A 113,028-nucleotide genomic window follows, 5' to 3' on the forward strand; every position below is an offset into this window, starting at 1 on the left:
GGCTCCCGGCTCGCCGACTGGCAGGACGCCCCCGAGGCCCGCTGGCGCGGCCGACTGTCGCTCCCGGACGCGGTCGACCTGCTCGCGATCGAACACGACCGGTCACCGGAGCAGGCACCCCAGCGCACGCCCGACCCCGACCCCGCGCCCGGCCGCCCCGTCGGCATGGCGACCGGCGTCCCGTCCGCAGAGGACCCCGCGGTCGCCGAACTCACCTCGATGTGGGTCGCCCCGGAGGCCCGCGGCCACGGCGTCGCCCGTCGGCTCATCGACGCCGTCGCCCGAGCGATGGCCGAGCACGGTGCCGCTCGCCTCGAGCTCTCCGTGATGCCCGACAACCACCGCGCCCGACGGACCTACGAGCGCGCCGGCTTCACGCTGACCGACACTCCGGGCGACGAACTCCCGGACGGCCGGCACGAGCTCGTGATGGTCCGCGAGCTCGCAGCCGAGCGCACCCTGCTCGCCTACGAACGCGGAGCCGACCGCTACGCCGAGCGCACCGACGACCACCGCGCGGGCCTCGTCGACGACCTGCTGGCCCTGGTCCCCGCCGGCTCGCACGTGCTCGAGCTCGGGTCCGGCCCGGGTCGGGACGCGGACGCCCTCGAGGCCGCAGGTCTCCGCGTCGCCCGCACCGACGGCGCCGCCGCCTTCGTCGACCGTCTCCGGGCGGCCGGACACGACGCGCGCCTGCTCGACGTCCGCGACGACGACGGCCCTCGCGACGCGGGCGGGCGCCCGACGCCCTGGGGCGGCCCGTACGACGCCGTGTTCGCCAACGCCGTCCTGCTGCACGTGGACCGGGACGACACCCGCCCCGTGCTCGACCGCGCCCGCCGCGCGGTCCGCCCCGGCGGCGTCCTCGCCGCCACGGTCAAGCGCGGAGACGGCGACGGGTGGAGCGACCGCAAGCTCGACGATCCCCGCTGGTTCACCCACTGGACCGAGGACACCCTCGCCGCCGTGGTCACCGCCGCCGGTTGGTGCGGGGTCACCGTCCGCGAGACCACCCGTCCCGGCGCCGACGAGCGCTGGCTGACCGTCATGGCCCACCGGCCGGAGGAGGACTGACCGTGCACCGTGCCCGCAGGTGGACCGCCTGGACCCTGGCCGTCGTCGTGCTGCTCGCGGTGGTGTTCCTCGTGTACGCGAACACCGTCATGCAGGGCACCCGGAGCGCTGCGCTGCAGGTCTGGCGCGACGACCGCGTGGCGGTCCGTGACGTCGGCGACGCCGTGCTGATGACCCCGACCGGTACCGCGGACGGGACCGGCATCGTGTTCATCCCCGGCGCGAAGGTCGATCCGTACGCGTACATGGCGACGTTCCGGCAGGTCGTCGCCGCGGGGACGACGGTCGTCATCACGAAGCCGACGCTGAACCTGGCGTTCTTCGACACCCGCCCGCTCGCGACGTTCGAGGCGCACGCCCCGCGCGTCACGACGTGGGCCGTCGGCGGGCACTCCCTCGGCGGTGTCCGTGCGTGCCAGCTCGCGCAGGACGCCGACGGGCTGCTGCTCCTCGGTAGCTACTGCGCGAACGACATCGCCCGCTCGTACATCGACGTCCTCAGCGTCTCCGGGTCGCGGGACGGGTTGTCGACGCCGGACAAGGTCGCCGCTGCGCGCGACCAGCTGCCCACCACCGCACGGATGGTCGAGGTCCAGGGGGCGAACCACGCCGACTTCGGCGCCTACGGCGACCAGCCCGGCGACCGGTCGGCGACGATCTCGCGGTCCGAGGCGCGTACCCAGATCAGCGCGGCGATCGAGGACTGGGTGGGCACCCTGCGCGGACACGCCCTGCGCTGACGAGACCGCAGACGGTGACCGGCTGACGGACGGGAGGCGCGGTGCCAGCGGACACCGCGCCTCCAGTCGGTCGTCCACGCACCGGGGTGCGCGTTCCTGCCCATCGCACCCGACATGAGAGACCGATCCGCGCGTCGGAGGACGGAAGGAACGACGTCCGACGTGCGGACGGGCGCACCATGCGCGGAACGGCACGCCACGCGCGGAAGGGCGCCCCGGTGAATGGTTCTCCACACCTCCCCGGCGAGCCTGGGTGTCCGGGCTGGAGCGGTCCTAGACTCGATCCGAGCCGAACCGACCACCGCGAGCAGAGGATCCCCGATGACGATGCCGGACCGGCGCACCCCCGTGCGACTCGCCGACACGCGAGCGCTCCTGTTCGACCTCGACGGCGTCCTCACGCCGACGGCCGACGTGCACATGCGTGCCTGGAGTCGGCTGTTCACCCCGTACCTCGATGCACACGGTGTCGCGCCGTACACCGAGCAGGACTACTTCGACTCGATCGACGGCAAGCCCCGCTACGACGGGGTTCGCTCGTTGCTCGCCTCGCGCGGGATCGAGCTGCCCGAGGGCACCCCGGACGACGCCCCCGACGCCGACACGGTGTGCGGGCTCGGCAACCGCAAGAACGCCGAGTTCACCGCCGAGCTGACCGAGCACGGCGTCGAGCCGTACCCGGGCTCCCTGCGCTTCCTCACCGCCGCGATCGACGCCGGGGTGCAGGTCGCCGTGGTGTCGAGCTCCGCGAACGCCACCCAGGTGCTCCGCACGGCGGGCATCCTCGACCGCTTCCCGGTCGTCGTCGACGGGCTCGTCGCGCGGCAGGACGGCCTCGCCGGCAAGCCCGCGCCGGACACGTACCTCGACGCCGCGGAGCGCCTCGGACGGACCGCCGCCGAGTGCGTCGTGGTCGAGGACGCCACGAGCGGCGTCGAAGCCGGCCGGAACGGTGCCTTCGGCCTGGTCGTCGGCGTCGACCGCGGCGCCGGCGCGGACGCCCTCCGCGCGCACGGCGCCGACGTCGTCGTCAGCGACCTCGACGAGCTCGTCGACCAGCTCCCCGCCTGACCACGCGACCCCATCGCGACACCCCCCTCACCCCACCCCGCACTCCATCCCACGGAGCACACTGCATGAACCCCATCACCTCCGACCCCCTGGACCGCGTCCGCTACCCGGTGGACGAGTGGGCGCTCGTCGAGACCGAGTACGCCCCCGACGAGCAGGGCGTCGCGGAGACGAACTTCGCCGTCGGCAACGGGTACCTGGGCCTCCGCGGCAACCTCGACGAGGGCCGCGGCGGCGTCCAGTACGGCACGTACGTCAACGGCTTCCACGAGACGTGGCCGATCCGGCACGCCGAGGACGCGTTCGGCTTCGCCAAGACCGGGCAGACCATCATCAACGCACCGGACGCGAAGGTGATCCGGCTCTACGTCGACGACGAGCCGCTCGTCCTGGCCGAGGCCGACATCCTGCGGCACACCCGGCGCCTCGACTTCCGCGGCGGGTACCTGTACCGCGAGACGGAGTGGTCGACGCCGTCCGGCAAGCGGGTGCTCATCCGCTCCCGCCGGCTGGTGTCCTTCACCGACCGGCACCTGGCGGTCATCGACTACGAGGTGACCGTGCTCGACGCGGACGCCTCGCTCCTGCTGTCGAGCCAGATCCTGAACCGCCAGGACGTCCAGGACGAGTACCACGCGGGCATGCGCGCCGCGGCGAACGCCTTCGACCCGCGCAAGGCCGAGGCGTTCACCGAGCGCGTGCTCGAGCCGAAGCTCAAGCGCAGCACCGCCGGCCGATCCCTGCTGGGCTACCAGGCCGCGAGCTCGGGCATGACCATCTGCGTCGGGGTCGAGCACCACCTGGAGACCGACAACCACTGGGACGAGAGCTCCTCGATCGAGGACGACCTCGCCAAGCACGTCTACCGGGTGCAGGCACGCCGGGGCGTCCCGACGCGGCTGGTGAAGCACCTCGTCTACCACACGTCCCGCGGCGTGCCGGCGCGTGAACTCGGCGACCGCTGCGACCGGACGCTCGACCGGGCCCGCGCCGAGACGGTCGACCAGACGTTCGACAAGCAGCGCGCCTGGATGGACGACTACTGGACCCGCAGCGACGTCGAGATCCCCGGGCAGCCCGAGATCCAGCAGGCCGTCCGCTGGAACCTGTTCATGCTCGCGCAGGCGACCGCCCGGACCGACGGGCACGGCATCGCGGCGAAGGGCGTCACCGGGTCCGGGTACGGCGGGCACTACTTCTGGGACATGGAGATCTACGTCCTGCCGTTCCTGTCGTACACGGCACCGATCGCCGCTCGGAACGCGCTGCGCTTCCGCTACAACATGCTCGACGCCGCCCGCTCCCGGGCCCGCGAGCTGAACCAGCGCGGGGCCCTGTTCCCGTGGCGGACGATCAACGGCGAAGAGTCCAGCGCGTACTACGCCGCGGGTACCGCGCAGTACCACATCGACGCGGACATCGCCCACGCGCTCATGCAGTACGTGCGCGCCTCGGGGGACCGCGACTTCCTCAAGCGCGGTGCGATCGACATCCTGGTCGAGACCGCACGGCTGTGGGCGGACCTGGGCTTCTGGCGTTCGAACGGCGACAAGAAGTTCCACATCGACGGCGTCACCGGGCCGGACGAGTACACGACGGTCGTCGACGACAACCTCTACACGAACGTCATGGCCCGGGCGAACCTGTGGTTCGCCGTCAACGCCTGCCACGAGCTCGCCGTCGACGACCCGGAGGAGTACGGCCGCATGGTCCGGCGCACCGGCCTCGACCCGGCTGAGGTCGTCGAGTGGGAGCACGCCGCCGAGTCGATGGAGATCCCGTTCGACCCGCACCGCGGCATCCACCCCCAGGACGCCCAGTTCCTCGACAAGGAACTCTGGGACCTCGAGAACACACCCGACTCCAAGCGCCCCCTGTTGCTGCACTACCACCCGCTGGTCATCTACCGGTTCCAGGTGCTCAAGCAGGCGGACGTCGTGCTCGCGTTGTTCCTGCAGGGTCACGAGTTCACCGCGGCCGAGAAGCGCCGGGACTTCGACTACTACGACGCCCTGACGACCGGCGACTCGACCCTGTCCGCGGTCGTCCAGTCGATCATGGCGGCCGAGGTCGGGTACCACGACCTGGCGGCGCGATACTTCCAGACGGCGCTGTACGTCGACCTCGCCGACCTGCACGGCAACACCGCGGACGGCGTGCACATCGCCTCGACGGGTGGCATCTGGGGTGCGCTCGTCAACGGCTTCGGCGGCATGCGCGACCACGGCGGACGGATGTCGTTCAACCCGCGCCTGCCGAAGGACTGGGACCGCCTGACCTACCGCCTGACGGTGCACGGCTCGCGGATCCGCGTCGACCTCGAGGAAGAGCAGATGACCTTCACGGTCGAGACCGGCGACGGCTTCACCGCGTGGGTCCACAACCAGCAGTGGGAGGTCCCGGCCGGCGAGCCGACCGTCGTCCCGCTGCCGCACCACGGGCCGCGGATGAGCGGGCACGCGCCGACGACCAGTGACATCCAGGGCACGCTGCGGGCGGACGGCTCGGTCATCACCGCGTCGATCCCCACCATCTCGCTCGACCGCGCGTTCGAGATCGACGAGACCACCGCCTGACGACGGCCGGCACGACGGCGGCCGGCACGACGGCGGCCGGACCGGAGGCACGGTGCGGGTCCGTCCCGCACCGCGCCTCGTCCGTCGGGTCCGGCTGGCAACGCCCCCAGCCGTGCCCGGGCACCGTGGTCCCCCGTGCCCGCCCGGGCCGACGGCGTCTCCTGCGGCACTGACCGTGCAACGAGAGGAGACACACATGGACGAGCGGTTCGCAGGCAAGGTCGCGATCGTCACCGGAGCGGGATCGGGGATCGGGGAGGCCACCGCGCGCGCCTTCGTCGACGAGGGCGCCGCCGTGCTCCTGGTGGACAGCGTCGAGGAGAAGGTCCGGGCCGTCGCCGACTCGCTGCCCACGGGCCGCGCGGTCGCCGTGCGCGCCGACGTGGCCGACCCGGCAGCGTGGGAGACGATCGTGTCCGCAGCGGTCGACCGCTGGGACCGGGTCGACGTCCTCGTGAACAACGCGGGGACCTTCACCTCGGGCGACATCACCGACATCGAGCCGGACGAGTGGCGCCGGGTCATCGACACGGACCTGTCGAGCGTGTTCTACGGCACCCGTGCGGCGCTGCCGTTCCTCCGCGAGACGAAGGGGTCCGTCGTCAACACCTCGTCGGTGTCCGGGATGGACGCGGACTGGCGGATGAGCCCGTACAACGCCGCGAAGGGCGGCGTGACGAACTTCACGAAGGCCGCGGCGCTCGACAACGGGCAGTTCGGCGTGCGGGTGAACGCCGTCGCGCCCGGGCTCGTCTGGACGGACATGACCCAGCAGCAGGCGGAGGACGAGGAACTCCAGCACGCGTTCGCCGAGCGGGTGTCGCTCGGTCGCGGTGGGCGGCCCGAGGAGGTCGCCGCCGTGATCCTGTTCCTGGCGAGCGACGCCGCGAGCTACGTCACGGGAGCCGTGCTGCCCGTCGACGGTGGCACGACCGCGAGCAACGGGCAGCCCGCGCAGTCCTGACCGCGGCGGGTCACAGGAGCTTCCGGAGGGTGTTCGTGTTGCGGGTCGTCGTCGTGCGCTTGAAGCGTGCGGCGGCGGCCCGTCTCGCGAACGCGGTGTCGGTGCTGGAGCCCTTCGGGCACGACCAGTACACGACGCCGTCACCCCGCGCGACCCGTTCCACCGACTCGTCGACGGTCAGGTCCTCGAGCAGGGCGTCGAGCGCCGGGGCCGCTGAACCGAACACGACGTAGTCGTGCCGGTCGGGACCGGACGGGAACGGGAAGCCGTCGACGATCGCGGCGAGCCGTCCGTGCGGGACGAGCACGATCCAGGCGTCGTAGCCGAACCGGTCGCGGAGGCCCTGCTCGGCGGCGCCCGTGACCGAGGCGGCGTCCCCGTCCGCGGTGAACTGGACGTTGCCCGACGCGAGCACCGTGCGCACGTCCTCGTACCCGAGCTCGCGGAACAGCGCCGCGAGCTCCGCGCTCCGGATCGTGATCCCGTTGACGTTCACCCCGCGCAGCAGCGCGACCCACCTGGCCATGTCGGCACCGTAGCGCGCTCGACCGACGCGGGGCGATCCTCCAGTCCGATCCACAAGAAGTGTTGCGCAACGATTCTTGTGGATCTATCGTCGAGTCATGGACGTCCAGCGACTCGACGACGCAGCCCACATGCGGGCGCTCGCCCACCCGACCCGGCTGCGCATCGTCGGGCTGCTGCGCTCCGGCGGTCCGCAGACCGCCGCGATGCTCGGGGAGCAGGTGGACGAGGCGCCCGGGACGATCAGCTACCACTGCGGGCGACTCGCTACCGCGGGCTTCATCGAACCCGCGCCGGAACTCGGCACCGACCGACGTGAGCGCTGGTGGCGGGCCACGGCGCAGCACACGTCGTGGAACCTGGCCGACGCGTTCGACGACCCCGACCGGATGCTCGCCGCCACGGCGCTCGACCACACCGTCGCCCAGGCGTACGCCGACGAGTACCGGGCGTTCATCGACCACGTCCCGGCACTCGGTCGCGAGTGGGTCGCGGCCTCGAACAGCGGCGACCGGGCGCTCCGGCTGACGGTGGACGAACTGCGGGACCTCGGCGCCGAACTGCAGGGCGTGCTCGACCGGTGGGAGGCCGTCAGCGCCGACCACGTGGCGGGCGACGGCTCCGAGCGTGTGACGGCGGTCGTGCAGAGCTACCGGTCGGCACGGCCGTGAACGCGCGGTGGCGGCTGCGGTCGCTCCTCGCGGTGCAGGTCGTCTCGCGCACGGGCAACGTCGCGACGACCATCGCGGTGCCGTTCGTGGTGCTCTCGCGCGGTGGGTCCGCGACCGACGTCGGCATCGCGGCGTTCGCGGCGACGGTGCCGATCGTGCTCGGCGGGGCGTTCGGCGGCGTGCTCGTGGAGCGGTTCGGGTTCGTCCGGTCGAGCGTGGTGTCGGACCTCGTCAGCGCGGTGACCCTCGCCGCGGTCCCCCTCCTGGCGTGGACGGTCGGGCTGCCGTCGTGGGGACTGCTCGTGCTCGTGTTCCTCGGCGGCTTGTTCGACACCCCGGGGGAGTCCGGGCGACGGGTGCTCCTGCCGGGGCTCGCGACGGCCGCGGGTGTCCCGCTCGAACGGGCGGTCGGGCACTTCGAGGCGTCCGTCCGGTTCTCCGTGCTGCTCGGTGCGCCGGCCGCCGGACTGCTCGTCGGCGCCGTCGGACCGCTGCCTGCGCTGGCGGTCACCGCGTCGGTCTTCGCGGCGGCGGCGGTGCTCGCGGTGCTGACGCTCCGCGGTGCGACGGTGCACCCGGCGCCGGACGCGGCCCCGGCCGAGCCGTCCGCGGGCTACTGGCGGGACCTCGGGGCCGGGTTGCGGTTCTGCGTGCGGGACCCGCTGTTCCGGCTCGTGATCGCCCTGGTGCTCGTGACGAACCTGCTCGACGCCGCACGGTCCACGGCGCTGCTCCCGCTCTACGCCGACCGCGTGCTCGACGGCGCACAGTCGCTCGGCATCGTCAGCGGGACCTACGGCGGGGCGGCGTTCCTCGGGTCGCTCGCGTTCGGGTACGTGGCGCACCGGCTGCCGCGCCGGATCACGTTCGTGGTCTGCTTCGTGCTCGCCGGCGGACCGTCGCTCGTGGTGCCGGCACTCGGGCTCGGGCTGCCGTGGATGCTCGGCGCGTGCGTGGTGTCCGGGCTCGCGGCCGGGGCGCTCAACCCCATCCTCGGCGCGGTCGAGCTCGAGCGGATCCCGGGGCCGATGCGGGCCCGGGTGTTCGGGTTGCTCTCCGCGGGGTCGTGGGCGGGCATCCCCCTCGGCGGGCTCTTCGGCGGGATCGCGGCGGACGGCATCGGCGTGACTGCGACGTTCGGTGTCGTGGCGGTGGTCTACACGGTGGTCACGCTGTCGCCGTTGCTCGGGGGGTCGTGGCGGTTGATGGAGCGCCGTGCGGTCGGGGCGCCGGAGCCGGTCCCGGTGCCGGTCTCGACTCCGTCGGCGTGAGGCCGAGCGGGGCTGTGCCGGGCCGGCTGCGCTCCGCACAACCGGAAGCACGGCGCACCACGGACTCCCGCGGCGCGGCGTGCTTCCGGTTGTGCGGGAGCACTCCGCACCACCGGGCGCCGACCCGCTCGGAGTGCCCCGAGCACCGCTCCGGTAGACGGGGTGCATGACTGACGAGCGACACGACGACGGCCAGGGTCCCGACGACGCACACCAGGTGCCGGAGGGGGTGTCGGAGGCGACCGTCGAGGCCCTCGGCACGCTGTCGGCCGCCCTCGAGGTGCTCGAGCACGCCCGTGGCCTGCTCTACGGGTTCCACCGGCTGACGGGGACGGCGGACCTCAACCTCGGGGACGCGGTCGAGCAGCTCCGGAAGGCGGGTCACACCGAGCTCGCGGAGCGGATCGACACCGAGCTGGTGGGGCGGAACGTCATCGACGGGCGGTGGACGTTCCAGATCGTCGAGGACTACGACGACAACTACTACGCGCTCGCCAAGGAGCTCGAGCAGACCGCTCGCGACCAGCTCGTCGGTGGGAAGCGCCACCTGTACGAAGCGAGCATGAAGGAGGACCGGCGCACGGACGGCCGGCGCCGCCACGAGGCCAAGCCGGCGGACCTGCGGGACTGACCCCGAGCCTCCAGTCCGGCCTGCCGAACGGTCTCTTCGCGAAACGCAACGTGGGCGGCTCCGCGCAGCGGAATGTCGCTGCGAGGAACCGCCCACGTTGCGTCTTGCGGGACGAGCGGGCGGGACGAGCCGGCGGGACGAACCGGCGAGCCGGCCCCGCTACCCCACCCCGAGCAGGGCCTCGAGCGGGCCGCGCGCGAAGTACAGCAGGAAGCCCGCGGCGACGACGGAGAGCAGCCACGAGACCTCGCGCCCGCGGCCGGACAGCAGCTTGATGAGCACCCAGCTGATGAAGCCCGCGCCGATGCCGTTCGCGATCGAGTACGTCAGCGGCATCACGACGATCGTCAGGAACGCCGGCAGCGCCGCCCCGAAGTCCGTCCATTCGATGTCCTTCACCTGCGCCACCATGAGCGCACCCACGACGACGAGTCCGGCGGCCGCGACCTCGAGCGGCACGACCTGGGTCAGCGGCGTGAGGAACATCGACGCCAGGAACAGCAGCCCCGTCACGACCGAGGCCATGCCCGTGCGGGCGCCCTCGCCGATGCCCGACGCGGAGTCGATGAACACCGTGTTCGACGACACCGAGGCACCACCGCCGGCGATCGCCCCGGCACCCTCGACGACGAGCGCGGACTTCAGGCGCGGGAAGGTTCCGTCGGGCTTCGCGACCCCGGCGGCCTTCGCCAGCCCGGTCATCGTGCCCATGGCGTCGAAGAAGTTCGTGAACACGAGCGTGAAGACGAGCATCGACGCGGCGACCGGACCGATGCGGGTGAACGCCCCGAACACGTCCGCGTGCCCGACGAGCGACAGGTCCGGCAGCGCGAAGAACGCACTCGGCAGCCCCGGTGCGTTGAGGTTCCAGCCGGTCGGCGAGTCCACCGAGGTCGGGACCTTGAAGATCGCCTGCAGGATGATCGCGACGATCGTCGTGCCGACGATGCCGATGAGCAGCGCACCCTTGACCTTGCGCGCCATGAGCGTGCCGATGACGACCAGGCCGATCAGGAACACGATCGTCGGCAGGGCCGCGACGGAGCCGTCCTCGCCGAGCTGCAGCGGCGGCGACGCGTTCTTCGTGGTGCGCACGAAGCCCGAGTCGACGAGCCCGATGAAGGCGATGAACAGGCCGATGCCGACCGTGATCGCGGCCTTGAGCTGCGCGGGCACCGCCGTGAAGATCATCGTCCGGATGCCGGTCAGCGCCAGGATGACGATCACCACGCCGTTGATGACGACCAGGCCCATCGCCTCGGCCCACGTCACCTGGTGCACGACGCTCACGGCGAGGAACGAGTTGATCCCGAGCCCCGCTGCGATGCCGAACGGCAGGTTCGCGACGAGTCCCATCGCGATCGTCATGACCCCGGCCACGAGGCCGGTGGCCGCGGCGACCTGGGCGTTCTGCAGCCAGCCACCGAGGACGTCGTGCGGTGCCTGGTCCTGGCTGAACCCACCGAGGATGAGCGGGTTGAGGATGACGATGTACGCCATCGTCACGAACGAGACGAGGCCACCACGGACCTCGCGGGGGATGCTCGACCCGCGCTGCGTGATCGAGAAGAAGCGGTCGAGGCCGGATGCGAAGCGGTTCCGGGGCGGGGTGTCGGTCTGCTGGGCGCTCACCGAAGGAGTTTACAGAACGCTGGGAGTGCGGCGGGTCGCGCTGGTACGGCGGTCACCGATCCGGCCGGGAGGCGCGCCCCACCTGGACGGGGTACGGCACCCCGGGTGCCGGGTCGCGTTCTGCGGCCAGACACGGTGTTGGATGAACAGGTGAACGAACGTCTGGACCGCGCGCGCATCGAAGCCGCCGTGCGCGAGCTCCTCCTCGCCGTGGGCGACGACCCCGACCGCCCCGAGCTCGAGCGGACGCCGGCCCGCGTCGCCGACTCCTACGCCGAGTTCTTCGCCGGCATCGGGGTCGACGCGACCGCGATCGCCCGGGACGGCGCCGTGCACTCCGAGGACGGCGAGCGCGGCCAGCTCGTGGTCGTCCGCGAGGTCCGGTTCCGCTCGATGTGCGAGCACCACCTGCTGCCCTTCATCGGGGTCGCGCACCTGGCGTACGCGCCGGGGGAGCAGCTCATCGGCCTCGGCACCCTGTCCCGCGTCCTCGACGCCGTGGCCTCGCGCCCGCAGCTGCAGGAGCGGCTCGGCGAGCAGGTCGCGGCGGCCGTGGCCGAGGGACTCGACGCCGCGGGCGTGCTCGTCGTGCTCGACGCCCGGCACCAGTGCGTCACCGCGCGGGGCGAACGGCAGTCGGGGTCGTCGACGGTGACCGTCGCGGCGACCGGCAGCCTCGCCGAGGCCGCGGGCCGTGCCGAGGCGATCGCGCTCATCGGCGCGGGCCTCGGCGCTGCCGCGGGTACCGGGAACGACCACGGGGCGGACGCATGACGACCGAGCAGCCGGCCACGAGCCTCCCGGCCGTGTCCACCGCACCCGGCTGGGTGGTGCCGGACCTGCGCGACCCGATCCGCACCATCGGCCGCCGCACCTTCGACTTCGACCACCGCGTCGCCGTCATGGCGATCGTCAACCGCACGCCGGACTCGTTCCACGACAAGGGCGCGACCTTCGCGCTCGACCGGGCCGTCGAGGCGGCGGTGCGCGCCGCCGACCAGGGTGCCGACTGGGTCGACATCGGCGGCGTGAAGTTCGCTCCCGGACCCGAGCTGTCCGCCGCGGACGAGCTCGACCGCGTCCTGCCGGTCGTGTCCCAGCTCGCGCAGCAGTCCGACGTCGTGATCTCGGTCGACACCTTCCGACCCGAGGTCGCGGCGGCGACGATCGCGGCCGGCGCCAGCGTCGTCAACGACACCACCGGACTCTCCGACCCGCGGATGGCGTCCGTGGTCGCGGACTCCGACGCGACCATCGTCATCACGCACTCGACCGCGCCGCCCCGGCAGCACCTGCCGGAGCCGCCGACGTACGCGGACGTGACCGCCTCGGTGGTGGCGTTCCTGCAGGAGCGCGTGGACCGGGCACTCGCCGCGGGCATCCCCGAGTCGCGGATCATCGTCGACCCGGGCCACGACCTCAACAAGAACACCGTGCACACGCTCGAGGTCACGCGGCGGCTGCCCGAGGTCGTCGCGCTCGGCTACCCGGTGCTCGCCGCGGTGTCGAACAAGGACTTCGTGGGGGAGTCCCTCGGACGCCCCCGTGGTGAGCGCCTGCCGGGGTCGCTCGCCGCGGCCACCGTCAGCGCGATGCTCGGCGCCCGGATCGTCCGGATGCACGACGTGGTCGAGAGCGTCGACGCCATGCGCATGGTCGAGGCGGTCCTCGGCTGGCGCGAACCCGTGGAAGCGAGGCACAACACGTGACCGTCCTGCCCCCGTCCGTCGCGGACCTGTCCGACGACGACCTGCTCGAGCTCTACACCGCCTCCGTGCCCGAGGGGCCGTGGCTGCGCGTGAACTTCGTGGCGACGCTCGACGGGTCGGCCTCCGCCTCGGGCCGCACCGCTTCGCTCGGCGGGGACGACGACCTGCGGGTGTTCGACCTGCTCCGCCGGACCGCCGACGTGGTGCTGGTCGCCGCGGGGACCGTGCGCGACGAGGAGTACGGCCCGATGGTGCTGCACGACGCCGACGTGGCGTGGCGCCGGGCGCACGGGATGCCCGACCACCCGGTCTTCGCGATCGTGACGAACTCGGCGTCGATGGACGCGTCGTCGCGGGTCTTCACCGAGGCGCCGGTGCGGCCGATCGTGCTGACCTCCGGATCGGGAGCCGCGTCGTCGTCCGGGAAGGCCCTGGCGTCCGTCGCGGACGTGGTGGAGTGCGGCTCCACTGCTGTGGACGTGGATGCGCTGCGGGACGCCCTGGCCGCGCGGGGGCTGGACCGGATCCACTGCGAGGGCGGGCCGTCGTTCCTCGGGGCGCTCGTGGCGGCCGACGCGGTGGACGAGCTGACGCTGACGATCGACCCGTCGCTCGAGGGCGGGGAGGGGCCGCGGATCGCGACCGGGTCCTCGCCGGAGCTGCGGCGGATGCGGCCGGCGCACGTGCTGCTCGGCGACGGTGGGGTGCTGCTGACGCGGTGGGTGCGGGCGCGGGGCTGACGCGGGACGGCGCGCGGGTCGCGCGGGCGGGGCGGCGTGGTGCCGAGTCTCGCGCTGGCGGACACGACTCGCGCTCCGGGACGCGAGTCTCGTCCGCCGGGCCGAGTCTCGGCGCGGCTAGGGTCGACGGTGTGATCGACGTCGTGGTGTCCGGGGTCCTGTTCGACATGGACGGGACGCTCGTCGACTCGACCACGGTGGTCGAGGCCGCGTGGGGTCGCTTCGGCGCCGAGCACGGCATCGACCCGGCCGAGATCCTCGCCTTCTCGCACGGTCGGCAGACGATCGACACCGTGCAGCGCTTCCTGCCGCACCTGTCGCCGGAGGACCAGCACGCGATCGTCGCGACCATGATCGCCGCCGAGATCGACCACACCGACGGCATCGTCGAGGTCCCCGGCGCCGCCGCCTTCGTCCGGCGCCTGCTCGACGCGGGGGTCCCGATCGCGCTCGTGACGAGTGCCCCGCGGGACCTCGCCGTGAAGCGCATGGTCGCCGCCGGGGTCCCGGTGCCCGACGCCCTCGTGCCGTCGGAGGACGCCGAGCGGAGCAAGCCGCACCCCGAGGGGTACCTGCGCGGTGCCGCCCTGCTCGGGGTGCCCGCCGAGCGGTGCCTGGCGTTCGAGGACGCCCCCGCCGGGGTCGAGGCCGCGCTCGCGTCCGGCGCCACCACGGTCGTCGTCGGGGCCCTCTCGGCGCCGGTGACCGAGGGGCTGCCGCGCATCGCGGGGTACGACGGGCTCGCGGTCGAGCGTGAAGGGGCCGCTTTCCGCGTCCGCGGCTGAACGTCGGCTCCGGACTGCGAACGCGTCCAGCGCTCCCCGACGACGGTGGTCGTTGCGGTCAGGACCCTCGACCGCAGGTGCGGCCGGACGATCCCGGCCCGGAAGGAGCGACCATGGCAGCCCTCGACGGCAAGAAGATCCTCGTCATCGCGACGAACTACGGTGTGGAGCAGGACGAGATCGTCGTCCCCACCGACCAACTCCGTGAGCGCGGTGCGGACGTGACCGTCGCCGCGCAGGAGTCGGGCTCGATCGAGACCCTCGTCGGCGACAAGGACCCGGGCAAGTCGGTGTCCGTCGACACCACCATCGGCAGTGTCAGCGGAGCAGGCGACTACGACGCGCTCGTCGTCCCCGGCGGCACGATCAACGCCGACACCATCCGCCAGGACAAGGACGCGCTCGCCCTCGTCAAGGCGTTCGCCGAGGCCGGCAAGCCCGTCGCGGCGATCTGCCACGGCCCGTGGACGCTCATCGAGGCGGGCGTGGTCTCCGGCAAGACGATCACCTCGTTCCCGTCGCTCCAGACCGACGTGCGGAACGCCGGTGCGGAGTGGGTCGACCAGGAGGTCCAGGTCGACGGCGGCCTCATCACCTCGCGGAACCCCGACGACCTGCCCGCGTTCGTCGACGCGATCGAGCAGGCGCTCACCGCCTGACGCCGCCAGCGCGCGGTTCAGGGCAGCGGCACGGGGCGGGTCGTCCGGAGCACCGCGGGTCCGAGGGTCAGCACCCCGTCGGACTCAGGGTCGCACCGGACCCCGCCCCGACCCCGCATCGCACGGAACGCCCCCGGTGCGACCTCGTGGTCCATCCAGGCGCACGGGTTCGCCGGGCGGTACCCGCGGAACAGCACGGGCTCCTCGCCGGGGACCTGGAGCGAGAACGGCTCCCCGCGCAGCGCCTCGACGTCCGCGCCGCGGAGCACCACGTTCCGTCGGGTCGCCGCCGGGTCCACCGCCGCGCCGAGGGAGCGAGAGACCTCCTCGAGCCCCTCGACACCGATGACCGTCACGGTGGCGTGCACGTGGGCCCGGGCGGCGTAGTACCGGTCGCCGACGATGCCGAGTCCCGCCCGCAGCTCGATCCGGTCGCGCAGCTCGGGTCCGTCGGCCGGTAGCGCACCGTCCACCGGGCGCCCCTCGTATCGGTGGCGGGGTGACGCGAGGAGCAGGACGACCTCCACGGGGGTCTCGACGCGCAGGTCCTCGGCCACGCGCCCACCGTAGTCGTAGCGGCCGTGGCGAGCCGCCCCGGATGCCGCCGCTGCCGTGTCCGATTCCCGCCGGTCACTGTCGCCGGCCCGTGTCAGGGTTGCCGCATGACCAGCACCGCGGACGACACCCTGCACGCCGAGCGCTACCGCGTCGTCGCCTCCCGCGACGCGCGGTTCGACGGTCAGTTCGTCACCGCCGTGCACTCGACGGGCATCTACTGCCGACCGTCCTGCCCCGCCCGAACGCCGCGCGCGTCCGGGGTCACCTTCTTCCGCACCAGCGCCGCGGCGCACCTCGCCGGGTTCCGCGCGTGCAAGCGGTGCCTGCCCGAGGCGACCCCGGGCAGCCCCGAGTGGGACCTGCGCGAAGACGTCGCCGGCCGGGCGATGCGGCTCGTGCTCGACGGGGTGGTGGAGCGCGAGGGCGTCCCCGGCCTCGCCGCTCGGGTCGGCTACTCGGAACGGCAGCTCGGTCGCATCATGACGGCCGAGCTCGGTGCGGGACCGAAGGCGCTCAGCCGGGCACACCGCGCGCAGACCGCCCGCGCGCTGCTCACCTCGTCCGACCTGTCCGTGGCGGACGTCGCCTTCGCGGCGGGCTTCGCGAGCGTCCGGCAGTTCAACGACACCATCCGCGAGGTCTTCGCCGTCACCCCGTCGGAACTCCGGGCCCGCCGCGTGCTCCGCCCGGTCGAGGACGGCTGGCTGCACGTGCACCTGCCGGCCCGCGCCCCGTTCGACGCCCAGGGCCTGCTCGACTGGCACGCGCTCCACGCACTCGCCGGGCTCGAGCAGGTGGAGCGGGACGACTCAGGGCGGGTCACCTCGTACGGGCGGCTGGTCGACCTGCCAGGAGGCCCGGCTCGCTTCACGGCGTCGGCCTCCGCCACGCGGACGGCCGGCTCCGCAGCCGGTCGGACCGGCATCGACCTGCGGGTGCGGCTGACCACCCTGTCCGACCTGCCGACGCTCGTCGCGCGGGTGCGCTCGCTGTTCGACCTCGACGCCGATCCGGAGGCGGTGGACGCGGTCCTCGCGGCCGTCCCGGAGCTCGCACCCGCGGTGGCCCGTGTCCCGGGGATCCGGCTGCCCGGGCACGCCGACGCGGACGAGGTCCTGTTCCGAACCCTCATCGGCCAGCAGGTGTCGGTCGCCGCCGCACGCACGGCGCAGACCCGGCTCGTGGCCGCGCTCGGCGCACCGGTGCCCGACGACCTGGTGCCGGGCGGTCGACTGTTCCCGACGGCTGCAGTGATCGCGGAGCGCGGTCGCGAGGTCCTCCGGGGCCCGGCGGCGCGCGTGGACACCATCATCCGCGTGGCCGAGGCACTCGCGGTCGGCACGCTCATCGTCGATGCCGGGCAGTCCCTCGACGAGCTCCGGGGCGGACTCCTCGCGGTGAAGGGCATCGGCCCCTGGACCGCCGACTACGTGGCACTGCGGGTCCGGCACCACCCCGACGTGTTCCTCCACAGCGACCTCGCCGTGCGGAACGGTGCACAGGAACTCGGACTGCCCGGTGCGGCGCGCGAGCTCTCCGTACGGTCGGAGCAGGTGGCGCCGTGGCGGAGCTACCTGACGATGCACTGCTGGCGGCCGATCGTCGACCGGGCGGCCGCCGTCGCCGAGACGAGCGCGCGGGCCGCGGCGGCAGCCGCCCAACGAAGCTGATCAACGAGGAGGACGACCGATGACCGACGCCATCATCCAGACACTGGACACGCCAGACGGGCCCTTCACCGTGCTCGAGGACTCGGAGGGCCGCGTGCTCGCCTCGGGGTGGACCGACGACGCCGAGCGCATCGTCGCCCGGCTGGCCGACCGACACCGACCCGAGCGCGTGGTCGACGGCGCGGTCAGCGCTGCCGAGGCGGTCGACGCCTTCTACGACGGGCAGGTCGAGCAGGCCATGCAGGTGCCCGTGCGGCAGTTCGGCACGGACCTCTTCGCCGAGGGGTGGCGACAGCTCCGGGCGATCCCGGCCGGGTCCGTGCTCACCTACACCGAGCTCGCGAGTGCCATGGGTCGGCCCGACGCGATCCGAGCTGCCGCGAGCGTGTGCGCACGGAACGCCCCGGCGCTGTTCGTGCCGTGTCACCGGGTCCTCCGGTCGGACGGCACCCTCGGCGGGTTCGCGTGGGGCCTCGACATCAAGCGGTCCCTGCTCGAGCGGGAGTCGGTGGGCGCGACGGCGCTGGTGTGACGGGTACTGGCCGTCCTCCCCCTGCTTGCGGGTGGTGACGCGGACCGGGGCGCCTGCCATGCTCTCGGTACCGACACCAGCACGGTCCGTCCCGAGGACCCGACGCAGCGCCGTCGCACCACCCCGAGGACACCCATGCACGACGACCGTTCCCGCACCCCCGAGCACGCGGTGGGGCCTCCCGGAGTGCCCGGCGCCCCGGGGAGCGCCATCGCGCCGGCCCCGCTCCCGGCCGGGCACCTCTCGCCCGGGCAGCCCTCGGCCGGGCAGCCCTCGGCCGGGCAGCCCTCGGCCGGGCAGCCCTCGGCCGGGCAGCCCTCGGCCGGACACTTCTCGGTCGGGCACCTCGACCGGATCGTGCACTCGGCGGACGGCACGCCGCTCGCCGTCTCCGAGGCCGGCTCCGGTCCGACCCTGCTCGTCGTCGGCGGCGCCTTCGACCACCACGGCACGCCGACGGTGGACCGGCTCGTCCGGGCACTCCGCGACCGCTACCGGGTCGTCACGTACGACCGGCGCGGCCGGGGCGCGAGCGGGGACACCGCCCCGTGGTCGATCGAGCGCGAGATCGAGGACATGGCGGCGGTCGTCACCTCGGTCCCCGGTCCCGTCGACGCGCTCGGCACGTGTGTCGGTGCGGGCCTCGTCCTCCGTGGACTCGCGGCCGGCGTCCCGCTCCGGCGCGCGGTGCTCTGGGAACCGCCGTACCGCGCGACCGTCGACCCGCACGCCGACGACGTCCTGCTCGCGGACGTCCTCGACGAGCACGTCGCCGCGGGCCACCGCGGGCAGGCGGTGCGGGCGTTCCTCGCCCAGGTCCTCGGCCTGCCGATGGGCCAGGTCACCGCCGCACGACTCCGACCGCGGCTGTGGAGGGCCCTCCTCGCCGATGCGCACGTGCTCTCCCGCGACGTCCGGGTCCTCGGCGGACTGGCGGTCCCGCAGCGCGTCGCCGAAGCGGTGGGCGTCCCGGTGCTCGTCGCCGCGGGGGACGCCGGGGTCGAGTGGATGCGTGCAGCGGCTGCGGCGCTCGCCGAGGCCGTACCGGGTTCGCGGTCCCTCGTCGTCCCGGGACAGGGACACGTGCCCGACCCCGTGGTCCTCGGGCACCTGGTCGACCGGTTCACGGGAGTCGACGCACCGAGCGTCGATCCAGGGGACACCGACGCGCACTGACCGACCGGCTGCTGCGAGAGGATGGTGCGGTGACTGCTCCCCGCCTCGGCCTGCTGCTCGACGTCGACGGACCGATCGCCAGCCCGGTGACCCGGACCATCGCGATCCCGTCCATCGTCGAGGACCTCGTCGCCCTCGCCGCCGAGGGCATCCCGATCGTCTTCAACACCGGTCGGAGCGACGCCTTCATCCGGCAGGAGGTCGTCGGTCCGCTGCTCGCCGGCGGTCTGGCCGAGGGCACCCGGGTGCACGCCGTGTGCGAGAAGGGCGCCGTCTGGTGCTCCATCGGACCGCAGTACGACGGCGGCACGGGCGAGCTGACGGTCGCCGAGGACCTCGCGCTCCCACACGACTTCGCGGACGAGATGCGCGAGCTCGTCCGGGCCGAGTACGCCGACCTGGTCTTCTTCGACGAGACGAAGCGCGCGATGGTGTCGATCGAGCAGCGCGTCGAGGTGCCGAACGCGACCTACCTGGCACGCCAGGCCGACTTCGACGCGCAGGCGATGGCGGCGCTCGTGCGTCGGGGCCTCGGCGTGCGCCGCCTCGACGACGTCCGGCCGGACGCCGACGGTGCCGTGCAGTGGCGCATCGACCCGACGATCATCTCGACCGACGTCGAGTCGGACCGGTCCGGCAAGGACCTCGGCGCGGAGCGGTCGCTCGAGCTGCTGTCGGCGGACGGCGAGCTGCCGGTCACCTGGCGCACGGTCGGGGACTCGCGCAGCGACTACGCGATGGCGGACTGGCTGCACGCGAACGGCCACGACGTCGCCCACGTCGACGTCCGACCCGCTGACGGGGTCCCCGCGACGCCGTACCCGGTGCTCACCGCTCCGGACGGGATCATCCACGACGAGGCGGGCGCACGCTTCCTCGCGGACTGGCGCCGCACCGCCTGACCCGCCCCGCCCGACCCGTCCCGGAATCGGCGCCGCGGCCGACGCGCGCACCCGGCCCCGTGCCTCCCGGCCGAGAGGCCGTCGTCCACGCGATACGCCCCGCTCGAGCCGAGACACCGTCCCGTCCCGCGGCGTCTCGCCGGCACGGCGGCGTCTCGCCGGCCGGGGGCGTCCCGCCGTTGCGGCCCGAGCCCCGCCCCGCGCCGCCCGCACCGTTTGCGGACCGGGGTGGTACACCAGTACCCTTCCGGGGTCCACCGCCAGACCGATGACGGGAACCCCCCATGGCACTCCGCACCAAGTCGATCGAGGCCTCGCTGGCCGACTCCGAGGAGCAGGGCCGGTCACTCAAACGGTCCCTCAAGACGTTCGACATCGCCGCGATGGGCATCGCGGTCGCGGTCGGCGCCGGCATCTTCTCCGTCGGCGCGAACGCCGCCGCCAACTTCGCCGGACCGAGCGTCATCATCTCGTTCCTGCTCGCCGCCGTCACGTGCGGCCTGGCGATCATGTGCTATGCCGAGTTCGCGTCGACGATCCCGGTCGCCGGCTCGGCCTACACCTTCACCTACGCGACGATGGGCGAGCTCCTCGCCTGGATCGTCGGGTGGGACCTGATCCTCGAGACCCTCACCGCGAGCGCCGTCATCGCGAAGTACTGGGGCATCTACCTCAGCACCGCGTTCGGGGTGTTCGGCATCGACCTGCCCGACACGATCCAGCTCGGCCCGATCGGCTTCACGTGGGGACCGGTCCTGATCGTCGGCCTGTTCACCGTGCTGCTGGCGTTCGGCACGCGCCTGTCGAGCCGGGTGTCCGCCGTCATCACGGTCATCAAGGTCGCGATCGTCGTCTTCGTCATCGTCGCCGGGGCGTTCTTCGTCAAGGCCGCGAACTTCGCGCCCTTCGTCCCGCCGGCCGAGCCGACCAAGGGTGCCGAGGGCGGCGTCCTGACGCAGTCGCTCGTGTCCTTCGTCACGGGCTCCGCGCCCGCGCAGTACGGGGTGTTCGGCCTGCTCGCTGCGGCCTCGCTCGTGTTCTTCGCGTTCATCGGCTTCGACGTCGTCGCGACGAGCGCCGAGGAGACCGAGAACCCGCAGAAGACCCTGCCCCGCGGCATCTTCATCGGGCTCGGCATCGTCACGCTGCTCTACGTCGGCGTCAGCATCGTCATCACCGGCATGGTCTCGTACCGGCGCCTCGCGGAGGAGGACGCCCCGTCCCTCGCCTCGGCCTTCGACATCGTGGGCCTGCCGTGGGCGGCGGGGATCATCGCCATCGGTTCGCTGATCGGCCTCACCACCGTCGTGATGGTGCTGCTGCTCGGCCTGTCGCGCATCGTGTTCTCGATGAGCCGTGACGGCCTGCTGCCCCGCTGGTTCTCGAAGACGAACCCGAAGACGCAGACGCCGGTCCGGGTGCAGGTGGTCGCGGGTGTGGTCGTGGCCTTCATCGCCGGGTTCACCGCGGTCGAGCGCCTCGAGGGCATGATCAACATCGGCACGCTCTCCGCCTTCGTCCTCGTGTCGATCGGCATCGTGGTGCTCCGCAAGACCCGTCCGGACGCGCCCCGCGCCTTCCGGGTGCCGTGGTCGCCGGTGCTCCCGATCATCTCGGCGGTGCTGTGCTTCTGGCTCATGCTCAACCTCGAGGTCGAGACGTGGCTGCGGTTCATCGTGTGGCTGGCGATCGGCTTCGCGATCTACTTCGGGTACAGCCGTCGGCACAGCCGGGTGGGCAAGGGCCTGCAGTAGGCCCGACGGTCGGAGCGGCTGCGACTCGTCCTCGGCGCAACGCGAAGCACTCCGCGCCACGGGTTTCCGTGGCGCGGAGTGCTTTCGGTTGTGCGGGCGCACGACACGGCGTCACCGCGCCGCCCCGCCGCCCGCCACGCGGCGCGCTGCGGCCGGCCCGCGCTACGCGCCGACGGCCAGCGCGACGCCGAACGACAGCATCACGACGGCGACCAGGCCGTCGAACACGCGCCAGGTGAGCGGCCGGGTGAACAGCGGCCGCAGCAACCGCCCGCCGAACCCGAGGGCACCGAACCACAGGCAGCTCGCCGCCACGGCCCCGACGGTCCACCACCAGCGGTCGTCGACGCCCTGCTGGTTCGCCACCGACCCGAGGAACACGAGCGTGTCGAGGTACACGTGCGGGTTCGCCCACGTGAACACGAGCATGGTCAGGACCGCGGCCCGCATCGTCGGTGCGGCCGGGCGCGTGGTCACCCCACCCCGGCCGGGAGGCGCGACCCCCGTCCGCCCCGCCGGCTCGGCCGTCGGGCTGGTCGCCGACGCGCTGGTCGCGGACGTGCTGGGTGCAGTCGCGCTGGGCGCAGTCGTGCTGGGCGCAGTCGTGCTGGGCGCAGTCGCGCTGGGCGCCGGGATGCTGGTCCGGGTCTGCCCGGCGGGTGCCGCTGCCGGTGCCGGCACCCCGTCGTCGTCCGCTGCCTGCTCGACGCGCATCGCGTCCCCGGACGGCCGCAGCGCGCGCTTCGCCGCGAGGGCCCCGTAGGCCAGCAGGAACGCCGCCCCCACGAAGCGGATGACGACGACCGCGACGGGGAAGCGCTCGACGACCACCCCGACGCCGAGGACACCCGCCAGGATGAGCACCGCGTCCGACACCGCGCACACCACGACGGAGGCCGCGACCACCCGGACCGACGCGGTCACCGCCAACCGGAGCAGGTAGGTGTTCTGCACGCCGATCGCCACGATCAGCGCGAGTCCGGTGCCGAGGCCGGCGAGCAAGGGGAGGAGCGCGTTCACCCGTCCGACGCTAGGGCCGCCGCGACCTGCAGGCCAGCTCACGTTCCTTCGGCACCGTAAGCTCAGCTGCATGCTCCGGCTGCAGCGCGACCACCTCGAGACCCTGCTCGCCGCGGTCGACCACGGCACCCTCGACGCCGCGGCACGGGCGCTGTCGATCACTCCGTCGGCGGTGTCGCAGCGGATCAAGGCGATGGAGCAGCAGCTCGGTCGGGTCCTGCTCCAGCGGACGACCCCGGTGGCGCCGACCGCCGACGGCGAGGTGGTCCTCCGACACGCGCGTCAGGCGCGGCTGCTCGACGACGAGACCGCACGGGCGCTCGGGGTGGGTCCCGACGGGGACGCAGCGCTGCCGGTGGTCTCCTCCGTCGCCCTCGCCGTGAACGCCGACTCCCTCGGCACGTGGTTCCTCGACGCGCTCGCCCTCGTCCGTGCGGACACCGAGGTGGTGTTCGACCTACACCGCGAGGACCAGGACCGCACCGCCGAGCTCCTGCGTGCCGGCACCGTGATGGCGGCGGTCACCGCCGAGGCCGACCCGGTCCAGGGCTGCTCGTCCGTGCTGCTCGGCGTCGACCGGTACCGCGCCGTGGCGTCCCCGGCCTTCGTCGCCCGGTACCTGGACGGCGCGGACACCGAGCGACGGATGACCGACCGGCTCGACCGGGTCCCGCTCGTCGACTACGACCGCGACGACGACCTGCAGCAGGGGTACCTCCGCCGGGTCCTCGGGCACGCCCCCGGCGGTCCGCGCCACTTCGTCCCGACCTCGGCCGACTTCGCCCGCGCGGTGACGCTCGGGTTCGGCTGGGGGATGCTCCCCGAGGCGCAGTGCCTGCATGGCCTGCGGGAGGGCTCGTTCGTCGAGCTCACCCCGGGCCGACGGGCCGACGTGGCGCTCTGGTGGCAGCGGTGGAACCTGACGTCCCCGTTGCTCGAGCGCGTGACGGACGCCGTGCGGACGACCGCGCGGGAGTGGCTGCACCAGCCCGCCTGACGGGGCTCAGGCGGTCGCGCGCCAGCGGAGCCCGTCGACGAGCAGGCCGACCAGGTGCTGGCTCTGCTCGACGGTGGGGGCGCCGTGGCACAGGTCGGCGACCGCGCGGAGCAGCTGGGTCGCGTCAAGGTCGCTCCGGATGGTTCCAGCGGCCGAGGCGGCGTCGAGCAGCCCGGTCAACGCGCCGCCGAGCCGGTCGATGAACCACGGGTGCAGGCCCTCGAACGCCGGGTCCCCGGACTGCAGGGCGGCCGCGAGTCCGCGCTTCGTGGCGACGAACCCGGTGAAGCGCAGCAGCCACCGGGCGAGCGCCTCGTCCGGCTCGTGCTCGGCGCTGAGTTCAGCAGCAGCGTCCGCGCAGTCCTCGACGGCCTGCCGGAACACCGCGACGACCAGGTCGGACCGCTGGGGGAAGTGCCGGTAGAGCGTGCCCACACCGACCCCGGCGCGTTCGGCGACCACCCGGGCGGGGGCGTCGATGCCCTGCTCGGCGAAGACCGCGCGGGCGGTGTCCACGAGGGCGTCGAGGTTGCGACGGGCGTCGGCGCGCACGGGGCCTCCGGTCGTTGGGTGTCGGGATGCGCGGTCCGACCGCGCGGGGCTTGCGGAAACGGAACAGCGTTCCGTATGGTTCCGGAAGAGCGTTCCGGTTCCGTCCACGATACGGCACGGGAGCACCGGGCGCCACGGACAGGAGGCACTCCCATGCAGTACCGCACCCTCGGCCGCACCGGCATCCAGGTCAGCCCCTTCGCACTCGGTGCGATGATGCTCGGCACGGACGGCCGGATCGGCAACGGCGACGAGCAGGACTCGATCCGCATCGTCCACCGCGCCCTCGACGCCGGCATCAACCTCATCGACACCGCGGACCGCTACTCGCAGGGCGGGTCCGAGACGCTGATCGGCAAGGCGATCGCGGGCCGCCGGGACGACGTCGTGCTCGCGACGAAGTTCAACGGCCCGATGGGCGACGACCCGAACCGGCGCGGCAACTCCCGACGCTGGATCACCCGCGCGGTCGAGGACTCCCTCCGCCGCCTGCAGACCGACCACATCGACCTGTACCAGGCGCACCGCCCGGACGACACGGTCGACCTCGAGGAGACCCTGTCCGCCCTCACCGACCTCGTGCGGAGCGGCAAGGTCCGGGCGATCGGCAGCTCGGACTTCCCGGCGTCGATGCAGGTCGAGGCGCAGTGGACCTCGGAGCGCCGCGGCCTCGAGCGCTTCCGCTCCGAGCAGCCGACCTACTCGATCCTCAACCGCGGCATCGAACGCGAGGTGCTGCCCGTCGCCCAGCGGTACGGGATGGGCGCGCTGGTGTGGAGCCCGCTCGCCGGCGGCATGCTGACCGGACGCTTCCGGAAGGGCCAGCAGAGCGACCTCGCCCGCGTCGGGATGTTCCGGCACAACCAGGACGCGCGCCGGATCGACGCCGTGGAGCAGGTGGCGGCGCTGTCCGAGGACACCGGCATCCCGATGACGCACCTGGCGCTGGCGTTCGCGATCGCCCACCCCGGGGTGACGAGCGCGCTGATCGGCCCGCGCTCGACGGAGCAACTCGACGACCTGCTCGCCGCGGCCGACGTCGCACTGTCCGACGAGGTCCTCGACCGCATCGACGCGATCGTCCCGCCCGGAGCCGACGTCTCCCGGCTCGACCAGCAGTACGAGCCGCCGGCGATCACCCGGCAGGAGCTCCGGCGCCGCCCGCTCGCCGAGCGCTCCGCCGCCTGACCCCTCCCTCCCCCCCTCGCAAGACGCAACGTCGGCGGTTGCTCGCAGCGCGATACCGCTGCGAGGATCCGCCGACGTTGCGTTTCGCGGAACGCGCCGCCGCGGAACGCCGCCCCGTCCCGACACGCGCGCCCGGCGCCGGGGCGTGCGGGAATGCGGGAAACCGCAAGGATCGGCGCTCCGGTGCCGAGTTCACCCGCTGGACACACGGAGCGGCCGACCGGCTCGTAGTGTCGACCAGACCGACGGCGACGGGCCGTCGCCGCACGACCGCTCACGACACACCGAACAGCGCGTCCGCACCCTCGGACGCCGTCCCCCCGATGCCGGGTCCCTAGCCCAGGCACCGAACCCATGTCGCCACAGTCGCCGACGCCCGTCTCGCGTACCGTCGGCGTCCCCGTCTGCCGGTCGCGAGTCTCTCCCGACCCGACAGGAGAACCGCCATGTCCGCACCCACGGACCTCCGCCGACCGCGCCCGGACGCGGTGCCGAACCCGCCGTACCGGCGGAACTCGCCCCCTCGGTCGCCCGACGTCGGCGAACCCACGGACACGGCCGCGGCCCCGAGTGTGGGCGCGACCGCCGCGCCGAACCAGTCGCGCACGACGGGTGCTCCGTTCCTGTCCAGCACGCCCCGTGACCGGGTCCGCCGGCGCGCCCAGGGCGAAGCGGTCCCGCACGTGCGACCCCGCTCCGAGAGCCGCGCGCACAGCCCGGTCATGGTGCTCATCGTGCTCGTGGCGACGCTCGGCGTGATGGCGTACGCGGTGTTCCTGCTCGACCCCGCCAACCGCGGCGACTTCCTGCCGTACGGCCTGGTGATCGTCGCGGAGAGCGTCCTCGTCGGCCAGGCCCTGCTGTCGATGTGGACGATCCTGTCCGGCGGCGCCGACCCCCGCGACTTCGCGTTCCACCACACCCAGGACACGCTGTTCGACCGCGACGCCGTCGCCCGCGACGGCCTGACCGATCAGCCGCACCGCTGGCCGATGCACGTCCGCGGCCGCCGGGTCGAGGTCGACGTGTTCATCACGGTCTACGGCGAGGAGCTGTCGAAGATCGCCGCGACCGTGCAGGCCGCCCTCGCGATGCGCGGCGAGCACCGCACGTGGGTGCTCGACGACGGCCGGAGCGACGAGGTACAGGCGCTCGCCGCCGAGCTCGGCGCCCGCTACGTCCGCCGCCTGTCCTCGCACGGCGCGAAGGCCGGCAACATCAACCACGCCCTGACCCTCGCGAAGGGCGACTACTTCGCGGTGTTCGACGCCGACTTCGTGCCGAAGCCCGACTTCCTGTTCGAGACCGTCCCGTTCTTCGCGGACGACGGCATCGCGTTCGTGCAGACGCCGCAGACCTACGGCAACCTGCACAACCTGGTGTCCCGCGGCGCCGGCTACATGCAGACCGTGTTCTACAAGTTCATCCAGCCCGGTCGGAACCGCTTCAACGCGGCGTTCTGCGTCGGCACGAACGTCGTCTTCCGCCGCAGCGCGATCGACGAGGTCGGCGGCATCCACACCGACTCGAAGTCCGAGGACGTCTGGACCAGCCTGATGCTCCACGAGCGCGGGTGGAAGTCCGTCTTCATCCCGATGACCCTGGCCGTTGGTGACGCCCCGGAGACCATCGAGGGCTTCACGAAGCAGCAGCTCCGCTGGGCCACCGGCGGGTTCGAGATCCTGCTCACGCACTTCCCGTTCAACCCGAAGCACCGGCTGTCGATGGACCAGCGGCTGCAGTACCTGGTCACGGCGAGCTTCTACCTGACGGGCATCGTCCCCGGGCTGCTGCTCCTCGTGCCGCCGCTCGAGATCTTCTTCGACCTGCGCCCGATGAACCTGTCGATCGGCCCGGGCGAGTGGGTGCTGTTCTACCTCGGCTTCTACCTGATGCAGGTGCTGCTCGCGTTCTACGCCCTCGGGTCGTTCCGGTACGAGACGCTGCTGCTCGCGGCTGTGTCGTTCCCGATCTACGCGAGCGCGCTCTGGAACGTCCTCTGCGGCAAGGAGCAGGCCTGGCACGTCACGGGCGCGAACCGCGGCCGGACCCCGTCGCCGTTCAACTTCATCGTGCCGCAGGTCCTGGTGTTCGTCTTCCTGTCGCTGACGAGCGTGGTCGCCGTGTGGCGCGACCTGCACAACGGACAGCTCACGCTCGCCACGGCCTGGAACATCACGAACACCCTCGTGTTCCTCGCCTTCATCGTCGCCGCGTTCCGCGAGCAGGCCCGAAACCGCGTCGCCGACCGCGAGCGCGCCCGTGGCGGCGTCGCCCGCCCGGCACTCGCCCTGGCGCCGAACCCCGCCAGCCCGGTCCGGACGACCGTCGTCCGACCCGACACCCTCGAACCCCACCGCGCCGCGATCGCCGGCGTCGCGACGCAGGACGGACACCGCGCATGACCTGGACCAACCGACTCCGACTCCTCGGCGGCCTGCTGGTCGTCCTGGTGGTCGTCGCCGCCTGCACGCTGGTGTTCAACCAGCGGCAGAGCGCCGTCGCCAGCACCTCCGCCGCGATCGCTGCGCAGGAGTACGCCGTCGGCACCGACTACGGCGGCACCGTGACGCAGGAGTACGTCGAGGAGGGCGACACCGTCCAGAAGGGTGCCAAGCTCATCCAGGTGCAGAGCCTGCAGCTCGCGCAGGACATCCGGAAGGGCGTCGTCGGGGCGGACACCCAGACGAGCGCCTACGACATCGGCGAGGACGGGCTCATCACCTTCAAGGCCGAGGTCTCCGGCACGATCGCGAAGATCGACGTCAAGACCGGCGGCTACGTGCAGGCCGGTTCCGAGCTCGGCACGATCCACAAGGCGGACAGCTTGTTCGTGACGTCGAACTTCACCGTCACGCCCCGCGACTACGGCCGCATCCGCAACGGCGCCGAGGTCGAGCTCCGCCTGCCCGACGACCGCACCGTCACGGGTCGCGTCAAGAGCGTCAGCGTCGAGACGAACGCCGACGGCCAGGCGAAGACCACCGTCGACGTGGAGAGCCGCGAGCTGTCCGCCTCGCCGTCCTCGGGGATCACGAGCCCCGGCACGCCGGTCGACGCGACGCTGCACCTGCAGGACGACGGCGAGCTCGCCGGGGTCACGGACATGGTCCGGGACTTCTCCCGCCAGATCGGGCTGTAGCCGGTGCGCCCCGCGTCCCGGACCGACGGGGCGGGCCCGACCCGTGCCTCCCGTCCGGTCCTGCTGGTCACCCTGGTGACGGCCGTCACCCTCCTGGTCACCGCGTGCACCGGGCCGGGAGGCACGGATCACCCGACCCCGTCGGCCTCTGCCACCCACTCGGCGGCCCAGGCGCGCGCGGTCGCCGCCCTGGGTGACGTCACGTCCTCCACCGCGGGGACGATGCGCCTGGCGGACGGGCTGTTGCCCCCGACGAACCGGTGGTTCTCCGGGCTCGTGTTCGGCGCGGCACCGCAGCCGGTGTTCCCGTCACCGATCTCGTGGCAGGTCACGAGCGGCGGGTTCGCCGCCGGACTGCCGGACGTCACCGCGACCGAGAAGACCATCGCGGGCGGCGCCGTGCCGCAGGTCGGCTTCGACCTCGGCGCGACGAGCACCCTGGTGTCGGCGTACGACGCGGTGTCGGTGACCGTCGAACACCGCGACGGCGACACCGTGCTCGGCCACTCCGTCGTCGCCGAGGGCTCACCGCTCGTGACCTACACGGCCGCACGCGACGGGCAGCTCCGCGCCACCACGCGGCTCACCCGCACCGGTGACGGCACCGCGACCATGACCGGCGGCGGCCGCACCTGGCAGGTCGTCGTCCGCGACGGCACCGTCGACACCTCCGGGATCGCGCTGCGGGAGGGCGGCTCGGTCGTCCTGCTGCCGACCCCGGACGGGGCGAGTGCGTCCCAGGTCGCACGGCTCGTCGCGGCCGCGCGGCCCCTCGCCGGCACGACCCTCGAACGCGGTGCGACCCGGTCCACGCAGCGCACCACGCTCGGCTACGACTTCGGCGGCGGTGCGGGCGTCCTCGTCCCGCAGGCCGGTCAGGGCACGTCCGGTCTGTCCTGCACCGGGCTCGAGGTCGCGACCATCACCGGGCCCGCCTCGGTCTGCACCGGGACCGCCCTCCGGTTCGCAGCGAAGACCGTGCAACCCGACGACCGTCTCGACCTGTCCGGGCTCTCCGCGGCGGACCGCACCACGCTCTCCGAGCAGGTCCGCGAGGACGCCGCCGGGGTCGACCCGTCGTCGTACGCCGCCGACACCTACGGCGGCGGCAAGGACCTGTACCGCGTCGCGACGCTGTACCGGCTCGCGGTCGGGCTCGGTCTCGACGACCAGGCCGCCGCGCTCAAGTCGTCGATCGTCAGCGAGCTCGACCAGTGGTTCGACGCGTCCGGATGCGGCGACCGCAGCGCCCGGTGCTTCCGGTACGACCCGACCGTGCACGGACTCGTCGGGCAGCAGCCGTCCTTCGGGTCCGACGAGTTCAACGACCACCACTTCCACTACGGCTACCTGCTGTCCGCGGCGGCCATGGTCGCGGACAGGGACGACGCGCTCGTGTCCCGGTGGCGGACGGTCGCCGACCTGGTCGCGGCGGACATCGCCTCGCCGACGCAGACGACGTCCTTCCCGGCGCTCCGCGTCTACGACCCGTACGCACAGCACTCCTGGGCGTCCGGGTACTCGCCCTTCGCGGACGGCAACAACCAGGAGTCCGCGTCCGAGGCGGTGTCCGCCTGGAACGGCGTCGCCCGCTGGGGCACGGTGTCCGGGTCGGCGTCCCTGCGCTCGGTCGGCACCTGGCTGCTGTCGAACGAGGCGGCGTCGGCGCAGCGCGACGTCCTCGACCCGGACCTGTCCGCCTTCCCGGGCTTCACGCACCGGGTGGTGTCCCTGAACTGGGGCGGCAAGCGCGACCACGCGACGTGGTTCAGCGCCGCGGCGTCGGCTCCGGCGGGGATCGAGCTCATCCCGATGCCGGCGATGGCGGGGGAGTACGCCGGCGCCGGTGGTCGGGCGCAGATCCAGCGGGTCCTCGACGAGGCGGTGCCGGACGGCCGCTACGACGTGCAGTTCGGCGACTACCTGCTCATGTACCGGGCGCTCGGCGGGAAGTCGGACGCGGCGGCGGCGCTCGCGGACGCGAAGCGGTTGCCGGACGCGGTCGTCGACGCGGCGAACTCGCGGTCGTACCTGTACGCGTGGATCATGACGCGGACCTGACGCGGTGGCCCGGCCGGGGGACGCGGGCCGGGCCCGGTCGGGCCGCCGCCCCGGCGCGTCGTGCTCGTCCCGCGGGCCGGCCCGCGTCGTGCGCTGCGCTTCGCTTCCCGGACCGTCTGCGTCGGCGTCCACCGCGCGCCGCCTACCGTCCCGGCCATGACCACGCGAGCGAAGATCACCGTCACGGCGTTCCTCGGCGCCGCGAGCCTGGCGCTGCTGCTGACGGCCTGCGACCCGGGCGGCGCCCAGAACATCGACCCCGTCGGCAAGGTCCCCGGCAGCGAGGAGAAGTCCCGGTCGGCGGAGTGCGCGGTCGCGGCGAGCCCGGCCGTCGACGCCATCGGCACCGCGGTCGGCCCGCACGACACCACCGAGTTCGCGAACGTCACGGCGGGCGACGGCGGGTGGTACCTCGGCGCGTCGATCGTGCCGGAGGACAGCAAGGACGCGAACGACGACGAGGTCACGGTCTGGGCCACGACCGAGGACCCGACGAAGGACGACTTCGACGGCACCCTGTACGCCGTGAACGAGGCCGCGCAGGACGCCACCGAGGACGAGTCGGCGTCGGTGCCGCCCGCGCCGAGTGCCTTCAGTGCGGACTCGGACGCCGCCCAGCGTGTCGAGAGCTGCGTCGTCGAGGCCGCCGACCGCTGATCGCCGGTCGTGGGCCGCCAGGGCTCGTGCATGCCGGCACTGCTGGCCGCTCCGGCTACGTCTGGCAGCGTGGGCACCAGTAGGTGTCGCGCAGGGTCAGCTCGGAGTCGCCGAGCTCACCGTGCCGGATCGGCGTCCCGCACCGCAGGCAGGGCTTGCCGGCCCGTCCGTACACCCAGAAGCGCCGACCCGGGCGGTCGACGCCCGTCGTCACGCGGGCGTTGCGGTCGCGGTTCGCCAGGATGAGCCGGCTCGCGAGCGCGATCGTCCGCGCCGGGTCCTGCACCTGCCCGACCGACCGCGTCGGCAGCACACCGCGCAGGAAGCACAGCTCGTTCCGGTACACGTTGCCCAGGCCCGCGAGCACCCGTTGGTCGAGCAACGCCAGTCCGACGGGGCGGTCCGGTTCGGCCGTGAGGTTCGCGAGCGCCCGGTCGGCGTCCCAGTCCGGGCCGAGCAGGTCCGGCCCCAGGTGTCCGACGACCTCGGACTCCTGCTCGCGCGGGACCACCTCGAGCACCCCGAGGGTGAAGCCCACGGTGGACACGTCCTCGGCGTCCAGCACCACGCGTGCCTGGTGCGCCGGCCGTCGCCAGCGCTCACCCGGGGCGTAGACGTCCCACCGGCCCTCCATCTTCAGGTGCGAGTGCACGGTCAGGTCGCCGATCCGGTGGAGCAGGTGCTTGCCGCGCGGGACGACCTCGTCGACCGTCCGACCGACCAGGTCGAGCGTCGCGAACGCGGGCACCCGGAAGTCGGAGCGGGTCAGGACCTTGCCGGCGAGGGCGGTGTGCAGGCGTCGGGCTGCCCGGAAGACGGTGTCACCCTCGGGCACGGCACACCGTCCCGCTCGGAGTCGCGCCGGTCGTGCTCGGTTCAGACACGGAGCCGCACCCCCTGCGGGGTCGCGGTGAAGCCCGCCTCGCGCAGGGCGCTGCCGAGCGGGCTCTCGAGGACGAACTCCCCGTCCACGCGTTCGACCGCGAGCTTCCGGAGCCCCGAGCGCACCACCGCGGCGATGGACCGTGCGGCCGCGAGCAGGTCCGCCGGGTCGTCGGTGAACGTCAGGACGGACTTCCCGCCCCGTTCGACGTAGACCACCAGGCGGCCGTCGACGGTCGTGACCAGGGCGCCGGCCTTCCGTCCGGGACGGTGCCCGCGGGCCCTGCCCGCGCCGGTGGAGGCACCTGCGGCTCGCACCGTGCTGGTGCTGGTGCTGGTGCTGGTGCTGGTGCTGGTGCCGGCGGCGTCGGAGCCGTCGGCCGCGCCCGTGGTGTCCGCCGGGTCGCCGTCGGACGGCCACGGCAGCGCCGCACCGTACGGGTTCGCGGGGTCGGTCGCGGCGAGGGTCAGAGCCTGGCGCTCCCGGTCGGCGTCGGCGCGCTCGTCGTCGTCCAGGTCCCGCGCGTACGTCCGGAGCCGGTCGACCGTGGGGCTCGTCGCGAACTGCGCCGCCCCGAGTCCCTCGACGAAGTACCCGCGGCGGGCCCGACCGGACTCCTCGAACCGACTGAGCACCCGGTACACGCCGGCGAACCCGCCCCGCACGCCCTCGACCTGCACGGCGCCACGGGTCACGACGCCGTACCGCTCGAGCAGCTGCTCCGCGGTCGCGGCGGCACGGACGGTGCCGTCGGACTCCGCGAGCGGCAGCAGCGACCACCGGCCGCCGACCGACGGCGGACCGGACTGCGTCGGGAGCGTCGGGCGTCGCCGGCCGCGGTAGGGCCGGGAGCGCGGCGCACTCGTGCTCTTCGCCTTCCCGCCGAGCATCGCGCGGAGCGGGGCGAAGGTGTCGTTCGTGATCTGCCCGGCCCAGACGAGGTCCCACAGCGCCGTCGCCAGGGCGGTGTCGTCCGTGCTGCCGACCGCCTGGCCGAGCTGCCGGAAGAAGTACGCGCCGCCGCCGGCGAGTGCGCCGAGCACGTCGCGCTGGAGCTCGGTGGTCTCGTCGCCCGAGGGCTCGGCGAGCGTCGTCTCCAACGTGTCCGCCAGGTGGAGTCGGACCCACCCGTCGTTGCCGGGGAGCGTGCCACCGCCGGACCACAGGACCTCGCCCGTGGCGGTGAGCTCGTCGAGCATGCTCGTCGAGTAGTCGCTGACCCGGGCGGGCAGCACGAGGGTCTCCCACGCGCTCGCGGGCAGGGCGACGCCGGCGAGCTGGTCGATCACCTGCAGGACACCGTCCACGCCGCGCAGCCCACCGCGGGTCCCCGGGGTGTGCACGTGCTGCCACGCGGGCAGGAAGCGCGCGAGGGTGTCCGGCGACACCGGCTCGACCTCGTGCCGCAGGGCCGCGAGCGACTTCGTGCGGATGCGGCGGAGCACCTCGGCCTCGCACCACTCCGCGCCCTGTCGGTCCGGCCGGAACTCGCCCTCGACGACCCGGCGGTCGGCGACGAGTCGGCGCAGGGTGTCCTGGACGACCGCGACGCCGAGCCCGAGGCGTCCGGCGGCGTCCTGCAGCGAGAACGGTCCGTGCGACCGCGCGTACCGGCCGACCAGGTCGCCGAGCGGGTCGGCGACGGGCTCGACGAACGCGGTCGGGACGCCGATCGGCAGCGGGACCCCGAGGGCGTCCCGCAGGCGCGAGGCGTCCTCGATCACCGCCCAGCGGGTCGTCCCGGCCTGGCTGAAGGAGAGCACCCGCCGGTCGCGCTCGAGTGACTCGAGGGCGGTCCGCACCGTGGCTTCCGCCGCCTGCTGGTCGGCCGCGTCGGCGAGCCAGCTGCGCGCCGTCAACTCCGGCAGGTCGAGCGCCCCGACGAGCCGGAGCACGTCGACGATGCCCTCGGCGTCCCGCGCACGGCGGTCGGGCGACAGCCGCTGCAGGTCGCGTTCGACGGAGGCGATCACCTCGGGGTCGAGCAGCTCCCGGAGCTCGGCGCGCCCGAGCAGCTCGCCGAGGAGCGTCGAGTCGAGCGACAGCGCCGCGGCCCGGCGCTCGGCGAGCGGGGAGTCGCCCTCGTACATGAACGCCGCGACGTACCCGAACAGGATCGACCGGGCGAACGGTGACGGCTGCTCGGTCTCACGCTCGACCAGGCGGATGCGGCGCTCGCCGATCTGGTCCGCGATGCCGAGCAGCGCGGGGACGTCGTACACGTCCTGCAGGACCTCGCGCACGGTCTCGAGGACGATCGGGAACGTCGGGTACTTCTGCGCGACCTCGAGCAGCTGCGAGGCGCGCTGCCGCTGCTGCCAGAGCGGTGACCGCTGCCCGGGGTTCCGGCGCGGCAGCAGCAGGGCGCGCGCCGCGCACTCGCGGAAGCGCGCGGCGAACAGCGCCGAGCCGCCGACCTCGTCCGTCACGACGGCCTCGAGGTCGTCGCGCTCGAACACGAACAGGTCGGCCCCCGGCGGCTCGGCGTCGGTCTCCGGGATCCGGACGACGATCCCGTCGTCGGCGGCCATCGCGTCGCCGTCGATCCCGTGTCGTTCGCGGAGCCGGGCGCCCACGGCCAGGGCCCACGGGGCGTGCACCTGCATCCCGTACGGCGAGTGCAGGATGAGCCGCCAGTCGCCGAGCTCGTCACGGAACCGCTCGACCACCAGGGTCGTGTCGTTCGGGACGTGTCCGGTGGCCTCGCGCTGCTCGCGGAGGAAGGTCAGCAGGTTCGTGACGGCGCGGTCGTCCAGCCCACCGGCGGCCACCCGTGCGCGGGCGTCCTCGTCCGAGGCGCCCTCGACCTCGCGGACGAACGCGCCCGTCGCCTTGCCGAGCTCGGCGGGCCGGCCGATGCCGTCACCCTTCCAGAACGGGACGCGTCCCGGCTGCCCGAACGCCGGGCTGACGAGCACCCGGTCGTGGGTGATCTCCTCGATGCGCCAGCTGGTCGCGCCGAGGGCGAACACGTCGCCGACCCGGGACTCGTAGACCATCTCCTCGTCGAGCTCGCCGACGCGGGACGCCTTCTCGCCGACCATGAACACGCCGAACATGCCGCGGTCGGGGATCGTGCCACCGCTCGTGACCGCGAGCCGCTGCGCTCCCGGTCGCCCGGTCAGGGTGCCGTGCACGCGGTCCCACACCAGGCGCGGCCGGAGCTCGGCGAACTCGTCGCTCGGGTAGCGCCCCGTCACCAGGTCGAGCGTCGCCTCGAACGCGGAGCGCGGCAAGGAGCTGAAGGGGGCACTCCGCCGGACGAGCTCGAACCAGTGCTCGACGTCGACGGTGTCGATCGCACCGGCGGCGACGGTGTGCTGGGCGAGGACGTCGAGGGGGTTCGCGGGGACCGAGATCGACTCGATCTGCCCGGACACCATGCGCTCGACGGTGACCGCGCTGTTCACGAGGTCGGCGCGGTGCTTCGGGAACAGCACACCGCGGGAGATCTCGCCGACCTGGTGTCCCGCGCGGCCGACGCGCTGCAGGCCGCTCGCCACGGACGGCGGGGCCTCGACCTGCACGACGAGGTCGACCTCGCCCATGTCGATACCGAGCTCGAGCGAGCTCGTCGCGACGACGCAGCGCAGGCGCCCGGACTTCAGGTCGTCCTCGATGATCGCGCGCTGGTCCTTCGACACCGAGCCGTGGTGCGCCCGGGCGAGCACCGGGACCGCCGGGTCGGACCCGCCGCCGTCGGTCTGCCCGGACTGGCCGATCACCTGCGCCGGCGGCCGCTTCGGCTGGGCGACCGGAGCGTGCGCGGACGCGCGACCGGGCGACTGCCCGACCGGTCCGGCCCCAGCACCGCCCGGTCCGGACCCGGCACCGGCAGCACCGACGGCCGCCGGTTCTCGGACGTCCCGCGCCGCCAGCACCCGTTCCTCGTGGATCTCGTTCAACCGCGCGGTCAGGCGTTCGGCGAGTCGTCGGGAGTTCGCGAAAACGATCGTCGACCGGTGCTCCTCGACCAGGTCGACGACCCGTTCCTCGACGTGGGGCCAGATCGAGCCGTTGGTCGGCGACTCGGTGGCGTCGGCACCGACCGGGGGTGCGCCGAGCTCGGTCATGTCGTCGACCGGCACGACGACCCGTAGGTCGAAGGTCTTCTGCGCGGGCGGCGCGATGATCGTGACGGGTGCCCGGCCGCCGAGGAACCGAGCGACCTCCTCCGCGGGCCGCACGGTGGCGGAGAGACCGATGCGCTGCACGGGCGCGTCGAGCAGGTCGTCGAGCCGCTCGAGCGACACGGCGAGGTGCGCCCCGCGCTTCGAGGACGCGACCGCGTGCACCTCGTCCACGATCACGGTGTCGACGTTCACCAGGGTCTCGCGCGCCGCGGAGGTGAGCATGAGGTACAGCGACTCGGGCGTCGTGATGAGGATGTCGGGCGGCTGGCGGAGCAGGCGCTGCCGGTCGGCGGACGGGGTGTCCCCGCTCCGGACCCCGACGGTGACCTCGGGCGGCTCCGTGCCGAGCCGCCGGGCCGTCTGCGTGATGCCGACCAGCGGACTGCGGAGGTTCCGCTCGACGTCGACCCCGAGGGCCTTGAGCGGCGAGACGTAGAGCACCCGCGTGCGCTGCTTGGCGGGCGGACGGTCCGTCGCGCTGATGAGCCGGTCGATCGACCACAGGAACGACGCCAGGGTCTTGCCGGACCCGGTCGGGGCGATCACCAACGCGTGCTGCCCGGTGGACACGGCGTCCCAGGCCCCGGCCTGCGCGGCGGTCGGGGCGGCGAACGCGCCGCGGAACCACTCCGCGGTCGCGGGGGAGAAGCGCTCGAGGACGTCCGTCATGGTCCGTCCCATCCTGCCCGCGGCCACCGACAGCGGGCCGAGGAAGACCGATGCTTGACACCGCGATAGTTAGCGATCTATCGTTGACGCATCGCGACACGCACGCAACGGATCGTGAGCCCACTTCACCCGACACACAGAAGGAGTCCTCATGCGCACCATGCACGACGACCAGATGCACGACCGCCGCGACCAGCGCGGCACCGGTCCGCGCGGCCCCCGCTTCGGCGGCGCGCGGCAGCACCACGGGCACGGCTTCCCCGGCCGCGACCGCGGTGACCACGACCACGGCGGACGCGGTGGCTTCGGCCCCGGGTTCGGCGGACGCGGCTTCGGCCCGGGCTTCGGTCCCGGGTTCGGCGGCGGTCCCGGCTTCGGACGCGAGCGCCGTCGTCGCGGCGACGTCCGTCTCGCGATCCTCGGCCTCCTCGCCGAGGGTCCGCAGAACGGCTACGCCGTGATCAAGACCATCGCCGAGCGCACCGGCGGCGCCTGGAAGCCGAGCCCCGGTTCGGTCTACCCGACGCTCCAGCAGCTCGTCGACGAGGACCTCGTCGTCTCGACCGGCGACGGGCGCAAGACGCTGTTCGAGCTCACCGAGGCGGGCAGGGCCGAGGCCGCGTCCAAGGCGGACGAGATCACCGCGGCGTTCGACGCCGCTCCGGGCATGCCGGACACGCAGCGCGAGTTCGTCGAGGCGCTCCGGAAGACCATGGGCGTGCTGCACGTGTACCGGTCGAACGCGACCGACGAGCAGACGAAGGCCGCCACCGCGAAGATCGACCAGCTCCGCAAGGACCTGCTGCAGATCCTGGCGGACTAGCGGCTCGCGTCCGACGCGACACGACGACGGCCGGGAGGCACGTGGCGGCCCGCCACGTGCCTCCCGGCCGCTTTCCGTCGCCCCGCCCCCGCCGCCCCCCCCGCCCCCGGGTCGCCCCCGCCCCCTGTCGCCCCGCCCCCCCTCGATGGAGCAGAAGCCGTCGAGTGCACGGAGGCGACCCGACGTCGTCTGCTCCATCGACGGGGCGGACGGAGGGGCCGCGACCTCCGCTGCCCGCGTCAGTCGGCGTCGACGAAGGCGGCGACGTCGGCGAGCTCCGCGGCCGACACCGCGTGTGCCAGTCCCGCGTACGTGCGGTCGGTGACGTCCGTGTGCGCGGCGGCCCACGCCTGCGTGCGTGCGGTCGCCTCCGCCGGGATCACCGGGTCCAGGTCGCCGTGCCCCAGGAACACCCGGGGGTGCACCGTCGCCACCGCCTCGTCCCGGGAGTCCGCGACCCCCGGCACGACGAAGCCGGACAGCGACACCGCGAACGCGAACGCCCCCGGTCGGGCGCGCAGCAGCTGCAGCGCCATCGAGCCACCCTGTGAGAACCCGAGCAGTCCGATGCGCGGGTGGTCGGCCGCGACGTCGTCGATCCATGCGAGGACCCCGTCGACGGCATCGTCCACCGGACCGACCGCGGGGGACCCCGGCGTCCCGAGCGGGTACCAGGAGAACCCGGGACCCCACGGCATCGGGGCGCGCAGCGACGCGGCCGTCCACGCCGGTGGGAGCGCGGGCGCGATCCCGAGCAGGTCCCGCTCGTTCGATCCCACCCCGTGCAGCAGGACGAGCAGCGGCGTCCCCGCCCGCTCGTCGGCCGGCCGGGTCCACTGCACGACGTCCGCATCGATCACGTGGACGACGCTAGCCGTCCACGGCGACCGCGGCGTGCGCCGAACTCGCCGGGGCGACTGGTAGACACGGTGCATGGCCTCGCTGCGCACCCCCGACCCCGACTCCGGCTGGCTGTCCGACGAGGAGCTCGCGAACATCCGCCGGCGCCTGCCGATCTGCTACGTCGAGGCGCTGCCCGTCCGCACCGACGGCCTCGGCGTGGTGACCGAGGTGGGCGTGCTGCTGCGCGTCTCGCCGAGCGGGTCGATCGCCCGGACGCTCGTCTCCGGCCGCGTGATGTTCGGCGAGTCGATCCGGACCGCGCTGTTCCGGCACCTCGAGAAGGACCTCGGTCCGATGGCGTTCCCGCAGCTCCCCGCGAGCCCGACGCCCTTCACGGTCGCCGAGTACTTCCCGCTCCCCGGCGCCTCGGTGTTCACCGACGAGCGGCAGCACGCGATCTCCCTCGCGTACGTCGTGCCCGTGACGGGGACGTGCGAGCCGCGTCAGGACGCCCTCGAGCTCACGTGGATGAGCCCGATCGAGGCGGCCTCCGACGCCGTCGCCGAGGAGATGGAGGGCGGTCGCGGCGCCCTGCTCCGTGCGGGCCTGGCGTCCGTCGGGGCCCTGCACTAGCGGGAGCCGCCCGCTGCCCGCGCGGCCTCCGCCCGCCGCACCCGCACACGACGAAGCCCCCGGGACCGATCGGTTCCGGGGGCTTCGCAGCGCGGTCGCTGGGACCGGCTTCAGTGCTTGTCGTTGCGGAGGCTGTCCGCGACGCCGTGCGCCGCGTCCTTGACGTCGTCGACGCCCTGCTTGGCCGACGCCTTGGCCTGGTCGGTCTGACCCTCGGCCTTCAGCTTGTCGTTGCCGGTCAGGTTGCCGAGGCCCTCCTTGACCTTGCCGACGAGCTTCTCGCCGGTGTGGTTGTTGTCTTCGCTGCCAGCCATACGGTCTCCTTCCAACGACGGACGATTCCCCGTCAGCCGCTCGCGCGGCGTCCGGTGCAGGAGAACCTACGCCGCCGGACGACCGGGCTCGCACCCGGCGTCCAGGTTCGGACCGAAGGAGTCAGTCAGCGGCGGTCAGCTCAGTGGCGGTCGGCCGACCCCGCCGGACGCGAGGCCCGACGCGAGCCGCTGCGACGCCGCGCGCCGCCCGACTCCGAACCGGCGCTGCGCCCACCGACGTACCCGCCCTCGGACGACCACACAGCGCTCGACCCGCCGCGCACGACGTCGCTCGAGGCACGACGACCGGAGCCGCCGCGACGCTGCCCACCGGTCGCCGGGGCCGCGCTCGCCGGAGCCGCGGCGGCACCGCGACCCGAGGCCGACCGGCCGCCGCGCCCGTTGCCGGACCGGCCCGACGTGCCGGACGCGCCGGTCGAGGCGGGCTGGGCCGCGCCTCCCGACCGTCCGCCGCGACCACGGCGACGACCGCCGCCCTCGCTGCCGGAGCCGGCCGACTCAGCACGCGGCGCGCGCTGGCGCTGCTGCTGCTGGACCGGCTGCTCCTCGACGTGCCGGATCGGTGCGACCTCGCCGACGAGCTCGGTCACCGCGGGGGACGTCGCCGTCACCTGCTGCGGCTTCACCGAGATCGCGGCCGCGCGCATCATCTGCGCGACGTCGCGGCGCTCCGCCGGCAGCGTCACGGTCACGACGTCACCGGACGAACCGGCACGCGCGGTGCGGCCCGAGCGGTGCAGGTACGCCTTGTGCTCGGTCGGCGGGTCGACGTGCACGACGAGCTCGACGTGGTCGACGTGCACGCCACGGGCGGCGACGTCGGTGGCGACGAGCACGAGCGCCTCGCCGGACGAGAACTTCGCGAGGTTCCGCTCCCGGGCGCCCTGCGACAGGTTGCCCTGCAGGTCGACGGCCGGGATGCCTTGGCTGGTCAGCTGCTTCGCGAGGCGCTTGGCGTGGTGCTTCGTGCGCATGAAGAGGATGCGGCGACCGGTGCCCGAGGCGAGCGTGCGGACGAGGTCCTTCTTCGCGTCGGCGTCGGCGACCTCGAACAGGTGGTGGGTCATCGCCTCGACCGGGCTGGTCTCGTCGTCGACGGAGTGCATGACCGGGCTGTGCAGGAACTTCTTGACGAGCTTGTCCACGCCGTTGTCGAGCGTCGCTGAGAAGAGCAGGCGCTGCCCCTGCTCCGGCGTCGCCTGCATGATCTTCGTCACGCCGGGCAGGAAGCCCATGTCGGCCATGTGGTCGGCCTCGTCGAGGACGGTGACCTCGATGCCGTCCAGGTGCACGTGGCCCTGCTGCATGAGGTCGGCGAGGCGACCGGGGCAGGCGACGACGACGTCGACGCCACCGCGGAGCGCGTCGACCTGTCTGCCCTGGCCGACACCGCCGAAGATCGTGGTGGTGTTCAGGCCCATCGCCTTCGCCAGCGGGGCGAGGGTCGCGTCGATCTGCGTTGCGAGCTCCCGCGTCGGGGCGAGCACGAGCGCACGGGGGCGACCGGCGCGACGCTTGCGGGGCGAGGCCGCCAGGCGTGCGGCGAGCGGGATCGCGAACGCGATCGTCTTGCCGGAACCGGTGCGGCCGCGGCCGAGCACGTCCTTGCCCCGCAGGGAGTCGGGGAGCGTGTCGACCTGGATCGGGAACGCCGTCTCCTTGCCTTGCTGGACGAGGACGTCGACCATCGGCGCCGGGACGCCCAGGTCGGAGAAACGGACGGAGGAGGGGGATGCGGTCATGGTGACCTTTCGGGCCGGCACGTGCCGGCCGTGGGCGCGCTCGTGGTCGGCGCGCGGGCGGGATCCCCGCATCAGCGTGGCTGACGCGGTCGCCGCAGCAGAGAGCCTGGCACCGGATGTGACGGTGCGTGATCATCGACCGGATGAGGGTCGGGAGTCCGGGGCGTCCGTACGACGCACGAGGCGATCGGCGCCTCGAGTACCCCCAGCATAGCGGGCGACCCGTGATCGCGGGGATGGCCGTTCGCCGAGCGCGTGCGATGATCCCGGAGTGCGCCCCCGCAGGACCTCGCTGACCTCGACCAAGGCCGCGACCGTCGTCGCCGCGGTTGCGACGGCCGTCCTCGTCGCCCTCGGTGCAGCGGCCTGTGCGGGCGGAGGTGCACCCACCGCGACCGCGCCCATCGGTCGGGCCCCGGCTCCCACCGGGTCCGCGGCGGTCCGGGCCTTCCCGACGTCCGGCCTGCCGGACTACCAGCTCGGCGGTCCCTACGCGCCCCCGGCCGGCGTGACGATCGTCGAGCGCGACAGCACCGCGCACCCGGCGGCCGGCACGTACTCGATCTGCTACGTGAACGGCTTCCAGACCCAGCCCGACGAGACCGACGCCTGGCTGTCCGACCACCCGGACGCGGTCCTCCGGGACGACGACGGCGAGCCCGTCTCGGACCCCGGCTGGCCGGACGAGGTGCTCCTCGACACCACCACCGCCGCGAAGCGTGCCGAGGTCGTGGGCGTCCTGCGGCGTGACGTCGCGCGGTGTGCCGACCGCGGGTTCGACGCCGTCGAGTACGACAACCTCGACTCGTGGACCCGCTCCGGGAAGCGCCTGACGCGGGCGGACAACCTCGCGCTGGCGTCGGCGCTCGTGCGGCTCGGGCACGAGCACGGCCTGGCGGTCGGGCAGAAGAACACCCCGCAGCTCGGGACGTCGGGACGCACGGCGACGGGCTTCGACTTCGTCGTCTCCGAGGAGTGCGTCCAGTACCAGGAGTGCGGCGCGTACACGGCGGCCTACGGGGACCGCGTGCTCGACGTCGAGTACGCGGACACGCTCGACCGGTCGTGGTCGTCGGTGTGCGCGATGCGCGACCGTCCGCCGATGACGATCCTGCGGGACCGCGACCTGGTCACCCCCGACGACGACGCGTACGTCTTCGAGCACTGCTGACCGCGGCGGTCCTGTCCGCTTCCGTCCCGCAAGACGCAACGTGGGCGGTTTCCCGCAGCGCGATGTCGCTGCGAGCAACCGCCCACGTTGCGTCTTGCGATCGGGCGTGCGGGTGACGGCCGGGAGGATCGGGGCCGGGTCGCGCGGACCGGTCGCGTCAGGCGGGCCAGGCCTCGCGTAGGGCGGCTGCCGCCTGGTCGGCGGACAGGCCCGCCTCGCGCGCCACGGCCACGAGGGCGCGTGCGGCCTCGGCGACGCTGTCCGGCACGGCCGCCGGGCGCACCACCCGGGTCCCGGCGCCGCGAGCGGTGTGCACGAGACCCGCCTCCTCGAGCAGCTGGTACGCCCGGGCGACCGTCCCGGCGGCCAGCCCGAGCTCCTCAGCCAGCGCCCGGACGCTCGGCAGCCGCTCGCCGTCCACCAGGTAGCCGGCCCCGATCTGGGCCGCGATCTGCGACCGCACCTGCTCGAACGGCGGCACCCGGCCGCCGGCGTCCAGGGCCACGAGTCCCGTCATGCGCTCCACCCTTGCGTCCCGTTCCTGCGTTCGGTCAGAAGTCGTACTGCTCGCCGACCGGGATCGGCACGGCGACGGTGTTCCCGGGCGGCGCGAGCGGGCACGCCCACGCCGGGTCGTACGCGCACGAGGGGTTGTACGCGAAGTTGAAGTCGAGCACGAGCTCGCCGTCGTCGCCCCCGAGGTCCGCGCCCTTGATCGTGTCGAGCAGGTACCGGCCGCCGCCGTAGGTCCCGCGCGCACGACCGGCGCTCGCGTCCTTGACCGGGACGAACACGCCGCCCGCGTAGCCGCCGTGCGACCACACGTCGAGCGACCCGATGCCGGGGAGCCGGACGACGCCGAGCCGGTCGAAGTGCACCGTGCCGTCCGTCCCCGTCTCGACGTCCATCGCCAGTTCCTCGGCGGGCTCGATGCGGGCCCGGAAGCGCCACTCGGGGTCGTAGTCCGGCACGGGCAGGGCCTCGAAGTCGCGGGCGTCCTCGTCCAGCAGCGGACTCGCCGGGTGCTCGCCGAACATGGCGTCCCGGGTCTCCCGCCACATCGCGTGCGCGGTCTCCGGGTCCGAGGTGGCGCGGACCCGTCGGTACAGGTCGAAGGTCATCCGCCGCCAGTCCACGGTGGCCAGCGTGCTGTGCACGCGGTCACGGGCCCTCGGCTCCTGCGTCTGGCTCACGGGTCGAGCGTACGCCGCGGCCCGTGGACGGTGCCAGCGGCGCGGCGGTCGTCGGTGCTCCCGAGTCCGGGCTCTCGGGTGCGGGCGCTCGGGTCCGGGCTACCAGGTCGGTGCGAGCTGTCGCATCCGGAGTGCCCGCCACTGCCAGATCACCCACATGCCCGGCCAGAGCGCGAGCCCGAGGAGCGCCGGACGCATCCGGTAGGTCAGGCGGTCGAGGAGCAGGGTCCGGCCGTCGCCGAGGTCGACCGTGGCCATCCGGTGTGCCATGTCCATCCGGCCGAACAGCCCGGACACGCCGCCGCCGTTGTCCCGCTGCACCGGGACGCCCCGGACCTCGTACAGGTCGATGTCGACGTGCGTGTCCCCGCTCGGCACGACGCCGAACGCCGCGGCCGTGATCGGCTCGGCCCTGCCCGGGGTCCAGCGCTCCGGGAACCCACCAGCCGCGCGCGACCGGTAGACCAGGAACGGCTTCGTGACGGCGACCATCACCGACGGCGACAGCAGGGCGTCGCGGACGGCGTCGACCGGGGCGTCGAGGACGATGCGGAGACCGACGTGCATGCCGGTGACGGTACGCGGCGACGCTGGGACGCCGGGGTCGGGCCGGCACCGGCCTCCGGGGGAGCCGAGGTCAGGCGTGTCGGGCAGCGCGGCGACGCGAGCCCTCGGCACGGTCCCGGGTGCGCAGCCGCTCGGACAGGGCGAGGCGCACGGTCGGCCACTCGGCCGCCGTGATCGAGAACACCACGGTGTCGCGGAGTGTGCCGTCGCGACCGATCGAGTGACTGCGGAGGACGCCGTCCTGCTTCGCCCCGAGCGAGGCGATCGCCGCGCGTGACTGGTGGTTGTGCCAGTGCGTGCGGAACTCCACCGCGATGCACTGCCAGGCGTCGAACGCGTGCGAGAGCAGGAGCAGCTTCGCCTCGGTGTTGATCCCGGTGCGCTGGGCCGCCCGGGCCAGGAACGTGTGGCCGATCTCGACCCGGCGGTTCACGGTGTCGACGTTCATGAAGGTCGTCGCCCCGACCACGCGCCCGGTCGGCCGGTCCCGCACGGCGAAGGGCAGCATCCGCCCCGCGGCGTGCTCGGCGAGACGACGCTCGATCTCGGCGTCGACCGCGTCGGGAGCGGGCACCGACGTGTACCAGGTGCGCCAGAGGTCGCCGTCCGAGACCGCCGTCCGCAGGTCCTCCGCGTGCTCGGCCTCGAGGGGCTCGAGGGTGACGCGGTCGCCGTGCAGGGTGGGGACGGTGGCGATCTCCATGGTCACCGATCCTACGGTCGGGCGATGGGTGCCGAGGTTGCTCGACCGCACCTGTGGAGACCGGGCCTGTGGGAACGGACAGCCGGGTCGCGGCCACTATCGTGTCGCGGGTGGCAGCACGCATGCAGGAGCAGTACCAGGTCCGGTTCGCGTGGGGGACGACCGGCGCCGATCGCATCGCCCGCGACGCGCACCTCGTCGTCTGGGTGGACGTCCTCCCGGACCGCCGCGGCACCGCACCCGCCGACCGGCTGCGCGCCCTGCGCGCCACGGTGACCGGCGTGCCGGACGGTCCGGAGGTCGTGCTCGGCCACCTCGGCGACGCGACCGCCGTCGCGGAACGCGTGACGCGCCTCCAGGCCGAGCGTGGTGACCGGTGCGTCGTCGCGGTCGTCGCCGCCGGGCGCACGCACGCGCATCCCGATGCCGCCGACGACGCGGGCGAGACGGCGGACCGCGCTGATGCACCCGACCAGGCCGTCGAGGACCTGCTGGCCGCCGGTGCCGTGGTCGACGCCCTCGTCGCGGTCGGCATCGACCACACCTCACCGGAGGCCGCCGCGTCCTGCGCCGCGTTCACCGGACTGCGCCGAGCGGTCCGGCACCTCGTCAGCGCGGCCGAGGGGGCCGCGGTCCTGGACCCGGAGGACGTGCGGACGGCGCTCGCCGCCGGACCGGACCTCGTCACGCTGCGAGCGGCCGCGCAGCGGGAATCGGGTCCGCGCGCGTAGCGTTCCCGATCGCAGGCGTCGACCGGGCGCCGTGAGTGGAGGAGCACGTCATGAAGGCAGTCGTCGGCGACACCGTGATCGCGGAGGCCCCGCAGGAGGACCTCATCCAGATCGAGGGGAACTGGTACTTCCCGCCGTCGAGCGTGAAGCCCGAGTTCTTCAGCGAGAGCGACACCCAGTACCACTGCCCGTGGAAGGGCGACACGCAGTACTACACGGTCACCGTGGACGGGCAGCCGCTGCCGGACCGCGCCTGGTCGTACCCGACGCCGATCCCGTCGTCCTTCGACCGCGTCGGCAAGGACTACTCCGGGTACTACGCGTTCTGGAAGGACGTCCGCGTCGTCGACTGACGCGGTGTCCGACCCGCTGGTCGCGCTCAGCCGGTGACGGTGAGCGCGACCAGTGTCACGTTCAGGGCCACGATCACGAGCGCGATGACCGCTGCGACGACCCGGGTCGCCACGGCGTTGACGTCGGTTCCCATGACGCTCCGCCGCGAGGTGTAGACGACCAGCGGCACGATCGCGAACGCGATGCCGAAGCTCAGGACGACCTGGCTCACCACGAGCAGCATCGTCGGGTCCACCCCTGCCGCGAGCAGGACGAGCGCGGGCACCAGCGTCACGAGCCGACGGACCAGGAGCGGCACGCGGACGTGCAGCAGTCCGTGCATGATCTCGGCACCGGCCATGCAGCCGACCGAGGTCGAGGCCAGCCCGGACGCCAGGAGTCCGACCGCGAACAGCACGCCGACGACCGGGCCGACGTTCGTCTCGATCGCCCGCTGTGCACCGGGGATGGTGTCCGTGCCGGCGACCCCCGGCAGCGTCGCCGCGGCGAGGACGAGCATACAGATGTTCACGCCGCCGGCGACCACGAGCGCGAGGGCGACGTCCCACCGCGTCGCGACGAGCACCCGGCGTCGCTCGGGTCCGGCCGGGACGTCGCCGTGGCGGTCCCGGGCGAGGGCCGAGTGCAGGTACACGGCGTGCGGCATCACGGTCGCGCCGAGCATCGACGCCGCGAGCAGCACCGAGCCGGAGCCCTCGAAGCGCGGGACGAGCCCGCCGAGCAGCTCCGTCGGGGACACCGGCGCGACGAGCAGCCCGGCGCAGAAGCCGACCGTCAGGATCGCGAGCATCGTCGTGACGACGGCCTCGAAGGTGCGGGTGCCGCGGCGGCTGTGCAGCGTCAGGATGAGCATCGACACGATCCCGGTGACGAGCCCGCCGGCGACGAGCGGCAGCCCGAAGAGCAGGTGCAGGGCGAGTGCCCCACCGATCACCTCGGCCACGTCGGTCGCGGCGGCGACGACCTCGGCCTGGGCCCAGAACAGCAGCCGAGGGGTGCGGCGCATCCGGAGGCCCAGGTGCTCCGGGAGGGATCGCCCGGTCACGACGCCGAGCTTCGCGGACAGGTACTGCACGACGACGGCACTCGCGTTCGCGGCGACGAGCACCCAGAGCAGCAGGTAGCCGTACTGCGCCCCGGCCGTGAGGTTCGCGGCGACGTTGCCGGGGTCGACGTAGGCGATGGCGGCGACGAACGCGGGGCCGAGCAGCGTCAGGCCGGCGGCGCGCTTCGCGGGCGTGCGCTCAGCGGCACGCGGCGGGGTCGAGACGTCGGACATGCCCCCAGCATGCCAGAGGATTCGGCATGCCGAATCTTTTTGTTCGGACTGCGTTCTGGTGGCTCGGGCCGGGTCAGGCCGCCGCGCGCCGTGCCCGGTGCGCCCGCACCTTCGCCCGGTTGCCGCACCGCTGCATCGAGCACCAGCGCCGGGTCCCGCCGCGCGAGGAGTCGTAGAAGACCAGGCCGCAGTCGTCGGCCGAGCACCGGCTCAGCCGGGTGGCCTGCCCGTCCGCCGCGAGGTCGTCGAAGCCCACCTCGGTGAACAGGGCGACCGCATCCCGCGCGACGCTCGACAGCGCCTGCGCCAGTCGGACCCGGTTCGCGCCGGCGCGACGACGCCCACCGGGCAGGCTCGGCGGCACGTCGGGCAGCGCGGCGAACAGGTTCACGGTGTCGATGTCATCCGGGGCCGGACGGGTCCGACCGGTGCCCGCGCGGAGGCCGGCGCCGATCGCGGTCCGCTCGGCGGCGGTGGACGCGGGGGCCGGAGCGGCGGCGACCGCGAGGCGGCCGATCGCGGCCCGGAGTGCCCGGGCGTCCTGCAGCTCCCGCGCGGTCGCGCCGACGTCGATCGGCTCGGTGTGGTCGCCGAGCCACTCGTCCAGGTCGGCCGGGGTCACGAGCAGCTCGCCGAGCCGGGCACGGGGGCGCCGGGCGTCGGGGTCGTCCGCGAAGCCGCCGGTGTGCGCGAAGTCCAGGGCGATCCGTCCGGCGTCGAAGAACCACGACGACCCGCTGTCCGTCCGGATGTGCTGCCCCGTGTGCATCCGTCCAGGCTAACGGCTCCCCGGCGCGCCTCCACCGGTGGACCCGATCATGCGGTAGCCGCGCGGCGCTCCCAGGTGATGAGGTTCCGCGGGTCGAACCGCCGGGAGCACGTCGCGCACGCGAGCGGCCGGGTCGGGGTGCGGTACCGGAAGTGCTCGTGCCCGGCGGGGCACGTGCCGACCCACGGCGCGAGTTCCGAGGCCACGGGCCCGGCGTACAGCCGCGATCCGGTGTACCCGATGCCGGCGGCCGTCCGGCGCCAGGTGGGGCCGTGCCCGGCCCGGGGTCCCGCCAGGGCGTGCGCGACCTCGTGGAGCAGGACCTGCTCGACGTCGGCGTCCGACACCCGTGCGGTGATGTGCCGGCTCACGGTGATCCGGTGCCGGCCGAAGTCGCACTGTCCGGCCCGGGTCTTCGCATGGTCGAACGCGAACGTCCACGTGCCGTGCCCGAGGTGGGCGGCGATGAGCTCCTCCGCCCGCCGTCGGACGACGTCGGGCGCGGTCACCGCAGGTCGTCGCCGCGGTCGTCCCGCGGTGCCTGGCCCTTCTGCGCGGCCTTCGCGGCGATCCGGCCCCAGATGTCGTCGGCGTCGGTCCGGGCGGCGTCGGGGGCGCCGAGCACCCGGCGGCGCACCGGGGGCACCTGCTTCACGGGCTCGGCGACGCGCGTGGTGGGCGTCTCGTCCTCGGCCCGGCGTGCGGCGACCTCACGGGCCGTGCGGGGCTGCTCCGTCTGCTCCCGCGGCTGCGCGGCGACCGCGCGGAGCGCCGCCTCGATCGCCGTCTGCAGGGCGTCGGTGCGCTCGGACGGGGCACCGGCCTGCCGGAACGCCTGGTACGCCCGGGACAGTGCGGACCGGGCCTCGTCGAACCGCGAGAGCTCGAACAGCGACCAGCCCTCGAGCTCGGCGGCGGCGCCCTCGAGCTCCGGCCACTCCTCGGTCCTGGCGGTGTCCCGGGCCATGGCGGCCTCGGACGCGGCACGCTCGTAGCGCCCGAGGTCGTGCAGCACGTGGGCACGTCGGATCCGCGAGGCGACCTTGTCGGACCGCTCCCCGGTGAACATCGTCAGCCGGAAGACCTCCTCCGCGACCACGAGGGACTCGTCGAGCCGCCCGAGCAGCCGGAGGAGCTCGGCACGCTCGGCGAGCGCCTCGGTGCTGCGGCTCTGCCCGAGGTCACGCAGGCGCTGCTGCACGGCCTCGGCGTCGACGGCGGGGCGCAGGCTGATCGGCGCGAAGGTGCTCCCCGGGCTGACCCCGGCGGTCACCGGAGCGGCATGGCGGGGCTCCCGGGCGCTGTCGGCGCGGTCGGGCTGCTGGCGGTCGTCGGGCGGGAGGGACATCGGTTCGAGGGTAGCCGCGGCACCCCGTGAGCGGGCGGTGCCACGCGCACGGGGGCACGAGACACGACGACGGCCCGCCCTGCGCGCGCAGGACGGGCCGTCGGTCCGGAGACCAGGTCTGGGCTCAGCCGTGACCGGGGGTGGGCTCAGCCGTGACCGGGGGTGGGCTCAGCCACCCATCACCGAGGCACCGGCGACGACGGAGTACGTGACGACGAAGGCGAACACGCCGACGACGGCGATCACGAGGGCGAGCACACCCCAGACGCGGCCACGCCCGGTCGCCATCGCGACGATCGCCTGGATGATCGCCCACAGACCGAGCACGGTGCCGAGGACGAACAGGAGCGCCGCCGCGATGATGCTCGCGTTGCCCTGCAGGTCGCGGAACGCGTCGGGGCCGAGCGCGTTGGCGTCGCCGCCGTTCCGCAGGACCTCCTCGAAGGCCTGGCTGGTCGCGATGGCGGACCCGAAGAGGTACCCGCCGATCACGCCGACGACGAGTGCGACGATCGCGACCACGAACGCGACGACGCCGGCGGTCTTCTTCTTGCGCTTCGGCTCGTCGTAGGACTGCCACGCCGGGGCGTTCGCGCTCGTTGGTGCGGCCGCGGCGGCGTAGGGCTGGTGCGACCCGTGCTGCTCGCCCCACGTGGGGGAGTCGGCCGGGCGGCCGTCACGGTCGCCGTGCTGCTCGCCCCATCGCGGCGCATCGGACCGCTCGCCGTACCGCGGAGCGTCCGCTCGCTCGTCGCTGCGCTGCCCGTACCGCGGGGCGTCGTCGCGCTCGCCGTGGCGGGGCAGGTCCCCGGCGCGGTCGGCCGACCCGTGCTGCGGTGCCTCGCCCCAGCTCGGTGCGCGGCCGTCACCCGTCCGGTCCTCGTTGCTCCGGTCGTCGTTCGTCATCAGGGGACTCCCTTGCTCGGTCGCGCTGCTGCGCGGTCGTGTCCCCCATCCTGGCAGCCGACGTCCGCCCGCGACCGGATCCGCCCGACCGGACGCGCGGACCGTGTCCCCCGGGTGGACCGGCCGGTACCGCCCACCACCGCAGCGGCATCCGCCGCCCCGGCCTGGAGGATCGTGGCCGCGCCCGCCCCGCCCCGCGCGCCCGCCCGGCGTCAGCCCCCGAACACGCTCCGGTTCGGCTCCGGCGACGCCACCGCCGTCTGGTCCGTGACGACCGGGGCCCCGGCCGTGAACGCCCGGAGCTCGGCCCCGTGCACGACCTTCGACGGCAGCGGGTCGGACGAGTACAGGCGGGGCATGTCGGCCACGGGCAGCTCGGACGGCGAGCCGAGCAGCACGATGTTCCCGAACCGCCGGCCCTTGAGCATCCCGGTGTCCGCGACGGCCGCCACCGAGGGCAGCGCCGCCTGCAGGGTCGCCGCCTGCCCCCGGGCGAAGGCCAGCCCGGCGCCGTCCGCGACGTTCACCGCGACGATCCCGGTGGGCGACAGGAACTCGGCGACCGACCGGTAGAACTCGACACTCGTCACGTGCGCCGGGATCCGCGAGCCGCCGAAGACGTCGACGACCGCCAGGTCCACGGTGCCGCGGAGCCCGGCGGGCAGCTTGCCCAGGACCTCGCGGGCGTCGCCGTACCGGACGCGGATCGACGCCCCTCGGGGGAACGGCAGGGCCTCGCGGACGTGGTCCACCAGGTCCCGCTCGAGCTCGACGACCTGCTGCCGGGACCCCGGCCGGGTCACCGCGACGTAGCGGGGGAGCGTCAGGGCGCCCGCGCCGAGGTGCAGCGCCGTGATCGGCCCACAGGGGAGCAGGTCGATCGCGTGCCCGATCCGCCGGATGTACTCGAAGGCCAGGTGCGTCGGGTCCTCGAGGTCGACGTGCGACTGCGGCGTCCCGTCGACGACGAGCGTGAAGGACCCCGGGCGGTGCCGGTCCGGCTCGACCGAGGCCCACCCAGCACCGATCCGGAACCCGTCGAACGCATCTGCCATGCCCCCATGGAACACCACCGCCGACCCCCACCCGGACCACCACCCACGGGTGGTGTGCCCGACGCCGTGCGCTCGCGAGGCTGGTGTCACCGGTCGGGGACCCCCGCCGGTCGACCACCGGAAGGGGACACCGTGTCCGTCCAGCTCCTCGCGAACATCGTCATCGGCCTCGCCCTCGTCGGGTTCCTCGCCTACCGCCAGGCCACCTGGCAGTACCTCGACCCTGCCCGGGTCTGGCGGACGCCGCTCGTCCTCGGCGTCGTCGGGATCGTGGTGCTCGCGCAGTCCGCCGCCGCGGTGACGACGCTCGACGTGCTGTTCCTGGGCATCGAGGCTCTCGTGAGCGTCGCCGCCGGTCTGGCGATGGGCGGCATGACGCGCTTCCGGACCGCCGGGGCGCCCGACGACGAGGGTCGCACCCTGCAGGCCCGCACGGGCTGGGCCGGGGCAGGGCTCTGGCTGCTGCTCATCGTCGTCCGGGTCGGTCTCGACGTGCTCGGCGGCCACCTCGGCGCGCACCTGCTGACCTCCACGGGTGCGATCCTCCTGGTCCTCGCGCTCAACCGGGCCGCCCGTGCCCTGGTCGTCGACCAGCGGATCCCGCGTGCCGCCCGCGGCATGATGGTCCGGTGACCGCCGGACCGGGACCCTCGAGGACCGCCGCCTGGACCGACCCCGTGCGGGGCCGGTCCGGCTCGGCGCTCACCCGCGTCCTCAACCTGTCCGGCATCGTGGTCGTCGGGTACTGGTTCGTCCGCGCCGTGCTCGACGACGGAGCCGCCGCGTGGGTGTGGACCCTCGGGGTGGTGGCGCTCGCCGCGTGGCTGCTGCGGGTCGTCGCCCGGACCGAGCGGGTGCTCCTCGTGGCGACCTGGGTCATGGTCGTCGCCGGCTCCGCGGTCGTCGTCCCCTCGCGCACCGTGATGGTCGCGATCCCGCTGGTGGCCGTCGTCGTGATCGGCGCGAGCCGCCTGCAGCCGGTGTGGGCCGGTCCGCTCGCGGCGGTCGTCGCCGTGGTCCTCGTCGCGGGGACCGCCGCGGCACTCGCCGCCCCGGTCTCGGTCGTCCTCGGCACCGGCGCGGGCGTGCTGCTCGCCGCCGTGGTCGGCTTCAGCCGCCGGCAGCTCCGGATCGCCGAGGAGCGCACCCGTCAAGCCGAGGCCGAGCAGCAGCGCGCCCAGCTCCTGGCGGACCGGGCGCGCACCGCGCGGGACGTGCACGACGTGCTCGCGCACTCGCTCGGCGGGCTCGTGCTCCAGCTCGACGCGGTGGAGGCCCTGCTCGAGGCCGGCCGCGTCGACGAGGCCACCCGCCGCGCCGGAGCCGCCCGCGCCCTCGCCGCGAGCGGACTCGCCGAGGCGCGGCGGGCCGTGCACGCGCTGCGCGACGACACCGTCCCGCCCGCCCCGGAGCAGCCGACGGACCTGTCCGCGCTGGTCGCGGTGCACCGCTCCTTCGGCGGGACCCTCACCACGCACGGCGACCAGGCGCTCACCGCCGTCGACGCGGCCCACCGGCACGTCGTGGTCGCGGCCGTCCGGGAGGCACTGAGCAACGCCCGCAGGCACGCCCCCGGTCGTCCCGTGGTGCTGTCGGTCGACCGGGACGGCTCCGCCGTGCGGGTGACCGTGACGAACCCCCTCGACCCCGCCGGTGGAGCGGGTGGTCCCGGCGACGGGCACGGGCTCGCCGGGATGCGGGAGCGCTTCGCCGAACTCGGCGACGACTCGGGGGTCGAGGCCGGTACGGCTGGTCCCGAGTTCGTCGTCGCGATGCGGGTGCCGGCGGTGACCGCGTGACGATCCGGGTGCTCGTGGTGGACGACCACGCGATCGTGCGGGACGGGCTGGTGACGGTGCTGTCGCTCGTCCCCGACCTGCAGGTGGTGGGCGAGGCGGCGGACGGCGCCGAGGCGATCGCGATGGTCGCGGCCGACCCGCCGGACGTCGTGCTCATGGACCTGCGGATGCCCGGGACGGACGGCCCGACCGCGACGGCGTCGATCGCCCGGTCGCACCCGGGCGTCGCGGTGCTCGTCCTGACCACCTACGCCGACGACGACTCCATCGTCGGCGCGCTCCGCGCCGGTGCGCGCGGGTACCTGACGAAGGACGCCGGGCGCGCGGAGCTCGCGACGGCGATCCGGGCGGTCGCGACCGGGCAGGCCACCTTCGACGCCGAGGTCGGCGCGCGCCTCGTCGCCCAGCTCGCCGCCCTGTCCCCGACCGCCCCGTCCCCGACCGCGCCGACCCCGCTGCGGGACCGCTTCCCGGAGCTGACCCCGCGCGAGGCCGACGTGCTCGAGCGCATCGCGGCCGGTCGGACGAACCCGGAGATCGCCGCCGAGCTGTTCCTGACCGTCCCCACCGTGAAGTCCTACGTCAACCAGGTCTTCGCGAAGCTCGGCGTCCGCACCCGCGCGGAGGCCGTCGCCCTCGTCCTGCGCTGACCCCGGCGCGACGCCACGGCCGACCCAGCCGACGTCAAGGGTCGTCACGTACCGTTCACCCGGTCGTCACCCGACAGGTGTCGAGCAATCCGCCTGTCGACGTGACCACGACGCGGCCAGGACCCCCACCGCACGCCACCCTCCCCACGCGGGTGCCGCACGGACCGGCCCTCCCCGCGCCGCCGGCGTGCGCCATGCGTGCGCCGCCCCCTCGACGTGCGACGGCGCACCGCCCCACGCGTGCGCCGACCTCCCCCTGCGCGGCACGCGACCGGCCCCACCCGCAGGAGTACCCCGTGACCGACACCGTGAGCGTCCCGACGTTCCGCCCCGCCGAGGCGACCCGACCCACCCGGACGACCCGTGCCTCCCGGCCGACCGCCACCCACGCGCCCGTGGCCGCCGACGGCGAATCGGCACCCACCTGGATGCGCGCGCTCGGCGCGGTCCTGCTGCTCGGCGGCGGTGCGCTGACCGCGGCCGTGCTCGGCTGGCCCGGAGACGCACCGGAGGTCGCGCTCCTGGTGCCCGGTGTCGTGGCGCTCGTCGGCGGTGCCCTGCTGCTCCTCGCGCGGACGCGCATCGCGGTGACCGACACCGACGTCGTGCTGCGTTTCCGGCCGCTCCCCGCACGCCGGATCGACCGCCGGCGGATCGCCGACGTCGCGGTCGTCGAGGCGGACGCGGCCACGTACGGCGGGCTCGGCCTGCGCGTCCGACGGGGCGTCCGTGCCCTCATCCTGACGCCGGGACGGGGCGTGCGCATCACGGACGACCGCGGCCGCGTGACGTTCGTGCGGGCCGAGGAGCCGGAGCGCGTCCTGCACGCGCTCGACGACTGAGATCGGTCCCGGCGCCGGGTGGCCGGCGCCTTATACACGCCTGCGACGAATCCGGTCAAGCCAGGACTGGACAGCGCGGGTCAGGGCGACCTATGATTGCAGTTCGCGCTCCCTGGCATTCGTGTGTCGTCATATTGCGGTCGAACACGCGCCCTGGTGCAGCCGGTCCCGTATATGGCGGCGGGTCCCGCTCACCGATCTTCGCACAAGTCCAACCGGACGCTCGTCCGGCTGTGCACCGTGTGTCGGTCCCGGGGTCGCGCCGAGCGATCAATCCACTCACCTACGTGCTGCTCGTCAGTACCGGCCCGACGGGGCCTACCGGAGGTCACACCCTTGGCTGCTGCGCCCAACGCATCCACCAACCCCAAGAACGGTCGCAACCACTCGCGACTCTCGTTCGCCAAGATCACGGACACGCTCACGGTCCCTGATCTGCTCGCACTCCAGACGGAGAGCTTCGACTGGCTCGTCGGCAACGACGTCTGGAAGGCCCGCCTCGCCGAGGGACAGGAGCAGGGTCGCACCGACCTCGCACTGCACTCCGGCCTCGAGGAGATCTTCGAGGAGATCTCCCCGATCGAGGACCTCGGCGAGACGATGCAGCTCTCGTTCACGTCCCCGGAGCTCGAGGACCCGAAGTACTCCATCGATGAGTGCAAGGAGCGTGGCAAGACCTACGCCGCTCCGCTCTACGTCAACGCCGAGTTCATGAACCACATGACCGGTGAGATCAAGACGCAGACCGTCTTCATGGGCGACTTCCCGCTCATGACCGAGCGCGGCACGTTCATCATCAACGGCACCGAGCGCGTCGTCGTCTCGCAGCTCGTCCGCTCGCCGGGCGTGTACTTCGAGCGCCAGCAGGAGAAGACGTCCGACAAGGACATCTACTCCGCGCGCATCATCCCCTCGCGCGGTGCCTGGCTCGAGTTCGAGATCGACAAGCGCGACCAGGTGGGCGTGCGCATCGACCGCAAGCGCAAGCAGTCCGTGACCGTCTTCCTCAAGGCCCTCGGCCTGACGAGCGAGGAGATCATGGAGGAGTTCCAGGGCTTCGCCTCGATCGAGTCGACGCTCGAGAAGGACGCCGTCCTGACGAAGGAAGAGGCGCTCAAGGACATCTACCGCAAGCTGCGTCCGGGCGAGCAGGTCGCCGCCGAGGCCGCGCGTGCGCTCCTCGACAACTTCTACTTCAACCCGAAGCGCTACGACCTGGCCAAGGTCGGTCGCTACAAGCTCGACCGCAAGCTCGGCATCGACGCGCCGCTGTCGGACTCGGTGCTCTCCGTGCAGGACATCGTCCGCACGATCAAGTACCTCGTCTCGCTGCACGCCGAGAAGACCACGCTCGACGGTGTCCGCGACGGCGAGCCCGTCCAGCTCCGCCTCGACGTGGACGACATCGACCACTTCGGCAACCGTCGCATCCGCGCGGTGGGCGAGCTCATCCAGAACCAGGTCCGCACGGGTCTGTCCCGCATGGAGCGCGTCGTCCGCGAGCGCATGACCACGCAGGACATCGAGGCCATCACACCGCAGACGCTCATCAACGTGCGTCCCGTCGTGGCTGCGATCAAGGAGTTCTTCGGGACGTCCCAGCTGTCGCAGTTCATGGACCAGAACAACCCGCTCGCGGGTCTGACGCACAAGCGTCGCCTGTCGGCCCTCGGCCCGGGTGGTCTGTCCCGTGAGCGTGCCGGCGTCGAGGTCCGCGACGTCCACCCGTCGCACTACGGCCGCATGTGCCCGATCGAGACCCCGGAAGGCCCGAACATCGGCCTGATCGGCTCGCTCGCGTCCTTCGGTCGGATCAACTCGTTCGGCTTCATCGAGACGCCGTACCGCCGGGTCGTGAACGGTCAGGTCACCACCCAGATCGACTACCTGACGGCATCGGAAGAGGACGACTTCGTCGTCGCCCAGGCCAACGCGCCGCTCACCGACTCCTTCCACTTCGCGGACGACAAGGTCCTCGTGCGGAAGAAGGGCGGCGAGGTCGAGCTCGTCGGCAAGGACGAGGTCGACTACATGGACGTCTCGCCGCGCCAGATGGTGTCGGTCGCGACCTCGCTCATCCCGTTCCTCGAGCACGACGACGCGAACCGCGCCCTCATGGGTGCGAACATGCAGCGCCAGGCCGTGCCGCTCCTGCGTTCCGAGTCGCCGCTCGTCGGCACCGGCATGGAGGGCTACACCGCCATCGACGCCGGTGACGTCGTCACCGCCGACAAGGCCGGTGTGGTCTCCGAGGTCTCGGCCGACGCCGTGACCCTGCAGCTCGACGAGGGCGGCACGCAGACCTACTACCTGCGCAAGTTCGACCGCTCGAACCAGGGCACGAGCTACAACCACCGCGTCATCGTCTCCGCAGGCGAGCGCGTGGAGCAGGGCGAGGTCATCGCCGACGGCCCCGCGACGGAGAACGGCGAGCTCGCGCTCGGCAAGAACCTCCTCGTCGCGTTCATGCCGTGGGAGGGCTACAACTACGAGGACGCGATGATCCTGTCGCAGAACCTCGTGAAGGACGACACGCTCTCCTCGATCCACATCGAGGAGTACGAGGTCGACGCCCGCGACACCAAGCTCGGCAAGGAAGAGATCACCCGCGACCTGCCGAACGTCAGCCCGGACCTCCTGGCCGACCTCGACGAGCGCGGCATCATCCGCATCGGTGCCGAGGTCCGCCCCGGCGACATCCTGGTCGGCAAGGTCACGCCGAAGGGCGAGACCGAGCTCTCCGCCGAGGAGCGCCTGCTCCGCGCGATCTTCAACGAGAAGTCGCGCGAGGTGCGCGACACCTCGCTGAAGGTGCCCCACGGTGAAGAGGGCACGATCATCGGCGTCAAGGTCTTCGACGCCCAGGACGGTGACGACGAGCTCGGCTCCGGTGTGAACCAGCGCGTGGTCGTCTACATCGCCCAGAAGCGCAAGATCACCGCCGGTGACAAGCTCGCCGGTCGTCACGGCAACAAGGGCGTCATCTCGACGATCCTGCCGGTCGAGGACATGCCGTTCCTGGCGGACGGCACCCCGGTCGACATCGTGCTCAACCCGCTCGGCGTCCCCGGCCGCATGAACTTCGGCCAGGTCCTCGAGATCCACCTCGGGTGGCTCGCGAAGCAGGGCTGGAACGTCGAGGGCATCCAGGAGTGGGCGTCCGCCCTCCCCGAGGCCGCCCGCCACGCGGAGCCCGGCACGAAGGTCGCCACCCCGGTGTTCGACGGTGCGTACGAGCGCGAGATCGAGGGCCTCCTCGACTCCACGCTCCCGAACCGTGACGGGGAGCGCCTCATCGGCTCCTCCGGCAAGGCGCAGCTCTTCGACGGCCGCTCCGGCGAGCCGTTCCCGGAGCCCGTCTCGGTCGGCTACATGTACATCCTCAAGCTGCACCACCTGGTCGACGACAAGATCCACGCCCGTTCGACCGGTCCGTACTCGATGATCACGCAGCAGCCGCTGGGTGGTAAGGCGCAGTTCGGTGGCCAGCGATTCGGTGAGATGGAGGTGTGGGCGCTCGAAGCGTACGGCGCCGCCTACGCCCTCCAGGAGCTCCTGACGATCAAGTCCGACGACATCCTCGGCCGCGTGAAGGTCTACGAGGCGATCGTCAAGGGCGAGAACATCCAGGAGCCGGGCATCCCCGAGTCGTTCAAGGTCCTCATGAAGGAGATGCAGTCGCTCTGCCTGAACGTCGAGGTCCTCTCGGCAGACGGCCAGGCGGTCAGCCTCCGCGACACGGACGACGAGGTCTTCCGTGCCGCTGAAGAGCTCGGCATCAACATCTCCTCGCGGTTCGAGTCGTCCTCCGTCGACGACATCTGATCCCCGCCCGCACCGACACGTCTCGAACTCAGCAAGAGAGAAGAACATTGCTCGAAGCAACTTCCTTTGACGCCATCCGGATCGGTCTCGCGACCGCCGAGGACATCCGTCAGTGGTCGTACGGCGAGGTCAAGAAGCCGGAGACCATCAACTACCGCACCCTGAAGCCCGAGAAGGACGGTCTGTTCGGCGAGCAGATCTTCGGTCCGTCCCGGGACTGGGAGTGCGCCTGCGGCAAGTACAAGCGCGTGCGCTTCAAGGGCATCGTGTGCGAGCGCTGCGGCGTCGAGGTCACCAAGTCCTCGGTCCGTCGTGAGCGCATGGGCCACATCGAGCTCGCCGCCCCCGTCACGCACATCTGGTACTTCAAGGGCGTCCCGTCGCGCCTCGGGTACCTCCTCGACATGGCGCCGAAGGACCTCGAGAAGGTCATCTACTTCGCGGCGTACATGATCATCGACATCGATGAAGAGGGCCGTCACGCCGACATGCCCGGTCTCGAGAACGAGATGCGCCTCGAGATCAAGAACCTCGAGGGTCAGCGCGACTCGATCATCGCCGACCGCCTCAAGAAGCTCGAGGACGACCTCGCAGCGCTCGAGGAAGAGGGCGCCAAGGCCGACGTGAAGCGCCGGACCAAGGACACCGCCGAGAAGGAGATGTCCCAGGTCCGCAAGTCCTTCGACGAGGACATCACCCGCCTCGAGCGCGTGTGGGAGGACTTCCGCAACCTCAAGGTGGGCGACCTCAAGCCCGAGGACGCCGTCTTCCACGAGCTCCAGGACCGCTTCGGGATCTACTTCGACGCCTACATGGGCGCCGAGGCGATCAAGCTGCGGCTCGAGGCGTTCGACCTGGCCGCCGAGGCCGAGGCGCTGCGCCTGCAGATCGCCGAGGGCAAGGGCCAGAAGAAGATCCGCGCGATCAAGCGTCTGCGCGTCGTCAGCTCCTTCCTCGCCACCGGCAACTCGCCGGCCGCGATGGTGCTCGACGTCGTGCCGGTCATCCCGCCGGAGCTCCGCCCGATGGTGCAGCTCGACGGTGGCCGCTTCGCCACGTCGGACCTCAACGACCTCTACCGTCGTGTGATCAACCGCAACAACCGTCTCCGCCGCCTGCTCGACCTCGGTGCCCCCGAGATCATCGTGAACAACGAGAAGCGCATGCTGCAGGAAGCGGTCGACGCGCTGTTCGACAACGGTCGTCGTGGTCGTCCCGTCACGGGTACCGGCAACCGCGCCCTGAAGTCCCTGAGCGACATGCTCAAGGGCAAGCAGGGTCGATTCCGCCAGAACCTGCTCGGCAAGCGCGTCGACTACTCGGGCCGTTCGGTCATCATCGTCGGCCCGCAGCTCAAGCTGCACCAGTGCGGTCTGCCGAAGCAGATGGCGCTCGAGCTGTTCAAGCCGTTCGTCATCAAGCGCCTGATCGACCTGTCGCACGCGCAGAACATCAAGTCGGCCAAGCGCATGGTCGAGCGTTCGCGTCCGCAGGTGTGGGACGTGCTCGAGGAGATCATCCGCGAGCGCCCCGTGCTGCTGAACCGTGCGCCGACGCTGCACCGTCTGGGCATCCAGGCGTTCGAGCCGCAGCTCGTCGAGGGCAAGGCCATCCAGCTCCACCCGCTCGTGTGTGCTGCGTTCAACGCGGACTTCGACGGTGACCAGATGGCCGTGCACCTGCCGCTGTCGGTCGAGGCCCAGGCCGAGGCCCGCATCCTGATGCTCGCCTCGAACAACATCCTCAAGCCGTCGGACGGCCGTCCGGTGACCCTGCCCGCACAGGACATGATCATCGGTCTGCACCACCTGACGACCGTCCGCGAGGGCGCCGTCGGTGAGGGCCGTTCGTTCTCCTCGGTCGCCGAGGCGATCATGGCGAAGGACCAGAACACGCTGGACCTCAACGCGATGGTGAAGATCCGCATGTCGGGTGTCCACTTCGCCGAGGGCGAGGCTCCCGAGGGCTACGAGGTGGGTCAGTCGATCCTCCTCGAGACCACGCTGGGCCGCGCGCTCTTCAACGAGACCCTGCCGGCGGACTACCCGTTCGTGCAGCGCGTCACCGACAAGGGCACCCTCTCCGCGATCGTCAACGACCTCGCCGAGCGCTACTCCAAGACCGAGACGGCCGCCGCGCTGGACCGGATCAAGGACGCGGGCTTCTACTGGGGCACGCGCTCCGGTGTGACCGTCGCGCTCTCCGACGTCGTCACGCCGCCGCGCAAGAAGGAGATCATCGCGGGCTACGAGGTCCAGGCCGCCAAGGTCCAGGGCGAGTTCGACAAGGGTCTGATCACCGACGCGGAGCGCCGCGCCGACCTGATCAAGATCTGGACCGAGGCCACGAACGAGATCGCGCAGGAGATGCGCGACAACTTCCCGATCGACAACACCATCAACCGCATGGTGTCGTCGGGTGCTCGTGGTAACTGGCTGCAGGTGCGCAACATCGCCGGTATGCGTGGTCTGGTGAACAACCCGAAGGGTGAGATCATCGCCCGCCCGATCATCAACTCGTACCGCGAGGGCCTGACCGTGGCGGAGTACTTCATCGCCACGCACGGTGCGCGCAAGGGTCTGGCGGACACGGCGCTCCGTACCGCTGACTCGGGCTACCTGACGCGTCGTCTCGTCGACGTCTCGCAGGACGTCATCATCCGTGAGGACGACTGCGGCACGACCCGTGGCCTCGAGCTGCCGATCGCGACCAAGGGCGAGGACGGCAAGCTCGTCCGCGACCCGCGCGTCGAGAACACGGTGTACTCGCGCACCCTGGCCGTCGAGGCCGTGGACGCGAACGGCACCGTGGTGGCCGAGGCCGGTTCGGACGTCGGCGACGTCCTGCTGGACACGCTGCTCGAGGCCGGTGTCGAGAGCATCAAGGTGCGCTCGGTCCTGACCTGCGAGTCCGCCGTCGGTGTCTGCGCGAAGTGCTACGGCCGTTCGCTCGCCACGGGCAACCTCGTCGACATCGGCGAGGCGGTCGGCATCATCGCCGCCCAGTCCATCGGCGAGCCCGGTACCCAGCTGACGATGCGTACCTTCCACACGGGTGGTTCGGCCTCGGCCGACGACATCACACAGGGTCTGCCCCGCGTGACCGAGCTCTTCGAGGCCCGCACCCCGAAGGGCGCGTCCCCGATCGCCGAGGCCCCCGGCCGCGTCACGATCGAGGACACGGACAAGGGTCGTCGGATCATCCTCACGCCGGACAACGGCGACGAGCCGTTCATCTACCCGGTGCTCAAGCGTGCGACCCTCCTCATCGAGGACGGCCAGCACGTCGAGCTCGGCGAGCAGTTCATCGCCGGCACGGTGGACCCGAAGGAGGTCCTCCGGGTCAAGGGTGTGCGCGAGGTCCAGAAGCACCTCGTCAACGGTGTGCAGGACGTGTACGGCTCGCAGGGCGTGCCGATCCACGACAAGCACATCGAGGTCATCGTCCGTCAGATGCTCCGCAAGGTCACCGTCGTCGACCACGGCGACACCGACCTGCTGCCGGGCGAGCTCGTCGACCGGTCGCGCTACAACGCGCTGAACCGTGCGGCGCTGCAGGAGGGTCGCAAGACCGCCTCGGCTCGCCAGGAGGTCATGGGCATCACGAAGGCGTCCCTCGCGACCGAGTCGTGGCTGTCCGCCGCGTCCTTCCAGGAGACCACCCGCGTCCTCACGCAGGCGGCCATGGAGGGCAAGCAGGACCACCTCGTCGGCCTCAAGGAGAACGTCATCATCGGTAAGCTCATCCCCGCCGGGACGGGCCTCAGCCGGTACCGTGACGTGGACGTCGCCGCGACCGAGGAAGCCAAGGCGGAGCGGTACCCCAACCGCATCTTCGCCGACGACTCCTCGTTCTCGGACGCCGACCTGAGCTTCGTCGACTTCGACAGCTTCTCGTCGGACGACTTCACGCCGGGCACCTACAACTGAACAGGCACAGCCAACTGAGTCTGAGCTGAACCCGGAAGGCCCCCGCATCCTCGGATGCGGGGGCCTTCCTCGTTGTCGGACCGGGAGTCTCGTCGTCGGATCGGGAGCCGGACTGGAGGATCGTGGCGGGCCCCGCCACGATCCTCCAGTCCGCCGGTCAGGCCGTCCGGCCCTTCTCGTCGACGAGCGAGTACAGGCTGAGCACGTTCCCGTCGGGGTCGCGGACGTCGAACCAGTCGACGGCACCGTCGACGCACTCGACCGGGCCGACGTCGATCCCGAGGGACCCGATGCGCGCGTGCTGCGCGCGGACGTCGTCGACGCCGAAGCGGACGGTCGCGGGGCGCTGATCGGCGTCCGCGGCGGCGTACAACTGCAGCCAGATGCCGCCGATCTCGTACTCGACGACGCCGTCCTCCGGCTCGAGGTCGGGATCGGTGCGTTGGAACACGGCGCCGTACCAGAGGCAGGACGCCTCGACGTCGCTGACGGGCAACCCCACGGTCACGCTCGTGATGTCCATGTCTCATCATGTCCCGCGGGTCCGGTCCGCGTCGAGGGTCGGACGCTGAACGTTCCTCCACAGCCGAATGCTCGGCGCCGTCCGTCCACAGACCGCAGGCGGGGGTCACCGTCGCGTGGTCCGCCACCGCAGGATCGACGCATGGACGTCACCCGACAGCACCCGGCACCCCTGCTCTGGGGCCACCGGACACCCCGTCGCCCCCTCGTTGTGGGACTGCGGTCCCCGCGTTCCGCGGCCCTAGCGTGGACGAGCGCCGCGACGTCGCTGCGCCGACACCCGAACCCGAGCTCGACCCGAAGGAGTTCCCGGGGCACATGGCCACGCTCTCCGAGATCCTCATCCTCAACGGCGCCCTGCCGATCGAACACCTCGACTCCATGACCGGAGACGAGGAGATCGACGAACGGTCCATCCGCGCGCTCGTCGACCAGGGCGTCGTGAGCGAGGCGCAGTACATCACCGCCCGCGCCGCGTCGCACAACTCCCGCACGGTCCCGCTCACCGACTACCCGGTCGACGGCACCGCGGTGTCGATGCTCCCCGCGGCGCTCTGCCGGCGGCACGGCGTGCTCGGCATCGGGTTCGAGGGCGAGACCCTCGTGCTCGCGATGGTCAACCCGACGAACGTGCTCGCGATCGACGACGCCCGGACCGCGTCCGGCCGGACCGTGAAGCCGCTGCAGGTCGACGAGCGCGAGCTGCAGTCGGCGCTCGACCGCTACCTGCGCGCCGACGACGAGCTGAACGACCTGACCTCGTCCCTCGAGGAAGAAGCGTCCGCGCAGGCGAACCAGCAGGTGGACCTGACCGACGGTGCGCTCGACGACGTCCCGATCGTCCGGTTCGTGAACCTGCTCGTGTCCCAGGCGATCCAGGACCACGCCTCGGACATCCACATCGAGCCCGGGGAGCACGAGGTCCGGGTGCGCTACCGCATCGACGGCGTGCTGCACGAGATGGCACCGGCGCCGAAGAACATCCAGAACGGCGTCATCAGCCGGCTCAAGATCATGAGCGACATCGACATCGCCGAGCGTCGGAAGCCGCAGGACGGCCGGATGTCCGTGCGGCACGGCGGCCGGCAGATCGACCTGCGCGTGGCGACGCTCCCCACGGTGTGGGGCGAGAAGGTCGTCATGCGGATCCTCGACAACACGAACACGTCGATGACCCTGACCGACCTCAACCTGCTCGAGCAGAACTTCGCGGCGTACCAGCGGTCCTACTCGAAGCCGTACGGCATGATCCTGGTCACCGGGCCCACCGGCTCGGGCAAGTCGACGACGCTCTACACGACCCTCAACGCCGTCGCCCGTCCGGAGATCAACGTCATCACGGTCGAGGACCCGGTCGAGTACCGGATGGCCGGCATCAACCAGGTGCAGGTCAACCCGAAGGCCGGACTGACCTTCGCCTCGGCGCTGCGGTCGATCCTGCGTTCCGACCCGGACGTGGTGCTCCTCGGCGAGATCCGTGACCACGAGACGGCGCAGATCGCGATCGAGGCGTCGCTGACCGGGCACCTCGTGCTCTCGACGCTGCACACGAACGACGCCCCGTCGGCCGTCACGCGGCTCACCGAGATGGACATCGAGCCGTTCCTGGTCGGGTCGGCGCTCGACTCCGTGGTCGCACAGCGTCTCGCCCGCCGGCTCTGCGACCGCTGCAAGGCGCCCGCGCAGTACGCGCCGGCGCAGCTGCAGGCGCTCGGGTTCCTCGCGGCGGACGGCGACACCGTGCCGGAGTTCTTCGGGCCGGTCGGGTGCGCCGTGTGTTCGAACACCGGGTACCGGGGCCGCATCGCCCTGCACGAGGTCATGACCGTCACCGAGGAGATCGAGCGGCTCGCGGTCGCGCGGGCGTCGAGCGCCGAGATCAGCCGGGTCGCGCAGCAGCAGGGCATGCTGACGCTCCGTCAGGACGGGTGGGAGAAGGTCAAGCGCGGGATGACGAGCGTCGACGAGATCCTCCGCGTTGTCGCGTAGGCGGAGCAGGGACGACAGGACGATGGACGAATCCGTGTACGACATCGAGGCGGGCGACGACCCCGTCGCCGGCTGGCACCCCGGGCAGCCGGGCAACGAGGTCGGCGGCCGCCGTGCCGCACGCCTCGCCGCCGCGGCGGCGGAGGCGGCCGCGTGGACCCCGACGTCGCCCGACGTCGTCGCGTCCGCGGCCCCGATCGCGGGCGGAGCGGTGTACGACCTGTCCGCAGAGCTCCACCCGTCGGACGAGCAGCCCTGGTACGTGCCCGGGAGCACCGGCGGCGGCGCGGCCGCTGCCCCGGGGCCGAGCTCGCTCGTCGGAGGTCCCGCCGCGGTGCCGCCGGCGCAGCCCCATGCCGCGCCGGCGACCCCGCCGGCGGCCGTGCCCGCCTCGACGGCGTCGTACGGCTACCCCGACGCGGTGACCCAACACCTGCCGGTGGTACCCGCGGAAGCGACCACGATCCTCCCGGCCGCGCCCGTCGCCGTCGCGCACCAGGCGGCCGTCGGCGGTGTCGCACACACCGAGATCGGCTTCACCCGCCACGCGCGCGAGGTCGCCGACGCCGACCTCGTGACCGCGCTCGCGCAGGTGGTGTACCAGGACGCCTCCGACCTGCACGTCACCGCGGACGCGCCACCGACGGTCCGCGTCGACGGGTCGCTCCGCCCCGCCGTGCCCGGCGGACCGTGGTCCCGCAACAAGGTGATCGCGGCGCTGAAGACGCTCCTGACCCCCGAGCAGGCCGGCCAGTTCGACCACGAGCAGGAGCTCGACTTCGCGTACTCGCTGTCGCCGGAGTACCGGTTCCGCGTGAACTACTACCAGCAGCGGGGCAACTGGGGCGCGGCCTTCCGCATCATCCCCACGCAGATCAAGACGCTCAAGCAGCTCGGCATCCCCGACCACGTCGGCGCGTTCGCGAGGCTCCCGCGCGGCCTCGTGCTCGTCACCGGACCGACCGGCTCCGGCAAGTCGACGACCCTCGCGGCGCTCATCGACCTGGTCAACGAGACCCGCGCCGACCACATCGTGACGGTCGAGGACCCCATCGAGTTCATGCACGACCACAAGAAGGCGATCATCAACCAGCGCGAGGTCGGTGCCGACACGCACTCCTTCGCCGCCGCGCTGAAGCACGTCCTCCGGCAGGACCCCGACGTCATCCTGATCGGCGAGCTCCGCGACCTCGAGACCATCTCCGTCGCGCTGACCGCCGCCGAGACCGGACACCTGGTGTTCGCCACCCTGCACACGCAGAGCGCCCCCGGCACGATCGACCGCGTCATCGACGTCTTCCCGCCGCACCAGCAGGGCCAGATCCGCACGCAGCTCGCGGCGACGCTCGAGGGCGTCGTCTGCCAGACGCTCGTGCCGAAGGCCAACGGCTCCGGCCGCGTCGTCGCCACCGAGATCATGCGGACCACCCCGGCCATCGCCAACCTGGTCCGCGAGGGCAAGACCTACCAGATCACCTCGGCCATGCAGGCCGGGCGGGACAGCGGCATGCACACCATGGACCAGGACCTCGCCGAACTCGTCAACGTCGGCACCATCACCCGGGCCGCCGCGATGGAGAAGGTGCAGGACGAGGACGGCTTCGACCGCCTCGTGCAGCGCGTCGAGTCGCCGTCTGACTCGTCCGCGGCGGCGATCGCCGCCTCGGAGATCGACTTCGGCGACAAGTTCTCGGGGGGCCACTGATGTCGCTCGCGTACGACTACCGGGGACGGGACGGCAGCGGGAAGCTCGTCAAGGGACGGCTCGACGCCGCGTCCGAGGGTGCCGTCGTCCAGCGACTCCGGGGGATGGGCGTCTCGCCGATCGCGATCACCGAGGCGAAGCCGGGCACCGGGCTGCAGACGGAGATCAAGATCCCGGGGTTCGAGCGAGGCGTCGGGCTGAAGGACCTCGCGATCATGTCGCGGCAGGCCTCGACGATGCTGTCGTCGGGGCTCTCCCTGCTCCGGGCCCTCACGATCCTGGCCGACCAGACCGAGAGCAAGAAGCTCAAGGAGATCCTCGGCAAGGTGCGGGACGACGTCGAGCGCGGTGTCTCGTTCTCGGACGCGGTCGGCAAGTACCCGGTGGACTTCCCGCCGATCATGATCAACATGATCCGTGCGGGGGAGACCGGCGGCTTCCTCGACCAGGCGATGGACTCGATCGCGACGAACTTCGAGAAGGAGCACAAGCTCCGGTCGACGATCAAGTCCGCGATGACCTACCCCGTCGTGGTGCTCGTGATGTCGCTGGTCGCGGTCGTGGTGATGCTCGTCTTCATCGTGCCGATCTTCCAGAAGATGTTCGCGTCGCTCGGGGGGCAGTTGCCGCTGCCGACGCTGCTGCTCGTCTACGCCTCGAACGCGATGGTGTGGGTCGGGCCGATCCTCGTCGCCGCGGTCGTCGCCGGCTGGTTCTGGTGGCGCGCGAAGCAGCACACCGATGCCGTCCGCGCCGTCGTCGACCCGCTGCGACTGAAGCTCCCGGTCTTCGGCGCGCTCAACCGCAAGATCGTCATCGCACGCTTCGCCCGGAACTTCTCGAACATGATCAGCGCCGGCGTGCCGATCCTGCAGGCGCTGCAGATCGTCGGCGAGGTCTCGAACAACTTCACGGTCCAGCGCGCGCTGGAGCGGGTCGCCGAAGCGGTCCGGAAGGGCGAGTCGATCGCTGAACCCCTGGCGCGCGAGAGCGTGTTCCCGGAGATGGTCTCGCAGATGGTCGCGGTCGGCGAGGACGCCGGTTCCCTCGAGGTGATGCTGGAGAAGATCGCGGTCTTCTACGACAACGAGGTGGAATCCACGACCGAGGCGTTGACCGCATTGATCGAGCCATTGTTGATCGCATTCTTGGGTGTCGTGGTCGGCGGCATGATCATCGCGCTGTACCTGCCGATCTTCAAGATCTCCTCGCTCATCCACTGACGCGTATGCCCCGTTCAGGGGTGGTTTGGTCACGAGCTGACCCCGGTAGTGGGGGTATTTTGCTGCCGTTCCACCCCCCGTTCTCGGGATTATGCACAGAAAGTGCCGTCCATACGCTTGACGGCGGCGGCAGCACAGCCCCCACCCACCCGAATGCATTCTTGGAAGAATGGAACAACCATGTACTTCGCGCTGCTGGGCAAGCTCAACGCTCGCCGCAACGAGATCGCCAAGGAGTCCGACAAGGGCTTCACGCTCATCGAGCTCCTGGTGGTCGTGATCATCATCGGCATCCTCGCCGCGATCGCCATCCCGGTGTACCTCGGCGTGCAGAACAACGCGCGTGACTCGGGTGTGCAGAACGACGTGTCGAACCTCAAGACGGCGGTCGTGAGCATCTCGACCCAGAACAGCAACACGCTGCCCGCTGGTCTCACCGCGAAGGCCTCCGGCGACCTCGGTAACGCTGGCGTGACCGGCGGCCAGACCTGGTCCGCCGCGGGCGCGACCTGGAGCGACGCCGAGAAGCAGCTCGTCTACTCCGGCTCGGGCACGTCGTTCTGCGTGATGGGCATCAGCTCCACCGGCAAGTCCTTCGCCGCGACCGAGACCGCCGGGGTGAAGGCCGGGAGCTGCAGCGGTTCGTCGTTCTCCAGCGCGAACGCGACCGTCACGCCGTAACACCCGTCGCACGGGGGTCGAGCGATCCGCTCGGCCCCCGTCCGCGCGTCGAACCGGGAAGGAGACCGTGATGCGCACGCAGGAACGACCGCGCGACGCGGGCTTCACGCTCGTCGAGGTCATCGTCGCCATCACCGTCTTCGGCATCATCATCGCGGGCGCCCTCGTCGGCATCGCCTCCGTGATGCGCATCACCTCGGACAACTCCGCCCGCGCGCAGGCCGTGAACCTCGCCGCCGGTGCGATCGACACGGCTCGCATCCAGGCGCAGACGAACATCACCGGCATGGCCGGCAGCACCGAGACGCCGCAGGTCGACGGGCGCACGTACACGGTGCGCCGGACCCTCGACTGGCAGTACACCGACGGCACCACCAACCGCTGCTCCGCGTCCGCCGCGGGCACCACCGCGCAGCTCCTGTTCCTCAACGTGCACATCACGGTCACGTGGCCCGGCATGGGCTCGGCGGCTCCGGTCAAGCAGGAGACCGTCTTCTCGCCGTCCACCAAGATCAACGACCCGACCCTCGGCACGATCCTCGTGCAGGTGCAGTCGATCACGGGCAGCGGTGGGACCGCGGGCGTCCCCGTGTCCGTCGTCCCGACGCCGCTCGCCGACGTGCCCGGCAACACCGCGCTCGCGCTCGCGACCCAGCCGACGGTGACGAACGCAGACGGGTGCACCGTCGCCATCAAGGTCGTCCCCGGCACGTACACGGTCACGCTCGGCGGTCCGGGTGGGGCGCAGTACCGGGACCAGGACCAGCAGGCCGCCCCGACGAAGACCGTCGTCGTCAAGGCCGGGCAGTCCGGTGGCGCGTCCTTCACGTACGACCCGGCGATCGCGGTGGCGATGCAGTACGCGAGCAACACGCCGGGTGCGTTGCTGCCGACGAACCTCACGACCTCGTTCGTGTCGACCTACGGGGTCGCCCGGCTGACCGGGACGCCCGCGACGCAGTACCTCAGCCCGATCCCCTCGGGCTACGTCGTGTACCCGGGCATCTACGACTCGAACACGACGAACGGTGACGGCACCGTCAACGTGAGCAGTTGCCTGTCGACCGACCCGACGGCCTGGCCGAAGGCGTCCGACGGACGGATCGGCAAGACCCCGACACCGGCGGTCTCGAAGGACCAGCTCACCGCGGCGGTCGCCACCGGTGCCGTCACGGTGACGATCAACCGGTCGGACACGGTCCTGACCGCGACGACGGCCGCACCGGCGAACGGCGACCCCGGCTGCCGGGTGACCCAGCGGTACACGTTCGCCCGCGCGGCGTCGGGCACGTCCGGCACGACCGACGTCACCCTGGCGCTGCCGCACGGGACCTGGTCGGTGACGGCCCAGAAGGACGCGACCTCGCTGCCGCGGAACGTGACCGCGAAGGGGCTCCTCGGGGTCCTCCTGAACACCGGGTCCGTGACTCTCGACCCCCGGGTCGCACCGTGAACCGCCTCGCGCGCACGGTCCTCGACCGCGTCCGCCGCGACGACCGCGGGCTCACCCTCGTCGAGCTCCTCATCGCGATGGGCCTCTTCGCCGTCCTGCTCGCGATCGTCGGCGGCACCTTCTACTCGATCACCACGGCGACGACGTTCGCGGCGGCCCGGGACCAGAACGGTCGGGCGGTGTCGACCGCCATGAACGAGGTCGTCCGCAAGGTGCGTTCCGCCGCGGACAACCCGCGTCTCGGGACGAGCGACGCCCCGGCCTTCGCCGTCGCGGGCACGAACACGGTGCAGTTCACGACCCTGGTCGCGACCGGGCGGACCGCGGCGCCCCAGCAGGTCCGCTTCACGGTCGGCTCCTCGGGCACCCTGACCGAGCAGATCGTCCCCGGGGTCACGACCGACAACGCCTACTACACGTTCCCCGGATCCGGCACGACGACGACGATCACCTCGTCGATCGAGGTCCCGGCCGCCGGGGCCACCCCGGTGTTCGAGTACCTGCAGCTCTCCGGCGCCACCCTGACACCCGACCCGTCGACCGGTCTGCTCTCCGCGGCCCAGCTGGGTCAGATCGCGTTCGTCCGCGTCACGCTCCGGGTGTCGTCGTCGGCGAGCACCCTGCAGAACGGCACGACCCTCCGGAACACCATCGGTCTGCCGAACCTCCTCGATCCGACAGGGGACCAGTCGTGATCCGCCTCCGACGCGCACTGCACCTCGACGCGCTCCGCGACGAGCGTGGCATGGCCCTCGCGATCGCCATCATCTTCGGGACGGTCGTGGTGTTCATGATCGCGACTGCGACCACCGTCGCCGTCGCCGGGATCAAGAAGTCCTCGTCCGACTCCGACTGGAACGCCGCGCTCAGTGCTGCCTACGCCGGTGTCCAGGACTACGAGGCGCGGCTCTCGAACGACACCGGGTACACCCAGTACGGGAACCCAGCCGCGCCCTTCTCCTCGACGAGCACGGCACTGACGCTCCCCACGGGGCTCGCCAGCAACCCCGCGTTCGGTACCGGTGCGACCGGCACCTGGGCGACGGTCCCGGGAGGCGACGGTCGCTCCGCCTACCGGTACGAGGTCGACGCCTCGAAGTACCTCGACACGGGGAGCATCCGGATCCGTGCCACGGGGAAGGTCGGCTCCGCCGTCCGGTCCGTCGTGGCGAGCATCCGCCAGCAGGGCTTCATCGACTTCCTGTACTTCACCGACTACGAGATCCAGGACCCGGTGCTCACGGGGGTCCCACAGTCGTGCGTCAAGCACGCGTGGGAGGGACGTCCCGCGATCCGGAACGGCAACCAGTGCGGGGAGATCGCGTTCTCCGGCGGGGACACCATCGACGGTCCGGCGCACTCGAACGACACGATGCGCATCTGCCAGGCGAGCTTCACCAAGCAGATCACGACGTCGAACCCGACCAGCGGCCTCCGGTACAACCCGGTGGACTCGAACGGCGTGTCCTGCTCCGGGCAGTCCTTCCCCGCGGGGGTGACGCAGCCGGCCTTCACGTCGACGATCGGCATGCCGTCGACGAACGCGCAGCAGAAGTCCGCCACCCAGTACAACACCGTCGCGTCGGCGACCCGCACGCCCGGCTGCATGTACACCGGTCCGACGGACATCACCTTCAACGCGGACGGCACCATGACCGTGCGCTCGCCGTGGTCGAAGATGACGAGGACCGACGCGACGAACCCCCTGCAGGGCACCGCGCCGGCGGCGTGCGGCAAGCCCGGCACCGGTGCCGGTGCGCTCGGCTCGAGCGCCGGCGCGACCGTCCCGGTCCCGGCGAACAACCTCGTCTACGTCCAGAACGTGCCCCAGGCGGGCGACGTGAACGCGTCCTCGACGACCGCGCTGCCGGACACCTGCAACCAGGGCAACGGGGTCGGGTACCCGCGCACCGGCGAGGTGCAACTGAGCTCGTCCCCGTGCAGCTACGGTTCCCGGTCCGGCGATGCGTTCGTGCACGGCGTCGTCGACGGGCAGGTGACCGTGGCCGCCGAGAACTACCTCTACGTGACGGGCGACACCACCTACGAGGACCGCGGCTCCGACATGCTCGGACTCACCGCCACCAACGCCGTCATGGTCTGGAACCCCGTGCAGAACTCGGCGTGCGGACGGAGCACGTGCGTGACCTCGATGCTCGGGGACACCGGTCGCGAGATCGACGCGGCCATCATCTCGGCGGCGCACACCTTCCAGGTCCAGAACTACGCGTACGGCGGCGACCGCGGCACCCTCACGATCTACGGAGCGATCGCGCAGAAGTTCCGCGGCGTCGTGCGCTCCGGGTCGAGCGGGTACCGGAAGGCCTACTCCTACGACGCGCGGCTGCAGCACTCGGCGCCGCCGAGCTTCCTCAACCCGGTGACGACGACGTACGGCGTCACGACGATGGGTGAGGTCTCCGCCGCGTACGGGGTGTCCGGTGCGTGCGTCCAGCGAGCGGGGGTGTGCGTGTGAACACCCTGCAACCCCTCGCGCCGACCATCGTGTGCCTCGCGGCGGTCCTCGGACTGCTCGTCGGCTCGTTCCTCAACGTCGTGGTGCACCGCGTCCCGGCCGGGCTGTCGGTCGTGCGGCCCGCGAGCGCCTGCCCGGCGTGCCGAGCCGAGATCCGCGCGTTCGACAACGTCCCGGTGCTCTCGTGGATCGTCCTCCGTGGTGCCTGTCGCGACTGCGGCTCGCGCATCTCGGCGCGGTACCCGCTCGTCGAGGCGGGCACGAGCGCGTCGTTCGCGCTGGTCACCGGCGGCGTCCTCGCATCCGGGGTGGTGCACGCAGCGCTCGCGGGTCCGACCCTGGTGCTGCTCGTCGGGCTGCTGTACCTGATGGCCGTGTCGATCTCGTTGGCACTGATCGACCTCGACACGCACCGGCTGCCCGACGCGATCGTGCTCCCCGCGTACCCGGTGCTCGGGCTCCTGCTCGCGACGACCTCCGCGACGACGGGGGACTGGGGCGCACTCCTGCGGGCCGTCGGCGGCGCAGCGATCATGTTCGTCCTGTACCTCGCCCTCGCTGTGGTCGTCCCGGGCGGGATGGGCATGGGTGACGTGAAGCTCGCGGGCGTCCTCGGCCTCGTGCTGGCGTACCTCGGATGGGGACCCCTCGCAGTGGGAGCTTTCGGGGGGTTCGCCCTCGGCGCTACGTTCGCCATCGGCCTGCTCGTGACCCGTCGCGCACCGCGCGGGAGCGGCATCCCGTTCGGGCCCTGGATGCTCGGCGGGGCATGGCTCGGCATCCTCCTCGGCACGCCGCTGTGGAACGCGTACCTCGGCCTCATCGGCCTCACCTGATCACGAGCGGAAGAACGAGCAATGGCGAAGAACGTCGTCGGGATCGACATCGGCAGCACGTCCATCCGTGCCGTCGAGGTCGCGCGGACCCGTGGGAACGCCCCGTCCATCCTCCGCATCGCAGAGGTCCCGCTGCCGATCGGGTCGACCAGTCGCGGTGAGGTCCTCGAGCCGAACACCGTCGCCGCCGCGCTCCGGGAGCTGTGGGCCGTCGGACGTTTCCGGACCAAGGACGTCGCGCTCGGCATGGGCAACCAGCGGGTGCTCTCGCGGGACCTCACCGTCCCCAAGGCGCCGCTGGCACAGATCCGTGAGTCGCTCCCGTTCCAGGTCCAGGACCTCCTCCCGGTCCCGGTGGGCGAGGCCATCCTCGACTTCTACCCGATCGCCGAGGGCAGCGGCGAGGGCGGACCCGTCGTGCACGGCCTGCTCGTGGCCGCCATCAAGGACGCCGTGCTCGCCAACGTCCGAGCCGTCCAGCTCGCCGGTCTCCACCCGGTCGGCGTCGACCTGATCCCGTTCGCCCTCAGCCGCGTGCTCGCACCCGCCGACGTCCCGGCCGCCGCCATCGTCGAGCTCGGCGGCAACGCCACCACCGTGGTCATCGCCCGGCACGGGGTCCCGCACTTCGTCCGGATCATCCCGACCGGCGGCGACGAGGTCACGAAGCAGATCGCCGTGCGGCTCGAGATCTCCCTCGAGCAGGCCGAGGTCGTGAAGCGCTGGATCGGCACCGGGGCGCGGGCGCAGACCGCCGACGACGTCCGCGCCGCCGCGGTCGTCCGCGAAGCCACGAACGAGCTCATCGCGAGCATCCGCAACACGCTGAACTACTTCGTGAACACGAAGGGCGACGGCGCGCCGATCGCACGGCTCGTCCTCGCCGGGGCGGGCAGCGGCCTGCCGGGCTTCGGCGAGGCCCTGGCCGAGACGACCGGCGTCCCGACCGTCGTGGGAGACCCCTTCGCGGGCGTCCACTGGGCGCGGAGCATCGCGCCGGAGGTCGTGGCCGAACGCGGGCAGTCGATGGCGGTGGCCTGGGGCCTCGCCGCGGGAGGACGAGCAGCATGACCGGCACGATGGAACGGCTCCGCGGAGTCCGACCGACCTCGTCGGCCGCCAAGCTCGTGTCCGACCACGAGCAGCGCTCGAGGCAGCAGAACCGCCGGGCCCCCCGGGACCTCGTCGTCGGTGGCTCGCCCCGGGTCGACCTCCTCCCCACCGAGGTGCTCGTCGACCGTCGCCAGCGCGTCGTCGTCCGCCGGGTCTGGTTCGGGGTGGCCGTGGTCGCCGCGGTCGTGCTCGTCGGGAGCGGGATGACGGCGCTGGACCAGATGTCCTCGGCCAGCCAGCTCCGGACGGCCCAGAGCGAGGGCACCGCGCTGCTGCAGCAGCAGGGACAGTACTCGGACGTCCGCGACGTCGAGGGGCGCTCCGACCTCGTCCGTTCGGCGCAGGCGGTCGGCGGAGCGACGGAGATCGACTGGGCTGCGTACCTGCAGAGCGCCCAGGACTCGCTGCCCGCCGGTGTGGCCATCACCGGGGTGACCGTCGACTCGGCGTCGCCGCTCGCGCCGTACACACAGGCGGACGCCCCGCTGCAGGGTGTCCGGATCGCCACGGTCACCTTCGACGCGGACAGCCCGACGCTGCCCTCGATCCCGGACTGGCTGGACCGCGTGCGTGGGCTGAAGGGGTTCGTCGACGCGAACGCGAACGCCGTGTCGCGTGTCGACGAGGACGGCCACTACACGGTGAACATGACCGTGCACGTGAACGAAGCCGCCTACGACGGCAAGTACGAGGAGCGATCGAAGTGACCAGGAACCGGCTCCACCTCGTCGTGGCACTCGTCATCGGCAGCGTCGTCCTCGTCGGCGGGTTCTTCCTCGGCGTGCAACCGCAGCTGGCCGCCGCCGCGGCGAACCGGCAGCAGCAGGCGTCCATCGAGGCGACCAACGAGACCTACCGGAGCGAACTCGCCCGACTCGCGGAGCAGTCGAAGGAGCTCCCGAGCAAGCAGCAGGAGCTCGCGACGCTCGAGGCCTCCGTCCCGTCGACCCCCGCCACCGCAGCCTTCTACAAGGAGATCGACGCGGTCGCGTCCTCGTCCGGCGTCACGGTGACGGGCATCACGACCGCGTGGGCGGCCGCGTACGCACCGCCGGCGTCGACCGGGACGACCGGTGGAGTACCTGCGTCCACCGGCACGAGCGCGACCTCGGCGCCCAGCGGCGAGCCGACGGCCGCTGCGCCGACGTCGCCCGTGGCCCCGGCGACGAAGACGGACAGCCGCATCACCGGCGCCAACTTCTCGACCATCGCGGTGAGCATCGACGTCTCGGGGTCGTTCGCGCAGGCGCTGCAGTTCACCAAGGGCGTGCAGAGCGGAGAGCGCCTGTTCCTCGTCAACGGCATCACCTCGCAGAAGCAGGAGACCGCGGCCGACGCGTCCGCTGCCCCGACCGCAGGCGGGACCACCTGGACCCTCTCGGGGTTCGTGTACGTCCTCGCTGATGCGAAGGCCGCCCAGGTGTCGCAGGCGACCGAGAACGCGTCCGCGACCCCCGCCGCGACCCCCTCCGCCACCGCCACCCCCGCCGGCTGACACCCCTTCGGAACCCGCCCCGCGAAGTGGGTGCGCCACGCCACGCCGCACCCACTTCCGCGACACCCGTCGGTGTGCCTACGATGCTCCCGACGTCGCACTCGCGACTGCTCACCCCCCTCTCGGACGGTCGCCTCTGGACGGCCGCTCCTCGTCGTGCCCGGAGTCGCGCGTGTTGGTCGGAATCGTGGAGTTCCTCGGCTGGTTCGGAGCCGTAACCGTCCTCGCTGGTTACCTGTTGTTCTCGCTCGGGAAGATCCCCAACGGGCCGCTGTACCAGGTGTTCAACCTCGTCGGAGGACTGTCGGTGGCGATCAACGTCGCCGCCCACCACGCGATCCCGTCGACCATCGTGAACGGCATCTGGGCGGTCGTCGCGGTCGTCGTGCTGGTCCGGATGGGTCGCGCGCGCCGAGCCCGGGTGCGTGCCGGCCGGACCACTGTCGGGCCCGCCGTCCTGCACGCGGAGCCGCCGACGACGACCGCGGTCCTGCCGGTCGTCGGACCCGCGCTCCGCGACCACGAGGCGGAGCCGCTCGCGCCCGCCCGCGCCGAGCCGCGCCTCCAGACCGGTCCGCGCCCCGCGGCCGAGCCGCGCCTCCAGACCGAGTCCGCGCCCACCGTGCCGATCACCGGGTCCATCCCGGTGATCACCGCGACCATCGCGCTCGCCCTCGTCGCCGCAGCGAACGAGCAGGCGGCGCAGGACCAGGCGACCCAGGACGAGGCGACCCAGGGGCAGGACCAGGCGACGCGGGAGCAGGACGCGACGGCACAGGCGCCGATGCCGGCCGACCAGCCCGCCCGCGCCTGAACCGGCCCGATCGCGCAGCCGGACGCCCCCGTGGGCGGCCCGGCGGTACGATCGCCCCATGTCCCGGTGGCTGATCGCGACGATGACGTCGGTCCTCTTCATCGCGCTCGTCATCGCGGTGACGGGCTTCGAGGCCCTGCTCGCCGACGTCGAGGCGATCCCCCAACCGGACGCGACCGCGTACCTGGGCCCGGCGATGGTCCTCGCGGCCGGCGTGGTCGTCTTCGTCACCACCGCTGCGGGCATCCGCGAGGGCAACCCCGGCGTCACCGGACTCGTGGCCGCAGCGGCGACGTACCTCGTGATGCTCGCGGTCGGTTCGGTCGGCTACTCCCTCGTCCGCGGTGACGCGACCGAGCTCCTCGTGTTCCCTGCTGGCTCGGCGCTGAGCCCCTTCGTCGTCGGCTCGGTCGTCGTGGCGCTGCTCTGCGTCGTCGGCGGCATCGCGGCCGCACGACACCAGGCCCGCTCCGCACCCCAGCAGGCGCCGGCGGACCACGACCACCGCTGACGGGCGAGGACAGGGTGCGCGGGGACCGCAGCCCGGTCCGACGTCGTCTCCCGGCGGTAGGATCCCGGAGCACGCACGCACCAGGCACGCGCGCACCAGGCACGACGGGGGACGCATGACCGAGGAGCGACAGGTGGCCGACTGGGCCGCGACACCGCACGTCGACACGATCCGGGGCACGCTCGAGCAGCCGGTCGCGCCCCGACCGGTGCCGCCTCGGCGGCGACTCGGCCGCGGTCCGCTCATCAGCATCATCGCCGGTGGGGCCGCGATCGTGCTGCTGGCCGTCGCCGGGGTCGTCGGCTTCTCCGTCGGCACCTCCTCGCACTCGCCCGACCGACCGGTCCGCGCCTTCCTCGACGACCTGACCGCCGGTCGTGTGGACGACGCCCTCTCGGCAGCGGGCATCGAGCACGGCAAGGACGACGTGCTCCTCACCGACGCCGCGTACGCCAAGGCCTCCGGGCGGGTCACCGGCTACCGGATCGCCGCGACCGACACCGCGGGCGACACCGCCCGGGTCCGCGCCTACCTGAAGCAGGGCGGCCGGGACGTCGCCGCGACGTTCACGCTCGACAAGACGGGCACCGACTGGGGCGTCTTCCCGGTCTGGGATCTCGAGGCGCCCCGCCTCGGACAGGTGCAGGTGGCGGTGAGCGGCCCCAGCGGCACCGCGGTCCGCGTCGCCGACCAGGAGATCACGACGTCGAAGGACGGCATCGCGACGCTCAAGGCCCTGCCGGGGGAGTACTCGATCGCCGTCGACGGCGGCAAGTGGTTCACCGCGGACGCCCAGCGCACGACCGTGTCGGGCTTCGGCGGTGCCGGGGGATCGGTGCCGGTCACGCTGCAGACGACCCTCACCGACGCCGGCCAGCAGGCCGCGAAGGACGCGGTCGACAAGTGGGTCGACGGCTGCATCGCCTCGACCGAGACGGCGCCGCCCGGGTGCAGCTTCTACGCCTACGGCGAGGACCCGGCCTACACGTACACGAACCAGAAGTGGACGCTCGAGTCCCGTCCGGTCGTCGCGGTCAGTGACTGGGTCTCCCGCGGATGGCTGGTCTCGACCACCACCAACGGGCGCGCGAAGTTCACGGCGGACATCTCGAACTCCGCCGGCACCGGCACGGCCTCGGCGGGGCCGATGAACGTCAACGCGAGCGGCTACATCACGGGCTTCACCGACCAGGGGGCGACGTTCGTCTCGGCCGTCGGCAACGGTTCGTCGGACTCCGGCTCCTGACCCGACGCCCGTCCGCCGGGTGGTCGGGTCCTCGGCCTGGAGGCGTGACCCACCCCCGCCGATCGGCTCGCCTCCGCCGTCGGGCGGGCAACCGACCGACCGTACCCGCTCCGGCGCGCAGGTGGTGCGCGCCACGACGCGCCCGGATTGATTTCGCCCGACCGCGCGGGTAGGCTCTCCTGGGTGTGCGCCCTCGGGCGCGCCCGAAATCCCGGGTCGGCATCACCGGCTCGGACATCCATCCCCGCTTCCTCCGCCGTCAGGCGGCGATCGGCGTGGGATGAGGAAGCCAGCGGAACGCGCTGGCCAGAGCACGAGCGAAGAACCAGGAGAACAGTTGCCTACCATCCAGCAGCTCGTTCGCAAGGGCCGCACGCCGAAGGTCGTCAAGACCAAGGCGCCGGCACTGAAGGCGAACCCCCAGCAGCGTGGTGTCTGCACCCGCGTCTACACCACCACCCCCAAGAAGCCGAACTCGGCCCTGCGCAAGGTCGCTCGTGTCAAGCTCTCGAACGGCACCGAGGTCACGGCCTACATCCCCGGTGAGGGCCACAACCTGCAGGAGCACTCGATGGTGCTCGTCCGCGGCGGTCGTGTGAAGGACCTCCCCGGCGTGCGCTACAAGATCATCCGCGGTGCCCTGGACACCCAGGCCGTCAAGAACCGTAAGCAGGCCCGCAGCCGCTACGGCGCGAAGAAGGGTTGAGTTAGATGCCTCGCAAGGGTCCCGCCCCGAAGCGTCCCGTCGTCGCCGACCCGGTGTACGGCGCGCCGATCGTCTCGCAGCTCGTCAACAAGATCCTCCTGGACGGCAAGAAGGGCCTCGCCGAGCGCATCGTCTACGATGCACTCGAGGGCGTCACCGCCAAGAACCAGCAGGATGCGGTCGCGACGCTGAAGAAGGCGCTCGACAACGTCCGTCCGACCCTCGAGGTCCGCAGCCGCCGCGTCGGTGGCTCGACCTACCAGGTGCCGGTCGAGGTCAAGCCGCACCGCGCGAACACCCTCGCGCTCCGCTGGCTCACCTCGTACGCCAAGGCCCGTCGCGAGAAGACGATGACCGAGCGTCTCATGAACGAGATCCTCGACGCGTCGAACGGTCTCGGTGCCGCGGTGAAGCGCCGTGAGGACACGCACAAGATGGCCGAGTCGAACAAGGCCTTCGCCCACTACCGCTGGTAAGTCCGGCCGGTAGTCCCGGCACCGGGAGGGCGTCGGTGGTCAAGAACCCCGGCGCCCTTCCCGGACGCCAACCTCTCCTACAACTCTTCCGGAGGAACCTGTGGCACAGGACGTGCTCACCGACCTGAACAAGGTCCGCAACATCGGCATCATGGCGCACATCGATGCCGGCAAGACCACGACGACCGAGCGCATCCTGTTCTACACGGGCATCACGCACAAGATCGGTGAGGTCCACGACGGCGCCGCGACGATGGACTGGATGGCGCAGGAGCAGGAGCGCGGCATCACGATCACGTCGGCCGCGACGACCTGCTTCTGGGACAACAACCAGATCAACATCATCGACACCCCCGGTCACGTGGACTTCACGGTCGAGGTGGAGCGTTCGCTCCGCGTCCTCGACGGTGCCGTCGCCGTCTTCGACGGCAAGGAGGGCGTCGAGCCCCAGTCCGAGACCGTGTGGCGTCAGGCGGACAAGTACGACGTCCCCCGCATCTGCTTCGTCAACAAGATGGACAAGCTCGGCGCGGACTTCTACTTCACCGTCGACACGATCATCAACCGCCTCGGTGCTGAGCCCCTCGTGCTCCAGCTCCCGATCGGTGCCGAGAACGACTTCGTCGGCGTCGTCGACCTCATCGAGATGCACGCCAAGGTCTGGCCGGGCGATGCCAAGGGTGACGTCACCATGGGCGCCCAGTACGAGGTCCAGGAGATCCCCGCGGACCTCCAGGCCCGTGCCGAGGAGTACCGCGCGAAGCTGATCGAGCGCGTCGCCGAGACCGACGACGCCCTGCTCGAGAAGTTCTTCGGTGGCGAGGAGCTCACGAAGGCCGAGATCAAGGGCGCGATCCGCAAGCTCACGATCGCTTCCGAGGTCTACCCGGTCCTCTGTGGTTCGGCGTTCAAGAACCGCGGTGTCCAGCCGATGCTCGACGCGGTCATCGACTACCTCCCGTCCCCGCTCGACGTGCCGCCGATGATCGGCCACGACGTCAAGGACGAAGAGAAGGAGATCATCCGCAAGCCCGACGCCACCGAGCCGTTCTCGGCCCTGGCGTTCAAGGTCGCGGTGCACCCGTTCTTCGGTCGTCTGACCTACGTCCGCGTGTACTCCGGCTCGATCGAGTCCGGTGCCCAGGTCATCAACTCGACCAAGGGCAAGAAGGAGCGCATCGGCAAGATCTTCCAGATGCACTCCAACAAGGAGAACCCGGTCGACAACGTCACCGCCGGACACATCTACGCGGTCATCGGCCTCAAGGACACCACCACCGGTGACACCCTGTGCGACCCGACCAACCAGGTCGTCCTCGAGTCGATGACCTTCCCGGAGCCGGTCATCGAGGTCGCCATCGAGCCGAACACGAAGGCCGACCAGGAGAAGCTCTCCACGGCCATCCAGAAGCTCGCCGAAGAAGACCCGACGTTCCGCGTCGAGCTCAACGCCGAGACCGGTCAGACGACGATCAAGGGCATGGGCGAGCTCCACCTCGACATCCTCGTCGACCGCATGAAGCGCGAGTTCAAGGTCGAGGCCAGCGTCGGCAAGCCGCAGGTCGCGTACCGCGAGACCCTGACCAAGGTCGTCGAGCGCTACGACTACACGCACAAGAAGCAGACCGGTGGTTCCGGCCAGTTCGCGAAGGTGCAGATCGCCCTCGAGCCGATGGAAGTCACGGCCGAGAAGGTCTACGAGTTCGAGAACGCCGTCACCGGTGGTCGCGTCCCGCGTGAGTACATCCCCTCGGTCGACGCCGGTATCCAGGACGCCATGCAGGTCGGCATCCTGGCCGGGTACCCGACCGTCGGCGTGAAGGCCATCCTCAAGGACGGCGCGGCGCACGACGTCGACTCGTCCGAGATGGCGTTCAAGATCGCCGGTTCCATCGCCTACAAGGAGGCCGCCCGCAAGGCCGGCCCCGCCATCCTCGAGCCGATCATGGCCGTCGAGGTGCGTACTCCGGAGGAGTACATGGGCGACGTCATCGGTGACCTCAACTCCCGTCGTGGCCAGATCGCCTCGATGGAGGACGCCTCGGGCGTCAAGGTGGTCCGCGCGAGCGTTCCGCTGTCCGAGATGTTCGGCTACGTCGGGGACCTGCGGTCCAAGACCTCTGGTCGTGCGGTCTACTCGATGACCTTCGAGACCTACAGCCAGGTCCCGGCCAAGGTCGCCGAGGAGATCATCGCGAAGAACAGCGGAGAGTAACGCTCCGACGTTCTCTCCACAGGCGAGGGTGCCCGGCGACGGGCCCCTCGCCACCAAGTACAGTAATGACACACACCCTGCACGCCAACGGTCTCGCGACCGGGGGCTTGCTCTCCGAGTCCTGAGGAGGACCCACAGTGGCCAAGGCCAAGTTCGAGCGGACCAAGCCGCACGTCAACATCGGAACCATCGGTCACGTCGACCACGGCAAGACCACGCTCACGGCGGCGATCACCAAGGTTCTGCACGACCAGTACCCGGACCTCAACGAGGCCCGTGACTTCGCACAGATCGACAGCGCTCCCGAGGAGCGCGACCGCGGCATCACGATCAACATCTCCCACGTCGAGTACCAGACGGAGAAGCGTCACTACGCTCACGTCGACGCTCCGGGTCACGCTGACTACGTGAAGAACATGATCACGGGTGCGGCGCAGATGGACGGCGCGATCCTCGTGGTCGCCGCCACCGACGGCCCGATGCCCCAGACGCGTGAGCACGTGCTGCTCGCCCGCCAGGTCGGCGTCCCCTACATCGTCGTCGCGCTGAACAAGTCCGACATGGTGGACGACGAGGAGATCCTGGAGCTCGTCGAGCTCGAGGTCCGTGAGCTCCTCGGCTCGCAGGAGTTCGACGAGGACGCCCCCGTCGTGCAGGTCTCGGCGCTCAAGGCGCTCGAGGGCGACGAGAAGTGGGTCAAGTCCGTCCAGGACCTGATGGCCGCCGTCGACGAGAACGTCCCGGACCCGGTGCGCGCCACCGACCAGCCGTTCCTCATGCCGATCGAGGACGTCTTCACGATCACCGGTCGTGGCACGGTCGTCACCGGTCGTGTCGAGCGTGGCACGCTCGACCTCAACTCCGAGGTCGAGATCGTCGGCATCCGCCCGACGCAGAAGACCACGGTCACGGGCATCGAGATGTTCCGCAAGCTGCTCGACAAGGCCGAGGCCGGTGACAACACCGGTCTGCTCATCCGTGGCCTCAAGCGCGAGGACGTGGAGCGCGGTCAGGTCGTCGTCAAGCCGGGTTCGGTCACGCCGCACACGGACTTCAAGGCGAACGCCTACATCCTGACCAAGGACGAGGGCGGCCGTCACAACCCGTTCTACGCGAACTACCGTCCGCAGTTCTACTTCCGCACCACGGACGTCACCGGCGTCATCACGCTGCCCGAGGGCACCGAGATGGTCATGCCCGGCGACACCGTCTCCATGACCGTCGAGCTGATCCAGCCGATCGCCATGGAGGCCGGCCTCCGCTTCGCCATCCGTGAGGGTGGTCGTACGGTCGGCGCCGGTACGGTCGAGGAGATCATCAAGTAACTCCGTCCAACGGAGTACTGCGCAAGCGGGGTCGGGCCTTCGGGTCCGGCCCCGCTTCGTCGTTCCGAGGGCATCTGCTCGTAGGGCGGTCGCTGTCCGTGATCCGTCCCAGGCGTGCACGTGTTGCATCGGTGCGGTGACCCGTCTCCGCCGCTCCGCGACCAACGGCCGCGGCTACCACCGTGTCCGCAGCGGCCGCGGCTTCTCGTACCGCGACCCGGACGGCAACACCGTCACCGACCCCGAGGTGCGCCAGCGGCTCGAGGACCTCGTGATCCCGCCGGCGTGGGACGACGTCTGGATCTCGCCGTACGAGAACGGGCACGTCCTCGCGACGGGCATCGACGGAGCCGGTCGCCGGCAGTACATATACCACCCGTCGTGGCGCGAGCGGATGGACCGGATCAAGTACGACCGGGCCCTCGCGCTGGCGGAGTCGCTGCCCGGCGCGCGTCGGATGGTGACGCAGGACCTCCGCCGACCGGAGCCCGACCGTCGACGCGCACTGGCCGCGGCGTTCCGGATGCTCGACCAGGGATCGCTCCGGGTGGGTTCGGAGCGCTACGCGACCGAGCACGGGAGCCGTGGGCTCTCGACGCTCCTGTGCGCGCACGCGCACGTCTCGGGGAACGACATCGAGCTCGACTTCCCGGGCAAGAGCGGGCAGGAGTGGTCCTCGACGATCCACGACGCCGACCTGGCGCGGGTGATCGCCGGCATGAAGCGCCGCGGGGCGAACGCCCGGCTGCTGGCCTTCCGGGAGCGTCGCGGGGCCGAGTGGGAGCCGCTCGCCGCCGAGGACATCAACGAGTACGTCAAGGAGCGAGCCGGCGACGCGTTCACCGCGAAGGACTTCCGGACCCTGCACGGGACCGTGGCGGCGGCGGTCGACCTGGCGAAGACCGGCACGCAGCCCAGCCAGGCGAAGCGGAAGAAGGCGGTGTCGCACGCGGTGAAGGCCGCCAGCGAGGAACTCGGCAACACCCCGACCGTGTGCCGGCAGAGCTACATCGACCCGCGGCTGCTCGACGCCTACGAGCACGGCGAGACCATCGACCCGGCGCGGCTGCACGCAGCGGAGTCCGAGGTGCGCGCCCTGCTCTACCGCCAGTGACGCCGTCCCGCCCTGACGACGACGGGCGGTGACCACGCGCGCCGGATCATGACGTACGGTTGGACACCGTGCCCGACCACCCCCACACGGGCACGGAAGGACCCTCCCCAGTCGTGACCGACGAGTGCATCCACGGTTTCCCCACCGAGCTCTGCGACATCTGCTCCCCCCGCCAGCGCGAGACGCCGGCGGTCCCCACCACGCCGGCGCCCCGCCGGACCCGCATCACCACCGACCTCCGATCCACCCCGGCGCCCGCGCGCGGCTCCTCCTCGCTGCGGTCGCCCGCGGCGCCCGAGCTGCCGGAACCCCGTGACTTCGCGTCGCTCCGGGCCCACCACGCCACCCACGTCGACAACCTCGCGTCGATCATCGCCGAGGGCGCGATCCTCGCCTCCGACGCCGCGACACCCGCGGTCGACGTCAGCTCCCCGGCCACCCGCGCCGCACGCGCGCACGCATCCGCGCCGGACGGCGGTCCGGTGTCCGGGCACGTGACGTTCTCGCTCTCGCCCGACGCCACGCGGTGGGACGAGCTCCGCCGCGGCGCCGAGGGGGAGCGGTGGTCCGACGCCGCCCGACGCACGCGTGCCGTCGAGTACGTCGTCCTCGTCGTGCCCGTCTCCGCCTTCGGCGCCTCGGTGATCGTCGCCGACCAGGACGCCGACGCCGAGGACGTCCGGTTCGCCGTCGGCCCCGCGGCCGCGACGAACCTCATCCGCCGCACGGACTTCACCGACCCGGAGATGCACGGCCTCGAACTGCTCGCCGGGCCGCGCGTGCCGCTGTCCTCGGTCGCCGTGATCGGCGTCCCGAACGACCGCGTCCGCCAGCAGGTCAAGACGCTCCTGGCCGAGCAGGGGGGCCGCGCGCCCCGCGTCGCGGTGTTCCCGCCGTGGTTCGTGCCGCCCGTGGTCGCCGCCGAGTAGGCGTCCGGAGTACCTCTGACGCACCCTCCCGACCACGTCGGGAGGGTGCGCTGCGTGACGGGGGTGATCCGATCCTCCAGGCCGGTCCGAAGCCCGCGGATCCGGGCCCGTGAGCCGGCCGCGACACGCCACGAATTCGCGACACGCCCGGGTTGCACGCTTGGCGTGCCTGTGCGAGACTTGTCCGGTTCCGAATTCCGCGGGCGTTCGCGCGCGCAGGATCACTGCTCTGGCAGTGCACAACCCCTCCGTCCAGCGGAGCTGGGTTGGGCCGCAGGCAGCAGAACACGATCGAATCCCCACCACGGTGTGCGGCACTGCTGTGCCACGGCGCCGGGGAAGCGACATGCCCACGCTGGACGGCCCCGGTCGCCCTGCGCGGTTGACAGGAGAACAGCGGTCATCCCCAGCGGATGCGGCCGGTTGGTTCAGGAAAACAGCCAAGCCCTGCAGGAATGCACGGCACGGCGGCGTCAGGCGGCCCGAGGGTGCGCGGCGCAGAGAGGACAAGAGACACATGGCGGGACAGAAGATCCGCATCCGGCTCAAGTCGTACGACCACGAGGTCATCGACACGTCGGCCCGGAAGATCGTCGACACGGTGACCCGTGCCGGTGCGACCGTGGTCGGCCCGGTGCCGCTCCCCACCGAGAAGAACGTGGTCACCGTGATCCGTTCGCCCCACAAGTACAAGGACTCGCGCGAGCACTTCGAGAAGCGCACGCACAAGCGGGTCATCGACATCGTCGACCCGACGCCGAAGGCCGTCGACTCGCTCATGCGACTCGACCTCCCGGCGGACGTCAACATCGAGATCAAGCTGTAAGGGGGCTGGACTGATGGCGAACTCAACCAAGACCGTCAAGGGCCTCCTCGGCAAGAAGCTCGGGATGACCCAGGTGTGGGACGAGAACAACAAGTTCATCCCCGTCACCGTGATCGAGGTCGGCCCGAACGTGGTCACCCAGATCCGCAACGTCGAGCGCGACGGCTACGAGGCGATCCAGATCGCCGCCGGTGCGATCGACCCGCGCAAGGTCAACAAGCCGGCTGCCGGCCACTTCGAGGCTGCAGGTGTGACCCCGCGTCGCACCCTCACCGAGATCCGCACCAACGACTCCGCCGAGTACTCGCTCGGCCAGGAGCTCACCGTCGACACCTTCGAGGCCGGCCAGAAGGTCGACGTCGTCGGGACGTCGAAGGGCAAGGGCTTCGCCGGTGTCATGAAGCGCCACGGCTTCGCCGGTGTGTCCGCTTCGCACGGTGCGCACCGCAACCACCGCAAGCCCGGTTCGATCGGCGCCTCGTCGACCCCGTCGCGTGTCTTCAAGGGCATGCGCATGGCTGGTCGCATGGGTGGCGAGCGCGTGACCGTCCTCAACCTCACGGTGCACGCCGTCGACGCCGAGAAGGGTCTGCTGCTCGTCAAGGGCGCCGTCCCCGGTGCTCGTGGCCGCTCCGTCTTCGTCCGTACCGCCGTGAAGGGTAAGTGATCATGGCCACCGAGACCGCAACCACGATCGACGTCCTCGACGCGACCGGAGCCGTCGCCGGCAGCATCGAGCTGCCCGCCGAGCTCTTCGACGTCGAGACGAACGTCCCGCTGATCCACCAGGTCGTGACCGCGCAGCTCGCAGCCGCGCGTCAGGGCACCCACAAGACCAAGAACCGCGGCGAGGTCCGCGGTGCTGGTCGCAAGCCGTTCAAGCAGAAGGGCACCGGCCGCTCCCGTCAGGGTTCGGTCCGCGCACCGGAGCACACCGGCGGTGGCGTCGTCCACGGACCGACCCCGCGCGACTACTCGCAGCGCACCCCGAAGAAGATGATCGCCGCTGCTCTGCTCGGCTCGCTCTCGGACCGCGCCCGCGGTGGCCGCATCTCCGCTGTGGAGGGCTTCGTCGCGGCTGAGACGCCGTCGACCAAGACCGCCCGCACGCTCATCGAGAAGGTCGCGCCCGTCAAGAACGTGCTCGTCGTGCTCGAGTCGGACGACGAGCTCACGCTCAAGTCCGTCCGCAACCTGCCGAACGTCCACGCGCTCTCGTACGGCCAGCTCAACGCCTACGACGTGCTCAAGGCCGACGCCCTCGTCTTCAGCAAGAGCGCCCTCGACGCATTCATCGCGTCGAAGACCGCGAAGGAGATCTCCGCATGAGCGGCTTCAACAAGGACCCGCGCGACATCATCATCTCGCCGGTCGTCTCGGAGAAGAGCTACGGCCTGATCGACCAGGGCAAGTACACGTTCATCGTGGACCCCCGTTCGAACAAGACCGAGATCAAGCTCGCCATCGAGAAGATCTTCGACGTCAAGGTCGCGAGCATCAACACGCTGAACCGTCCGGGCAAGACCCGTCGCACGAAGTTCGGCCTGGGCAAGCGCAAGGACACCAAGCGTGCCATCGTGACGCTCAAGTCCGGTTCGATCGACATCTTCACGGCTGTCGGCTGAGGACCAGAGGGATAAATCATGGCTATTCGTAACTACAAGCCGACGACCCCTGGTCGTCGCGGCTCGTCGGTCGCCGACTTCGCTGAGATCACCCGTTCGACGCCGGAGAAGTCGCTGCTTCGTCCGCTGCCGAAGACCGGTGGCCGCAACAGCTCCGGCCGCATCACGACCCGTCACATCGGTGGTGGCCACAAGCGCCAGTACCGCGTGATCGACTTCCGTCGTCACGACAAGGACGGCGTCGACGCCAAGGTCGCGCACATCGAGTACGACCCGAACCGCACGGCGCGCATCGCGCTCCTGCACTACGTGGACGGCACGAAGCGCTACATCATCGCGCCGAACAAGCTCAAGCAGGGCGACGTCGTCGAGCAGGGTCCCGGCGCGGACATCAAGCCCGGCAACAACCTGCCGCTGCGCAACATCCCGGTCGGTACCGTGATCCACGCGATCGAGCTCCGTCCCGGTGGCGGCGCGAAGATGGCCCGGTCCGCCGGTGCCTCGGTGCGTCTCGTCGCCAAGGACGGCCCCTACGCGCAGCTCCGTCTGCCGTCGGGCGAGGTCCGCAACGTCGACGCCCGCTGCCGCGCCACCATCGGCGAGGTCGGCAACGCCGAGCAGTCCAACATCAACTGGGGCAAGGCCGGCCGCATGCGCTGGAAGGGCGTCCGTCCGACCGTGCGTGGTGTCGCGATGAACCCGGTCGACCACCCGCACGGTGGTGGTGAGGGCAAGACGTCCGGTGGTCGTCACCCCGTCAGCCCCTGGGGCCAGGCCGAGGGTCGCACGCGCAAGCCGAACAAGCCGAGCGACAAGCTCATCGTCCGTCGCCGTAACGCCGGCAAGAAGCGCAAGTAGGAGTTCAGAAGATGCCACGCAGTCTGAAGAAGGGCCCCTTCGTCGACGAGCACCTGCTCCGCAAGGTCGTCACGCAGAACGAGGCCAACACCAAGAACGTGATCCGCACGTGGTCGCGTCGCTCGATGATCGTCCCGAACATGCTCGGGCACACGATCGCCGTGCACGACGGCCGCAAGCACATCCCGGTGTTCGTCACCGAGTCGATGGTCGGTCACAAGCTCGGCGAGTTCGCGCCGACCCGCACCTTCCGTGGTCACGTGAAGGACGACAAGAAGGGCCGTCGCCGCTAACGCGGGGACGCAGAGGAGGAACGAAATGGTGGAGTCGATCGCACGCGTGCGACACATCCGCGTCACGCCTCAGAAGGCCCGTCGCGTCATCGAGCTGATCCGCGGCAAGCAGGCCCACGAGGCGCTCGCCATCCTGAAGTTCGCCCCGCAGGCCGCTTCGGAGCCCGTGTACAAGCTGGTCGCCTCGGCGATCGCGAACGCCCGGGTGAAGGCGGACTCGACGAACAGCTTCCTGGACGAGCGCGACCTCTACGTGAGCCGCGTCTTCGTCGACGAGGGAACGACCCTGAAGCGGTTCCAGCCGCGCGCCCAGGGCCGCGCCTTCCGGATCAACAAGCGCACCTCCCACATCACGGTCGTCCTCGCGACGCCGGATGAGGTCGAGGCTGCCGCCACGAGCAAGAAGGCGAGCAACTAATGGGCCAGAAGGTCAACCCGTACGGTTTCCGTCTCGGGATCACGACGGACCACGTCTCGCACTGGTTCACCGACAGCACGAAGGCCGGGCAGCGCTACGCCGACTACGTGGCCGAGGACATCAAGGTGCGCGAGTACCTGAAGAAGACCCTCGACCGCGCCGGTGTCGCCCGCATCGAGCTCGAGCGCACCCGCGATCGCGTCCGCGTGGACATCCACACGGCGCGTCCGGGCATCGTCATCGGCCGCCGCGGCGCCGAGGCGGAGCGCGTCCGCAGCGAGCTGGAGAAGCTCACCAAGAAGCAGATCCAGCTCAACATCCTCGAGGTCAAGAACCCCGAGACCGAGGCCCAGCTCGTCGCGCAGGGCATCGCCGAGCAGCTCTCCGCCCGTGTCGCGTTCCGACGCGCCATGCGCAAGGGCCTGCAGGGTGCACAGCGCGCCGGCGCCAAGGGTGTCCGGATCCAGGTGTCGGGCCGCCTCGGCGGCGCCGAGATGTCCCGCTCGGAGTTCTACCGCGAGGGCCGCGTGCCCCTGCACACGCTCCGCGCGAACATCGACTACGGCTTCTACGAGGCTCGGACCACCTTCGGCCGCATCGGCGTGAAGGTCTGGATCTACAAGGGCGACATCACGAACAAGGAGCTCGCTCGCGAGCAGGCGAACCAGCGTTCGTCGCGCCCGGAGCGTCGTGGCGGCCCCCGTGGCGAGCGCGGCGACCGCCGTGGCGGCGACCGTGGCGGCCGTCAGCAGCAGGCCCCGCAGGACGCGCCGGCCGGCGCAGGAGTTGAGGCGTAACCATGCTTATTCCCCGTCGAGTCAAGCACCGCAAGCAGCACCACCCGAAGCGTTCGGGTCAGGCCACCGGCGGTACCAAGGTCAGCTTCGGCGACTTCGGTATCCAGGCCCTCACCCCGGCCTACGTGACGAACCGGCAGATCGAGTCCGCTCGTATCGCCATGACGCGTCACATCAAGCGTGGTGGCAAGGTGTGGATCAACATCTACCCGGACCGTCCGCTGACCAAGAAGCCGGCTGAGACCCGCATGGGTTCCGGTAAGGGCTCGCCCGAGTGGTGGGTCGCCAACGTCAAGCCGGGTCGTGTGCTCTTCGAGCTCTCCGGCGTCAACGAGGACATCGCCCGTGAGGCGCTGACCCGTGCAATCCACAAGCTGCCCCTCAAGGCACGCATCATCAAGCGCGAGGAGGGCGACGCGTAATGGCGATCGGTTCCAAGGAGCTCCGTCCGACGGAGCTCGACACGTTCGAGAACGAGCGTCTCGCTGACGAGCTCAAGAAGGCCAAGGAGGAACTCTTCAACCTCCGCTTCCAGTCGGCCACCGGCCAGCTGGAGAGCCACGGTCGTCTCCGTGCCGTCAAGCGCGACATCGCACGCATCTACACCGTCCTCCGCGAGCGCGAGCTCGGCATCCGTGCCACCCCCGCGCCCGTCGAGACCGCCACCAAGGCCAAGAAGACGACGAAGAAGGCTGACAAGGCCGCCGAGTCGACCGAGGCCGCTACCGCCGAGGAGAACTGATGGCGAACGAAGAGAAGAACTCCGCCGCCTCGACCCGCGGCTACCGCAAGACGCGTCGCGGCTACGTGACGAGCGACAAGATGGACAAGACCATCGTGGTCGAGGTCGAGGACCGCGTGAAGCACGCGCTCTACGGCAAGATCATCCGCCGCACGTCCAAGGTGAAGGCCCACGACGAGCTCGGCACCGCGGGTGTCGGCGACCTCGTCGTGATCAGCGAGACCCGTCCCCTCAGCGCCTCCAAGCGCTGGCGCCTGGTCGAGATCCTCGAGAAGGCCAAGTAGGCCCCGGCCTGCTTCGGAATAGGAGACAGCAGTGATTCAGCAGGAATCCCGCCTGAAGGTCGCCGACAACACGGGTGCCAAGGAGATCTTGACCATCCGCGTGCTCGGTGGCTCGGGTCGTCGCTACGCCGGTCTCGGTGACGTCATCGTCGCCACGGTGAAGGACGCCATCCCCGGCGGCAACGTGAAGAAGGGTGACGTCGTCAAGGCGGTCATCGTTCGCACCAAGAAGGAGACCCGTCGCCAGGACGGCTCCTACATCAAGTTCGACGAGAACGCGGCAGTGATCCTCAAGGCCGACGGCGACCCGCGCGGTACGCGCATCTTCGGTCCGGTCGGTCGTGAGCTCCGTGACAAGAAGTTCATGAAGATCATCTCGCTCGCGCCGGAGGTGCTGTAAGCCATGGCGAACATCAAGAAGGGTGACCTCGTCCAGGTCATCACGGGCGCCAAGCAGGAGCGTGGCGGCGACCGTGGCAAGCAGGGCAAGGTCATCGAGGTCCTCAAGGACAAGAACCGGGTCGTCGTCGAGGGCGTGAACTTCGTCACGAAGCACGTCCGCGTCGGCCAGACGCAGCGCGGTTCGAAGACCGGTGGCATCGAGCAGCACGAGGCTCCGATCCACGTCTCGAACGTCGCGATCGTCGACCCGAAGACCAAGAAGCCGACCCGCGTCGGTTTCCGTACCGAACAGGTGGAGAAGGACGGCGTCACCAAGACCGTCCGCGTCCGCTACGCCAAGAAGTCGGGTGAGAAGCTCTGATGACCGACACGACTGCCGCGCCGGAGACCAAGGTCGAGCCGCGCCTCAAGCAGAAGTACAAGAACGAGATCAAGGCTGCCCTCACCGAGCAGTTCGGGTACGCGAACGTCAACCAGGTCCCCGGCCTGGTCAAGGTCGTCGTGAACACGGGCGTCGGCGAGGCGGCTCGCGACTCGAAGATCATCGAGGGGGCCGTCAAGGACCTCACGGCGATCACGGGTCAGAAGCCGGTCGTGACCAAGGCCCGCAAGTCCATCGCGCAGTTCAAGCTGCGTGAGGGCCAGGCCATCGGCGCGCACGTCACCCTCCGCGGTGACCGCGCGTGGGAGTTCATCGACCGCCTCGTCACCCTCGCCCTGCCCCGCATCCGCGACTTCCGCGGGCTCAGCGACAAGCAGTTCGACGGGAACGGCAACTACACGTTCGGTCTCACGGAGCAGTCGATGTTCCACGAGATCGACCAGGACCGCATCGACCGCGTGCGTGGCTTCGACATCACCGTCGTGACCACCGCGAAGACGGACGACGAGGGCCGCGCGCTGCTCCGCCAGCTCGGGTTCCCGTTCCGTTCTGCCGAGCAGACGGTCTAAGATACTTCGGGCGGTGCGGGCCGGAGGATTCACGTCCTCCGGCCCGCACCCTTGAACACACCGATCCCGGGGAACCGCTCCGGGATCACCCCGATCGCTCAGGTCGGCATTCGTGGAACGGGTGTCGAAACCAGGCGAAGAATGGACGACCATCATGACGATGACCGATCCGGTCGCAGACATGCTGACCAGATTGCGGAACGCGAACTCGGCGCACCACGACGCCGTCTCGCTTCCCAGCTCCAAGCTGAAGAAGAACATCGCCGAGATCCTCAAGCGCGAGGGTTACATCAGCGAGTGGAAGATCGAGGACGCCCGCGTGGGCCAGACCCTCACGATCGACCTCAAGTACGGCCCCGAGCGCGAGCGTTCGATCGCCGGCATCAAGCGCGTCTCGAAGCCCGGTCTCCGGGTCTACGCGAAGTCGACGGAGATCCCCCAGGTCCTCGGTGGCCTCGGCGTGGCGATCCTCTCGACCTCCTCGGGACTGCTCACCGACCGTGAAGCCGAGCAGAAGGGCGTGGGTGGGGAAGTCCTCGCCTACGTGTGGTGATCGACAATGTCTCGAATCGGACGTCTCCCCATCGACATCCCCGCCGGCGTCACCGTCTCCATCGACGGCCAGACCGTGGCGGTCAAGGGCCCCAAGGGTGAGCTCGCGCTCACCGTTGCCGAGCCCATCCAGGCCAAGGTCGAGGAGAACCAGGTCCTCGTCACCCGCCCGGACGACGAGCGTGAGTCCCGTGCCCTGCACGGCCTGACCCGCACGCTCATCGCGAACAACATCCTCGGCGTGACCCAGGGCTACTCCAAGGGCCTCGAGGTCGTCGGCACCGGTTACCGCGTGCAGGCCAAGGGCAGCAACGTCGAGTTCGCGCTCGGCTACTCCCACCCCATCACGGTCGAGCCGCCGGCGGGCATCAGCTTCGCCGTCGAGGGCAACAACAAGCTCACCGTGTCGGGCATCGACAAGCAGGCCGTCGGCGAGGTGGCTGCCAACATCCGCAAGCTGCGCAAGCCCGAGCCCTACAAGGGCAAGGGTGTCCGCTACGCCGGCGAGATCGTGCGCCGCAAGGCCGGAAAGTCAGGTAAGTGATCATGGCTCTCGGTATCCGAGGAAAGAGCAAGTCGGCCGCCAAGGCGCGCCGTCACAACCGTCTCCGCAAGAAGATCACCGGCACCGAGTCGCGTCCGCGTCTCGCTGTCTTCCGGTCGTCGCGTCACGTGTTCGTCCAGGTCATCGACGACGCGCAGGGCCACACGCTGGCCAGCGCCTCGACGATGGAGGCCGACCTCCGTTCGTTCGACGGCGACAAGACGGCCAAGGCCCGTCGCGTCGGCGAGCTCCTCGCCGAGCGCGCGAAGGCCGCCGGCGTCGAGGCCGTGGTCTTCGACCGCGGTGGTAGCAAGTACGCCGGTCGCGTCGCCGCGATCGCCGATGGTGCCCGTGAAGGAGGGCTGAACCTGTGAGCGACATCGCGAACAACAACGAAGCGGCCGAGACCAAGGCCCCGGCAGCCGACGCTGCTGCGGTCGCCGAGCGTCCGGTCGAGACCGCCGCGGGCTCCGCGTCCAACAACCGCGACAACGCCGACCAGCGCGGCCGTCGTGGCGGCGGGCGTGACCGTCAGCAGGGTCGTGACCGCAACAACCGCGGTGGCGACAGCCAGTTCCTCGAGCGCGTGGTGACCATCAACCGCGTCTCGAAGGTCGTCAAGGGTGGTCGTCGCTTCAGCTTCACGGCGCTCGTCGTCGTCGGTGACGGCAACGGCCTCGTCGGTGTCGGCTACGGCAAGGCGAAGGAAGTCCCGACCGCGATCTCGAAGGGCGTCGAGGAGGCGAAGAAGAACTTCTTCCGCGTCCCCCGCGTCGGCAACACCATCCCGCACCCGGTGCAGGGTGAGGCCGCTGCCGGTGTCGTCCTGCTGCGTCCGGCCGCTGCCGGTACCGGTGTCATCGCCGGTGGTCCGGTCCGCGCCGTGCTCGAGTGCGCCGGCATCCACGACGTCCTGAGCAAGTCGCTCGGTTCGTCGAACACCATCAACATCGTGCACGCGACCGTCGAGGCGCTGCAGCAGCTCGAGGAGCCCCGCGCCGTCGCGAGCCGTCGTGGCCTCGACGTCGACCGGGTCGTCCCGGCTCGTCTGCTCCACGCCGAGGCCGCGGCCCTGCGTGCCGCGACCGAGAAGGCAGGTGCGTGATGGCGATGCTGAAGATCACGCAGACGAAGTCCGTTATCAGCGAGAAGCAGTACCAGCGCGACACCCTGCGCAGCCTGGGCCTCAAGCGCATCGGCCGTACGGTCCTGCGTGAGGACAACGCCCAGAACCGCGGGTACATCGCGACGGTGGCGCACCTCGTGAAGGTCGAGGAGGTCGACGCATGAGCGACGAGAAGAACGAGCGCGTGCAGGTGCTGAAGCTGCACCACCTCCGCCCCGCTGCGGGCGCCAAGAAGGACCGCACCCGTGTGGGTCGCGGTGAGGGCTCGAAGGGCAAGACCGCCGGCCGTGGCACCAAGGGTCAGAAGGCCCGCTACCAGGTCAAGGTCGGCTTCGAGGGCGGGCAGATGCCGCTGCACATGCGCACCCCGAAGCTCCGCGGGTTCAAGAACCCGTTCCGCGTCGAGTACCAGGTCGTGAACCTGGACAAGATCGCGGAGCTCTACCCCAACGGTGGCGACGTCACCGTCGCGGACCTGGTCGCCAAGGGCGCCGTCCGCAAGAACGAGAAGGTCAAGGTTCTCGGTCAGGGTGACATCAGCGTGAAGCTCACGGTCTCGGTCGACAAGGTCTCGGCGTCCGCCGCCGAGAAGATCGTGGCTGCTGGCGGCACCGTCTCCCAGTAACCCCCGTCGGCGGCCCGTGCGTTTGCGCACGGGCCGCCGTTACGGTTTCCTTGACAGTGGCCGTCGTCCGACGGCCGGGTCGGCGCTGCCGACCGCACCGTGACGAGCCCGCTCGGGCCGTGCGGTCCCAGAAGTTCGGAGTCCTCGTGTTCAGAGCGGTCGCGCGCATCATGCGCACCCCAGATCTTCGCAAGAAGATCGGCTTCACCCTCGCGATCATCGCGCTGTTCCGCCTGGGGTCGTACATCCCCGCACCGTTCGTCGACTACGCCTCGGTGCAGAGCTGCCTCGCGAGCGCCTCGTCCTCCGGCGGGCTCTACGACCTGATCAACCTGTTCTCCGGTGGCGCACTGCTGAAGCTCTCGGTCTTCGCGCTCGGCATCATGCCGTACATCACGTCGTCGATCATCGTGCAGCTGCTGCGCGTCGTGATCCCGCACTTCGACGCCCTCTACAAGGAGGGCCAGTCCGGCCAGGCGAAGCTGACGCAGTACACGCGCTACCTCACGATCGCGCTCGGCGTGCTGCAGTCCACGACGCTCATCACGGTCGCCCGCTCGGGTGCCCTGTTCGGCACGAACGCCTCGGCCTCCTGCTCGTCGATCATCTCGAACGACAGCTGGTACGCGATCATGCTCATGGTCGTCACGCTGACCGCCGGTACCGGCCTCATCATGTGGATGGGCGAGCTCGTCACCGAGCGCGGCATCGGCAACGGCATGTCGCTCCTCATCTTCACGTCCATCGCGGCGCAGTTCCCGTCGGCCCTCTGGGCGATCGAGCAGTCGCAGTCGTTCGAGCTGTTCCTGTTCGTCATCCTCGTCGGGCTGGTCATCATGATGGCCGTCGTGTTCGTCGAGCAGTCGCAGCGGCGCATCCCCGTCCAGTACGCCAAGCGCATGGTCGGTCGACGCACCTACGGCGGCAACAACACCTACATCCCCATCAAGGTGAACATGGCCGGCGTCGTGCCCGTCATCTTCGCATCGTCGCTCCTGTACCTGCCGGCCCTGGTCGCGCAGTTCAACCAGCCCTCCGACGGCTCCGAGCCGGCGGCCTGGGTGACCTGGATCCAGAACAACCTGACCTCGGGTGACAACTGGTTCTACATGGTCCTGTACTTCCTGCTCATCGTCGGCTTCACGTACTTCTACGTCGCGATCACCTTCAACCCCGAAGAGGTCGCCGACAACATGAAGAAGTACGGCGGCTTCATCCCGGGCATCCGGGCCGGCCGTCCGACGGCCGAGTACCTCGACTTCGTCCTGACCCGGGTGACGTTGCCCGGCTCGCTCTACCTCGGTCTCATCGCGCTCATCCCGCTGGCAGCACTGGCGCTGTTCGGCGCGAACCAGAACTTCCCGTTCGGCGGCGCGAGCATCCTCATCATCGTGGGTGTCGGTCTCGAGACCGTGAAGCAGATCGACTCGCAGCTGCAGCAACGTCACTACGAAGGGCTTCTCCGTTGAGCGCACGCCTCATCATCGTCGGACCTCCCGGAGCCGGGAAGGGCACCCAGGCCGGTCGCATCGCCGAGTCGTTCGGCATCCCCGCGATCTCGACGGGTGACATCTTCCGCAAGAACGTCTCCGAGGGCACGCCGCTGGGTGTGCAGGCGAAGGCGATCATGGACGCGGGCAACTACGTCCCGGACGAGCTGACCAACGAGCTCGTGAAGTCGCGCCTGTCGGAGCCGGACGCCGAGCAGGGATTCCTGCTCGACGGGTACCCCCGTACCGTGGGCCAGGTCGCCTACCTCGACGCGCTGCTCGCCGAGCAGGGCACGGGGATCGACGCGGTCGTGCAGCTCGTCGCGGACCAGGACGAGCTCGTGGGCCGGCTGCTCAAGCGCGCCGAGGACCAGGGCCGCAGCGACGACAACGAGGAGACCATCCGCCGTCGGCAGGAGGTCTACACGAACGAGACCGCCCCGATCGTGGCGACCTACGCCGACCGCGGTCTCGTGGTCGAGGTGGACGGCCTCGGTGGCATCGACGAGGTCGGCGACCGCATCCAGTCCGCGCTCGTCTCGCGCGGCCTCGGCGCCGGCGTCTGACCCGCGGGCGTCTGACCACCCTCGTGCGTCGTCGCAAGCCGTCGATCTACAAGACCCCGGACGAACTCCGGGCGATGGTGCGCCCCGGTCTGCTGACCGAGGCGGCCCTGACGGCCGTCCGCGCGGCGACCCGTCCCGGCATCACGACCGGTGAGCTCGACGCGATCGCCGAGCGCACCATCCGTGACGGCGGCGGCGTCCCGAACTTCCAGCTCGTGCCGGGGTACCGACACACGCTCTGCGTCTCGGTCAACGACGAGGTCGTCCACGGCATCCCGGGGGAGCGCGTGCTCCAGCCCGGCGACATCGTGTCGGTGGACGCCGGCGCCGAGGTCGACGGGTGGAACGGCGACAGCGCGTTCACGCTCGTGGTGCCCGGCGGCGACCCGGCGCGCACGGCGGCGCGGCAGACGCTCTGCGACACGACGGAGCGTGCGCTCTGGCACGGGATCGCGGCCCTCGCGCACGCCCGGAACCTCAACGAGGTGGGCGCCGTCATCGAGGACGCCATCGACGAGACCGGCGCCTGGGGCATCATCGAGGACTTCACCGGGCACGGCATCGGCCGGTCCATGCACGAGGACCCGCCCGTGTTCAACTACCGGGTCCGCGGCGCGGGTCCGGCGGTCCGGCCCGGGCTCGTGGTCGCGATCGAGCCGATGGTCACCGCCGGCACGATCGACAGCTCGACGGACGACGACGACTGGACGATCCGTACGCTCGACGGCTCGGACGCGGCGCACTGGGAGCACACGGTCGCGGTGCACACGGACGGCATCTGGGTCACGACGGCCTCGGACGGCGGTGCGGCTGGTCTCGAGCCGCTCGGCGTGACGCCGGTCCCCGTCCCGTAGCGCGGCTCGCCGCCGACTCCGGTCCGGCGACGGCCTGGAGGCACGCCTCACCCGACGCGCGCCCGCTGCGGTCCGCACACGGCCCGCTCCGGCGTCCGCGGGCGCGGTGGACGGTATGCGGTGAGCGGTGAGCGAGCCGGCCGGACGGACACGACTCGCGCTCCGGGAGGCGAGTCACGTCCGCCAGCGCGAGACTCGGGTGCGCCGGCCCGGCCGCGAGCGCCCGGCCATCGGGCGCAGGCGCGGCGCGGTCAGTTGCCGACGGAGCAGGTCTGCTCGGAGGCGCTCTGCCCGGTGATGCTCGAGGGCAGCGGCGTCGCACTCGGCGTCGCGGTCGCGGCGGTCCCGCCCGTCGACGTCCCGCCCGTTGCCGGTGCTCCGGTCGCCGGGGCCTCGGTCGCTGTGGGCGTCGAACCGGCTGCCGGGGTCCCGCCCGCGTCGGGGGACTCGGCGGACGCGCGGCCCGTGGTCGAGTCGGTCAGCGAGGTCTTCTGGTCCTGCTGCAGCGCGACGTTGAGCGCGTGGGCGGGCCCCTCCGACACGAGCACGTGCGCGGTGTCCGCCGGGTCGTCGACGACGGGGTACTGCACGAACAGCATGTTCGACGTGCTCATGCCGCGAAGGGTCGAGGCGAGGCCGACGAGGGTGCGTGTCTGCGCGAGGCCGTCGGACAGGGTCATGTTCGACAGGGCCGCCCCGGCGAGCTTGTAGAGCAGGATCGGGTTCGAGAGCGTGCCGTCCGAGGTCACCTTGCGCAGGAGCGCGGACAGGAAGACCTGCTGCGAACTGATCCGGGCGAGGTCACTGCCGTCGCCGACACCGTGCCGGCTGCGGAGGAACGCGAGCGCGTCCTGGCCGGCGAGGGTGTGCTGGCCGGCGGAGAGCTGCAGCCCGGTGTAGGTGTCGTCGATCGGCTTCGCGACGCAGACGTCGACGCCGCCGAGCGCGTTCGACATCTCGATGACGCCGTCGAACGTGATGAGGCCGGCGTACGGGATGGTCAGGCCGGTCAGGTTCTCCACCGTGTCCACCACGCACGAGACGCCGCCGTGACCGAGCGACTCGTTGATGAGCTCACTGCTCGCCGCGGGGTAGGTCGTCCCGGTCTGGGGGTTCGTGCACGCCGGGATCGGCACCTTCAGGTCGCGCGGGAAGCTGACGGCGGTGAGCTGCTGGTGGTCCTGCGAGATGTGGACGAGGATCGTGACGTCGTTCCGGGCGCCCTCGACGTCCTCGTCCGAGTCGAACTGCCCGATCCGGGTGTCGCTGCCGATGAGCAGGATGTTCGCGCCGCCCTTGATCGCGGTGATGTCGGCGGCCTTCGCGGTGTTCTGGTCGTCCTTGCTCAGCTGCACGGTGTGCGGCGCGGTGGCGAGCTGCGCTCCCGCGATCGCCGCCACGCTCGTCCCGCTCACGAGCACCACCGCCAGGGCCGAGGCGACGACGGTGGCAGCGGTCGCCCACCCGCGACGGCGCGGCAGGCGTCCGTGGCTGGCGAGGGGGCGGCGGGGCGCGTTCGGCACGTGGTCTCCGTTCGGTGGTCCGGCGTCGGCAGCGGCCGCGCGACCGGGTCGTCGGCCAGGCTACGGTCGGGACCGTCGTGGGGACCCCGGAGCGGACCGTCAAACCACTGTGGAACGCTCAGGGAGCCAGCGGAAGCCCCACTCGTGGGGTCCGTGCATGCGGGCCCGACGTGCTGCACTTGGCAATCGCGGGTCTATCACATAAGGTTGATCTTTGGTGTGCCATGCCCAGCGGCGTGGCGCCCGACCCGCAGACCGGCTCGGGGATCACACCGGTTCATCCAACCAAGCGACAGTGAGGCTATGGCCAAGAAAGACGGCGTCATCGAGATCGAGGGCTCGGTGCTCGAAGCTCTGCCCAACGCGATGTTCCGCGTTGAGCTGACCAACGGACACAAGGTCCTCGCGCACATCTCCGGGAAGATGCGCCAGCACTACATCCGCATCCTCCCCGAGGACCGCGTGATCGTGGAGCTGAGCCCGTACGACCTGACCCGCGGCCGGATCGTCTACCGCTACAAGTGATCCGCGAGCTGGAAAGGAACGGCTCGGCGAACCCGCCGGGCACGAAGCCAGCGAGCACGAGGAAACAACCATGAAGGTCAACCCCAGCGTCAAGCCCATCTGCGAGCACTGCCGAGTGATCCGCCGGAAGGGCCGCGTCATGGTGATCTGCAAGAGCAACCCGCGCCACAAGCAGCGCCAGGGCTGAGCTCCCAGCAGGACCCACAACTCAACACTGAACACGCAGTACCAGATCCCGCGGCTCCGGCCACGGGGGACACCTCGGGGCGGAGGCCCGGGCACCGGTACTGCGCCACACCTCCATCGACAACAGGAGCAGCCAGCACATGGCACGTCTAGCAGGCGTCGACATCCCGCGCGAGAAGCGCGTGGAGATCGCACTCACGTACATCTACGGCGTCGGCCGTACCCGCGCGGTCCAGGCACTCGCCGAGACCGGTATCTCCGGTGACATCCGCGTCAAGGACCTGACCGACGACCAGCTCGTCGCCCTCCGTGACTTCATCGAGGGCAACTACAAGGTGGAGGGTGACCTCCGCCGCGAGGTCGCCGCCGACATCCGCCGCAAGGTCGAGATCGGTAGCTACGAGGGTCTCCGCCACCGTCGTGGTCTCCCGGTGCGCGGTCAGCGCACCAAGACCAACGCGCGTACCCGCAAGGGACCGAAGCGCACCGTGGCAGGCAAGAAGAAGGCCCGATAGGAGATCATCATGGCTACCCCCAAGACTGCCGCGCGCAAGCCGCGTCGCAAGGAGAAGAAGAACGTCGCCGTGGGCCAGGCCCACATCAAGAGCACGTTCAACAACACCATCGTCAGCATCACCGACCCGTCGGGTGCCGTCCTCAGCTGGGCGTCCTCGGGTGCCGTGGGCTTCAAGGGTTCGCGCAAGTCGACGCCGTTCGCGGCGCAGCTCGCCGCCGAGTCCGCTGCCCGTCAGGCGCAGGAGCACGGTGTCAAGAAGGTCGACGTCTTCGTCAAGGGCCCGGGCTCGGGTCGCGAGACCGCGATCCGCTCGCTCCAGGCCGCTGGCCTCGAGGTCGGCTCGATCAACGACGTCACCCCCCAGGCGCACAACGGCTGCCGTCCGCCGAAGCGCCGCCGCGTCTGACGCGAGGAGCAACCGGCCGTCCCCCGCTCGTGCCCGCAACGGGAGCGAGCGGGGCCGGCCATTCCTGGTCGTTCGATCGCACACGCCGGGCCCTCCCGGCCCGACCGTGCGCGTGATCACAACTCAACAGACCCGTCGGGGCCCGGTCGGCCCCGTCGTACCGCCGAGTGTCATATAGCGGACACTCCGCCGAAAGGAATCCCACAGTGCTCATTGCACAGCGCCCCACCCTGACCGAGGAGTCGATCTCCGAGTACCGCTCGCGCTTCGTCATCGAGCCGCTCGAGCCGGGCTTCGGTTACACCCTCGGCAACTCGCTGCGCCGCACGCTCCTCTCCTCGATCCCCGGCGCGGCCGTCACCAGCATCCGCATCGACGGTGTCCTCCACGAGTTCAGCACCGTGCCCGGTGTCAAGGAAGACGTCACCGAGATCATCCTCAACATCAAGAGCCTCGTCGTCTCCTCGGAGCACGACGAGCCGATCACCGCGTACCTGCGCAAGCAGGGTGCCGGTCAGGTCACCGCCGCGGACATCTCCGCTCCGGCCGGTGTCGAGATCCACAACCCGGACCTCGTCATCGCGACCCTGAACGACACCGCGCGGTTCGAGCTCGAGCTGACGATCGAGCGTGGCCGTGGCTACGTGTCGGCCACGCAGAACCGTTCCGAGTTCAGCGAGGCCGGTCAGATCCCGATCGACTCGATCTACTCGCCGGTCCTCAAGGTCACCTACCGCGTCGAGGCGACGCGTGCCGGTGAGCGCACGGACTTCGACCGCCTGGTCGTCGACGTCGAGACGAAGCCGGCGATCTCGCCGCGCGACGCCATCGCGTCGGCCGGCCGCACGCTGGTCGAGCTGTTCGGTCTCGCTCGCGAGCTGAACACGGCGGCCGAGGGCATCGAGATCGGCCCCGCGCCGGTCGACGCGGTGCTCTCGAACGAGCTGCAGACCCCGATCGAGGACCTCGACCTGTCGGTCCGCAGCTACAACTGCCTCAAGCGGGAGGGCATCAACACGGTGTCCGAGCTCGTCGCCCTGTCGGAGACGCAGCTCATGAACATCCGCAACTTCGGTCAGAAGTCGGTGGACGAGGTCAAGGACAAGCTCACCGAGCTCGGCCTGTCCCTCAAGGACACCGTCCCCGGATTCGACGGCGCCCACTTCTACAGCGGGTACGACGAGGACGAGTCCAACTGACCTCGCGCGAACGCGCACGCGCGCTGACGCGCGCACCACTTTCACCACTGGAGAACTGACATGCCGAAGCCCACCAAGGGCCCCCGCCTCGGTGGCGGTCCCGCCCACGAGCGCCTGCTGCTGAGCAACCTCGCCAACGCCCTGTTCACGCACGGTCGCATCACGACCACCGAGACGAAGGCCAAGCGCCTGCGTCCCGTCGCCGAGCGTCTCATCACGTTCGCGAAGCGTGGCGACCTGCACGCGCGTCGTCGCGTGATCAGCATCCTGCGCGACAAGTCCGTCGTGCACACGCTGTTCACCGAGATCGCCCCGCAGGTCGAGGACCGTCAGGGCGGCTACACCCGCATCACGAAGCTCGGCTTCCGCAAGGGTGACAACGCGCCGCTCGCCTCGATCGAGCTCGTGCTCGAGCCGGTCTCGGGCAAGCCCGCCCCGGTCAAGCGCGACGCCGCCCCGGCTGCTGCCGCGCCGGCCGCTGCCGAGACCCCCGCCGAGGAGGCCCCGGTCGAAGAGACCGAGACCACCGAGGAGTCGGCCCCGGTCGAGACCGAGAACGAGACCGAGGCTGCTGCCGAGGTCGAGGACGACGCCGCCGCCAAGGGCGACGACGCCGAGGCTGACGACACCAAGTAGGGCACCGCACCACACCGAGGAAGCCCCCGCGACGCACGTCGCGGGGGCTTCCTCGCGTTCCGGGGGTGACCGCAGGGCGGACGGGAGGCACGGGGCGAGCCCGCCACGTGCCTCCCGTCCGGACGGCTTCACAGCACCCCGCACGTACCGTGGCCGCGTCATGGCACGAGCAGAGCGGATCACCGGCGCGGGGCGCCGCGTGTGGCAGTGGAGCCGCGACTCGGGGACGCAGCCGCGGCTGCTGCTCGCGGCGAAGGCCGCGCTCGCGGCCGTGATCGCGTGGACGCTGGCGAAGTACGCCCCCGGGGTGGCCGCCGAGTACCCGTACTACGCGCCGCTCGGGGCCATCGTCGCGATGCGGACGACCGTGTTCGCCGGCATCCGTGCGGGGGTGCAGACGCTCGTGGGGATCACGCTCGGGATCCTCATCGCCGGGTTCACGATGCTCGTCGGCGACCCGGGGGTGATCGCCGTCGCGCTCGTGGTCGGGCTCGGGGTGCTCGTGAGCGGGTTCCGGATCCTCGGCGAGGGGTACTCGTGGGTGCCGATGGCGGCGCTCTTCGTGCTGCTCGTCGGCGGGGGCAACGCCGAGAACTACTCGTTCGCGTACGTCGTGCAGATGGGCATCGGGATCGCCATCGGCCTCGCGGTGAACTTCGTGATCGTGCCGCCGCTGCACTTCTGGGACGCGGAACGGCGCATCGACCAGGTGAACGGGGTCCTGGCGGAGCACCTGGACGACCTCGCCGACGTCCTCGACGAGGGCGAACCCGACGTGCACGCGTGGGACCGGCAGCAGGCGAAGCTCGACCGGGCGATCGCGGACGTGCGGGACCGGGTGTCGGTCGCGCAGGAGAGTCGCCGGATGAACCCGCGCTCGGCCCTCCGCGGCTCGCGGGCCCGGCTCGCCACCGACGGCGCTCGGTTCCGTGCCCTGGAACGAGCCGCTTGGTACACGACGGACCTCACCGAACTCGTGGCCAGTTCCGGTCCGGTCGCGGACAGCCTCGGGCGCCCGGACCCGGCGTTCGCCGGACCGTTCGCGGCGGCGCTCCGCCAGGTCGCCTGCGTGGTGCGCGGCGAGTGCCCGGAGGACGAGGGTGACCGTGCGATCGCGCGGCTCGAGGAGGCGCTCGACGCCAGCCGCTCGAACCCCTCGCACGTGACCGTCACCTCGAGTGCGATCATCGCCCTGCGCGGGGTGCTCGAGTCGGAGAAGCGCGCGACCGAGGACGTCGACACGAAGACGGGACCGTTCGGCCGGAAGCGGTGACGGCACCGGCTCCGTAGACTCCGACCGTGCCGAACGACTGCCGGATCAGCGTGCTCGGGCCCGTGTCGGTCGCCGATCGGTCCGGGGTGCCGACGGCCGTGCCGGGTGCGCTCGCGCGGGTGTTCCTCGTCGCGCTGGTGCTCGCCCGGGGGCAGACCCTGACGACCGAGGCGCTCATCGACGAGCTGTGGCCGGAGGAGCGTCCCCGGGGCGCCCGTGCGGCCCTGCAGACGCTCGTGTCCCGGCTCCGCCGGAGCGTGGCGGACGGCCTGGTCGTCTCGACGAGCACCGGGTACGCGCTCGGTGGCGGCGACGACGGCGACGTCGACCTCCTCCGCGCCGAGCGTGCGGCCGCGAGCGACGACGCGGCCGCCGTCCGTGCGGCGCTCGATGCCTGGCGCGGCGACCCGGGATCGGACGTCGAGGGAACTGCGGGCGAGGAGCTCGCCGAGCGTGCGGCCGCGGCGCGTCGTGCGCTCCGACGACGGCTCGCGGGGCTCCTGCTCGACGCCGGTGACACCGCCGAGGCCGCCGCGGTCTGGCTCGCCGAGACCACCGCGGACCCCTTCGACGAGGTGGCGGTGGCCGGGTGCATGCACGCCCTCGCCGCGGACGGCCGGGTGACCGAGGCGCTCGCGGTGTTCGCGGCGCACCGGGACCGGCTGGTCGAGGAGCTCGGGGCCGATCCCTCCGCCGAGCTCGTGCGACTGAACGCCGACCTGCTCCGCCGCTCAGTCCCGACCGCAGGTGCCGCGCGACGGATCGGCCTCCGGGCCGCGCCGAACGCCCTGGTCGGGCGCGAGGCCGACCTCGCCGCCGTCACGGACCTGCTGGCGCACCACCGGCTCGTCACGGTGCTCGGTGCCGGTGGTCTCGGCAAGACCCGGCTCGCGCAGGCCGTCGCGGCGGGACTCCCCGCGACGACGGCGGTCGTGGTGTGCGAGCTCGCCCCGCTGACCGACGCCGACGACCTGCTGCCGGCGCTCGCCGCGCTGCTCGGGATCGCCGAGGTGCGCTCGGCGCGGTCGATCCGGGACGCCGTCGCCACGGACCTGCGCAGCCGCGTCGTCGGGGTGCTCGACGACGGGCCGACCGTGCTCGTGCTCGACAACTGCGAGCACCTCGTCGCCGGGGTCGCACGGCAGACCGCCGAGCTGCTCGCGGCGGCGCCGTCGCTCCGGGTGCTCGCGACCTCGCGCGCACCGCTCGCCGTCGCCGGCGAGGTCGTGGCCCCCCTCGCCCCGCTCCCCGTCGCCGAGGACGGGGCTGCCGTCCGGCTCTTCACGGACCGTGCCCGCGCGGCCCGCCCCGGAGCGGTGCTGCCGGTCGACGCGGTCCGGCGCATCTGCACGCGGCTGGACGGGTCCCCGCTCGCGATCGAGCTCGCCGCCGCGCGCGTCCGCGGCATGAGCGTCGAGGAGGTCGAACGACGGCTCGACGACCGGTTCGCCCTGCTGCGCGGCGGTGACCGCAGCGCCCCCGAACGGCACCGCACGCTGCTCGCGGTGATCGAGTGGAGCTGGCGGCTCCTCGACCCCGGGGCGCAGGAGCTCCTGACCCGGCTCGCGCTCTTCCCGGACGGGGTCCCCGTCGACGCCGTCCAGGCCGTGGCGCCGGGCGGGGACGACCTCGTGGCGTTCGACGACCTCGCCGAGCTCGTCGAGCAGTCCCTCGTGCAGCTCGTCGAGACCGAGGGGGAGCCGGTGCGCTACCGGCTGCTCGAGACCGTCCGCGAGTTCGGGGCCGCACGGCTGACCGACCGTGGCGCGATCGACGAGGTCCGCGCCGCGATGACGTCCTGGGGTCGCGGGTTCTCGGCGGCGCGGAACCTGTTCGCCACCTCCGGTCCCGCGCAGCTCGTCGCGTTCCGGGAGGTCCGGCGGGAGGCCGAGAACCTCGTGACGCTGCTCCGGTGGGCGCTCCGGGACGACGACGTCCCGACGGTCGCGCACGTGTTCGCGGCGCTCGCCGGGTACTGGACGTTCCGCGGTACCCACGGCGAGGTCGTCGCCGCCGCCCCGGACGTCGTGGCCCTGCTCCGCGACCGACCCGTCGCGTCGGACGCCCGCGCGGCGACGGTCGTCTCGCTCGTGCTCTGCGGCGCCTCGGCGGCGTTCGGGGACCTGCGGACGAGCGCGCGAGCGATCTCGACGCTCCGACGGCTGCGACGGACCGGCACGACGGGGCTCCCGGTGCTCGACGCCGAGACCGACCTGCTCCTGTCACTCGGCCGACCGGCCGAGGGGACGGCCCTCCTCGTGCGCCTGCGGGAGGACCGCGACCCCGGGGTGGCCTGCCTCGCGCACATGCTCAGTGCACCGCTCGCCGAGAACGCCGGGGAACCGGAGGCGGCCTTCCGGTACGCCCGACGCGCCGCCGAGCTGTCGGCCGTGACCGGGGACGCGTGGACGAGCGGCTCGGCGGCGGTGACGCTCACGCAGCTGCACGCCCAGGGCGGCCGGTACGCCGAGGCCCTCGCCACCGCCGAGGCGGCCCGCGAGCAGCTCGAGCGGTTCGGCGCCGACGACGACCTGTACGAGATCAGCTGGACGGTCGGGCTCGCCTCGGCCGCCACCGGCGACCTGCACCGGGCCCGCACGATCGCCGAGGACCTGCGCCTGCGTCCGGTGACGCTCCGGGGTGGGCCGCAGGACGGTGCGGCGCAGGTGGGGGTGCTCGCGCTCGCGATCGACGCCGAGTGCGCGCGGTGGGCGGGCGACCCGGACCGGGCGGCCGCGGCGTACACCGCGGCGTGGGACCTGCTGCGGGACCCCCGCACCCGCGCGGTGCACTGGCGACTGATGGCCGGCGCGGCCCGCATCGCCGCCGTCGACGAACACGAACGAGCACGTGACCGCGAGCACGAACGCGAGCAGGAACCCGAACGCGACCGCGGAAGTGGTGGACCCGACCGCGCCGCGGACGCGAACCGGTCCGACGGTGCCGCCACGCGCCTCCCGGCCGGCGAACGCGACGTCGCACGCCGTCTGCGGACCGGGGCCCTCGTCCAGCTGCGCCTGCGGTCCGCGTGGCTCGACATGCCGGTCGTCGGGACCGCCATGCTCGGCCTGGCGATCGCGCTGCTGCGGGACGGCCGCACGGCGGACGCGGCCCGCTGCTGGGCGGTCGCCACGCGGGTCGGCACCCGGCAGGACTACGCCGTCCTCGCGCACGCACGGGTCCGGCCGCTCCTGGTCGCCGGTGTGGGCGAGCAGGCACTGGCGGACGCCGAGACGACCTCGTCCGGCTGGGGCCCGGACGAGGTCGTCGTGCGGACGCGGGCGCTCCTCGAGGAGCTCCGCGTCGAGGGGTGAGGCGCACCGCGCAGCGGGGCCTCAGGCCTTCCGCATGTACGCGCGGACCGTCAGCGGCGCGAACACCGCGACGATGACCGCGGCGCCGAGCAGGCTCAGCCACAGGTCGCCGCTGACGGTGCCGTGGTTCACCAGGTCGCGGACCGCCGTGATGAGGTGCGAGACCGGGTTGACCTCGGTGAACCACCGGAGCCACGCGGGGAGCGTGTTCGTCGGGACGAACGCGTTCGACAGGAACGTCAGCGGGAAGAGCACGAGGTTCGCGATGCCGGACACGCTCGACGCGGTGCGGGCGATGACGCCGAAGTACGCGAAGACCCAGCTGATCGCCCACGCGACCACGATCACCAGCAGGGCGGCGAGCAGCACCGCACCGAGGCCGCCGGCCGGGCGCAGGCCCATCACGATGCCGACCACGAAGGTGATCGTCGTGGCGATCGCGTACCGGACGGTGTCGGCGAGGAGGGCACCGGCCAACGGGGCGATGCGGGCGATCGGCAGGGAGCGGAAGCGGTCGAAGACGCCCTTGTCCATGTCCTCGCGGAGCTGGACACCGGTGACGACCGACGACGTGATCGCCGTCTGCACGAGGATGCCGGGGATGATCACGGGCAGGTAGCTGCCGACGTCGCCGGAGATCGCCCCGCCGAAGATGTACGTGAACATCACGGTGAAGACGATCGGCATGAGCGTCACGTCGAACAGCTGCTCGGGCGTCCGACGGATCTTGACGAGGCCGCGGTACGCCATCGTGAACGACTGACGGACCGTGGCGGCGAGGCCGGAGCCACCGACACCCGGACGCGGGGTGACCCGGGGTGCGGCGGTGGTGGTGGGTTCGAGGACGGTGGTCATGCGAGGCTCCCTTCGAGCGCGCGCTCGGTCTCGGCCTGGTCGTCCGGGGACGACGGCGAACCGGTGATGGTGAGGAACACCTCGTCGAGCGTCGGCTTCTGCACGCTCATCTCGGCGAGGGAGACGCCCGCGTCGCGGAACGACACGAGCAGGTCGGTGACGCGGTCGGGCGCCGTCATCGGTGCGGTCAGGCGCGCGCCCTCCGGGCTGACCACGGCCGGCGTGCCGAGCACCCGCTCGACGAGCGTGGCCGCCGTCGCGAGGGACTCCGGGTCGGCGTCCGCCAGGCGCAGCTGCAGCGAGGCCGTGCCGACCGAGGACTTCAGGTCGTCGGCGGTGCCCTCGGCGACGACGCGGCCGTGGTCGATCACGGCGATGCGGTCGGCGAGCTGGTCGGCCTCGTCGAGGTACTGCGTCGTGAGCAGCACGGTCGACCCGGTCGCGACGAGCTCCCGGATCGTGTCCCACATCTGCGCGCGGGTCCGCGGGTCGAGCCCCGTGGTCGGCTCGTCGAGGAAGATCAGCGGCGGCTGCGCGATCAGGCTCGCCGCCAGGTCGAGGCGACGACGCATGCCGCCGGAGAACGCCTTGAGGGGACGGGAGGCCGCCTCGGTCAGGCCGAACCGCTCGAGCAGCTCGGTCGCCCTGCGCTTCGCGTCGCCGCGGGACAGGCCGAGCAGCCGCGCGAAGATGACGAGGTTCTCGGTGGCGCTGAGGGTCTCGTCGACGCTCGCGTACTGCCCCGTCACGCCGATCAGGGAGCGGACGGTCTGCGGCTCGCGGCGGACGTCGTGGCCGAAGACGCGGGCCTCGCCGCCGTCCGGCTTGAGCAGGGTCGCGAGCATCGAGATGGTGGTCGTCTTGCCGGCGCCGTTCGGCCCGAGCACGCCGTAGACGGTCCCGGCCTCCACACGGAGGTCGACGCCGTCCACGGCGCGGTTCGACCCGAAGGTCTTGACGAGGCCGGTTGCCTCGACCGCGAGGGGGGTGGTGGTCATCGGGATGGTCCTTTCGTCGATGTCGGTGTCGATCGTGCCGACGGGCACTCACGCGCCACTGACGCGGCACTGACATGGGTTGACACGCGCTGACACCGGCGTACAGTCGCGCGGCACGGCGACCGCCGGACGGGAGGCGCGCCCCGCCCCCGGTACGCTCGCTCGCGTGGACGAGACGGTCGGTTCGGGAGCGGTGCGTGTGCGTCTGGACGTCGCGTACGACGGGGCCGCGTTCTCGGGGTGGGCTCGGCAGCCGGGCCTGCGGACCGTGCAGGGGGCACTCGAGGACGCGCTCGCGACGGTGTTCACCCGGTGGGGCGAGCCGCCGCTCCTGACAGTCGCGGGACGCACCGACGCGGGGGTGCACGCGACCGGACAGGTCGCGCACCTGGACCTGTCGGCGGAGCAGTGGGGCGCGCTGACCCGACCCCGCCGGTCGGCACCGGACGGGCCGCCGCGGACGTCGCTCGACGGGCTCGTCAAGCGGCTGAACGGGCTCGCCGGGCGCACCGGGGACGTCGTGGTGACGCGGGCGTCGGTCGCGCCGGACGGGTTCGACGCCCGGTTCTCCCCGCTCTGGCGGCGCTACGAGTACCGGGTCGCGGACGCCGCGGCCGGTCGCGATCCGCGTCGTCGGGGGCACACGCTCTGGCACCCGACGCGGCTGGACCCGGTGGCGATGGAGCGCGGTGCGCTGACGCTGCTCGGGCTGCACGACTTCGCGACCTTCTGCAAGCCGCGCGAGGGCGCGACCACGATCCGGACGCTGCAGGAGTTCCGCTGGGACCGCGAGCCGGACGGCGTGCTGGTGGCGCGCCTCCAGGCCGACGCCTTCTGTCACTCCATGGTGCGCGCGATGGTCGGCGCGACCATCGCCGTGGGGGAGGGCCGCTTCGGCCCGGACCGGCTCGAGGAACTCCGGGTCGCCGAGCAGCGGACCAGCGCCTTCGCGGTCGCGCCCGCCGTCGGACTCACCCTGACCGAGGTCGGGTACCCGGCCGACGACGAACTCGCGGCCCGCGCGTCGCAGACGCGTGCGCGGCGGACGGACGACGAGCCGGACGCCGGTACCGTCGGGGCATGAGCTCCCGCGAACCCCGGTCCGTCGTCTCCGTCGCCCCCGGGGTCGTCTTCGTCGAGGGGCCGGTCTCGAACTGGGTCGTGCTCGCGGAGGAGGACGGCGTCGCCCTCATCGACGCGGGCTACCCGGCGGACAGCGACCTCGTGCTCGAGACCGTGCGCTGGGCCGGGCACGACCTCGCCGACCTGCGGCGTGTGTACGTCACCCACGGGCACGTCGACCACGTCGGTGGGATCCCGGGCATCCTCGAGCGGCACCCGCACGTCGAGGTCCTGGCGCACGCGGACGAGGTGTCGAACGTGCGTGGACCCTCGCGGCAGCAGGTCACGACGGCGGAGATCGGCGGCCGGCTGGCGTCGCCGCGGGTGCTCCGGTGGCTCGCCCGCGCGATCCGGTCCGACGCGTTCCGGCCGACCACGGTGCCGAGCGTCCGGGCCTTCACGGGAGCGGACTTCGAGGGGCGGGCGATCACGCCGTTCCCCGCGACCGGGCACACCGACGGGTCCACCGCGTACCTCCTGCCGGCCGCGGACGCGATCGTCACGGGGGACGCCGTCGTCTCGCGGCACGACACGCAGCCGGCGTCGTGGACCCCGCGGCCGCGGATGATCACGCCGTTCTTCACGGCGGACCTCGGCGTGGCGCTCGAGTCCGCTCGGGCGCTGCCGATCCCCGAGATCGTGTTGCCGGGGCACGGGCCGGCGGTGCACCGGGTCGGGCGGGAGTGGGTGCCGGTCGGGTCGTGATCGAGACATCGGGCCGACATGTTCCGGTAGGTGAAAGGCCTTCTGGTGTCTGGTATTTCATACTGAAGTACCGATAGGGTGGTTCATGCGGCGACGACGCCGCACAATGATTGGGGAATCACCATGAACAAGATCCGCACTGTGGGGATCGTCGGAGCGATCGTCACCGGGGCGATGCTCAGCACCGTTGGCGCGACCGCAGCCTCTGCGCAGCCCGTCCATGCCTCCTCGGTAAGCGCGGTAGCGTCCTCCGCACCGGCCGCGTCGCTTCCCGTGCCGCGACACGGGGGCGTCATCGCTTCGTCCGGCGGCTCATCGACCGATGGCATCCCGATCAAACCGATCGTCGACTGGCTGAAGAACAACGCCTCATCCGTCATCCCGGCGCTCAAGACGGCGCTGAAGAACGGCTTGAACGCCTTCAAGAACTGGTGGAACGGCCTTGCCGGATGGATCCGAGCCGGGATCAACGCGATCGCCCAGATGAGCATCCAGGAGATGTTCTCGGCGCTGTGGAACTACTTCTTCGGATGATCTGTACATCGCCGGGTGGACCGGTCCACCGCCGGTCCGCCCGGCGACGTCGAGAGGAACCAATGGTGCTCGAACTCCAGAGCGTCTGGCTGCGCGGCCGAGGCCGGGCTCGACCTCGTATCCACGATGCCTCGATCCAACTGGAGGCTGGGCGCGTGTACGGGTTGATCGGACCCAACGGTGCTGGAAAGTCCTCACTCCTCGCGGTCCTCGCGGGGCTCGTGCGGCCAGACCGGGGGACCGTCCGTGATGTTCCGTGGCAGCGTGGCGAGCCGATCGGCGCAGTGTTCGGAGATGTCGACATGCACCGAGGGCGAACGGTCCGGGAGACACTTCTGCTCCGATCTCGACTCGTGGGACGTACTCCGGACGAGGCCGAGTCGATGGCCGTGCGGGTCGGACTCGGGGCCGTCCTGAGACGCCGGGTCGCAGCGCTCTCGCTCGGGATGCGGATGCGACTCTCGATCGGCGTCGCGTTGCTCGGATCGCCGATGCTCGTGCTGCTGGACGAGCCGATGAACGGTCTCGACCCCGACGGCATCGCGTGGATGCGTGGCGTCGTCTCGGATCTCCGACAGGCAGGGGCGACCGTGGTCGTGTCCAGCCACCTGCTCGGCGAGCTCGAGACGATGATCGACGACGCGATCATCGTGAGCCGAGGCGAGATCGTCTGTGTCGAATCGATCGCCGACACGGCGGCCCGGGGATGTGACATCGAGGTCGATGAGCCGGCCCGACTCCTTGCGGCTATGTCGGATCGCGGCGTTCCGGCGACGATGCGCGGTCGTGTGGTGCACGTAGAGGGGACCGCCCCGGACACCGTCCGAGTAGCAGTGTCGATCGGCTTGGACGTGACCAGAGTCGGGGTATCGGGCAGGGTGCTCGAGAGTCTCTACGGCGAAGTCGCTTCGGCAGAGTTCGAATCAGAGGGAGCACGATGACCTCGTTCGTGACGATCACGACCCTCGAGGTGCGGAAGCGACTCGACACGGCCGGTGCAGCGGCGGGCTTCGG

114 protein-coding genes (1 of these 114 only partly in view) are annotated in these 113,028 nt (G+C 71.6%); 90 read left to right on the plus strand and 24 right to left on the minus strand.

From position 1 onward, the window contains the following. The 5 genes from DEU32_RS17040 to DEU32_RS03000 all read left to right on the plus strand — a co-directional run. A protein-coding gene (locus tag DEU32_RS17040; RefSeq protein ID WP_181819179.1) for a GNAT family N-acetyltransferase crosses the window boundary here: on the plus strand, positions 1 to 1,074 show its 3' portion. The gene continues 93 nt to the left of window position 1, outside the view; only the last 1,074 of its 1,167 coding nucleotides appear in the window; its start codon lies off the left edge, out of view; it ends in the stop codon at positions 1,072 to 1,074. A 2-nt stretch (positions 1,075 to 1,076) separates the two neighbouring features. Next, positions 1,077 to 1,814 carry an alpha/beta hydrolase gene (locus tag DEU32_RS02985; protein WP_181819180.1) on the plus strand — a complete coding sequence of 246 codons (738 nt, stop codon included), beginning with the start codon at positions 1,077 to 1,079 and terminating at the stop codon, positions 1,812 to 1,814. A gap of 321 nt (positions 1,815 to 2,135) precedes the next feature. Then, positions 2,136 to 2,885 (plus strand): HAD family phosphatase, encoded by a 750-nt coding sequence (locus DEU32_RS02990; protein ID WP_114849304.1) that lies wholly within the window; start codon positions 2,136 to 2,138, stop codon positions 2,883 to 2,885. A 65-nt stretch (positions 2,886 to 2,950) separates the two neighbouring features. Continuing rightward, positions 2,951 to 5,461 (plus strand): glycoside hydrolase family 65 protein, encoded by a 2,511-nt coding sequence (locus DEU32_RS02995; RefSeq protein WP_114849305.1) that lies wholly within the window; start codon positions 2,951 to 2,953, stop codon positions 5,459 to 5,461. 196 nt (positions 5,462 to 5,657) lie between these two features. Beyond that, complete coding sequence (locus tag DEU32_RS03000; RefSeq protein WP_114849306.1) at positions 5,658 to 6,425, plus strand: SDR family NAD(P)-dependent oxidoreductase; 768 nt, start codon at positions 5,658 to 5,660, stop codon at positions 6,423 to 6,425. Between the two features lie 10 nt (positions 6,426 to 6,435). Here the strand turns inward: DEU32_RS03000 and DEU32_RS03005 are convergent, their stop codons facing one another. Then, positions 6,436 to 6,951, minus strand: coding sequence for a DUF1697 domain-containing protein (locus DEU32_RS03005; RefSeq protein WP_114849307.1), 516 nt, complete (start codon positions 6,949 to 6,951; stop codon positions 6,436 to 6,438). A 97-nt stretch (positions 6,952 to 7,048) separates the two neighbouring features. Between DEU32_RS03005 and DEU32_RS03010 the strand changes: the two genes are divergently transcribed. The 3 genes from DEU32_RS03010 to DEU32_RS03020 all read left to right on the plus strand — a co-directional run bounded on the left by DEU32_RS03010 (position 7,049) and on the right by DEU32_RS03020 (position 9,523). Next, positions 7,049 to 7,621, plus strand: coding sequence for a transcriptional regulator (locus DEU32_RS03010; protein WP_114849308.1), 573 nt, complete (start codon positions 7,049 to 7,051; stop codon positions 7,619 to 7,621). After that, complete coding sequence (locus DEU32_RS03015) at positions 7,618 to 8,892, plus strand: MFS transporter (protein WP_181819181.1); 1,275 nt, start codon at positions 7,618 to 7,620, stop codon at positions 8,890 to 8,892. The genes DEU32_RS03010 and DEU32_RS03015 overlap by 4 nt, the downstream gene beginning before the upstream one ends. A 166-nt stretch (positions 8,893 to 9,058) precedes the next feature. Beyond that, a complete protein-coding gene (locus DEU32_RS03020) occupies positions 9,059 to 9,523 on the plus strand; it encodes a hypothetical protein (protein ID WP_058740737.1) in 465 nt (154 codons plus the stop codon). A 159-nt stretch (positions 9,524 to 9,682) separates the two neighbouring features. Here the strand turns inward: DEU32_RS03020 and DEU32_RS03025 are convergent, their stop codons facing one another. Beyond that, the gene (locus DEU32_RS03025; protein WP_114849310.1) at positions 9,683 to 11,155 is read right to left on the minus strand and encodes an NCS2 family permease; all 1,473 of its coding nucleotides are present in this window, start codon (positions 11,153 to 11,155) and stop codon (positions 9,683 to 9,685) included. Between the two features lie 150 nt (positions 11,156 to 11,305). On the opposite strand from DEU32_RS03025, the gene folE reads away from it, so the two are divergent. From folE to DEU32_RS03050, 5 genes are all read left to right on the plus strand, one after another. Next, on the plus strand, positions 11,306 to 11,929 hold the full coding sequence (gene folE, locus DEU32_RS03030) for a GTP cyclohydrolase I (RefSeq protein ID WP_114849311.1): 624 nt from the start codon (positions 11,306 to 11,308) through the stop codon (positions 11,927 to 11,929). After that, complete coding sequence (folP, locus tag DEU32_RS03035; RefSeq protein WP_114849312.1) at positions 11,926 to 12,864, plus strand: dihydropteroate synthase; 939 nt, start codon at positions 11,926 to 11,928, stop codon at positions 12,862 to 12,864. The genes folE and folP overlap by 4 nt, the downstream gene beginning before the upstream one ends. Then, positions 12,861 to 13,604, plus strand: a complete 744-nt coding sequence (locus DEU32_RS03040) for a pyrimidine reductase family protein (protein ID WP_229666842.1) — start codon at positions 12,861 to 12,863, stop codon at positions 13,602 to 13,604. The genes folP and DEU32_RS03040 overlap by 4 nt, the downstream gene beginning before the upstream one ends. A gap of 131 nt (positions 13,605 to 13,735) precedes the next feature. Then, the gene (locus DEU32_RS03045; protein ID WP_114849313.1) at positions 13,736 to 14,389 is read left to right on the plus strand and encodes an HAD-IA family hydrolase; all 654 of its coding nucleotides are present in this window, start codon (positions 13,736 to 13,738) and stop codon (positions 14,387 to 14,389) included. A 113-nt stretch (positions 14,390 to 14,502) separates the two neighbouring features. Continuing rightward, on the plus strand, positions 14,503 to 15,048 hold the full coding sequence (locus DEU32_RS03050; protein ID WP_114849314.1) for a type 1 glutamine amidotransferase domain-containing protein: 546 nt from the start codon (positions 14,503 to 14,505) through the stop codon (positions 15,046 to 15,048). A gap of 17 nt (positions 15,049 to 15,065) precedes the next feature. Here DEU32_RS03050 and DEU32_RS03055 read toward each other — a convergent pair whose 3' ends face one another. After that, on the minus strand, positions 15,066 to 15,605 hold the full coding sequence (locus tag DEU32_RS03055) for a molybdenum cofactor biosysynthesis protein (protein ID WP_114849315.1): 540 nt from the start codon (positions 15,603 to 15,605) through the stop codon (positions 15,066 to 15,068). 105 nt (positions 15,606 to 15,710) lie between these two features. On the opposite strand from DEU32_RS03055, the gene DEU32_RS03060 reads away from it, so the two are divergent. The 5 genes from DEU32_RS03060 (at position 15,711) to DEU32_RS03080 (ending at position 21,640) form a co-directional block, all read left to right on the plus strand. After that, a complete protein-coding gene (locus DEU32_RS03060; protein ID WP_114849316.1) occupies positions 15,711 to 17,276 on the plus strand; it encodes a DNA-3-methyladenine glycosylase 2 family protein in 1,566 nt (521 codons plus the stop codon). A gap of 19 nt (positions 17,277 to 17,295) precedes the next feature. Further along, a complete protein-coding gene (locus DEU32_RS03065) occupies positions 17,296 to 17,808 on the plus strand; it encodes a methylated-DNA--[protein]-cysteine S-methyltransferase (RefSeq protein ID WP_114849317.1) in 513 nt (170 codons plus the stop codon). A 135-nt stretch (positions 17,809 to 17,943) separates the two neighbouring features. After that, positions 17,944 to 18,984: an alpha/beta fold hydrolase gene (locus DEU32_RS03070; protein ID WP_114849318.1), complete on the plus strand. Its 1,041-nt coding sequence runs from the start codon at positions 17,944 to 17,946 to the stop codon at positions 18,982 to 18,984. Positions 18,985 to 19,013: 29 nt separating this feature from the next. Beyond that, positions 19,014 to 19,886: a hypothetical protein gene (locus tag DEU32_RS03075; RefSeq protein ID WP_114849319.1), complete on the plus strand. Its 873-nt coding sequence runs from the start codon at positions 19,014 to 19,016 to the stop codon at positions 19,884 to 19,886. 284 nt (positions 19,887 to 20,170) lie between these two features. After that, positions 20,171 to 21,640, plus strand: a complete 1,470-nt coding sequence (locus DEU32_RS03080; protein WP_058740747.1) for an APC family permease — start codon at positions 20,171 to 20,173, stop codon at positions 21,638 to 21,640. 162 nt (positions 21,641 to 21,802) lie between these two features. Here DEU32_RS03080 and DEU32_RS03085 read toward each other — a convergent pair whose 3' ends face one another. Then, positions 21,803 to 22,660 (minus strand): LysE/ArgO family amino acid transporter, encoded by an 858-nt coding sequence (locus DEU32_RS03085; RefSeq protein WP_258554762.1) that lies wholly within the window; start codon positions 22,658 to 22,660, stop codon positions 21,803 to 21,805. Between the two features lie 70 nt (positions 22,661 to 22,730). Between DEU32_RS03085 and DEU32_RS03090 the strand changes: the two genes are divergently transcribed. Beyond that, on the plus strand, positions 22,731 to 23,657 hold the full coding sequence (locus tag DEU32_RS03090; RefSeq protein ID WP_114849321.1) for a LysR family transcriptional regulator ArgP: 927 nt from the start codon (positions 22,731 to 22,733) through the stop codon (positions 23,655 to 23,657). Positions 23,658 to 23,663: 6 nt separating this feature from the next. On the opposite strand, the gene DEU32_RS03095 is transcribed toward DEU32_RS03090, so the two are convergent. Next, complete coding sequence (locus DEU32_RS03095) at positions 23,664 to 24,209, minus strand: TetR/AcrR family transcriptional regulator (RefSeq protein ID WP_114849322.1); 546 nt, start codon at positions 24,207 to 24,209, stop codon at positions 23,664 to 23,666. A 153-nt stretch (positions 24,210 to 24,362) separates the two neighbouring features. On the opposite strand from DEU32_RS03095, the gene DEU32_RS03100 reads away from it, so the two are divergent. From DEU32_RS03100 to DEU32_RS03120, 5 genes are all read left to right on the plus strand, one after another. Next, a complete protein-coding gene (locus tag DEU32_RS03100) occupies positions 24,363 to 25,397 on the plus strand; it encodes an aldo/keto reductase (protein ID WP_114849323.1) in 1,035 nt (344 codons plus the stop codon). Positions 25,398 to 25,843: 446 nt separating this feature from the next. Beyond that, entirely contained in the window at positions 25,844 to 27,802 is a 1,959-nt protein-coding gene (locus DEU32_RS03105) for a glycosyltransferase family 2 protein (RefSeq protein WP_258554763.1), read from the plus strand. After that, the gene (locus DEU32_RS03110) at positions 27,799 to 28,539 is read left to right on the plus strand and encodes an HlyD family efflux transporter periplasmic adaptor subunit (RefSeq protein ID WP_114849324.1); all 741 of its coding nucleotides are present in this window, start codon (positions 27,799 to 27,801) and stop codon (positions 28,537 to 28,539) included. Before DEU32_RS03105 ends, DEU32_RS03110 begins: the two co-directional genes overlap by 4 nt. A 75-nt stretch (positions 28,540 to 28,614) precedes the next feature. Continuing rightward, on the plus strand, positions 28,615 to 30,600 hold the full coding sequence (locus DEU32_RS03115) for a glycosyl hydrolase (protein ID WP_147281400.1): 1,986 nt from the start codon (positions 28,615 to 28,617) through the stop codon (positions 30,598 to 30,600). A 156-nt stretch (positions 30,601 to 30,756) separates the two neighbouring features. Continuing rightward, the gene (locus DEU32_RS03120; protein WP_114849326.1) at positions 30,757 to 31,257 is read left to right on the plus strand and encodes a hypothetical protein; all 501 of its coding nucleotides are present in this window, start codon (positions 30,757 to 30,759) and stop codon (positions 31,255 to 31,257) included. Between the two features lie 55 nt (positions 31,258 to 31,312). Here DEU32_RS03120 and DEU32_RS03125 read toward each other — a convergent pair whose 3' ends face one another. Next, positions 31,313 to 32,092, minus strand: a complete 780-nt coding sequence (locus DEU32_RS03125) for an Fpg/Nei family DNA glycosylase (RefSeq protein WP_058742898.1) — start codon at positions 32,090 to 32,092, stop codon at positions 31,313 to 31,315. Positions 32,093 to 32,133: 41 nt separating this feature from the next. After that, positions 32,134 to 36,942 (minus strand): ATP-dependent helicase, encoded by a 4,809-nt coding sequence (locus DEU32_RS03130; protein WP_114849327.1) that lies wholly within the window; start codon positions 36,940 to 36,942, stop codon positions 32,134 to 32,136. A 160-nt stretch (positions 36,943 to 37,102) separates the two neighbouring features. Between DEU32_RS03130 and DEU32_RS03135 the strand changes: the two genes are divergently transcribed. Continuing rightward, positions 37,103 to 37,765, plus strand: a complete 663-nt coding sequence (locus DEU32_RS03135) for a PadR family transcriptional regulator (RefSeq protein WP_395858321.1) — start codon at positions 37,103 to 37,105, stop codon at positions 37,763 to 37,765. Positions 37,766 to 38,004: 239 nt separating this feature from the next. On the opposite strand, the gene DEU32_RS03140 is transcribed toward DEU32_RS03135, so the two are convergent. Further along, positions 38,005 to 38,625 (minus strand): alpha/beta hydrolase, encoded by a 621-nt coding sequence (locus DEU32_RS03140; RefSeq protein ID WP_258554766.1) that lies wholly within the window; start codon positions 38,623 to 38,625, stop codon positions 38,005 to 38,007. Positions 38,626 to 38,698: 73 nt separating this feature from the next. On the opposite strand from DEU32_RS03140, the gene DEU32_RS03145 reads away from it, so the two are divergent. Next, positions 38,699 to 39,241, plus strand: a complete 543-nt coding sequence (locus DEU32_RS03145; RefSeq protein ID WP_058742808.1) for an NUDIX hydrolase family protein — start codon at positions 38,699 to 38,701, stop codon at positions 39,239 to 39,241. Positions 39,242 to 39,351: 110 nt separating this feature from the next. Here DEU32_RS03145 and DEU32_RS03150 read toward each other — a convergent pair whose 3' ends face one another. Together DEU32_RS03150 and DEU32_RS03155 are read right to left on the minus strand one after the other, a co-directional pair. Further along, positions 39,352 to 39,555 (minus strand): CsbD family protein, encoded by a 204-nt coding sequence (locus DEU32_RS03150; protein WP_058742809.1) that lies wholly within the window; start codon positions 39,553 to 39,555, stop codon positions 39,352 to 39,354. Between the two features lie 140 nt (positions 39,556 to 39,695). Beyond that, positions 39,696 to 41,318, minus strand: a complete 1,623-nt coding sequence (locus DEU32_RS03155) for a DEAD/DEAH box helicase (RefSeq protein WP_114849328.1) — start codon at positions 41,316 to 41,318, stop codon at positions 39,696 to 39,698. A gap of 271 nt (positions 41,319 to 41,589) precedes the next feature. On the opposite strand from DEU32_RS03155, the gene DEU32_RS03160 reads away from it, so the two are divergent. Next, complete coding sequence (locus DEU32_RS03160; RefSeq protein ID WP_258554767.1) at positions 41,590 to 42,489, plus strand: endo alpha-1,4 polygalactosaminidase; 900 nt, start codon at positions 41,590 to 41,592, stop codon at positions 42,487 to 42,489. A gap of 157 nt (positions 42,490 to 42,646) precedes the next feature. Here DEU32_RS03160 and DEU32_RS03165 read toward each other — a convergent pair whose 3' ends face one another. The 4 genes from DEU32_RS03165 to DEU32_RS03180 form a co-directional block, all read right to left on the minus strand. Next, the gene (locus DEU32_RS03165; protein WP_058742823.1) at positions 42,647 to 43,006 is read right to left on the minus strand and encodes a GntR family transcriptional regulator; all 360 of its coding nucleotides are present in this window, start codon (positions 43,004 to 43,006) and stop codon (positions 42,647 to 42,649) included. Between the two features lie 34 nt (positions 43,007 to 43,040). Continuing rightward, positions 43,041 to 43,610, minus strand: coding sequence for a DUF1684 domain-containing protein (locus DEU32_RS03170; protein ID WP_114849541.1), 570 nt, complete (start codon positions 43,608 to 43,610; stop codon positions 43,041 to 43,043). A gap of 171 nt (positions 43,611 to 43,781) precedes the next feature. Continuing rightward, on the minus strand, positions 43,782 to 44,249 hold the full coding sequence (locus DEU32_RS03175) for a hypothetical protein (RefSeq protein ID WP_114849329.1): 468 nt from the start codon (positions 44,247 to 44,249) through the stop codon (positions 43,782 to 43,784). A 70-nt stretch (positions 44,250 to 44,319) separates the two neighbouring features. Beyond that, on the minus strand, positions 44,320 to 44,952 hold the full coding sequence (locus tag DEU32_RS03180; protein ID WP_058742812.1) for a GNAT family N-acetyltransferase: 633 nt from the start codon (positions 44,950 to 44,952) through the stop codon (positions 44,320 to 44,322). Positions 44,953 to 45,062: 110 nt separating this feature from the next. On the opposite strand from DEU32_RS03180, the gene DEU32_RS03185 reads away from it, so the two are divergent. Continuing rightward, positions 45,063 to 45,683, plus strand: a complete 621-nt coding sequence (locus DEU32_RS03185; RefSeq protein WP_114849330.1) for a hypothetical protein — start codon at positions 45,063 to 45,065, stop codon at positions 45,681 to 45,683. 50 nt (positions 45,684 to 45,733) lie between these two features. After that, positions 45,734 to 46,036: a DUF427 domain-containing protein gene (locus DEU32_RS03190; RefSeq protein ID WP_058742825.1), complete on the plus strand. Its 303-nt coding sequence runs from the start codon at positions 45,734 to 45,736 to the stop codon at positions 46,034 to 46,036. A gap of 26 nt (positions 46,037 to 46,062) precedes the next feature. Here the strand turns inward: DEU32_RS03190 and DEU32_RS03195 are convergent, their stop codons facing one another. From DEU32_RS03195 to DEU32_RS03220, 6 genes are all read right to left on the minus strand, one after another. Then, positions 46,063 to 47,316: an Nramp family divalent metal transporter gene (locus tag DEU32_RS03195; RefSeq protein ID WP_114849331.1), complete on the minus strand. Its 1,254-nt coding sequence runs from the start codon at positions 47,314 to 47,316 to the stop codon at positions 46,063 to 46,065. Positions 47,317 to 47,389: 73 nt separating this feature from the next. Continuing rightward, the gene (locus DEU32_RS03200) at positions 47,390 to 48,085 is read right to left on the minus strand and encodes a CGNR zinc finger domain-containing protein (RefSeq protein WP_058742815.1); all 696 of its coding nucleotides are present in this window, start codon (positions 48,083 to 48,085) and stop codon (positions 47,390 to 47,392) included. 47 nt (positions 48,086 to 48,132) lie between these two features. Beyond that, positions 48,133 to 48,594 carry a SprT-like domain-containing protein gene (locus DEU32_RS03205; RefSeq protein WP_058742816.1) on the minus strand — a complete coding sequence of 154 codons (462 nt, stop codon included), beginning with the start codon at positions 48,592 to 48,594 and terminating at the stop codon, positions 48,133 to 48,135. Then, positions 48,591 to 49,433, minus strand: a complete 843-nt coding sequence (locus tag DEU32_RS03210; RefSeq protein ID WP_058742817.1) for a hypothetical protein — start codon at positions 49,431 to 49,433, stop codon at positions 48,591 to 48,593. The genes DEU32_RS03205 and DEU32_RS03210 overlap by 4 nt, the downstream gene beginning before the upstream one ends. Positions 49,434 to 49,601: 168 nt before the next feature. Next, entirely contained in the window at positions 49,602 to 50,339 is a 738-nt protein-coding gene (locus DEU32_RS03215; protein WP_114849332.1) for a hypothetical protein, read from the minus strand. A gap of 212 nt (positions 50,340 to 50,551) precedes the next feature. Beyond that, a complete protein-coding gene (locus tag DEU32_RS03220) occupies positions 50,552 to 51,394 on the minus strand; it encodes a spermidine synthase (protein WP_114849333.1) in 843 nt (280 codons plus the stop codon). Between the two features lie 132 nt (positions 51,395 to 51,526). Here DEU32_RS03220 and DEU32_RS03225 point away from each other — a divergent pair, with 132 nt between their 5' ends. From DEU32_RS03225 to DEU32_RS03250, 6 genes are all read left to right on the plus strand, one after another. Then, positions 51,527 to 52,027, plus strand: a complete 501-nt coding sequence (locus tag DEU32_RS03225; protein ID WP_114849334.1) for a hypothetical protein — start codon at positions 51,527 to 51,529, stop codon at positions 52,025 to 52,027. Then, a complete protein-coding gene (locus DEU32_RS03230; RefSeq protein ID WP_114849335.1) occupies positions 52,024 to 53,193 on the plus strand; it encodes a sensor histidine kinase in 1,170 nt (389 codons plus the stop codon). The genes DEU32_RS03225 and DEU32_RS03230 overlap by 4 nt, the downstream gene beginning before the upstream one ends. Beyond that, a complete protein-coding gene (locus DEU32_RS03235; RefSeq protein WP_114849336.1) occupies positions 53,190 to 53,843 on the plus strand; it encodes a response regulator transcription factor in 654 nt (217 codons plus the stop codon). The genes DEU32_RS03230 and DEU32_RS03235 overlap by 4 nt, the downstream gene beginning before the upstream one ends. Positions 53,844 to 54,139: 296 nt before the next feature. Further along, the gene (locus DEU32_RS03240; RefSeq protein WP_114849337.1) at positions 54,140 to 54,685 is read left to right on the plus strand and encodes a hypothetical protein; all 546 of its coding nucleotides are present in this window, start codon (positions 54,140 to 54,142) and stop codon (positions 54,683 to 54,685) included. 336 nt (positions 54,686 to 55,021) lie between these two features. Next, complete coding sequence (gene rpoB / locus DEU32_RS03245; protein ID WP_058741132.1) at positions 55,022 to 58,510, plus strand: DNA-directed RNA polymerase subunit beta; 3,489 nt, start codon at positions 55,022 to 55,024, stop codon at positions 58,508 to 58,510. 47 nt (positions 58,511 to 58,557) lie between these two features. Beyond that, positions 58,558 to 62,439 carry a DNA-directed RNA polymerase subunit beta' gene (locus DEU32_RS03250; protein ID WP_058741131.1) on the plus strand — a complete coding sequence of 1,294 codons (3,882 nt, stop codon included), beginning with the start codon at positions 58,558 to 58,560 and terminating at the stop codon, positions 62,437 to 62,439. Between the two features lie 157 nt (positions 62,440 to 62,596). Here the strand turns inward: DEU32_RS03250 and DEU32_RS03255 are convergent, their stop codons facing one another. Continuing rightward, the gene (locus DEU32_RS03255; RefSeq protein WP_114849338.1) at positions 62,597 to 62,962 is read right to left on the minus strand and encodes a VOC family protein; all 366 of its coding nucleotides are present in this window, start codon (positions 62,960 to 62,962) and stop codon (positions 62,597 to 62,599) included. 317 nt (positions 62,963 to 63,279) lie between these two features. Between DEU32_RS03255 and DEU32_RS03260 the strand changes: the two genes are divergently transcribed. From DEU32_RS03260 to map, 43 genes are all read left to right on the plus strand, one after another. Continuing rightward, positions 63,280 to 64,950: a GspE/PulE family protein gene (locus DEU32_RS03260; RefSeq protein WP_114849542.1), complete on the plus strand. Its 1,671-nt coding sequence runs from the start codon at positions 63,280 to 63,282 to the stop codon at positions 64,948 to 64,950. Positions 64,951 to 64,972: 22 nt separating this feature from the next. After that, the gene (locus DEU32_RS03265; RefSeq protein WP_114849339.1) at positions 64,973 to 66,655 is read left to right on the plus strand and encodes a type IV pilus twitching motility protein PilT; all 1,683 of its coding nucleotides are present in this window, start codon (positions 64,973 to 64,975) and stop codon (positions 66,653 to 66,655) included. Next, positions 66,655 to 67,878, plus strand: a complete 1,224-nt coding sequence (locus DEU32_RS03270; RefSeq protein WP_114849340.1) for a type II secretion system F family protein — start codon at positions 66,655 to 66,657, stop codon at positions 67,876 to 67,878. Before DEU32_RS03265 ends, DEU32_RS03270 begins: the two co-directional genes overlap by 1 nt. A 180-nt stretch (positions 67,879 to 68,058) precedes the next feature. Then, positions 68,059 to 68,559 carry a type II secretion system protein gene (locus DEU32_RS17630; RefSeq protein ID WP_217508264.1) on the plus strand — a complete coding sequence of 167 codons (501 nt, stop codon included), beginning with the start codon at positions 68,059 to 68,061 and terminating at the stop codon, positions 68,557 to 68,559. A 70-nt stretch (positions 68,560 to 68,629) separates the two neighbouring features. Next, positions 68,630 to 70,012: a prepilin-type N-terminal cleavage/methylation domain-containing protein gene (locus tag DEU32_RS03280; RefSeq protein WP_114849341.1), complete on the plus strand. Its 1,383-nt coding sequence runs from the start codon at positions 68,630 to 68,632 to the stop codon at positions 70,010 to 70,012. After that, a complete protein-coding gene (locus tag DEU32_RS17050) occupies positions 70,009 to 70,707 on the plus strand; it encodes a type II secretion system protein J (protein WP_181819182.1) in 699 nt (232 codons plus the stop codon). The genes DEU32_RS03280 and DEU32_RS17050 overlap by 4 nt, the downstream gene beginning before the upstream one ends. Then, positions 70,704 to 72,488, plus strand: coding sequence for a hypothetical protein (locus tag DEU32_RS03290; protein WP_181819183.1), 1,785 nt, complete (start codon positions 70,704 to 70,706; stop codon positions 72,486 to 72,488). Before DEU32_RS17050 ends, DEU32_RS03290 begins: the two co-directional genes overlap by 4 nt. Next, positions 72,485 to 73,324, plus strand: coding sequence for an A24 family peptidase (locus DEU32_RS03295; protein ID WP_254631621.1), 840 nt, complete (start codon positions 72,485 to 72,487; stop codon positions 73,322 to 73,324). Before DEU32_RS03290 ends, DEU32_RS03295 begins: the two co-directional genes overlap by 4 nt. Positions 73,325 to 73,345: 21 nt before the next feature. Next, complete coding sequence (gene pilM, locus DEU32_RS03300; protein WP_114849343.1) at positions 73,346 to 74,395, plus strand: type IV pilus assembly protein PilM; 1,050 nt, start codon at positions 73,346 to 73,348, stop codon at positions 74,393 to 74,395. Then, entirely contained in the window at positions 74,392 to 75,144 is a 753-nt protein-coding gene (locus DEU32_RS03305; protein WP_114849344.1) for a hypothetical protein, read from the plus strand. Before pilM ends, DEU32_RS03305 begins: the two co-directional genes overlap by 4 nt. After that, positions 75,141 to 75,932, plus strand: a complete 792-nt coding sequence (locus tag DEU32_RS03310; protein ID WP_114849345.1) for a hypothetical protein — start codon at positions 75,141 to 75,143, stop codon at positions 75,930 to 75,932. Before DEU32_RS03305 ends, DEU32_RS03310 begins: the two co-directional genes overlap by 4 nt. Positions 75,933 to 76,104: 172 nt before the next feature. Beyond that, the gene (locus tag DEU32_RS03315; RefSeq protein ID WP_147281401.1) at positions 76,105 to 76,746 is read left to right on the plus strand and encodes a hypothetical protein; all 642 of its coding nucleotides are present in this window, start codon (positions 76,105 to 76,107) and stop codon (positions 76,744 to 76,746) included. 58 nt (positions 76,747 to 76,804) lie between these two features. Next, positions 76,805 to 77,257 (plus strand): DUF6121 family protein, encoded by a 453-nt coding sequence (locus DEU32_RS03320; RefSeq protein ID WP_114849347.1) that lies wholly within the window; start codon positions 76,805 to 76,807, stop codon positions 77,255 to 77,257. A 115-nt stretch (positions 77,258 to 77,372) separates the two neighbouring features. Continuing rightward, a complete protein-coding gene (locus DEU32_RS03325) occupies positions 77,373 to 78,503 on the plus strand; it encodes a hypothetical protein (RefSeq protein WP_114849348.1) in 1,131 nt (376 codons plus the stop codon). Between the two features lie 337 nt (positions 78,504 to 78,840). Next, positions 78,841 to 79,209 (plus strand): 30S ribosomal protein S12, encoded by a 369-nt coding sequence (gene rpsL, locus DEU32_RS03330; RefSeq protein WP_058728453.1) that lies wholly within the window; start codon positions 78,841 to 78,843, stop codon positions 79,207 to 79,209. 5 nt (positions 79,210 to 79,214) lie between these two features. Next, positions 79,215 to 79,685: a 30S ribosomal protein S7 gene (gene rpsG, locus DEU32_RS03335; protein WP_058742332.1), complete on the plus strand. Its 471-nt coding sequence runs from the start codon at positions 79,215 to 79,217 to the stop codon at positions 79,683 to 79,685. Between the two features lie 100 nt (positions 79,686 to 79,785). Beyond that, positions 79,786 to 81,900: an elongation factor G gene (fusA, locus tag DEU32_RS03340; protein WP_114849349.1), complete on the plus strand. Its 2,115-nt coding sequence runs from the start codon at positions 79,786 to 79,788 to the stop codon at positions 81,898 to 81,900. Positions 81,901 to 82,037: 137 nt separating this feature from the next. Then, a complete protein-coding gene (tuf, locus tag DEU32_RS03345) occupies positions 82,038 to 83,225 on the plus strand; it encodes an elongation factor Tu (protein ID WP_058742334.1) in 1,188 nt (395 codons plus the stop codon). A 136-nt stretch (positions 83,226 to 83,361) separates the two neighbouring features. Then, positions 83,362 to 84,339, plus strand: coding sequence for a DNA topoisomerase IB (locus DEU32_RS03350; RefSeq protein WP_114849350.1), 978 nt, complete (start codon positions 83,362 to 83,364; stop codon positions 84,337 to 84,339). A 113-nt stretch (positions 84,340 to 84,452) separates the two neighbouring features. After that, a complete protein-coding gene (locus DEU32_RS03355; RefSeq protein WP_180225982.1) occupies positions 84,453 to 85,268 on the plus strand; it encodes a DarT ssDNA thymidine ADP-ribosyltransferase family protein in 816 nt (271 codons plus the stop codon). A gap of 517 nt (positions 85,269 to 85,785) precedes the next feature. Next, a complete protein-coding gene (gene rpsJ, locus DEU32_RS03360) occupies positions 85,786 to 86,094 on the plus strand; it encodes a 30S ribosomal protein S10 (protein ID WP_022903286.1) in 309 nt (102 codons plus the stop codon). A 13-nt stretch (positions 86,095 to 86,107) separates the two neighbouring features. Then, positions 86,108 to 86,761, plus strand: a complete 654-nt coding sequence (rplC, locus tag DEU32_RS03365; RefSeq protein ID WP_022906340.1) for a 50S ribosomal protein L3 — start codon at positions 86,108 to 86,110, stop codon at positions 86,759 to 86,761. Between the two features lie 2 nt (positions 86,762 to 86,763). Next, a complete protein-coding gene (gene rplD / locus DEU32_RS03370) occupies positions 86,764 to 87,423 on the plus strand; it encodes a 50S ribosomal protein L4 (RefSeq protein ID WP_058742337.1) in 660 nt (219 codons plus the stop codon). Next, positions 87,420 to 87,719 carry a 50S ribosomal protein L23 gene (rplW, locus tag DEU32_RS03375; RefSeq protein WP_058742338.1) on the plus strand — a complete coding sequence of 100 codons (300 nt, stop codon included), beginning with the start codon at positions 87,420 to 87,422 and terminating at the stop codon, positions 87,717 to 87,719. Before rplD ends, rplW begins: the two co-directional genes overlap by 4 nt. 18 nt (positions 87,720 to 87,737) lie before the next feature. Next, positions 87,738 to 88,577 (plus strand): 50S ribosomal protein L2, encoded by an 840-nt coding sequence (gene rplB / locus DEU32_RS03380; RefSeq protein ID WP_022903282.1) that lies wholly within the window; start codon positions 87,738 to 87,740, stop codon positions 88,575 to 88,577. Positions 88,578 to 88,588: 11 nt separating this feature from the next. Then, positions 88,589 to 88,870 carry a 30S ribosomal protein S19 gene (gene rpsS / locus DEU32_RS03385; protein WP_017885529.1) on the plus strand — a complete coding sequence of 94 codons (282 nt, stop codon included), beginning with the start codon at positions 88,589 to 88,591 and terminating at the stop codon, positions 88,868 to 88,870. 25 nt (positions 88,871 to 88,895) lie between these two features. Continuing rightward, positions 88,896 to 89,288: a 50S ribosomal protein L22 gene (gene rplV / locus DEU32_RS03390; RefSeq protein WP_058742339.1), complete on the plus strand. Its 393-nt coding sequence runs from the start codon at positions 88,896 to 88,898 to the stop codon at positions 89,286 to 89,288. After that, positions 89,288 to 90,085 carry a 30S ribosomal protein S3 gene (gene rpsC / locus DEU32_RS03395; protein ID WP_058742340.1) on the plus strand — a complete coding sequence of 266 codons (798 nt, stop codon included), beginning with the start codon at positions 89,288 to 89,290 and terminating at the stop codon, positions 90,083 to 90,085. Before rplV ends, rpsC begins: the two co-directional genes overlap by 1 nt. 2 nt (positions 90,086 to 90,087) lie before the next feature. Beyond that, positions 90,088 to 90,507 carry a 50S ribosomal protein L16 gene (gene rplP / locus DEU32_RS03400; protein ID WP_022903279.1) on the plus strand — a complete coding sequence of 140 codons (420 nt, stop codon included), beginning with the start codon at positions 90,088 to 90,090 and terminating at the stop codon, positions 90,505 to 90,507. Then, positions 90,507 to 90,827, plus strand: coding sequence for a 50S ribosomal protein L29 (gene rpmC / locus DEU32_RS03405; protein WP_058742341.1), 321 nt, complete (start codon positions 90,507 to 90,509; stop codon positions 90,825 to 90,827). Before rplP ends, rpmC begins: the two co-directional genes overlap by 1 nt. After that, positions 90,827 to 91,111, plus strand: coding sequence for a 30S ribosomal protein S17 (gene rpsQ, locus DEU32_RS03410; protein ID WP_058728266.1), 285 nt, complete (start codon positions 90,827 to 90,829; stop codon positions 91,109 to 91,111). The genes rpmC and rpsQ overlap by 1 nt, the downstream gene beginning before the upstream one ends. A 31-nt stretch (positions 91,112 to 91,142) precedes the next feature. Further along, positions 91,143 to 91,511, plus strand: coding sequence for a 50S ribosomal protein L14 (gene rplN / locus DEU32_RS03415; RefSeq protein WP_017885523.1), 369 nt, complete (start codon positions 91,143 to 91,145; stop codon positions 91,509 to 91,511). Positions 91,512 to 91,514: 3 nt separating this feature from the next. Further along, complete coding sequence (rplX, locus tag DEU32_RS03420) at positions 91,515 to 91,874, plus strand: 50S ribosomal protein L24 (protein WP_058742342.1); 360 nt, start codon at positions 91,515 to 91,517, stop codon at positions 91,872 to 91,874. Further along, positions 91,874 to 92,464: a 50S ribosomal protein L5 gene (gene rplE, locus DEU32_RS03425; RefSeq protein ID WP_058742343.1), complete on the plus strand. Its 591-nt coding sequence runs from the start codon at positions 91,874 to 91,876 to the stop codon at positions 92,462 to 92,464. Before rplX ends, rplE begins: the two co-directional genes overlap by 1 nt. A gap of 154 nt (positions 92,465 to 92,618) precedes the next feature. Then, positions 92,619 to 93,017 (plus strand): 30S ribosomal protein S8, encoded by a 399-nt coding sequence (rpsH, locus tag DEU32_RS03430; protein WP_058725384.1) that lies wholly within the window; start codon positions 92,619 to 92,621, stop codon positions 93,015 to 93,017. Positions 93,018 to 93,023: 6 nt separating this feature from the next. After that, positions 93,024 to 93,560 (plus strand): 50S ribosomal protein L6, encoded by a 537-nt coding sequence (gene rplF / locus DEU32_RS03435; protein WP_058742344.1) that lies wholly within the window; start codon positions 93,024 to 93,026, stop codon positions 93,558 to 93,560. A gap of 2 nt (positions 93,561 to 93,562) precedes the next feature. Beyond that, the gene (rplR, locus tag DEU32_RS03440; protein WP_058742351.1) at positions 93,563 to 93,934 is read left to right on the plus strand and encodes a 50S ribosomal protein L18; all 372 of its coding nucleotides are present in this window, start codon (positions 93,563 to 93,565) and stop codon (positions 93,932 to 93,934) included. Between the two features lie 5 nt (positions 93,935 to 93,939). Then, on the plus strand, positions 93,940 to 94,665 hold the full coding sequence (gene rpsE / locus DEU32_RS03445) for a 30S ribosomal protein S5 (RefSeq protein WP_058742352.1): 726 nt from the start codon (positions 93,940 to 93,942) through the stop codon (positions 94,663 to 94,665). Then, positions 94,665 to 94,850, plus strand: a complete 186-nt coding sequence (gene rpmD / locus DEU32_RS03450; protein WP_031273241.1) for a 50S ribosomal protein L30 — start codon at positions 94,665 to 94,667, stop codon at positions 94,848 to 94,850. The genes rpsE and rpmD overlap by 1 nt, the downstream gene beginning before the upstream one ends. Beyond that, positions 94,847 to 95,311, plus strand: coding sequence for a 50S ribosomal protein L15 (gene rplO / locus DEU32_RS03455; RefSeq protein ID WP_058728270.1), 465 nt, complete (start codon positions 94,847 to 94,849; stop codon positions 95,309 to 95,311). The genes rpmD and rplO overlap by 4 nt, the downstream gene beginning before the upstream one ends. Before the next feature lie 146 nt (positions 95,312 to 95,457). Next, a complete protein-coding gene (gene secY / locus DEU32_RS03460; protein ID WP_058742353.1) occupies positions 95,458 to 96,780 on the plus strand; it encodes a preprotein translocase subunit SecY in 1,323 nt (440 codons plus the stop codon). After that, a complete protein-coding gene (locus tag DEU32_RS03465) occupies positions 96,777 to 97,367 on the plus strand; it encodes an adenylate kinase (protein WP_114849352.1) in 591 nt (196 codons plus the stop codon). The genes secY and DEU32_RS03465 overlap by 4 nt, the downstream gene beginning before the upstream one ends. Positions 97,368 to 97,390: 23 nt before the next feature. After that, positions 97,391 to 98,221: a type I methionyl aminopeptidase gene (gene map, locus DEU32_RS03470; protein ID WP_258554770.1), complete on the plus strand. Its 831-nt coding sequence runs from the start codon at positions 97,391 to 97,393 to the stop codon at positions 98,219 to 98,221. A gap of 251 nt (positions 98,222 to 98,472) precedes the next feature. On the opposite strand, the gene DEU32_RS03475 is transcribed toward map, so the two are convergent. Further along, entirely contained in the window at positions 98,473 to 99,744 is a 1,272-nt protein-coding gene (locus DEU32_RS03475; RefSeq protein WP_114849353.1) for an LCP family protein, read from the minus strand. Between the two features lie 303 nt (positions 99,745 to 100,047). Here DEU32_RS03475 and infA point away from each other — a divergent pair, with 303 nt between their 5' ends. The 8 genes from infA (at position 100,048) to DEU32_RS03515 (ending at position 107,800) form a co-directional block, all read left to right on the plus strand. Then, a complete protein-coding gene (infA, locus tag DEU32_RS03480; RefSeq protein ID WP_017885509.1) occupies positions 100,048 to 100,269 on the plus strand; it encodes a translation initiation factor IF-1 in 222 nt (73 codons plus the stop codon). Positions 100,270 to 100,339: 70 nt separating this feature from the next. Next, positions 100,340 to 100,456 (plus strand): 50S ribosomal protein L36, encoded by a 117-nt coding sequence (gene rpmJ / locus DEU32_RS03485; protein WP_022903266.1) that lies wholly within the window; start codon positions 100,340 to 100,342, stop codon positions 100,454 to 100,456. A gap of 139 nt (positions 100,457 to 100,595) precedes the next feature. Then, complete coding sequence (rpsM, locus tag DEU32_RS03490; protein ID WP_058742347.1) at positions 100,596 to 100,970, plus strand: 30S ribosomal protein S13; 375 nt, start codon at positions 100,596 to 100,598, stop codon at positions 100,968 to 100,970. Between the two features lie 9 nt (positions 100,971 to 100,979). Next, on the plus strand, positions 100,980 to 101,378 hold the full coding sequence (gene rpsK, locus DEU32_RS03495; protein WP_017885507.1) for a 30S ribosomal protein S11: 399 nt from the start codon (positions 100,980 to 100,982) through the stop codon (positions 101,376 to 101,378). A 206-nt stretch (positions 101,379 to 101,584) separates the two neighbouring features. After that, positions 101,585 to 102,577: a DNA-directed RNA polymerase subunit alpha gene (locus tag DEU32_RS03500; RefSeq protein WP_058742348.1), complete on the plus strand. Its 993-nt coding sequence runs from the start codon at positions 101,585 to 101,587 to the stop codon at positions 102,575 to 102,577. Between the two features lie 60 nt (positions 102,578 to 102,637). Further along, on the plus strand, positions 102,638 to 103,213 hold the full coding sequence (gene rplQ, locus DEU32_RS03505) for a 50S ribosomal protein L17 (RefSeq protein WP_114849354.1): 576 nt from the start codon (positions 102,638 to 102,640) through the stop codon (positions 103,211 to 103,213). A 160-nt stretch (positions 103,214 to 103,373) separates the two neighbouring features. Further along, the gene (locus DEU32_RS03510) at positions 103,374 to 104,486 is read left to right on the plus strand and encodes an aromatic acid exporter family protein (protein ID WP_114849355.1); all 1,113 of its coding nucleotides are present in this window, start codon (positions 103,374 to 103,376) and stop codon (positions 104,484 to 104,486) included. Between the two features lie 26 nt (positions 104,487 to 104,512). Further along, complete coding sequence (locus DEU32_RS03515) at positions 104,513 to 107,800, plus strand: BTAD domain-containing putative transcriptional regulator (RefSeq protein WP_114849356.1); 3,288 nt, start codon at positions 104,513 to 104,515, stop codon at positions 107,798 to 107,800. Between the two features lie 21 nt (positions 107,801 to 107,821). On the opposite strand, the gene DEU32_RS03520 is transcribed toward DEU32_RS03515, so the two are convergent. Continuing rightward, positions 107,822 to 108,655 carry an ABC transporter permease gene (locus DEU32_RS03520; RefSeq protein ID WP_058743221.1) on the minus strand — a complete coding sequence of 278 codons (834 nt, stop codon included), beginning with the start codon at positions 108,653 to 108,655 and terminating at the stop codon, positions 107,822 to 107,824. After that, positions 108,652 to 109,653 (minus strand): ATP-binding cassette domain-containing protein, encoded by a 1,002-nt coding sequence (locus tag DEU32_RS03525; protein WP_114849545.1) that lies wholly within the window; start codon positions 109,651 to 109,653, stop codon positions 108,652 to 108,654. The genes DEU32_RS03520 and DEU32_RS03525 overlap by 4 nt, the downstream gene beginning before the upstream one ends. 166 nt (positions 109,654 to 109,819) lie before the next feature. On the opposite strand from DEU32_RS03525, the gene DEU32_RS03530 reads away from it, so the two are divergent. The 4 genes from DEU32_RS03530 to DEU32_RS03545 all read left to right on the plus strand — a co-directional run bounded on the left by DEU32_RS03530 (position 109,820) and on the right by DEU32_RS03545 (position 112,955). Continuing rightward, entirely contained in the window at positions 109,820 to 110,737 is a 918-nt protein-coding gene (locus DEU32_RS03530) for a tRNA pseudouridine(38-40) synthase TruA (RefSeq protein WP_114849357.1), read from the plus strand. Continuing rightward, entirely contained in the window at positions 110,734 to 111,480 is a 747-nt protein-coding gene (locus DEU32_RS03535; RefSeq protein WP_114849358.1) for an MBL fold metallo-hydrolase, read from the plus strand. The genes DEU32_RS03530 and DEU32_RS03535 overlap by 4 nt, the downstream gene beginning before the upstream one ends. Positions 111,481 to 111,603: 123 nt before the next feature. Further along, positions 111,604 to 112,014, plus strand: a complete 411-nt coding sequence (locus tag DEU32_RS16865; protein ID WP_141863140.1) for a hypothetical protein — start codon at positions 111,604 to 111,606, stop codon at positions 112,012 to 112,014. A gap of 62 nt (positions 112,015 to 112,076) precedes the next feature. Then, positions 112,077 to 112,955 carry an ABC transporter ATP-binding protein gene (locus DEU32_RS03545; protein WP_258554771.1) on the plus strand — a complete coding sequence of 293 codons (879 nt, stop codon included), beginning with the start codon at positions 112,077 to 112,079 and terminating at the stop codon, positions 112,953 to 112,955. The last annotated feature ends 73 nt before the right edge of the window (positions 112,956 to 113,028 follow it).

The sequence above is a fragment of the Curtobacterium sp. AG1037 genome, from assembly GCF_003349855.1.
Classification (GTDB): domain Bacteria; phylum Actinomycetota; class Actinomycetes; order Actinomycetales; family Microbacteriaceae; genus Curtobacterium; species Curtobacterium citreum.

Excerpts from the sequence above, each read along its gene's own strand:
- DEU32_RS02990 (WP_114849304.1), top strand. The coding sequence starts at position 2,136 with ATGACGATGCCGGACCGGCGCACCCCCGTGCGACTCGCCGACACGCGA.
- DEU32_RS02995 (WP_114849305.1), top strand. The coding sequence starts at position 2,951 with ATGAACCCCATCACCTCCGACCCCCTGGACCGCGTCCGCTACCCGGTG.
- DEU32_RS03000 (WP_114849306.1), top strand. The coding sequence starts at position 5,658 with ATGGACGAGCGGTTCGCAGGCAAGGTCGCGATCGTCACCGGAGCGGGA.
- DEU32_RS03005 (WP_114849307.1), bottom strand. The coding sequence starts at position 6,951 with ATGGCCAGGTGGGTCGCGCTGCTGCGCGGGGTGAACGTCAACGGGATC.
- DEU32_RS03010 (WP_114849308.1), top strand. The coding sequence starts at position 7,049 with ATGGACGTCCAGCGACTCGACGACGCAGCCCACATGCGGGCGCTCGCC.
- DEU32_RS03020 (WP_058740737.1), top strand. The coding sequence starts at position 9,059 with ATGACTGACGAGCGACACGACGACGGCCAGGGTCCCGACGACGCACAC.
- folP (WP_114849312.1), top strand. The coding sequence starts at position 11,926 with ATGACGACCGAGCAGCCGGCCACGAGCCTCCCGGCCGTGTCCACCGCA.
- DEU32_RS03050 (WP_114849314.1), top strand. The coding sequence starts at position 14,503 with ATGGCAGCCCTCGACGGCAAGAAGATCCTCGTCATCGCGACGAACTAC.
- DEU32_RS03060 (WP_114849316.1), top strand. The coding sequence starts at position 15,711 with ATGACCAGCACCGCGGACGACACCCTGCACGCCGAGCGCTACCGCGTC.
- DEU32_RS03065 (WP_114849317.1), top strand. The coding sequence starts at position 17,296 with ATGACCGACGCCATCATCCAGACACTGGACACGCCAGACGGGCCCTTC.
- DEU32_RS03070 (WP_114849318.1), top strand. The coding sequence starts at position 17,944 with ATGCACGACGACCGTTCCCGCACCCCCGAGCACGCGGTGGGGCCTCCC.
- DEU32_RS03080 (WP_058740747.1), top strand. The coding sequence starts at position 20,171 with ATGGCACTCCGCACCAAGTCGATCGAGGCCTCGCTGGCCGACTCCGAG.
- DEU32_RS03090 (WP_114849321.1), top strand. The coding sequence starts at position 22,731 with ATGCTCCGGCTGCAGCGCGACCACCTCGAGACCCTGCTCGCCGCGGTC.
- DEU32_RS03100 (WP_114849323.1), top strand. The coding sequence starts at position 24,363 with ATGCAGTACCGCACCCTCGGCCGCACCGGCATCCAGGTCAGCCCCTTC.
- DEU32_RS03105 (WP_258554763.1), top strand. The coding sequence starts at position 25,844 with ATGTCCGCACCCACGGACCTCCGCCGACCGCGCCCGGACGCGGTGCCG.
- DEU32_RS03110 (WP_114849324.1), top strand. The coding sequence starts at position 27,799 with ATGACCTGGACCAACCGACTCCGACTCCTCGGCGGCCTGCTGGTCGTC.
- DEU32_RS03120 (WP_114849326.1), top strand. The coding sequence starts at position 30,757 with ATGACCACGCGAGCGAAGATCACCGTCACGGCGTTCCTCGGCGCCGCG.
- DEU32_RS03130 (WP_114849327.1), bottom strand. The coding sequence starts at position 36,942 with ATGACGGACGTCCTCGAGCGCTTCTCCCCCGCGACCGCGGAGTGGTTC.
- DEU32_RS03135 (WP_395858321.1), top strand. The coding sequence starts at position 37,103 with ATGCACGACGACCAGATGCACGACCGCCGCGACCAGCGCGGCACCGGT.
- DEU32_RS03145 (WP_058742808.1), top strand. The coding sequence starts at position 38,699 with ATGGCCTCGCTGCGCACCCCCGACCCCGACTCCGGCTGGCTGTCCGAC.
- DEU32_RS03150 (WP_058742809.1), bottom strand. The coding sequence starts at position 39,555 with ATGGCTGGCAGCGAAGACAACAACCACACCGGCGAGAAGCTCGTCGGC.
- DEU32_RS03155 (WP_114849328.1), bottom strand. The coding sequence starts at position 41,318 with ATGACCGCATCCCCCTCCTCCGTCCGTTTCTCCGACCTGGGCGTCCCG.
- DEU32_RS03165 (WP_058742823.1), bottom strand. The coding sequence starts at position 43,006 with ATGACGGGACTCGTGGCCCTGGACGCCGGCGGCCGGGTGCCGCCGTTC.
- DEU32_RS03170 (WP_114849541.1), bottom strand. The coding sequence starts at position 43,610 with ATGACCTTCGACCTGTACCGACGGGTCCGCGCCACCTCGGACCCGGAG.
- DEU32_RS03175 (WP_114849329.1), bottom strand. The coding sequence starts at position 44,249 with ATGCACGTCGGTCTCCGCATCGTCCTCGACGCCCCGGTCGACGCCGTC.
- DEU32_RS03180 (WP_058742812.1), bottom strand. The coding sequence starts at position 44,952 with ATGGAGATCGCCACCGTCCCCACCCTGCACGGCGACCGCGTCACCCTC.
- DEU32_RS03190 (WP_058742825.1), top strand. The coding sequence starts at position 45,734 with ATGAAGGCAGTCGTCGGCGACACCGTGATCGCGGAGGCCCCGCAGGAG.
- DEU32_RS03195 (WP_114849331.1), bottom strand. The coding sequence starts at position 47,316 with ATGTCCGACGTCTCGACCCCGCCGCGTGCCGCTGAGCGCACGCCCGCG.
- DEU32_RS03200 (WP_058742815.1), bottom strand. The coding sequence starts at position 48,085 with ATGCACACGGGGCAGCACATCCGGACGGACAGCGGGTCGTCGTGGTTC.
- DEU32_RS03210 (WP_058742817.1), bottom strand. The coding sequence starts at position 49,433 with ATGTCCCTCCCGCCCGACGACCGCCAGCAGCCCGACCGCGCCGACAGC.
- DEU32_RS03215 (WP_114849332.1), bottom strand. The coding sequence starts at position 50,339 with ATGACGAACGACGACCGGAGCAACGAGGACCGGACGGGTGACGGCCGC.
- DEU32_RS03220 (WP_114849333.1), bottom strand. The coding sequence starts at position 51,394 with ATGGCAGATGCGTTCGACGGGTTCCGGATCGGTGCTGGGTGGGCCTCG.
- DEU32_RS03255 (WP_114849338.1), bottom strand. The coding sequence starts at position 62,962 with ATGGACATCACGAGCGTGACCGTGGGGTTGCCCGTCAGCGACGTCGAG.
- DEU32_RS03260 (WP_114849542.1), top strand. The coding sequence starts at position 63,280 with ATGGCCACGCTCTCCGAGATCCTCATCCTCAACGGCGCCCTGCCGATC.
- DEU32_RS03265 (WP_114849339.1), top strand. The coding sequence starts at position 64,973 with ATGGACGAATCCGTGTACGACATCGAGGCGGGCGACGACCCCGTCGCC.
- DEU32_RS03270 (WP_114849340.1), top strand. The coding sequence starts at position 66,655 with ATGTCGCTCGCGTACGACTACCGGGGACGGGACGGCAGCGGGAAGCTC.
- DEU32_RS17630 (WP_217508264.1), top strand. The coding sequence starts at position 68,059 with ATGTACTTCGCGCTGCTGGGCAAGCTCAACGCTCGCCGCAACGAGATC.
- DEU32_RS03280 (WP_114849341.1), top strand. The coding sequence starts at position 68,630 with ATGCGCACGCAGGAACGACCGCGCGACGCGGGCTTCACGCTCGTCGAG.
- pilM (WP_114849343.1), top strand. The coding sequence starts at position 73,346 with ATGGCGAAGAACGTCGTCGGGATCGACATCGGCAGCACGTCCATCCGT.
- DEU32_RS03305 (WP_114849344.1), top strand. The coding sequence starts at position 74,392 with ATGACCGGCACGATGGAACGGCTCCGCGGAGTCCGACCGACCTCGTCG.
- DEU32_RS03320 (WP_114849347.1), top strand. The coding sequence starts at position 76,805 with ATGTCCCGGTGGCTGATCGCGACGATGACGTCGGTCCTCTTCATCGCG.
- DEU32_RS03325 (WP_114849348.1), top strand. The coding sequence starts at position 77,373 with ATGACCGAGGAGCGACAGGTGGCCGACTGGGCCGCGACACCGCACGTC.
- rpsG (WP_058742332.1), top strand. The coding sequence starts at position 79,215 with ATGCCTCGCAAGGGTCCCGCCCCGAAGCGTCCCGTCGTCGCCGACCCG.
- rpsJ (WP_022903286.1), top strand. The coding sequence starts at position 85,786 with ATGGCGGGACAGAAGATCCGCATCCGGCTCAAGTCGTACGACCACGAG.
- rplC (WP_022906340.1), top strand. The coding sequence starts at position 86,108 with ATGGCGAACTCAACCAAGACCGTCAAGGGCCTCCTCGGCAAGAAGCTC.
- rplD (WP_058742337.1), top strand. The coding sequence starts at position 86,764 with ATGGCCACCGAGACCGCAACCACGATCGACGTCCTCGACGCGACCGGA.
- rplW (WP_058742338.1), top strand. The coding sequence starts at position 87,420 with ATGAGCGGCTTCAACAAGGACCCGCGCGACATCATCATCTCGCCGGTC.
- rplB (WP_022903282.1), top strand. The coding sequence starts at position 87,738 with ATGGCTATTCGTAACTACAAGCCGACGACCCCTGGTCGTCGCGGCTCG.
- rpsS (WP_017885529.1), top strand. The coding sequence starts at position 88,589 with ATGCCACGCAGTCTGAAGAAGGGCCCCTTCGTCGACGAGCACCTGCTC.
- rplV (WP_058742339.1), top strand. The coding sequence starts at position 88,896 with ATGGTGGAGTCGATCGCACGCGTGCGACACATCCGCGTCACGCCTCAG.
- rpsC (WP_058742340.1), top strand. The coding sequence starts at position 89,288 with ATGGGCCAGAAGGTCAACCCGTACGGTTTCCGTCTCGGGATCACGACG.
- rplP (WP_022903279.1), top strand. The coding sequence starts at position 90,088 with ATGCTTATTCCCCGTCGAGTCAAGCACCGCAAGCAGCACCACCCGAAG.
- rpmC (WP_058742341.1), top strand. The coding sequence starts at position 90,507 with ATGGCGATCGGTTCCAAGGAGCTCCGTCCGACGGAGCTCGACACGTTC.
- rpsQ (WP_058728266.1), top strand. The coding sequence starts at position 90,827 with ATGGCGAACGAAGAGAAGAACTCCGCCGCCTCGACCCGCGGCTACCGC.
- rplX (WP_058742342.1), top strand. The coding sequence starts at position 91,515 with ATGGCGAACATCAAGAAGGGTGACCTCGTCCAGGTCATCACGGGCGCC.
- rplE (WP_058742343.1), top strand. The coding sequence starts at position 91,874 with ATGACCGACACGACTGCCGCGCCGGAGACCAAGGTCGAGCCGCGCCTC.
- rpsH (WP_058725384.1), top strand. The coding sequence starts at position 92,619 with ATGACGATGACCGATCCGGTCGCAGACATGCTGACCAGATTGCGGAAC.
- rplF (WP_058742344.1), top strand. The coding sequence starts at position 93,024 with ATGTCTCGAATCGGACGTCTCCCCATCGACATCCCCGCCGGCGTCACC.
- rplR (WP_058742351.1), top strand. The coding sequence starts at position 93,563 with ATGGCTCTCGGTATCCGAGGAAAGAGCAAGTCGGCCGCCAAGGCGCGC.
- rpmD (WP_031273241.1), top strand. The coding sequence starts at position 94,665 with ATGGCGATGCTGAAGATCACGCAGACGAAGTCCGTTATCAGCGAGAAG.
- rplO (WP_058728270.1), top strand. The coding sequence starts at position 94,847 with ATGAGCGACGAGAAGAACGAGCGCGTGCAGGTGCTGAAGCTGCACCAC.
- infA (WP_017885509.1), top strand. The coding sequence starts at position 100,048 with ATGGCCAAGAAAGACGGCGTCATCGAGATCGAGGGCTCGGTGCTCGAA.
- rpmJ (WP_022903266.1), top strand. The coding sequence starts at position 100,340 with ATGAAGGTCAACCCCAGCGTCAAGCCCATCTGCGAGCACTGCCGAGTG.
- rpsM (WP_058742347.1), top strand. The coding sequence starts at position 100,596 with ATGGCACGTCTAGCAGGCGTCGACATCCCGCGCGAGAAGCGCGTGGAG.
- rpsK (WP_017885507.1), top strand. The coding sequence starts at position 100,980 with ATGGCTACCCCCAAGACTGCCGCGCGCAAGCCGCGTCGCAAGGAGAAG.
- rplQ (WP_114849354.1), top strand. The coding sequence starts at position 102,638 with ATGCCGAAGCCCACCAAGGGCCCCCGCCTCGGTGGCGGTCCCGCCCAC.
- DEU32_RS03510 (WP_114849355.1), top strand. The coding sequence starts at position 103,374 with ATGGCACGAGCAGAGCGGATCACCGGCGCGGGGCGCCGCGTGTGGCAG.
- DEU32_RS03520 (WP_058743221.1), bottom strand. The coding sequence starts at position 108,655 with ATGACCACCGTCCTCGAACCCACCACCACCGCCGCACCCCGGGTCACC.
- DEU32_RS03525 (WP_114849545.1), bottom strand. The coding sequence starts at position 109,653 with ATGACCACCACCCCCCTCGCGGTCGAGGCAACCGGCCTCGTCAAGACC.
- DEU32_RS03535 (WP_114849358.1), top strand. The coding sequence starts at position 110,734 with ATGAGCTCCCGCGAACCCCGGTCCGTCGTCTCCGTCGCCCCCGGGGTC.
- DEU32_RS16865 (WP_141863140.1), top strand. The coding sequence starts at position 111,604 with ATGAACAAGATCCGCACTGTGGGGATCGTCGGAGCGATCGTCACCGGG.
- DEU32_RS03545 (WP_258554771.1), top strand. The coding sequence starts at position 112,077 with ATGGTGCTCGAACTCCAGAGCGTCTGGCTGCGCGGCCGAGGCCGGGCT.